Below are 108,185 nucleotides of genomic sequence, written 5' to 3'. Positions count from 1 at the left end.
CCCCCCTGTCCACCATGCAGCGCAGTCTGCGCCAGTGCCTGTCGAACATGGCCGCCCTGCTCTATCACCACGGCCACGTGCTGGAGTCGGTGACGGTGCCCCATCGCGGCCTCGACCGCGGCGCGATGCGGGAGCTGAATGCCGCCTCGAGTGACTGGACCGCCTGCCAGCGCGTCCTGGAGCGCAGTGAAGCCGCCTCGTACAACGAGCAGGACCGCTTCGTGCTCACCGCCCTGGGCCGGGAACTGCTGTTCGACATGTTCGGCGAAGGCGCCGCCGACTGCGCCTGAGCGACGGCTCGCCGGCCTCACCGGGTGCGGCGATAGCGCATCGCCGATAGCACTCGCTCCCTGGCCAGCTCGACGGCGGCCTCTCGCGGCATCAGCCCATCGGCCTGGGCCCGCTTCAGCACCTCCTCCATGTTGCCCCGGACCTTCTCCTCTATGCTGGCAAGGGCCTCCCGCTGGCCGCCACCCCGGTACTCGACCGCCGCGCAGATCACGCCACCGGCATTGACGATGAAGTCCGGCAATACCAGCACGCCCCGCTCGGCCAGGCGTCTTTCCGCCGCCTCGGTCACCGGGATGTTCGCCCCCTCGGCCACGACCCGCGCCCGGAGTCGCTCCACGTTGCCCTCATGGATCACGTCGGGGCGTGCCGCGGGTATCCATATATCGCAGTCGACATCGATGATCGCCTCGCGGTCGCGGCCCTCACCGCCGGGGAAGTCGACCACGGCCTTGCCTTGCCGCTTCCAGTCGATCAGCAGTGCCGTGTCGAGCCCCTCGCTGGCGCAGATGGTGCCGCGGGAATCGGCGACGGCAACCAGCCGCGCACCGCGCTCGCCCAGAAAGCGCGCGGCATGCATGCCGACTGCCCCGAATCCCTGGACGGCGACCCGCGAGCCGGCGAGTTCGACGCCCGCGAAGGGCTGCGCCGCCTCGAGGGCGACGGCAATGCCGAAACCGGTGGCACCGATCTGGTCGAGGGGGATACCGCCGATCTCCCGCGGCAGGCCCACCGCGCGGCCGGTCACATCGTGAACCCAGGCCATGGCGGTCTCGTCGGTTCCCATGTCCGGCCCGACGATATAGTCCTTCACGTCCCTGAGGGCGTAGGCGTAGGCGCGCATCAGGCGCTCCTTCTCGTCGGCCGGCATCTTCGGATCGGCAAAGATCACCGCCTTGGCGCCGCCGTGGGGCAGCGATGCCGCCGCGTTCTTGAGCGTCATGGCACGCGCGAGGCGGCTGCACTCCTCGAGGCTCACATCCACCGCCATGCGTGTTCCGCCGATCGCCGGGCCCGCCGCCACGTTGTCGACCACCAGGATGGCCCGCAGCCCCGTGGCCACATCGTGCAGATAGAGGACCTTCTCGGGTCCCAGCTCATCCGCGATATCGAAGGCATCGCTCATCTCAGCTCCTCCCGCGGCCGACCCGCCCCGGGACCCGGGGTCAGCGCCTCGACCACTGTTGATCACAAGCTAGCACCGGACGGCAAAGGCCACCCATGACCTGCATCACGGCGACGGGAGGCGACGCGGCACGGATGGCGGGATCGGTCCGGGGGGCCGGCCAGGCGACAAGGCGTGTGAACGTGGCGACAAGGGGGAGGGGGAAGAACGGAAAGCGGAAGGGAAGGAGAAACGCCGCCGATGCGGGAAGCGGGACCATCCCTGGCCCGAGAATCGGCTACCGCGGGAGGAAGCCGTCAGTCGATGAAGGCGACGATGGCGTCCTGTGCGGCGCGCTGGGCGAGCGAGTGGGACACCCAGTGGCTGAGCACCTCACTGTCCAGGCCGGTGACGAACTGTTGGTTTGGCATGACATCTCTCCTGTGGGTTGATGAGGCCATCATGCCAAAAAAATCGACACTACTGTAGAGTTGCGACACTTTGTCCCTGCGACGCGGCCGCCGGCACGCCGGGCCGCCCTTCCCGGCGCACACGAAAAAGCCGCCTGAAGCAGGGCTTCAGGCGGCTTTTTCTTCGAATCTTGTTGGTGGAGCCTAGCGGGATCGAACCGCTGACCTCAACACTGCCAGTGTTGCGCTCTCCCAGCTGAGCTAAGGCCCCACGCTGTCTCGCCGTGCGAGAACGAGGCATATCCTACGCATGGCAGGGCTTTCCGTCAACCCCGGCCGGCAAGATAATGTGAACGAGAATTTTTCACGCCGCGAACCAATTCCTCTTAGGATCAAGTTGTGCCACTCTTGGAGTACTGCCGACGTCCCGCCGACGTCCCAGCCGATGATCCGCCACTTTGCTCAGGAGGCGTTACCTTGATCCGGGTTCTCGTAGCTGATGATCACCACCTGGTAAGGACCAGCATCGCCCACCTGCTGAATGCCGAGGAGGACATCAGCGTGGTCGGCGAGGCCGTCGATGGTGAGGATGCCATCAACCAGACCCGCTTCCTGCGTCCCGACATCGTGCTGATGGACATCCGCATGCCCGGCATCGGCGGCCTCGAGGCCACCCGCAAGATCACGCGCGGCGTCGACGACACCCGCGTCCTGGTGCTCACCGCCTTCCTCGAGGAGACCTTCGCCCAGCGCCTGCTGGAGGCCGGGGCCCACGGCTTCATCAGCAAGGGCTCTCAGCACGACGAGATGGTCGGCGCCATCCGCAGCGTCTTCGCCGGCCATCGCTATGTCAGCCCCGAGATCGCCCAGCGCCTCGTGCTGTCCCGCATCGACTCCCAGGAAAACCCCTTCGACCAGCTTTCCCAGCGGGAACTGCAGGTGGCGATGATGATCGTCAACTGCCAGAAGGTGTCCGATATCTCCGACCGGCTCTTCCTCAGCCCCAAGACGGTCAACACCTACCGCTACCGCATCTTCGAGAAGCTCGGGGTCCACTCCGACGTCGAGCTGACCCATCTCGGCCTTCGCCACGGCCTGGTGGACGGCTTCGCCAGCGTCGAGTGATCCGCCACGGGCTGCTAGAATGGCACTCCCGTCGTCCCGGCCCGTCCCGCACCCATGAACTTCGACCATCGACACTTCCTCGATACCGTCAGCGAGTCGCCCGGCATCTACCGCATGCTGGACGACCGGGGCGAGACCCTCTACGTGGGCAAGGCGCGCCGGCTCAAGGCCCGCCTGGCCAGCTACTTCCGCGGCGCGCTGAACGCCAAGACCCAGGCGCTGGTGGCGCGCATCGCCGACATCCAGGTCACGGTGACCAACAGCGAGACCGAGGCACTGCTGCTGGAGCAGACGCTGATCAAGGAGCTGCGCCCGCCCTACAACATCCTGCTGCGTGACGACAAGTCCTACCCCTTCGTCTTCGTCACCGACCGCCACCCCTTCCCGGCGCTGGAGTACAAGCGCGCCCGTACCCGGCGCGGCGACGGCCGCTACCTGGGCCCCTACCCCAGCAGCGGCGCGGTGCGCGAGAGCCTGTCGCTGATGCAGAAGATCTTCCGCATCCGCAACTGCGAGGACAGCGTGTTCGCCCACCGCACCCGGCCCTGCCTGCAGTACCAGATCCAGCGCTGCAGCGCGCCCTGCGTGGGCTACATCAGCGAGGCGGACTACCGGCGCGACCTGGAGCACGCCGTGCAGTGCCTGGAAGGCAGGAGCGAGCAGGTGACCCGGGAGCTGAGCGAGGAGATGGAGGCCGCCAGCCGCGCGCTCGAGTTCGAGGAAGCCGCCCGGCTGCGTGACCAGATCCAGCAGCTGCGACAGCTGCAGCAGCGCCAGTTCGTCGACACCGCCGGCGGCGATGCCGATGTACTGGCCCTGGCCAGCCGCCCCGGGGCGCTGTGCATCTCGGTGCTCACGGTGCGCCAGGGACGACTGCTGGGCGCTCGTCACCACGCCCCTTCCAACGGGCTGGACCTGGGCCCCGAGGCCCTGCTCGGTGACTTCGTCAGCCAGTTCTACCTGGGCCAGGCCCGGGAGATCCCCCAGGAGGTGATCACCAGCCACCGGATACCGGACGCCGAGCTGATCGCCCGGGCGCTCTCCGAGCGCGCCGGCCGCCGCGTGCGACTCACCGACCAGGTGCGCGGCCATCGCGCCCAATGGAAGGAACTGGCGCGAACCAATGCCGAACAGCAGCTCGCCAGCCAGCTGGCCAGCCAGGCCCAGCTGTCGCACCGCTTCGAGGCGCTGCGCGAGGCCCTGGGCCTCGAGGCGGTGCCGCGACGGCTGGAGTGCTATGACATCAGCCACAGCCATGGCGAGGCCACCGTGGCCTCCTGCGTGGTATTCGACGAGAACGGGCCGCGCAAGTCCGACTACCGCCGCTTCAATATCGAGGGGGTGGCCGCCGGTGACGACTACGCGGCCATGCGCCAGGCGCTGGTACGGCGCTTCAAGCGCCTGGCCGAGGGCGAGGGTGAGCGGCCCGACGTGCTGATCGTCGACGGCGGCAAGGGACAGCTCAACATGGCCCGGGGGGTGTTCGCCGAGCTCGGGGTCACAGGGGTGATGCTCCTCGGGGTGGCCAAGGGCACGACCCGCAAGGCGGGGCTGGAGACGCTGTTCGTGGAGACCATCGATCGCAGCCTCGACCTCGACGGCGCCTCGCCCGCCCTGCACCTGATCCAGCACATCCGCGACGAGTCGCACCGCTTCGCCATCGCCGGCCACCGGGCCCGGCGCGACAAGGCCAGGCGCACCTCCACCCTGCAGGAGATCCCCGGCGTGGGTCCTCGCCGGCGGCGCGAACTGCTGCGTTTCTTCGGCGGCCTGCAGGGGGTCAAGCAGGCCAGCCGCGAGGAACTCGCCCGGGTACCCGGCATCAGCGACACCCTCGCCGCGGCGATTCATCGCGCCCTGCATGGATGATGACGCCCAAGCTGGATAGAATGAGGACGGCTTCCTGCACCCCCTCCCGGCAAGGACTGCATCACACGATGAACATACCCAACATTCTCACCCTGGCTCGAATCGTCTTCATTCCGCTGCTGGTGGTGCTTTTCTATCTGCCCTTCGCCTGGAGCATGCCGCTGGCCGCCGCGCTGTTCGCCCTGGCCTCCGTCACCGACTGGCTGGATGGCTACCTGGCCCGGCGCTGGGACCAGTCGACCCCTTTCGGCGCCTTCCTCGACCCGGTGGCCGACAAGCTGATGGTGGCGGTGGCCCTGGCACTGCTGATCGAGCGCTACGAGGCCATCTGGCTGACCCTGCCGGCGCTGGTGATCATCGGGCGTGAGATCGTCATCTCGGCGCTGCGCGAGTGGATGGCCGAGATGGGCAAGCGCGGCCATGTGGCCGTCTCCTGGATCGGCAAGGTCAAGACCAGCCTGCAGATGATCGCCCTGCTGGTGCTGCTGGCCTTCTCCCCCGGCACGCTGCTGGCCAATCTCGGTGTCGCCACCCTCTATGTGGCCGCCGTGCTGACCCTGTGGTCGATGGTCCTCTACCTGCGGGCGGCCTGGCCCCACCTGAGCCGCTCCATGTGATCGTCCGGTATCGTCACGGGGAGCGAAAAGCGTTTGACAGTCACCGACTTATCCGTATAATTCGCTCTCGAGTCAGGCGGGAATAGCTCAGTGGTAGAGCATCGCCTTGCCAAGGCGAGGGTCGCGAGTTCGAATCTCGTTTCCCGCTCCATCTCCTCCCTGGAGATAGAAACACGACTCGATGAGGCTGGATGGCAGAGTGGTTATGCAGCGGACTGCAACTCCGTGTACGCCGGTTCGATTCCGACTCCAGCCTCCACTTTTTTCCCCGATGCTCTCGCTCGAACCCGTGCCGCCCGGATGGCGAAATTGGTAGACGCAAGGGATTTAAAATCCCTCGGTGGCAACACCGTGCCGGTTCGAGCCCGGCTCCGGGCACCAGCCTACCCGCATCACGCCAGCACCCTTCCGATTCCAGCCCACGGCCGGGGCATACGCCGATGATCCTGCCGCGCTTGCGCGACCCCCATTTCAACTACCGGCACCGGCGCAAGCTGCATGTGCTGCGCGTCCTGCTGGCCCTGGTGATCACCTTCACCATCATCCATGTCTTCCCCATCCACCATTCGAGCTGGGCACTGGTCAGCACCATCATGGTGATGGGCAACCTGCCGCATATCGGCGGCGTGCTGGACAAGGGCCGCCAGCGCCTGCTGGGCACGCTGCTCGGCGCCGGGTGGGGCCTGGCGCTGATCCTCCTGCCGCTGCCGGTGCCGCTGCTGGTACCGGCCGGCGCCCTGGCCGGCATCGGGGTCGCCACCTGGCTGACCTTCGGCAACCGGCATGGCTACAGCGGCCTGATGTTCGCCATCAGCCTGCTGCTGGTGATCGGCGACGGCAGCCACGACCTCACGCTCGGCCTGTGGCGCACCTTCGACGTGCTGCTCGGCACCCTGGTGGGCATCGCTGTCACGGTCCTGGTACTGCCCCAGAAGGCCACCGACATGCTGCGCTTCATGCTGGCGGAGAACCTGGACCGCATGGCGCGGCTCTACCACGCCCACACCTCGGCCACCGACGCGGTGGATATCGACACCCGTACGCTGCTCAAGGCCACCAGCGCCATGCTGGTCAAGCAGCGCGGCCTGGTCGACGCCATCCATCGCGAGCGTCGGCTGCGCCGCGGCGAGGTCGATGACATCATATCCCTGCAGCGCCGCATGCTCTCGACCATCGAGCTGCTGCTCGAGACCCACTGGACGACCCGCGCCGGACATGAACGTATCGACGCCATGGTCGGGCTGCGCGAGGAGCAGCACGTCCTGGCCCGGGTGCTCGGCAGCCTGGCCTTCCAGGTACGCACCGGCCAGCCCATCGAGGCCCGGGTCCACCCGTTCGACCTGCAGCGCCATGCTGAGCTGGCCTGCAATGCCCGCACCGACAGCGGCCGGGCGCTCTTCAGCCCCAGCGGCTACCTCTGGCTCAACCGCGAACTGGCGCGCCTGACCGAGGCGCTGGTGGATCGACTGGGGAGCCTGGACCGCCTGCCCAGCCGGCGCCTGCGCAGCGCCTCGCGGCGCTCGGGGTCGGTCGCGACACAGGCCCCCCACGAACAAGGAAAGCGAGATGAGTGACGGCAAGCATGACGTACTGATCATCGGCGGCGGCGTCGCCGGCCTGGTCCTGGCCCTGGAGGTCGCCGGCCAGCGTCGCGTCACCCTGATGCGCCCGGCCAGCGACGACCAGGGGGCCAGCCGCTGGGCCCAGGGGGGGATCGCCGCCGTGCTCTCGCCGCTGGACGATTTCGATGCCCATGTCGCCGACACCCTGGTGGCCGGCGACGGCCTGTGCGACGAGCGGGCGGTACGCTTCACCGTGGAGCAGGGGCCGGCGGCCATCGAGTGGCTGCTGTCCCTCGGCGTGCCCTTCACCCCCGACCCCAGCCCCGAGGCGACCTACCCCTATCACCTGACCCGCGAAGGCGGACACGGGGCCCGGCGCATCATCCATGCCGATGACGCCACCGGCCGCGCCGTGGTCGACACCCTGATGGCCCATGCCCGGGCACACCCGGCCATCACCCTGCGCTCCGACCTCACCGCCATCGGCCTGATCGGCGATGACGCCGGCCATTGCCGGGGCGCCCGCTGCCTGGACGGCGAGGGTCGGCTGCACGAGCTGCTGGCCGAGGACACCGTGCTCGCCACCGGTGGCGCCAGCGGTCTCTACCGTCACACCACCAGCCCCCGCCCCGCCAGCGGCGAGGGCATGATGATGGCCGCCGAACTCGGGGCCGAGCTGATGAACCTGGAGTTCCAGCAGTTCCACCCCACCTGCCTCTACGACCCCGAAGGGCCGCCCTTCCTGATCAGCGAGGCGGTACGCGGCGAAGGGGGGCTGCTGCTCAACACCCAGGGGGAGCGCTTCATGCCGGCGCTCGACCCGCGGGCCGAACTGGCCCCCCGTGACATCGTCGCCCGGGCCATCGATGCCGAGATGCAGCGCACCGGCTCCGATCACGTGCTGCTCGACATTCGCCACCTGGGCGAGTCGGCGATCCGCCACCACTTCCCCACCATCCAGGCCCACTGTGCCGCTCGCGGGCTCGACATCGCCCGCTCGCCGATCCCGGTGGTGCCGGCGGCCCACTACAGCTGCGGCGGCGTCACCACCGACCTGGATGGCGCCACCACGGTGCCGCGACTCCACGCCATCGGCGAGGTCGCCTGCACCGGCCTGCACGGCGCCAACCGCATGGCCAGCAACTCGCTGCTGGAGTGCCTGGTGTTTGCCCGCAGCTGTGCCCGGCGACTGGGCCGGCGCGACCCCGTCTCCACGGCCCCCTTGCGGCGCGTGCCACCGGGCACCCGGCGGATGCCCGCGGAGGCGATCGCCGAGGCGTTCGAGACGATGCGCAGCGTGATGAGTTCCCGGGTCGCCATCGTGCGCCGCGATGCCGGCCTGGCCGACGCCGCCGACAGCCTGGCTCGCCTCCAGGACGAACTGGCACCCCGGGTACGACACGCCGCAGCGGATGCCGAACTGACGCGACTCTGGCACGCCCTGCGCCTGGCTCGGCTCACCGTGGCCTGCGCCCGGGCCCGCCGCGAGTCCCGCGGGCTGCACTACAACCCCGACTGCCCGGTGCATGGCGATCCGGCACCACGACCCTCGCGAATCCGGCTGAGCGACCTGGAGGAGGCGTGATGGGCCGGGGCCCCGGCGGCGCATTCAGGCCAGGGCAACGAGCTCGCGCCTGAGCTCGCGGAGCGAGGCGCGATCGCTGCTGTCGGGCCACAGCCAGAGCCGACGCCCGTCGAGGCGCAGTCCGATCAATCCGGGGCCCAGGTAATCGCACTGCAGGACCACCGGCCGCCACGCGGCACCGGGCGACTCGCGCCACTGCCATCCCGGGCCGCCGGCAGCCCCGGGAACGGACCGCAGCTCCCCCCTCGGCTGGCCAAGCGCCACCCCCACCAGGACCCCCGCCAGGGTCAGCACCGTCAGCGCCGCGACCCAGGGCGGGGAGAACCGCAGCGCCAGCCCGGCCACCAGCAGGACCAGCAGCAGGTGGACGCCCAGGGCGAGCCTAGACGGGACGATACGCAGCGCTGTCGGGGTTCTCGGCATGCTCGACGATCAGCTGCACGATGCGGCGACGCACCGGCTCCTCGGGCCATTCGCGACGCATCAGCCAGGCGAAGAGATCCTGGTCCTCCTCGTCGATCAGCGACCGGTAGGCGGCCTGGTCCGCTTCGTCCAGCGTGTCGTAGCACTGCTCGAGGAAGGGTATCAACAGCAGGTCCAGTTCCCACATGCCACGGCGGGAGTGCCAGTAGAGCCGCTTGCGCAGGGCAGCGTCCATGGACGATTGTTCGCTCAACGTCGACCTCGACAGTCCGGATGAATGTGGCATCAGTATACCCGAGCCCCCACTGCACGACAGCCAGCGCCGGCCCGCCCCGGGAGGCGTCAGCCACCAAAAGTTGTAGTTCGTTGTTTTATCACGATTTACACAGTATGCTCTGGTAAAACAACAACGCCGGGAACAGACAGGCCCCAGGCACGAATGCATGGAGAGAGCCGATGACCAAGTCAGAGTTGATCGAGCAGATAGCGATGCGACAGCCCGAACTGTCGATCAAGGAAGTCGAAGCGGCGGTGCGACTGATCCTCGACGACATCACCGACACCCTGGCCGAGGGGGGACGAGTGGAGATCCGGGGCTTCGGCAGCTTCTCGCTGCACTACCGGGAACCGCGGGTCGGCCGCAACCCCAAGACTGGCGAACCGGTCGCACTCAGCGGCAAGTTCGTGCCACACTTCAAGCCCGGCAAGGAGCTGCGCGAGCAGGTGGACGCCAGTCGCGCCCTGGGCTACTGAGTGCTTCTCCACCCATCAAGCTCCGCTTTCCATTGTCACACCGACTGACATCACAGGGGACTAAAGCTCATGCGTTGGCTCAAAGGCCTGATCCTGGCCATCATCCTGCTGGCGGTTCTGCTCATCGGCATCCTGTTCGCCGTCAACAATCAGCAGGCGCTGCCCCTCAACCTCATATGGATCGAGCTCCCCGCTGCCTCGCTGTCGGTGTGGCTGCTGGCCGCCCTGGCCTGCGGCGTGCTGCTGGGCATGCTCGCCATGAGCGGCGTCTACCTTCGCCTGCGCACCCTGCTGACCCGTGCCCAACGCCACAACCAGCAGCAACGCAAGGAGCTCGACCGCCTGCGTATCCAGGAGATGAAGGAACTCCCCTAGATGCCCGATCTTCTGCTGCTGGCGCTGTTGTTGGCAGCGGTCGCCATCGGCTGGTGGCTCGGCCGCCGCGAACGCAACAGCCACCATGATCCCGCGCCGTCGCCGTCACTCGCGCGGGATTATTTCGTGGGCCTCAACTACCTGCTCAACGACCAGCAGGACCGCGCCATCGAGACCTTCGTGGCCGCACTGGAGGTCAACAGCGAGACCATCGAGACCCACATCACCCTGGGCAACCTCTTCCGCACCCGCGGCGAAGCCGACCGCGCCGTGAAGATCCACCAGAATCTCCTCGCCCGCCCCACCCTCACCGCCTCCCAGGGCGAACGGGTGCAGCTCGAGCTGTCACGCGACTTCCTCAAGCTGGGGCTGCTCGACCGCGCCGAACGCCTGCTCCAGGGGCTGGTGCGAGACACCCAGGACGAGGAGACCCGCCAGTCGGCCAAGCGCCTGCTGGTCGACCTGCTCGAGCGCGAGGGAGAATGGAAGGCGGCGCTGGACGTGGCCCTGCCCCAGCTGGTGCGCCAGCACGACGACATCCGTCGGGCCGCCGCCCACTGGCTCTGCGAGGTCGCCGAGCAGGAGCGGCACACCTCCAGCCCGGCGCTCGCCCGCCGCCACCTGCGCCAGGCGCTGGCCACCGACGAGCGCTGCATACGCGCCAACCTGCTGCTCGCCGGCATGGAGCACGACACCGGCCACTACAAGCAGGAGATCCGTATCCTGAAGCGTATCCCCGACCAGGATCCGGCCTTCGCCCCCACCATCCTGGAGCCGCTGAGCCGGGCCTACCACCTGATGGATGACGAGGAGGGCCTGGTCCAGTGCCTGCGGGAGATGCTCGAGCGCGCCCCCTACACCAGCGTGATCATCCTGCTCGCCGAGACGCTGCACCGGCGCGAGGGCCTGCAGGCCGCCATCGACCTGGTCAGCGAGCAACTCAACCGGGAACCGAGCCTGGGCGCGGTGGACTACCTGATGGACCTCTACCGGCACGACGGCCAGGGCGAACCCGCCGAGCGCATCCTGCTGCTCAAGCGCCACACCCACACCCTGCTCAGGTCCCTGCCCCGGCATCGCTGCCGGCGCTGCGGCTACGCCGGCGAACACCTCCACTGGCAGTGCCCCCGCTGTCGCAGCTGGGGCACCACCAAGCCGATCACCGGGATCGAGGGCGAGTAGCGCTCACTCCCCGGCCAGCTCCGCCTCGATGGCGACGAGCGCGGCCATGGGGTCCGTCGCCTGGGTCACCGGACGCCCCACCACCAGGTGGGTACTGCCGGCCGCCATGGCCTGGCTCGGCGACATGATGCGCCGCTGATCGTCGGTCGCGGCGAAGCTGGGGCGGATGCCCGGGGTCACCTTGAGGAAATCGCTGCCGCACAGCTCGCGCAGGCGCGACGCCTCCCGGGCCGAGCAGACCACCCCGTCCATACCGCTGTCCCGGGCCAGCACCGCCAGGCGCTCGACCTGCTCCGCGGGCGTCGCGGACACGCCCACCTCGGCCAGGTCCCGGGCCTCCATGCTGGTCAGCACCGTCACCGCGATCAGGTGGGTCGCCAGGCCGTGCCGATCGAGCCGCTCCCGCGCGGCCTCCATCATCCGCCGACCACCGCCGGCATGGACGTTGACCATCCACACCCCCTGCTCGGCGGCTGCCTGCACGGCACCCGCCACGGTATTGGGAATGTCATGGAACTTGAGATCCAGGAACACCTCGAAGCCGCGCCCGTGCAGGGCCTCCAGCACGTCGGGGCCGCTGCGGGTGAACAGCTCCTTGCCGACCTTGAGCCGACAGCGATCCGGATCGAGCTGATCGGCCAGGCACAGGGCGGCATCCAGGGAGGCGTAGTCGAGGGCGATGATCAGGGGCGAATCGGTGGACACGGCACGAACTCCAGGCAGGTGGAAAGCGGGGAACTGGGCAGGATGGCGGCAGTATATCAGCCCTGACGGACGACGGATGTCGGGAAAGACCCGCAACGGTGGTGGCAACCGGCTGACAATACGTGGCGGCGATGTCGGACCCTGCCTCCGACGCCGGCACGCTAGCTTGATAGGGGCACCCGCGGGGTGTCCGACACCAAGAGGAACCGAAAGGGAGAATCGACATGACACAATGGACCAGAGGGATCGTTGCCGCGATGCTGCTCGGGCTGCTGCTGGGCCTGTCATCCATGGCGGCACTGGCCCAGGAGGTAGCCCCCATCAACGTCAACTCCGCCGACGCCGAACTGCTCACCGAGCTACCCGGGGTGGGGCCCAGCCGGGCAGAGGCCATCATCGAGTATCGCGAGGCGAACGGCCCCTTCGAGAGTGCCGACGACCTGGCGAAGGTCAGCGGCATCGGCGCGAGCACCGTCGAGGGACTGCAGGACCAGGTGGAATTCTGAGTCCCGGGACACTGCGGGCGGGTCACCGACGACCCGCCCCAGCATCACCGCTTCAGAGGCGCAGGCCGCCGTCGCACTCGATGACCCGGCCGCTGAAGTAGTCGTTCTCCATGATGAAGGCCACGCTCTCGGCGATGTCCACCGGCTGGCCGAGCCGCTTCAGCGGGACCCCGGAGGTCAGCTTGTCGAGCATGTCCTGGCGCATCGAGGCCGTCATGTCGGTCTCGATGAAACCCGGCGCCACGGCGCCCACGCGAATCCCGTAACGGGCCAGCTCCCTGGCCCAGGTGGTGGTCAAGGCCACCACCCCGGCCTTGGCGGCGGCATAGTTGCTCTGGCCCATGTTGCCCGCCCGCGAGATGCTGGAGATATTGACGATCACCCCCTCGTGCCCCGCCTCGATCATCTGGGCTGCCGCCTCGCGGCCGCACAGGAAGACCCCGGTGAGGTTGACGTCGATCACCTGCTGCCACTGCTCCAGCGACAGGGTCTTCTCGACCTTGCCCTCCTTCGCCTTGACCAGCAGGCCATCGCGCACGATGCCGGCATTGTTGACCAGGCCGCCGATCGGGCCCAGGGAGGCGGCGATGGCGCCGAAGGCCTGCTTCACCGAGGCCTCGTCGGCGACATTGACCACGTAGCCACGCGACTCTATGCCCGCCTCGTGCAGGCTGGACACCGCCTGGTCGAGCGTGTCCCCGTCCACGTCCAGCAGTGCCGGAATCGCGCCACGCTGCCCCAGCAGGTGGGCCATGGCGAGGCCGAGACCGCGTGCGCCGCCGGTGATGGCGATGACGGTGCTTTCGAGTTTCATATGTGCTTCTCCAGGGGAAAGGTTGTACCGCCGGCACGGGCTCGAGGCCAGACCGCGAACCGCCGCACCTTCGGGGCGTCGTGCCGATGCGCTGCAACGGCGGGATGATGCACTGCACCATTAGCATATGCATTAATGGAATAATATTCCACCTTCGATCAAGGAGAGCCGCGCGGGGCGCCTCCCGCTTGATTTTTCGCCCATCGCCCCCATCCTCTGCGCAACTGTCACCCGCGGAGTCGTCATGCCCTTCCTGCTCGCCTTCACCCTCTTCGCCCTGCTCGATTTCGTCATCCTCTTCTCCGTCGGCGGCCAGATCGGCCTGTTGTCGACCCTGCTCCTGGTACTGGCCACCGGCTTCATCGGCCTGCACCTGATACGCCGCGAGGGGGTCGCGACCTTCGCCCGCGCCCAGGAGCGCATGGCCCGGGGCGAGGTGCCCTCCGGTGAACTGCTCACCGGGGCGGCCCTGATCTTCGGCGGCGCCCTGCTGATGGCACCGGGCTTCCTCTCCGATGCCCTCGGCTTCCTGTGCCTGATTCCCGATGCCCGGCGCCTGCTGGCCAGCCTGCTCGCCCGGCTCGGCGTGAGGATGCGCAGCAGCGGTTTCCGGGCCGGGGGGCACGGCTCGCCGCGGGGTGCCGATGCCGACTGGCAGCAGGCCGCCCGCGAGGGGGATGGCCCGCGCCAGGATCAGGCAAGCACCCGGGAGGGTTCGAGAGAGGCGCCGCTGGAGGGTGACTTCATCGGCCGTGACGAACGGCGCCGTTGAGGGGGTGGCCGAGGTGAATTTTTTTTCTTCGCCGCCCTTGAAAGCCCCTGCCCAGCCCCCACTTCTCGCTCAGCAACAGGCTTCGGCGCGGGGTCAGCCCCACGCCATCGACAAGGAAGGCGATCCATCGCCTCCACCTCGCGGCTCGTCCGCGAGGGTGATGATGAACCGCCGCGGCATTGATGCCTCGGCACAGCAAACCATCAGGAGAACGTGAGCAATGAACATCCGTCCCTTGCACGATCGCGTCGTCATCCGTCGCGTGGAAGAAGAACAGAAAACCGCTGGCGGCATCGTGCTCCCGGGCAGCGCCCAGGAAAAGCCGACTCGTGGCGAGGTCCTCGCCGTCGGTAATGGCCGGATTCTCGACAACGGTGATGTCCGCCCGCTGGATGTGAAGGTCGGCGACACCGTGATCTTCAAGGAGGGCTTCGGCGTCGAGAAGCAGAAGATCGACGGCGAGGAAGTCCTGATCATGAACGAGTCCGACATCCTGGCCGTTGTCGAAGGCTGAACAGCCCGAAGCAGAGCCGAGACTCGCACGCATACCGCTCAAATCTGACGTTCACGAACTCATAGGAAGACTTCGAAAATGGCAGCAAAACAAGTCAAGTTCTCCGACGACGCCCGCAAGCGCATGGCCCGTGGTGTCGATGTCCTGGCCAACGCCGTCAAGGCCACCCTGGGCCCGAAGGGCCGCAACGTGGTGCTGGAGAAGTCCTTCGGCGCCCCGACCGTGACCAAGGATGGCGTCTCCGTCGCCAAGGAGATCGAACTCAAGGACAAGTTCGAGAACATGGGCGCCCAGATGGTCAAGGAAGTCGCTTCCAAGACCTCCGACGTCGCCGGTGACGGCACCACCACCGCCACCGTGCTGGCCCAGTCCATCGTCACCGAGGGCATGAAGGGCGTGACCGCGGGCATGAACCCGATGGACCTCAAGCGCGGCATCGACCAGGCCGTCATCGCCGCCGTCAAGGAGATCCAGAACCTGGCCGTGCCCTGCACCGAGCGCAAGTCCATCGCTCAGGTCGGTACCATCTCCGCCAACGGCGACGCGCGCATCGGCGAGATCATCGCCGAGGCCATGGAGAAGGTCGGCAAGGAAGGCGTCATCACGGTCGACGAGGGCCGCGGCCTGGAAGACGAGCTGGAAGTGGTCGAAGGCATGCAGTTCGACCGCGGCTACCTGTCGCCCTACTTCGTGACCAACCAGGACACCATGGCGGTCGAGCTGGAAGACCCCTACCTGCTGCTGGTCGACAAGAAGATCTCCAACATCCGCGAACTGCTGCCGGTGCTGGAATCCGTCGCCAAGGCCGGCAAGCCGCTGGCGATCATCGCCGAGGACATCGAGGGTGAGGCCCTGGCCACCCTGGTGGTCAACACCATGCGCGGCATCGTCAAGGTCGCCGCCGCCAAGGCGCCCGGCTTCGGTGATCGTCGCAAGGCCATGCTGCAGGATATCGCCATCCTGACCAACGGCACGGTGATCTCCGAGGAAGTGGGTCTGACCCTCGAGCAGGCCACCCTGGATCACCTGGGCAGCGCCAAGCGCATCACCATGTCCAAGGAGAACACCACCATCATCGATGGTGCCGGTGGCGAGGGTGACATCGAGGCGCGCGTCGGCCAGATCCGTGCCCAGATCGAGGAGACTTCCTCCGACTACGATCGCGAGAAGCTCCAGGAGCGTGTCGCCAAGCTGGCCGGCGGTGTCGCCGTGATCCGCGTGGGTGCCGCCACCGAAGTGGAGATGAAGGAGAAGAAGGCCCGCGTCGAGGACGCCCTGCACTCCACTCGCGCCGCCGTCGAGGAAGGCGTGGTGCCTGGCGGTGGTACCGCCCTGGTCCGCGTGCTGACCAAGATCAAGGACCTCAAGGGCGACAACGAGGACCAGACCCACGGTATCGCCATCGCCCTGCGCGCCATGGAATCGCCGCTGCGTCAGATCGTCAGCAACGCCGGCCAGGAAGCCTCCGTCATCCTCAACGAGGTCAAGGCGGGCGAGGGCAACTTCGGCTACAACGCCCAGACCGGCGAGTTCGGCGACCTGTTCGAGATGGGCGTGCTGGACCCGGCCAAGGTGACCCGCTCTGCCCTGCAGTCTGCCGGCTCCGTCGCAGGCCTGATGATCACCACCGAGTGCATGATCGCCGACGACCCGGAAGAGAAGGAAGCCGCGCCGGACATGGGCGGCATGGGCGGCATGGGTGGCATGGGCGGCATGATGTAAATCGGCCCCTGCCCCACCAGGCTTCCGCCTGATCGACCCCCGCCGGAAAACCGGCGGGGGTTTTTTCATCTTCAAGCTGCAAGCCGTTCGTACCCACTCCATGACGTCGGGGTTTTCTTCGAGCTGACGGCTTACAGCCTTGCGTCCTGCCGCTAGAATACAGGCCCCACTCCACCAGCAGCTGTCACATGCTCCACAACATCCGCATCGTCCTCGTCCAGACCTTCCACCCCGGCAATATCGGCGCCTCGGCGCGGGCCATGAAGACCATGGGCCTGAGCGACCTGGTGCTGGTCAACCCGCGCTGCCACCCCGACCCCGAGGCCTCGCGGCTGGCCGCCGGTGCCGAGGACCTGGTCGACGGGGCCCGGGTGGTGGCGTCACTCGCCGAGGCCGTGGCCGACTGCGTGCAGGTGGTGGGCGCCAGCGCGCGGCTCAGAAGCCTGCCGCTGCCCCACTACGACGAGCCCGACGCCATGGCCCGGGAGCTTGTGGGCAACGCCGCGGATGATCCGGTGGCGCTGGTGTTCGGACGCGAGCGCTTCGGCCTGACCAACGACGAGATCCGCTGCTGCAGTCACCAGGTGAGCATCCCCGCCAACCCCGACTACGGCATCCTCAACCTCTCCCAGGCGGTGCAGGTCCTCGCCTACGAGGTGTTCAAGGCGTGGCGTCGCCGCCCGGAGAGCGACTACCGGCCGGCCCGCCCCGCCGGGGAACGCCAGCCGACCCGCGAGCAGCTCGGCCACTTCCACGACCACCTGGGCCGGGTCATGCAGGCGAGCGGCTTTCTCAACCAGCCCCACGCCCGCACCGAGGCCCAGCTCCAGGCACTGTTCGCCCGCGCCCAGCCCTCGCGCCGCGAGCTCTCGCTGCTGCGCGGCCTGCTCAGCGCCCTGGAACGCTCCGGACCCGGCCACTGACCCGACGGCAGGCCGCTGTCAACCGACCGTCATCATGGCGTTACCCCTCTGTCATCCGGGCGTAGGATAAAGGCCGTGTCCCCACGGGGACAGGCAAGGGATACTGCCGATTCTCACGACACGGACGCGCACAGGCAGGAGGCCTGGCCGGGAGAGCACGGCACCGGGACGATGCCCAGGGAGGTCGCTGCGCCACGGGGTCACCCCCGTGGCGCTCTTACGTCGGGTCATCGGGCGGAGGCGTGATCGGCTCCCAGCCGGGAACGCCGCGGCGGATCCGCCGGGAGAAGTCGGCGGCATCCCCGGCCAGGCGGGCACGCTCGGTGATGTCGCCCTGCTCGCGAAGCTCGGCCAGGGTGTACCCCTCGACGAGACCGCCATGGTCGAAGACGTAGCCGGGCAGCAGCCCGGTCAGCAGCAGCCGATGGTCCATGGGCAGGCCTTCGATGATGCGGCGCATCATGGCGAACACCAGGGTCGTGCAGTTGGCGGTGATGGTGTGGTAGAAGCGCGGCTCCTTCTCGAGCCGGTTGGCCACCTTGACCAGGGCCAGCAGCAGTTCGCGCCTGTCCTCGGGGGCGAGGGTGACATGGTAGAGCGTGACCCGTTCGCCGCGCACGTTGCTGCGCAGGCGCACGGCATCGCGCTCGTCCGCGGCGATGATCGCCAGCTCGTACTGCTTGAAGAAGCCGCCGATCTCCGAGAAGCGCTCGTGCCGCTCGCGGCGCACCTCCACCGAGAAGGCCACGAACTCGTCGATCGCATCGCCCGCGCCACGGAAGCCGAAACTGATCAGCACATGGGCGATCCCGGGGCGTCCCCAGCTGGAAATGAAGAGGTCCACCGATGACAGCCGGTCCAGGTCATAGTGGCGGGTCTCCCAGGCGGTCGTGGCCTCGGTCCGGGTCTGCCAGGCGAAGTGGCGCACATGGTGCAGCGTCAGCCGGTTGCCGGCCACCGTGCCGGTGGCCAGGTGCGCCACGTCGTCGGCCCAGTCGAGGTCCTTCGCCGGTCGCAGGCTTCGCCACCAGGCGAGCAGCGCGGCCATCTGCACCGCCATGCCGGCCAGCGGTGCCATCCTCGCCCCCTGCCATGCCAGCCACAGCCAGATCCCGCAGGCCACCAGCCAGCCGGCCACCGCCGCCACCCGCCCCGCTACCGGGAGCGGCAGCCGGTGGGCCAGCGCCAGCGCTCCCCAGGCAGCGCAGAGTATCAGCACCAGGCGCAGCACGCCGTCCATGAATGCGATGATCATCGTCGTCCTTCCGCCCCGGATAGCGAGCAGGCTACCACGCCCGGGAAGTCGACACGGTCAACGAAGCCGTCGGCTGCCGCGATACGCGCCCTCAGGCGGGCGTCAGCCAGTGGCGGAACGCCACGAGGTCGTCCCCCAGGTCACCGCGGGTCACCCGCCGATAGAGGCGTTGCAGCTGCGCCGTCACCGAATCCTCGGCGATGGGATGGCCCGGGGGCGGCGCCCCGGCACGGGCACCGACATGGCGACCGTCCAGTTCACGCAGCGGCAGCAGCTCGGCAGCCGTCCCGGTGACGAAGGCCTCGTCGGCGGTATACAGCTCGTCGCGGGTGATGCGTCGCTCGCGCACCTCCAGCCCGAGCGCCTCCCGGGCCAGGCGGATCACGCTGTCCCGGGTGATGCCCTGCAGGCAGGAGGTGACCTCTGGCGTATGCAGCACGCCGTCGCGCAGCAGGAAGACATTGGCCGCCGAGGCCTCGGCGACATACCCCTCGGGGTCGAGCATGATCGCCTCGTCGAAGCCCGCCTTCACCGCCGTGTTGAGCGCCAGCATGGAGTTGACGTAGTGGCCGTTGGTCTTGGCCCGGCACAGGCTGATGTTGACGTGATGCCGCGACCAGGAAGAGGTCAGCGCCCGCAGGCCGATGGCGGCCGCCTCCGGCGAGATGTAGTCGCCCAGGTCCCAGGCGGCGATCATCACGTGCACGGTCAGCCCCTTCGCGCGCAGCCCCAGCCCCTCGGCGCCGAAGTAGACGGTGGGCTTGAGATAGGCATCGGTCAGGCCGTTCCTCTCGAGGCACTGGCGCTGTCCCTCGATGAGTTCGGCCTCGCCGACGTCGAGGGTCATGTCCAGGGCATGGGCGCTGTCGGCCAGGCGTCGCGTGTGCTCGGCCACCCGGAACAGGTGGGTGCCCCGTTCGCCGTGGTAGGCCCTCACCCCCTCGAAGCAGCCCATGCCGTAATGCAGGGTGTGGGTCAGCAGGTGGGTACGGGCATCGCGCCACGGCAGCCATTCGCCGTCGTGCCACAGCCAGCCGTCGCGATCGTAGAGTGGGGTCATGGCATGCGTCCTTGTCTAGCGGAGACGGCCGGCCGCGGCCCAGGCATCGCGCCAACCGTCGATCAGCGCTCGCTGGTGGGGTTGCAGCGCCTGGTAGGCCCAGGCGGCGATCTCGTCGTTCTGGGGATCGGGCACCGTGATGGCACTGCCGGCCAGCGCCTGGATCACCGCATGGCCGCACAGCGGCGCATAGCCCTCCGAGTACCCGCCCTCGTGGACCACCACCAGGCGGCCCTGGGAGACGCTGGCGGCCAGCGTCATGACCTGCCGGGTCATGGCGGCGAAGGCGTCGCTGTTGAGCAGCATCTTGCCCAGCGGGTCCTTGGCGCAGGCGTCATAGCCGCAGGCCACCACGATCAACTCCGGGGCGAAGGCCTCGATGGCCGGCAGCACCAGCCGGGTCATGGCGTAGTCATAGGCGCCGAGTCCACAGCCGGGCGGCAGCGGCAGGTTGAGATTGGTGCCGAGGCCCGCCCCCGTGCCCTGCTCGTCGAAGAAACCGGTCTCCAGCGGATAGTTGCCGGCCTGGTGGAGCGACACCGTGAACACCTCGGGGTCGTCGTGGAAGGCCGCCTGCTGGCCGTTGCCGTGGTGCACATCCCAGTCGAGGATCGCCACCCGGCCCACCTGGCCCAGCGCCCGGGCGCGCCGCACCGCGACGGGGATATTGCCCAGCAGGCAGAAGCCGCGCCCGCGGTCGGCCTCGGCGTGGTGTCCGGGAGGGCGGCAGAGCGCATAGGCGTTGGCGAGCCCGCCGGTGGCCACCGCCTCCACGGCGGCGATGGCGAGTCCCGCCGAGTGGCGCGCCGCCGCCAGGCTGCCGGGCATGTAAGGGGCGCAGTCGCCCCCGTTGCCGCCCCGTCCCCGGTCGCCGGCCTCGAGCGCATCGAGATAGCGCGGCGTATGGAAGCGCTCGAGGTCCGTGCGGGTGGCCGCCGGCGGCTTGCGCACCTCGAGTTCGTCGATCAGCCCCGAGACCTCCAGCAGGTTCTTCAACCGCCGCTTGCTCTCCGGACTCTCGGAGGCGGGCTGCGGCTGGAGGAACTCCCCCGGCGCGGAGAACACACCGATGGCGCCGGGATCGTGCCAGAAGCAGCGCTCGTGCCAGAAGAATCCGGCGGCCGGCGATCCGGCGGCCGGCGCTCCGGAGTCACCCGCCGTCATGGACGCCCCTCCAGCTGCTCCCACACCTCGATGGCCGCCGCCAGGTCCTCCAGCGAGGCACCCACCGACTTGAACAGCGTGATCGCCTCGGGCGACGAGCGTCCCGGCCTGTCGCCCCGCAGCAGCTCGGCGAGCTCGCCGCGGATATCATCGAAGGCGAAGGCGCCCTCGTCGATGGCCTGGAGGATATCCCCCGCCTCGCCCCGGGCCCCGGCGTAGGTGTCGACGAACACCTCGCCACGGCGCAGGCACTCGGCATCGGTCTCGCGCATGGTCGGGCGGAAGGCGCCGATCAGGTCCAGGTGGGTGCCGGGCGAGAGCCACTCGCCCCGGATCAGCGGCGCGGTCGAGAGCGTCACGCAGCTGATCAGGTCGGCCTCGCGACTGGCGGCCTCGAGATCGGTGACCGCGGTGGCGTCGAAGCGATCGGCGTAGTCGGCGGCGAGTCGCTCGACCTTCCCGGTGTTGCGGCCCCAGACGCGCACGCGCCGGATGGGACGTACCGCGGCATGGGCCTCGATCACCATGGGCGCCAGCCTGCCGGTCCCCACCACCAGCAGAGTCCCGGCATCTTCCCGCGCCAGTTCCCGGGCGGCCAGCGCCGAGGCTGCCGCGGTGCGTCGCCGGGTCAGTTCGCTGCCGTCGAGGCAGGCCAGGGGACGCCCGTGGGCCCCCTCGCTGAGCAGGTAGACCCCCGAGATCGCCGGAATGCCATGATCGGCGTTCTGGGGGAAGACGTTGACCATCTTCACGCCGATGTAGCCGGCTCGCTCCCAGGCCGGCATCAACAGCATGGTGGCCTCGCCATCGGGACGATGCATGGCGTGGTGGTGACGCGGCGGCGACTCCACTCCCTCGCGGAAGGTCGTCGCCAGGCGCTCCACCAGCGCCGTCCAGGGCAGCGCAGCGGCCACCTGGTCAGCCGTGATGATGCGCATCTCAGGCCTCCGGCAACGCCGCGGTGACCATGATCTCGACCTTGAACTCCGGCAGGGCCAGCCTGGCCTCGGTGGCGGCACGCGCCGGTGGCCGGCCGGGCACCACCCAGGCGTCCCAGGCGGCGTTCATCTCGGCGAACTCGGCCATGTCGGTGACCCACACCAGGGCGCTCAGCAGGTGCTCCCTGGAGCTCCCCACCGCCGCCAGCTGGCGGTCGATCTTGGCCAGCACCTGCTCGGTCTGGCCGCGCATGTCGGCGCTGGTATCGTCCGGCACCTGGCCGGCGAGGTAGACGGTGCCATTGTGCACGGTGGCCTGGCTCATGCGGTTGTTGCTGTCGTGGTAGTTGACGGTCATGTCGTGCTGTCTCCAGTCGAGGGAACGGGCGGGCGCCCGAACGTGTCCGGCGAACGCTCAGTCGCCGCGAAAGCCACCCATGAAGGCGGCGAGATTATCGCTCAGGTGCTCGGTGGGATAGCCTCCCTCCTGCACCAGCACGGTGGGCAGGCCGATGTCGGCGAGCCGCCGACCCACCCGGGTGAAGTCCCGGGTCTCGAGGGTGAAGCCGGCCAGCGGGTCGTGCTTGTGGGCATCCAGGCCCAGGGCGACGACCACCGCCTCGGGACGGTAATCGGCCAGGCGCAGGATCAGGCGGTCGAGATGCTCGAGGAAGGCACTCCCGTCGCTGCCCAGCGGCAACGGCAGGTTGACGTTGGCCCCCAGCCCATCGCCCAGGCCCTCCTCGTGGGCACCGCCCCAGAAGAAGGGGTAGAAGTCGGCGGGGTCGGCGTGCAGGGAGCCGGTCCAGACATCGCCACGGTGATAGAAGATGTCCTGGGTACCGTTGCCGTGGTGCAGGTCGACGTCGAGGATCGCCACCCTCGAGAACTGCTCGCGCAGCACGGTGGCGGCCAGCGCGGCGTTGTTGAGGAAGCAGAAGCCCCCGGCACGCTCGGGGCCGGCGTGGTGGCCGGGGGGACGGCACAGCGCATAGGCGGTGTTGTCTCCTGCCAGCACCGCCTCCGCGGCGGCCTCGGCGCCGGCGGCGCTGGCCAGGATGCCGGGGAAGCTGTCGGCGGTCATGGGACACGCCATGTCGTGCATGTGCCAGCCGACCAGGCCCACCGGATGGCGGGGATAGTGGTGTCCGCCGCCACAGGGGTGGACATTGGGCGCGACGATATCCGACGCATCCGGCAGCTCGCGCCAGCGGGCGTGGATGGTCTCCAGGAAGTCGAGATAGCGGGGCGTATGGATTCTCGCCAGGCGGGTGCGCAGGCGCGGGCTGTCGGCATAGGTCGGCGAGGTCAGTGCCAGACCCGCCCGTGCCAGGCCGTCGGCCAGCAGTTCGGCGCGGACCGGCCCCTCGGGGGAGTCCACCGCCCGGCCGCGCAGCAGGAAGGTGGGCGGCGCATGGCGTTCCTGGTCGGAGTGGTAGAAGAGCTTCATCGCATCGCGTCCTTGATCAGTCGCGCCTCAGCGCAGCAACGAGGGAATCCAGGTCGAGAGGGCCGGGAACAGGGCCAGCAGCAGGATCACCGCCACATAGGCGAAGTAGAACGGCAGCGAGGCGAGGATCGCCCTCTCGTAGGGCACCTCGGCAATGCGCGCCGCCGTCATCAGTGTCATCCCCACCGGGGGCGTGACGTTGGAGATGTTGAGCACCACGATCATCAGGATGGCGAAGTGCAGCGGGTCGAAGCCCAGCTGGATCATCGCCGGCACCAGGACCGGCGCCACCACCACCAGTGCCGGCAGCACGTCCATCACGGTGCCGATCAGGATCAGCAGCACGCAGACCAGCATCAGCTGCAGGAAGGCGGAGTCGCTGAAGGTGGTAATCAGCCCCGCGGCGTCCCGGGCGATGCCGGAACGGGTGACGAACCAGCCGAGCACCGCCGAGGTCGCCAGCAGGAAAAACACCACCCCGGAGAAACGCACCGTGACCACCAGCGAGTTCCAGATCTTCCGCCAGGTCAGGTTGCGATAGAAGAGCACGCCGATGGCCAGGGCATAGACGGCGGCGAAGCCAGATGCCTCGGTGATGGTGGTGAGACCCGAGAGGATGCCGCCGAGGATGATCAGCGGCACCAGCATCGCCGGCAGTGCGGCCAGGAAGGAGAAGATCGCCACCTTGAACGGGGTCGGCGCCTGCTTGGGATAGCCGCGCTTCCAGGCCAGGACGAAGCTGACCCCGAGCAGCGCCAGCGCCATCAGCAGCCCGGGAATGATGCCGCCGGCGAAGAGGTCGATCACCGAGATGTCCCGCAGCAGGGTCGCGTAGACCACCATGACCACGCTGGGGGGAATGATCGGGCCGATGATCGAGGAACAGGCGGTGATCGCCGCCGCATACTCGGCGTCGTAGCCCTGCTTCTTCATCTCGGGGATCATGATCTTGCCGATGGCCACGGTGTCGGTGATGGCGGCACCGGTGAGGCCGGCGAAGAAGACCGACACCGAGACGTTGACGTGGGAGAGTGCGCCGCGCACCCGCCCGAACAGGGCGTTGTTGAAGGCGATCAACTTCTGGGTCAGCCCCCCCTGGTTCATCAGTTCCGCGGTGAAGATGAAATAGGGCACCGCGATCAGCAGGAAGCCCGATACCCCGGAGAACATGCGGTCGGCGATGATGCCGAGCATGCGCTCGCCGCCCAGCATGAAGCCTCCCACCAGGCCGGACATCGCCATGACCACGGCGACGGGCGCGCCGATCAGCAGCAGGACCACGAAGGCAATGATCGCGGGCGTCATGGGCGCTCCTCCAGGTCGGTGGTCTCGATGAGGTCGTCGATCATCGACCGGTCATCGATGAAGTGCTCGAGCAGCGCGAAGCCGTGCACCAGGTGCAACAGGATGATCACGCCGGCAATCGGCACCACGATGGCGGTGAACTTGCCGGGCACCTGGATGCGGTCGGAGACCATGTAGACCTGGCTGGCACCCTGGAAATAGCCCCAGCCGTACCACACCAGCAGTGCCGCGAAGAGCGCGATCACCGCCAGGCAGAGCCCGGCCGCCACCTTGACCATGACCCGCGGCAGGCTGCGCACCAGCAGGGTCATGGCCACGTGCTCGCCGTAGCGCAGCGAGATGGTCATGGAGAGAAAGCCGATCCACGGCAGGAAGAGCCGGGCCAGGGAGTAGGTCCAGCTCAGGGCACTGCCGGTGAACAGCTTGTAGATGAAGGCCGTGAACGAGATGCCCAGCATGGCCAGGATACACACCACGCAGAGCACGATGGCGACCTGGTTGACGCCATCGCTGAAGCGACGCAGGGAAGCAAGCGGACTCATGGAGGGCACCCGTGACGGCTGGATCAGGACCGAGCCCCGCTCGGTCACGCAGGAAGTGGGGCAGAAGCGCTACCGCTCCCCTGCCCCGCCGGCTTCACTGACCGTAGATACGGAAGTCCTCCTCGGCCACCTCGTTGCCGACACGCTCCACCTCGGCGAGCAGGCCCTCGACCCGCTCGGCATCCATGCCGAAGTCCTCGACGATCCACTCCTGCCAGGCCGGGCGGGCGATCTCCGCCATGCGCTGGCGCTCCTCCTCCGGCATCATGTAGCAGGCCTCGAAGCGCTCGCAGGACTCCTCCCAGCTGGCGGTGGCCAGGGCACCCGACATGCCGTGGCTCACCTCGATGGCCTCCCGCGCCGAGGTGATCACGACCCGCTGGTACTCCTCGGGCAGCTCCTGGTACCACGCCTCGCTGATCATCCAGGGAGCACTGTTGTACACGTGCCCGGTCAGGGTGGTGTAGTCGGTGACGGCATCGAGGTTGTAGGCGGTGTTGATGACCGGCGCATTGAACTGGCCATCGGCCAGGCCGGTCTCCAGCGCGGTGATCAACTCGCCCCAGGGCAGCGGCGTGGCGGAGGCGCCCAGGGCCCGCATGATCGCCACGTGGGCGGGGTTCTCCTCGGTGCGGATGTTGAGCCCCTCCAGGTCGTCGACGGTCTCGATCAGGCGCTTGTTGTTGGTGAAGGCCACGAAGCCGCCGCCGTCGTCGAAGGTCCCCAGGTAGCGCATGTTGGCCGACTCGATGGTGCCGGACATGAAGTCGGCGAACCACTCGCTGTCGTAGAAGGCCCAGGCCTGGCGCCAGTTGGTGAACAGGAAGGGGGCGGTGACCATCTGGTAGTCCTCGTAGAAGGAGGACATGGCGCCGGTCGACATGATGGTGGACTGCAGGGTGCGTCCGCCCTGTACCTCAGAGCCGGTCTCCACCTCGGAGCCGAGCTGGCCACCCCCGAAGATCGACACCTCCAGGTCGCCGTCGGTGCGCGCCTCGACGAGGTTCTTGAAGTGCACCAGGGCCGGGTAGATCTCGTTGTTGGTCATGCTCTCGGGCAACAGCGTGGCGATCACCATCTCATGGGACTGCGCCTGGACATGGGTGCTGGCAACGGCCAGCGGCAGCGCCGCCAGGGCCACCGCGCGGGGCAGCATCGTCTTGTTCATCATCCCTCACCTCTTGTCGTTCTTGTGGCTTGCGGGGCATCGCCAAGGCCGGAGATGGCCGGTCGATTGACGACGACTACTCACCTTGAGCCTAGATCGCCACCGACGAGACTGCTTGCCCCCGACTCAGGGAGATTTGCCCGGAGCTCCTGAGACGAGGCTCAGCGGGATCGACGATCGAGGGAGGGGGCCACCCCGAAGTGGCGACGATAGGCGCGGGAGAAGCTGCCCTGATCGCGAAATCCCACCAGGGAAGCGACATGGCCCAGACTCAGGCCACTGTGACAGACCAGGGTGCGGGCATGCTCGAGTCGCCGGGCCTGGACATAGGCCAGGGGCGTGGCGCCGGTCAGGTCGCGGAAGCGGGCGTGGAAGTGGCCAGGGCTCAGGGCACACAGCGAGGCGAGCTGCTCGACCCGGATCTCGTCGGCGAGGTGCCGGTCGATCCAGGCATCCAGCCGCGCCTGGTCGAGGCGCTCGCGTGCCTGGCGAGTCAGCGCGGGGCCGCCCGGGCTGGCCACGGGCTCGTCGCGCAGGTGCAGATAGAGGGCACGCAGCAGCAGGGCCGCGATCTCGCTGTGCAGGGCCGGGCACTGCTCGAGCTGCTGCATCAGGGTGCCGGCGAGTGCCCTGAGCCGGGCCGGCACGCTGAAGAAGCACGGCTTCTCGAACAGCCACTCGATGGCATCGCCATCCCGCAGGGCCGGCAGGCTGGCCAGCGGAATGTCGAGCACCAGGGTGCGGTTGCGACCGTCCCCCGCGTACTCGTGGCGACTGGTGCAGGGAATCAGGCAGCCGCGGCTGGCGGTGATGCGCTCGCCCTGCCCCTCGATGGCGAGCTCCGTGACGCCGCAGGTCGCCAGGATGAGCTGGTGATGGTCGTGGGCATGAGCCACGTGCTCAGGCTCGAGGGTGCAGGCACGAAGATCGAGATAGGCCATCGGGAGTTCTTGTCGTCCATGTGCCGGGGCAGACTCTCACCATAGCCCCGACGGCACGAAAAGCAACTTCCCGCCCGCTCAGCAGCGGCCCTGCATCTGCAACCCCGGCGGGCAGAAGCCCCCACGGCGGTGATCATCGTAATAGTAGTGCCGTTCCACCCGACGATGGCGATGGCGGTCGTAGTAGCGGCGGTCGTCACCACGGTAGTGACGATGCCCGCTGTAGCCGTCGATCTCGATCAGCGGCTGGGACTGCACCCGCGCGGGAGTATAGCTGCAGCCGGCCAGGGTCAGGGTGCCGGCCACCACGGCGAGCATCAGCAGGCGCATGGGAGTCATCATGGCGAATACCTCGCGAGGTAATGAACGGTTGATGGGCTCCCTTCGTTCCCGGCCCGGCACGCCTCTCGACACGGGATCCGACCGTGACTGCCTCTATGGGCGGGGCGCCTCGGGCATTGCCAGGCTCTGTCTGAAAACTGACTGCGCTCGACCATACGGCGTTCAAAATCGGCTCGTGCGCGAGTCCGATCAAAGTCCTCATTTCACCCCGTAAACTCGCACGCGAGCCCGGTCCGTTTTTCGGCTGATTTCGCCTAGTGACCCACAAGGATGTGGGAAATGCGTGGGCCCGTAGGGAACGGGCCTAGCCCTGGCCTTCGCTCGCCGACTTTTCGGACAAGGCCTGAGGAAACACTGTTTCCAATCAGTATATCCCCTTGCCGGGTCACGCCAAGCCCGCAGCAAGGAATGATCGTGCAAGGTCAGCAGCGTCCCTTCTTGGCCTGCCCTGGCGGGCAGAAGCCGCTACCACGGGAGTAGCCGCCCCGGTCGTCATCGATGACGATCAGTGGCTCGGACTTGATGCGGGCGGGCTGGTAGCTGCAGCCCGCCACCAGCAAAGCGGAGAGCAATACGATGAACAGGGTCAACAGGCGCCGGGGCATGGAAATCTCCTTGTCGTGATCCGGGGGCTCTCATTCTAGCGAAGAGCGGCCTGGTCACCCATGTGGCGCGCGGGCGACAGCACTGTCGCAATAATGCGACTATGGCCAGGAGGAGCAGGACACGCGATAGTGGCATTTCATTAGTCTGCAAACAGGCACCTCGACATGGACGCCCTTCGTCGCCATACCCTGCTGTTGATCCTGCTGGGCAGCCTGGTCATCTCCATGGCCATGGGCCTGCGTCATGGCTTCGGGCTCTTCATGGAGCCGATGAGCAGCGAGCTCGGCTGGGGCCGCGAGGTGTTCGCCTTCGCCCTGGCGTTGCAGAACCTGATCTGGGGGCTCTCCCAGCCCTTCACCGGAGCCCTGGCCGATCGCTTCGGCGCCGCTCGGGTGGTGGCGATCGGCGGGCTGCTCTATGCCCTGGGGCTGACCTTCATGGGGCTCTCGGACTCCGCCCTGGGCATGTCGCTGTCGGCCGGGGTACTGATCGGCCTGGGGCTCTCCGGCACCACCTTCTCGGTGATCCTCGGCGCCGTGGGCCGCGCCGTGGCCCCGGAGAAACGCAGCATGGCCATGGGCATCGTCAGTGCGGCGGGCTCGTTCGGCCAGTTCGCCATGCTGCCGGGCACCCTCGGGCTGCTGGAGTGGCTGGGCTGGTCGGCGGCACTGCTGGTGATGGGCGCCCTGGCGGCCCTGATGGTGCCACTGGGCAGCATGCTCCGGGATCGCCCCTCGCCGCGCCAGGGCAGCGACATCAGCCTCTCCGCGGCGCTGGACGAGGCCGCTGGCCACCGCGGTTTCTGGCTGCTCTGCCTGGGCTTCTTCGTCTGCGGCTTCCAGGTGGTGTTCATCGGGGTGCACCTGCCGGGCTACCTGTTCGACAACGGCATCGCCGTGCAGGTGGGCAGTACCGTGCTGGCCCTGGTGGGGCTCTTCAATATCCTCGGCACCTACACCGCCGGCTGGCTCGGCGGCCACTTCTCCAAGCCGCGGCTGCTGACCTGGCTCTACCTCATCCGCGGGGCGGTGATCACCGCCTTCATCCTCTTCCCGCTGAGCCCCTCCAGCGCCTACCTGTTCGGCATCGCCATGGGCCTGCTGTGGCTCTCCACCGTGCCGCTGACCAACGGCATCGTCGCCTCGGTGTTCGGCGTGCGTCACCTGTCGATGCTCGGCGGCATCGTCTTTCTCTTCCACCAGCTCGGCTCCTTCATGGGCGTCTGGCTGGGTGGCTACCTCTACGACCTCAACGGCCACTACGACGTGGTGTGGCAGCTCGCCATCCTGCTCTCGGTGGCGGCGGCCGCCCTGCACTGGTTCATCAGCGAAGCCCCCGTCGACCGCCAGGCGCCCGCGGAGGCCCGGGCATGACCCAACGCCATCTGGCTGCCCTGGCGGCGGCCGCCGTCGCCAGCGGCGCCCTGGCACTGGCCTGGTGGGGCTGGCACAGCCTGGATGCCAGCCTGCTGCTGCTCGGCAGCCGGCTGTGCTGAACGCTTCGCAACGCGCAACAGCGTCACCCGGCACCCGCCGGTGAGGCTCCCTACTCCCCTCTCGGGGACTGCGCCGCCTGGCTGGTGAAGTCCACCTCGTTGATGTTGTCACCCAGGAAGTCGAGCAGCGCCCTGACCGAAGGGAGGAGCCCGCGCCGCGAGGGAAACACGGCGTGGAGGATGCCGCCCCGCGGCTCCCAACCGGGCAGCACGTCGACGAGGCGACCCGCCTGAAGGTCGCGGCCGGCCACGAGCAGGGCCAGCTTGACCACGCCCAGGCCGGCCAGGGCCGCCCGGTGCAGGGTCTCGGCGTTGTCGGTGACCAGCCGCGGGTGATGGCGGATCCGGGCGCTCTCCCCCTCCGGGCCCTCCAGTTCCCAGTGGTGCTGCCGGTGGACCTGCTCGAAATCCAGGCTCGGCAGCGCCGCCAGGTCAGCCGGCGCGCGTGGCCGCGGTCGCGTCTCGAACAGGCCGGGGGCCGCCATCAGCCGCTGGGGACTCCGGGACAGCACCTTCATGGCCAGGTCGCTGTCCTCCAGCGGCGGGAAGCGCACCCGGATGGCCAGGTCGAAGCCCTCCTTGACCACGTCCACCCGGCGGCTGGTGGCCTCCACCTGCACCTCCACGTCGGGACACTGCGCCATGAAGCGCACCAGCAGCGGCGTGATCAGGTAGTGCAGCAGGCTCGGCGGGCAGCTCAGGCGCACCGTGCCCCGCGGCTGGGCGAGGTTGCGCTGGATCAGCTCGTCGGCCGCCTCCGCCTCCACCAGCATCGCCAGGCAGTGGCGGTAGTAGGCCTGGCCCAGTTCGGTGACCGACAGGTGGCGCGTCGAACGATGGATCAGCCGCGTACCCAGGCGCTCCTCCAGCTGGGCGATGCGCCGGCTCAGCTTCGACTTGGGGATGCCCAGGGCCCGGCCGGCCGGGGCGAAGCCGCCGTGGTCCACCACCTGGACGAAGTAGTAGAGGTCGTTGAGATCCTGCATGACTGTCCTGGCCTTTTCGTCCTGTTCATGGAACGGAGAGTGCGAATTATACCCTCTACCGCTACCACCGTTCCCCTCATAGTCTTCTTGCATCGGGCCAACGCCCCGTCAACCACGCAGGAGCCACACCATGAAGAAGATCCTCGGCATCTACGGCGCGCCCCGCGGCCACTGGGTCGGCGACGGCTTCCCGGTCCGCTCGCTGTTCACCTACGACCGCCTCGGCGCCGACCACCTGAGCCCCTTCCTGCTGCTCGACCATGCCGGCCCCCATGACTTCGCGCCGGCCAGCCGGCCCCGCGGCGTGGGCGCCCACCCCCATCGCGGCTTCGAGACCGTGACCCTGGTCTACCGCGGCGAGCTGGAGCATCGCGACTCCACCGGAAGCGGCGGGCGCATCGGCGAGGGGGATGTGCAGTGGATGACCGCCGGCGCGGGCATCGTCCACGAGGAGTTCCACTCCCCCGCCTTCACCGAGCGCGGCGGCAGCCTGGAGATGGTGCAGCTGTGGGTCAATCTGCCGGCCGCGCACAAGTCGGCGCCCGCGGCCTACCAGACCCTGCTCGATGCCGATATCCCCCGGGTGGCGCTACCGGGCCGGGCCGGGGAGTTGCGGGTGATCGCCGGCGAGTACCGGGGCCATGAAGGCCCGGCCCACACCTTCACGCCGATCGATGTCTGGGACCTGCGGCTCGAGCCGGGCGGCGAGGCGACCCTGCGGGTGCCGGAGGGCCACACCACCCTGCTGGTGGTGCTCGAGGGCACGGTACAGGTCAACGGCGACGCCGTCGTCCGTGACGAGGCCGTGGTGGCCTTCGAGCGCCAGGGCGACGAGCTGCGCCTGGAGGCCAACAACGACGCCCGGCTGCTGCTGCTCGGCGGCGAGCCCATCGACGAGCCGGTGGTGGGCCATGGTCCCTTCGTCATGAACAGCGAAGCGGAGATTCACCAGGCCTTCGCCGAATACCAGGCCGGCAAGTTCGGCCGTCTGACCCGCTAGGCCAAGCGGCATCCGCCGTGGCCGACTGCGCCCGGCATCCCCGCCGGGCGCTCCATCCGAGGAAGAAAAGGAGAAACGAGATGTCCTATACCTACAACCGCCTGAACAAGGACGACGTCGCCCTGCTGCTGGTCGACCATCAGGCCGGCCTGCTCTCGCTGGTCCGCGACTTCAGCCCCGACGACTTCAAGAACAATGTGCTGGCCCTGGCCGACATCGCCAGGTTCTTCGAGATCCCCACCCTCCTCACCACCAGCTTCGAGGACGGCCCCAACGGCCCCATGGTACCCGAGCTCAAGGAGACCTTCCCCGACGCCCCCTACTTCGCCCGCCCCGGCCAGATCAACGCCTGGGACAACGAGGAGTTCGTGGCGGCGGTCAAGGCCACCGGCAAGAAGCAGCTGCTGGTCGCCGGCGTGGTGACCGAGGTGTGCGTGGCCTTCCCGGTGCTCTCGGCCCTGGAAGAGGGTTATGAGGTGTTCGTCGTCACCGACGCCTCCGGCACCTTCAACCCGACCACCCGCGACGCCGCCTGGGATCGCATGTCCCAGGCCGGGGCCCAGCTGATGACCTGGTTCGGTGTGGGCTGCGAGCTTCACCGCGACTGGCGCAACGACATCGAGGGCTTCGGCGGCCTGCTGGCCGGCCATCTGCCCGCCTACGCCAACCTGATCCAGAGCTACACCGCCCAGAAGGGCTGAACGGTGTGGGGCCCGGCAAGTGCCGGGCCCTTCGCGTCAACCCACCTGACGGCCAGGGAGCCCCCATGTCCACGTCCGAGTCTCTTCCATGGGATCACTGCGAGGGGGCGACCTGTTCCGCCATCCGCCCGCCGTCACTCCCCTCTGGTCCAGTTGCCATCGGCCGCTCCACGGTGAGCGCCTCGCGCAGGCCGGCGTCCACCTCCCGGAAGGGGGCGTCGGGTTCGGCACCGAGGCCATCCAGCATCTTGGTGAAGAAGGCTCGCGCGGCGGCCACGGCGACGATGTCGAAGATCTCGTCGTCGGCGAAACCCTGCGCCCGCAGGTGCGCGACGTCGCCGGCGGTGACGCTCCCGGCGTCCCGGGCCACCTGCCCGGCGAAGGCCATCATCGCCCGCTCCGCCGCGGTCAGCGTGCTGCCCTCGCCGCCCGCGGCGATCGCCCGGGCCTCGGCCTCGCCGACCAGCCCCGCCAGCGCCCTGCCATGGGCCAGCGAGCAGTAGGCGTTGCCCAGCGCCCGGGCGGCGGCCAGGGTCACCAGTTCGAAGCGACGCGGTTCGACGTGGCGACGGATGGTCGCCAGCAGGCTCGCCCAGCTCGCCATCACCTCGGGGCGATGACAGAACACCCGGGCGTAGTTGGGCAGGAACCCGAAGTGGGCCTGCTGGCGTCGGTACATCTCGCGTACCTCGTCCGAGGCTTGGTCGGGGGCAATCGTCTCGATATAGCTCATGGCCGCTTCTCCTGAGGTCGCGAAGGTGAGGGACGGTCAAGCCGTGGCGTGGCGGGGATGCAGCCAGGCCGGCAGCAGGCGCTCGGGGTCGATCTCCGCTTCGGCATCATAAGCGATGCCACAGGCGGCCAGCCGCTCGCCCAGGCTGCCGTCGCGCCAGGCTGCGAACAGCTCCCCGCAACCGCCCAGCCACTCGCCGCCGATGGCGATCTGCGGGATGGTGGCGGCCCCGGTGCGCCGGGCCAGTACCGGGCGCAGCCGCCCCCCCAGGTCGTCGCCCTGACAGGCCGGCCCATCGAGTTCAACGGTCAGGTAGGGGATGCCGAGCCGGTCGAAGAGCTTGCGTGCCGCCCAGCAGAACTCGCACCACGCCAGGGCGAACATCACCACCCGTGCCCGAGCCAGGGTGTCGTCGACGAAGCGCTCGGCCTCGGCATCCAGGGTCGCCACTGGCTCGGCCACCGTGGAGGCAGGTGCCGGCACGGCGGCGGGGAGATCGAAGCGATAGCCCGGCGTGGAGCGCGACAGGGCCAGCTCCTCCTCGTTCATCTCGTCCTCGATGCCAGCGAAGAGCGGGGTGGACTGATAGCGCTCGCCGGTGTCGGGCAGCATGCAGACGACATGGCTGCCGGGGGGCGCGCGGCGCGCCACCGCCAGGGCCGCGGCCAGGGTGGCGCCGCCGGAGATGCCGGCGAAGATCCCCTCCTTGCGGGCCAGGTCACGGGCCAGGCGCAGCGCCGCCTCGCCGGCCACCGGCACCACCTCGTCCGCCAACCCCTCGGCCAGCGCCTGCTGGGTGAGCGGGGAGATGAAGTCGGGGCTCCAGCCCTGCATCAGGTGGGGCCGGAAGCAGGGGTGGCTCGCCCCTGGCGGCTGGGCCTGGCCGCTGCCCAGCAGCGGGGCATTGTCCGGCTCGGCCACCACCACCCGGGTGCGCGGATCGGCCGCCTTGAGCACCCGCGACACGCCCTTGAGGGTGCCGCCGGTGCCGAAGCCGGTCACCCAGGCGTGGAGCGGCTCGTCGCCGACGTCGTCGAGGATCTCCCGGGCCGTGGTGCGGCTGTGTACCTCGGCATTGGCCTCGTTCTCGAACTGGCGACACAGGAAGTAGCCGTGGGTCTCGGCCAGCTCGATCGCCTTGGCCAGCATGCCGCTGCCCTTCTCGGCGGCCGGGGTCAGCACCACCCGGGCGCCCAGGAAGCGCAGCAGCCGGCGCCGCTCCAGGCTGAAGCTCTCGGCCATGGTCACCACCAGCGGATAGCCCTTGCGGGCGCACACCATGGCCAGGCCGATGCCGGTATTGCCGCTGGTGGCCTCGATCACCGTCTGGCCGGGGCGCAGCGCGCCGCTGCGCTCGGCGGCCTCGATCACCGCCAGCGCCATGCGGTCCTTCACCGAGCCCATGGGATTGAAGGCCTCCACCTTCACGTGCAGGTTGACGTCCGGCGGGGCGAGCCGGGCGAGGCGCACCAGCGGGGTGCGGCCGATGGTGTCCAGGATGCTGTCGTAACGGGCCATGCGCCATCTCCTCGGGTTATCGTGCGAGGCACAGCATCGACCGCCTCCGGGGGAGCAGGCGTGGAAGTCAGCGTGGTTTTTCTGCCTGCCTGCGTGGAAACCCGCGCCGGTCCCGGCAAGGCATCGGCCAACTTGTCCCGAGGCCGACTCGCAAGGGCAGGCTATAATTGAGGGAATATCTCACCGGGGTGGGAGATGAACACGCTGACCCTGAACTTGCTTGGTGATCTCGAAGTGGTTCGAGATGGCCGGCCTTTGCCTCTCCCTCCCTCGAAGAAGACCCGCGCACTCCTCGCCTACCTGGCCCTGCACCCCCGCACCCTCAGTCGCGAGCACCTCTGTGACCTGCTCTGGGAACTGCCCGACGACCCCCGTGGCTCGCTGCGCTGGAGCCTGTCGAAGCTGCGTCGCCTGGTGGACGCCCCGGGCAGGCCCCGCATCGTTGCCGACCGGCTCAGCGCGGGGCTCGACACCTCCGATCTCGATGTCGACGTCATCGCCCTGCATGCCGTGCTCGCCCGGGGCCCGGAACAGGCGGGTATCGAGGCGTTCGAGGAGGTCGCCTCCCGGTACCGCGGCCCCTTCCTCGAGGGGCTCGACCTGGCGAACTTCCATGACTTCCACGGCTGGTGCCTGGCCGAGCGCGAAGCAGCCCTGCGCGCCCAGATCACCCTGCTCACGACCCTCGTCGAACGCCTGGAGGAGGACCCCGCCAGGGCCCTGCCCCACGCTCATGCCCTGGTGCGGCTCGCCCCCTTCGACGAGGCTGCACGGGCACGACTGATCCGACTGCTGCTGAGCCTCAATCGACCCAGGGAGGCGGAGCAGCAGCTCCAGCTGGGCATGCGACTGCTCCGGGAAGCGGGACTCGCGAGCAGCGGTGCCCTGCTGCGAGCCCGGCGCGGCACGGGCGCGCCGGCGCGCGCCGGCGCGCGCCGGCGCGCGCCGTTGCCCCGCCGTCGCCCCCCGACGACGCCGCATCGCCCCCCGCGGGCGGCATGGGGTTCGAGGAGCGAGTGGATGCCTCGTTGGCCCGGCTCACGCCGACGGCCCGGGAGGTGCTGCACTGGGCCTCGGTGCTCACCCCCCGCCTCGATCCGGGCCTGCTCGGCCGGGTCACCGACCTGGACGCCGGCCGTATCGGCGAGGCCCTGGAGGCGGCCGAACGCCTCCAGCTGCTCCACGCCGGTGAACGGGGCCTGGGCTTTTGCGACGAGCGGATCGCCCGTCGCGTCCACGACGGGATCTCGCCGGCCCGACGCCAGCTCATGCACCGTCATGTCGCCGAGCTGCTGGCCCGGGACAAGGCCCTCGACCTCGAGCACGCCGCCGACCTGGCACACCATGCACAGCTCAGCGGCGACCCCTATCTGGCAACCCGGGCCATGGTCACCGCCGGAAGGCTGTGCCTGCGCTTCTTCGCCAACGAGGAGGCCCTGCGTCTCGCCTACAAGGGGAGCGCCATGGCCGAGAGACTCTCCGGGGCCAGGCGCATCTGCCTGATGCTGGAACTGCGCGAGGTGATGCTCAGCGCCGCTCCACTCGAGGACTGGGAAGCCACCGCCGGGGAACTGGTGACGCTGGCCGAGCAGGCGCTGGAGCACGGTGCCCTCGCCCACGCCAGGCTCGGCTATCACCTGGCCAGTCACGTGCGCTGGGCCCACGGCCAGTGGGCGGATGCCCGGGAAGAGGCGCTGCAGTCCGAACGCGTGACGCGCAGTGCGGACGACAGCGAGCAGATCGTCGCCATGGCGGAGACGGCCAAGTGCCTGGCCATGCTGGAACGCGACCTCGAACAGGCCCGCGAGATGCTGGCCGATGCCTGGGCCCTGGCCGCCCAGCGCCGGCTGAGCCACCCTGCCCTGCCCATGGCACAGGGCCTCCTGGCATGGCACGGCAACCGGGTCGACGAGGCCGACGCCCGCTTCAAGGAGGCCCGCACCCTGTGCAAGGCCAGCGGCGACCGCCTCGGCGAGTTCCAGGCCAACGAGTACCTGATGATGATGGATGTCGAACACGACCGGTTCGACGCCGCGCAGTCGCGTTGCCGGCTGCTGGTCGAGCTCGGTGGCAAGCTGCGTGACGGCAGCGAGGCCCCGTTCGCCCTCGCCGCCCGGGGGCTCTGCCACTATGCCCTGACGGACGACGCCACGCTGCTCGCCGAGGCCCTCGATCCCCTGCGTGCCGCCGACGCCAAGCACCGGCTCTCCTGGATGCTCAACCGGGCCGCACGCCTGGACCTCCAGCGCAACCGCCCGGCTGCGGCCATCACGCACGCCCGGGAGGCCCTGGCGCATGCCCAGGCCCTGGAGCGGGCCACCGGGCAGCTGCTGGCCCACCATGTGCTCGCCCAGGCGCATCGGGTCACGGGCGACGCGGCCGCCCATCAGTATCATGCGGCCGCGGTGGCCGCGCTGGAACAGGCCCCGGTGGCCCGCTGGGCCTGGCAGCGGGCCGCCGACCTGCTGGACGACAGGGAAGCGGAGGAAGAGTCGTGATCGACGTCATGCTCGAGCGTTACCTCGCGGACCCCGTCGAGCCGGAGCTGGTGATGGCACTGACGACGGGGGCACAGGCGTGCTTCGACCGGCACCGGGTCACCTGGCAGGGCAGCCTGCTGGCGAAGGACGGCCACCGGCTGGTGTGCCACTTCCGCGCGCCGGATGCCGAGGCCGCGCGCACCGGGCTGCGCCGGGCGGGGGCGGACATCCGCTCCCTGTGGACCGGTACGGTGCATGACGCCCCGGGCCTGGAGGCGGCGGACCCGCTGCGTGCCAACGTGCTGGTGGAGCGCAGCTTCACCCAACCGGTGGCCCTCGAGGCGATCCAGCGCCTGGAGGATGCCGGCTCGGCCTGCCTGCAGAATCACCGGGTCCGCTTCGTGCGCACCTTCTTCTCGCAGGACGGCAGGCGGATGATCTGCCTCTACCATGCCCCGGACGCCGAGTCGGTACGCCTCGCCCAGCGCCAGGCCGGCATGCCGCTGGAGCGTGCCTGGAGCTGCCAGCCGATTCTCCCCCCCGACCACGCTCGCTACCACCCTGGCAGCTGAAAAAACCACGTCCTCTCCCACGCTGGGTCCCACGCGGCCCGCGCAATCTCGTGCTCGACCGCTGACGGTCAGACAACCACAACATCCCGAGGAGAGACGACCATGCAGACCGCCACCCCCACCATCGACAACGGCGTCAACGTCACCGCCCTGCTGGGTGCCCGCGAGGCCCTGGCCCAGGCCCCCGAGGCCGCCCGCTTCACCTGGCGGACCCGCTGCGACTGGGTCAACGGCACCCATAGCCGAGCCACCATCGAGGGATTCCATGGCCTCGGCGAGGAGCAGCGCCACAGGAGCCGCTCCACCTTCGACGCGGACCACCCCGAGGTCTTCGCCTCCGAGGATCACGGCCCCACCCCGGTGGAGTACGTGCTGGTGGGACTCGCCAGCTGCCTGACCGCCGGCATCGCCGCCGTCGCACAGAACCGCGGCATCCAGCTCCACTCGGTCACGGCCAGGCTGGAGGGCGACATGGACATCCAGGGCATCCTGGGCATGGACAGCGACGTGCGCAACGGCTTCGACGACGTGCGGGTGTCCTTCGAGATCGACGCCGACGCCAGCCGGGAGGAGATCGAGGCGCTGGTGGCCCAGTCGCAGAAGCGCTCGGCGGTCTACGACCTGCTGACCAATCCCACCCAGGTCTCGGTGCGCGTGAAATGAGCAACGGCCTTCACCCGCCGCGACACTGCCCGGCCCGCGCCGTGACCGTCCTGGTCATCGGCGCGGGACACGCCGGGCTCGCCATGGGCCACCACCTGGCGCGGCGCGGTATCGACCATGTGATCCTGGAGCGCGGCGAGGTGGCCAACGCCTGGCGCCGGGAGCGCTGGGACTCGCTGCACCTGCTCACCCCCAACTGGGAGTGCCGGCTACCCGGGCAGGCCTACGCGGGCCCCGATCCCGACGGCTACATGAGCATGCCGGAGCTGATCGCCTTCCTCGACGACTACGCCCGGCGGCTCGCCTCACCGATCCACACCGGCACCCGGGTGCAGTGGGTGGAGGCCACCCACGACGGCTACCAGGTCATCACCAACCGCGGCATCTGGCGCTGCCGGTCGGTGGTGATGGCCACCGGCGCCTGCCAGGTGCCGGCGGTGCCCACCCTGGCCGAGGCCCTGCCCCCCTGGATCACCAGCCTGACTCCGCGGGAGTATCGTCGCCCGGACCAGCTCCCGCCGGGCGGGGTGCTGGTGGTGGGCGCCTCGGCCAGCGGCGTGCAGCTGGCCGACGAGCTCCAGCGCAGCGGCCGGCCAGTGACCCTGGCGGTGGGCGAGCACCTGCGCCTGCCGCGGCGCTACCGCGGTCGCGACATCGAGTGGTGGCTGGATGCCGCCGGCCTGCTCGACCAGCGTTTCGACGAGGTGGAGGACATCAATCGGGCGCGGCGTACCCCCTCGCCCCAGCTGGTGGGCGGCCCCGACCCGCGCGACCTGGATCTCAACGCCCTGGGCGAGCGCGGCGTGCGCCGGGTCGGGCGCCTGGCGGGGATTGCCGGCAACCGACTGCAGTTCGCCGGCTCCCTGGCCATGCACTGCGCCTCGGCTGACCTCAAGCTGGGTCGGCTGCTCGACAACCTGGACGCCTGGGCGCTGGCCAACGGCTGGCACGACGCCCTGCCGGCCCCCGAGCGCCCGGCGCCCACCCGGCTGCCGGCGCGGCCCTGCCTGGGCCTCGACCTGGCCGCCGGCGAGATCAAGACGGTGCTCTGGGCCACCGGCTTCCGGCCCGACTTCTCCTGGCTGCGGGTCCCGGTGTTCGATGCCCGGGGGCGCCTCAGGCACCACGGCGGGGTCGTCGCGGCCCCGGGGCTCTACGTCCTGGGCCTGCCCTTCCTGCGCCGACGCAAGTCGGCCAGCCTCTACGGCGCCGCCGACGACGCCCGGGAGCTCAGCGCCCACCTGGCCGGATGGCTGGCCCATGGCCACCGCTCGGCCCGCGTCGAACGGCACCCGGGCGCCATGCTCTCCGGCTGAGGCGCGACGCCTGCCCGGCAGGGTGCCGCACCAGCGACGGGCGTGTCTCCCGGGTTGGCGCCCATGCCGGGGGCGTTCAGCCGACGAGCCCCTCCAGCCACGCCACCACCAGCTCGGCCTTGGCCACGTCGTCGATCCCCTGGGCCTCCAGCGAGGCCCAGGTGGTGAACGCCAGGCCGTGCTGGAGCGTGATCGCCAGGCGCGGATTGCGATCCTTCCCGAAACCCTCGCACAACGCCTCGCCGACCCCGCGCAGATGGTCGCGGAATCGTGCCATCGGCCCCTGCAGCGCCGGCACCTCCGGCTCGTCGCGGAGGGCCGCACGCCACATGCGTCGGGTATCGCGGTAGTAGCGGTAGAAGGCCAGCAGGGCGGCATGCACGCGCGCCGGGCCCGCCTCGCAGCAAGCCCAGGCGGCGGGCTCCGGCGGCGGGTGCAGTTCCAGCCACCGCGAGGTGCAGGCCTCGAAGACCGCCGTCTCGTCGGGGAAGTGGCGGTAGACGGTCAGGCGCTGCACGCCGGCCCGCCGGGCGATGGCGCTGATGTTGGTGGCGCGCGGCCCGACCTCCTCGTGGAGCTGCATCGTCGCCTCGACGATGCGTTCGCGGGTCCCCTCCCGGGCGGCCGCACGCTTGCGCTGGGTGTAACGGCGTGTCCTGGTCATTGGTTGAACATACCTGTTCACTCAATTCTTGACAAGGACCGATGGCGGGCCTATCACTTCATTTGTGAACACGCCTGTTCACCCAAAACAAGATCGTCCCATGAACGAGAGTGGAGTCCCCAATGACAACCAACCACTATCCCCTGATGCTGCCGACCCGGGATGCCGGAAGCGACTGGCGGGTGCTGCCCGCCTTCCTGCCCCTGCCGGGCATGGGCGGACTCGCCATCAACGCCTTCCTGCACAAGGGCCGCGAGCCGGTGCTGGTCGACACCGGCCTGGCCGCCCTCGGCGACGCCTTCGTCGCAGCGCTGGAGGCCGAGATCGACCTCGCCGACCTGCGCTGGATCTGGCTGAGTCACACCGATGCCGACCATATCGGCAACCTCAGCCGGTTGCTGGCGCGCGCTCCCCGGGCCCAGGTGGTCACCAATTTCCTGGGCATGGGCAAGATGGGCCTGCTCGGCCTCGACACCGGCCGCGTCCACTTGCTCGAGCCCGGCGATCGCCTGGCGCTCGGCGACCGCGAACTGGTGCCGCTGCGCCCGCCCTACTACGACGCGCCGGAGACCCTGGGCTTCCTCGACACCCGCTCGCGCGCCCTGTTCGCCGCCGACAGCTTCGGTGCCCTGCTCCCGTCGCCGGCCGAGAGCGTGGCGGAGATCGAGTCGAGCACCCTGCGCGACGGCCTGGTGACCTGGTCGACGATCGACGCGCCCTGGCTGGCGACGGCCGACCGCGCCGCCCTGGGCCGCGCCCTCACCGCCCTCGAGCGCCTGGCGCCGGCGACGGTGCTCTCCGGGCACCTGCCGGTCGCCGAGGGGGGGATCGCGACGCTCACCGCCCTGGTGCACGACGCCTGGTGCGTCGCACCGACGAGCGCTGTCGACCCGCAGGCCATCGAGGCCGTAGCGGAGGCGCTGGGCTGAGGGCGCCGCCGCGGGCAACACCCGCCCCTCACTGCAGCGCCTCGCTGCTCGGCTCGAACAGCAGCTGGACATAGCGACGCAACAGCATCAACTGGGTGGGGAGGATCCGCGGATCCCCGGTGGCGCGGCCGAGCACCAGGCCGCCCTCGATGACCGTCGACACCATGTCGGCCAGGGCCTCGGCGTCCACCGGTTCCCGCGGCGGATGCTGCTCGACGACCTCGGCCAGGATGGCGCTGAAGCGTGCCCGCCAGTGCAACACGATGCGGCGGTTGAGCTCGCGCACGCCGCGATCGAAGAGACGCTCCTGGTAGCAGTAGGTGGCGACGAGGCAGCCCGGATAGTCGCCGGGCAGGTCGCTCATCGTCTCTGCCAGGAGCTTCAGGCCGGCCAGGAAGCCGTACAGCGGATCGCCGGCCAGTTCGCGGCCGCGGTCGAAGACATCGTCGAGCAGGACATCCTCGCGTTCCATGTAGCGCTGGAGCAGCGCCCGCGCCAGCTCGTTCTTGTCGCGGAAGTGGTAGAAGAAGCCGCTCTTGGTGAGCCCGGCCTCGGCGATCACCTCCTCGATGGAGGTGGCGCCGAAGCCCTTCGCCAGTACCGCCGCTTCCGTGATCGCCAGGATCCGTTCGCGGGTCGCTTCGCCCCTGCCCATGGTCATCTCCCGCCGCTACCGTACCGGAGGTCCAGTTGGTCGGCCCCACCCCGGCCGGGGCCATGCCGCGGCCCGGGACCACGCTGCGTATATGGCTGATTGTAGACGACTCCGGCGATGCCACGAGAACCCGACCACGGGTTCACTGGTCGCGCCCCCCGAGCGCGACCACCCTTGTAGTGACGCCGGGCATCCCGGCCAGAACCTACCACCACAGGGGGAAGGACCATGACTGCATCACGCGCGACGGCCCCCGCCGAGGCCGCCTTCAACGAGCGACGCGCCGAGGCCTTCGCCGAGCGGCTCGTCGAGATCCTCAACAACGGGGCCCTGTGCCTGATGACATCGCTCGGCCATCGCACCGGCCTCTTCGACACCCTGGCCGGGATGGGCCCGGCCACCAGCGGCGAGATCGCCGACCGCGCCGGCCTCCAGGAGCGCTACGTGCGCGAATGGCTGGGCGCCATGACCGTGGGCGACCTCATCGAGCACGACCCGACCGCCGGCACCTACCAGCTGCCCGCGGAGCACGCCGCCTGCCTGAGCCGGCGCTCGCCGACCGACAACATCGCGGTGTTCGCCCAGTACATCCCGCTGCTCGGCACCGTGGAGGACGACATCGTGCGCTGCTTCCGCGACGGCGGCGGCGTGCCCTACGAGCGTTTCGGGCGCTTCCACGAGATCATGGCCGAGGACAGCGGCCAGTCGGTGGTGCCGGCGCTGGAGTCGCACATCCTGCCGCTGGTGCCGGGGCTGGCCGAACGCCTGGAGCGGGGGATCCGCGTGTTCGACGCCGGTTGCGGCCGTGGCCGGGCCCTCAACACCCTGGCGCAGCGCTTCCCGAACAGCCGCTTCACCGGCTACGACCTCTCCGAGGCGGCCATTACCGCGGCGCGTCGGGAGGCCGAGGCCCTCGGCAACACCAACGTGGTCTTCGACGTGCGCGACCTGACCGACTTCGACCGCACGGCCGAACCGGCGGCCTTCGATCTCATCACCACCTTCGACGCCGTGCACGACCAGGCCGACCCGCCGGCCCTGCTGCGCGGCATCCGTCGCGCCCTGGCCGACGACGGCGTCTACCTGGCCCAGGACATCAAGGGCTCGAGCCACCACCACCACGACCGCGACCACCCCATCGGGCCGCTGCTCTACACCCTTTCCTGCATGCACTGCATGACGGTCTCGCTGGCGCGCGGCGGCGAGGGACTCGGCGCTATGTGGGGCCGGGAGAAGGCGCTGGACTACTTCCACACCGCCGGCTTCGCCGATGTCGCGGTCCACGAGCTCGACCACGACTTCCAGAACTACTGGTACGTCTGCCGGCCCTGAAGCGACCGGCGGGGCCCGATCGGCCCGCGGCGGACAGCGCGCCGGCTACTCGAACCCGGCCCGGCGCAGCCCCGCGAGGTAGTGCTCCGCGTCGTCGCGGCGGCGATAGGGATCGAGCGCCGTCAGCCAGTCGAGGCAGGTCGTGTCCGCGGGGAAGGTGCCGCGGGCCAGCTGGTAACGGTAGTGGCGGTAGACGGTTTCCCGGTGGCCGGCGCCCTGTTCCGGGTGCCCGAGATGGGCATGGGACGCGGCGATGAACGCCGGGGTGTTGCAGAAGGCCTGCGGGCTGGTCGCCATGGTGTCGATGGCCTCCTCGTAGCGGCGGGCGCTGAAGAAGGCGATGCCGGCCATGCCGGCGTACCAGTCAGGCCGATGGGGGGCGAGCCTCAGGGCCTTGCGGGCCGCCTCGACCCCACGCTCCGGCTCGCCGATCAGCGCCAGCGCAAAGGAGGCATGGGCCAGCACGTCGGCGTCGTTGGGATTGAGCTCCAGTGCCAGTGACAGCTCCCGATTCGCGGCCTCGTAATGCCCGCCGTAGAGCTCCGCCAGGCCCAGCATGCAGCGGGCGCGGTGATCCCGGGGATCCAGGGCAACCGCCTTGCGGCCCAGCGCCAGTGCCTCCTCCTGCAGGAACACCCAGTAGTTCCAGGAGTAACAGGCCCACTCGTCGAGGTGCGCGAGAGCGAGCCCCACATAGGCCCGGGCGAAGTTCGGGTCCCTGGCCAGCGCCTGCCGGAAGTAGCGGCGTGCCTCGCGAATGGCCGGCAGGTCGGGTTGTCGCAGCGCATGCCAGCCACACAGCCAGAGCTCATAGGCCTGCCAGTTCGAGGGAGGAGTGCGGTGGGCCAGGGCCAGCCGGTCATCCTCGATGCGCCCGACCAGGCTACCGACGATCCGGCAGACCATGTCGTCCTGGACCTCGTAGAGCTCATCGAGGAGGCAGTCGTAGCGTTCCGCCCAGACCTGACGCGCGCTCGCCGTCGACAGCAGCCGGGCGGTGAGCCGGAGCCGGTCACCGCGATGCCGCAGCTGCCCCTCGAGGAGGTAATCGACACCGAGCTCACTGCCGACCCGCGCCGGTGGAACCCGGGAGTCCCGGTACGCCAGGGCACTGGCCGGCGCGATGACGTCGAGTTCGCAGAAGCGGCCGAGCTCCGTGGCGATGTCCTCCGCCAGGCCGTCACCGAGGTGACGCTGGCGACGGCCATCCTCGAGCGGCATGAAGGCCAGCACGGCGATGGAGGGACGCTCGGTGACCTCGGCCCGCCTCCGGGCACGGGCCTCGGCGGCGGCGTCGATCACGCGGGAGCACTCCGGCAGGTCGTCCCTCTCCCATGACACCTCGCCCGGGGGGCCCGGCAGCCGCTGCAGGATCTCGGCCTTCAGCCCCTCGGTCTCGGGTGACGGGTCGATACCGAGTTCATCGGCGAGCCGTTCGCGGAACTGCCGGTACTGCGCGAGCGCCGCTCCTATCCGATCCTGGTAGAGGTAGAGGCGGACCAGGGTCTGCTGCACCCCCTCGTCCAGGGGATCATGCGCCAGCAACCGCAGGGCGAGCTGGATGGCGGGGTCGATGGCGCCGGTGAGCACATAGTGTTCGAGCAGTCGGTGCATCAGCTGCTGCAGCTGCTCGTCCAGCCACCGATGCTGCACCATCAGCCACTCCTCGAACGCCTCTCCGCAATCGGCCATGCCCTCCAGGAAGGGTCCGCGATACAGTGCAAGCGCGCGCTCCAGCGTCTCCGGGGTGCCGTCGGCCGCGAGTCGCTGGAAGGTGTCGAGGTCCACCGCGGTCATGCTCGCCCGCAGCCCCACCTCTCGGGGAGTGATGGCCAGGCAACCCCGTGCGCTTTCCGGCAGCGCCTGCTGCAGGCGCGACAGCGCCTGGCGCAGGTTGGTTCGCGCCCGGGACTCGGGCATGTCGCCCCACAGCAGCCCGGCCAGCTTCTCTCGCGGGTGCCGTCGCGACGGACTCGCCGCCAGGTAGGCGAGCAACGCCTCGACCTTGCGGGTCGGGAAGACGAGCGGCGTCCCGTCGGCCGCATGGCAGGCGAACTCACCCAGCAGCGAGACATGCAGATGGGGCATGGTCACCAACCTCCTGGCATCAGCGTAAGCCTTGGCCCCCGGCGCCGCCAGGGTCATGTCACGCTCCTGTCACGCCGCGGGAATGGGCCCCGGCTATCCCTTGAGTACCTCCCCCATGGCGGGGACGGGCTCGAGCCGGGAAGTCCCGGCGACCATCCGACAAGGCAATGAACCGGAGGTGCAAGATGGCCGTCTCGAACATCAGCAGGCAACCTCACCAGGACCTCGCCCTGGCCACGGACACGATTCGCGCATTCGCGGCAAGCCTGCACGGAGACCTGATCCAGCCCGATGATCCACGATACGAATCGGCACGCCGGGTATACAACGCGATGCACGACCGCCACCCGAGGCTCATCGTGCAGGCCGTGGATGTCGCGGACGTCATGGCCAGCGTGACCTTCGCCAGGAAGCACGACCTTCCCCTTGCCGTGCGCGGCGGTGCTCACAGCGTACCCGGCTTCGGGACCTGCGATGGCGGCCTGGTGCTGTCCCTCGAGCGAATGCGCGGCCTCCGGGTCGACCCCGAGGCACACAGCGTCCGTGCCGAGGGCGGCTGCACCTGGGCCGACCTCAACCACGCCACCGCCGCCTTCGGCCTGGCGACCACCGGGGGGATCGTCTCCTCGACCGGTATCGCCGGCCTGACGCTGGGCGGAGGCCTCGGCTTTCTGTCCCGGCGCTGCGGTCTCTCCTGCGACAACCTGCTGTCGGCCGACTTGGTCACGGCCGAGGGCCGTCTGCTGACCTGCGACGAAAACCGCCATGCGGACCTGTTCTGGGCCATCCGCGGCGGCGGCGGCAACTTCGGCGTGGTCACCTCCTTCGAGTACCGCCTGCATGACGTGGCCGACATCCTCGGCGGGCCGACCTTCTATCCGCTCGAGGCGGAGGTCATGCGCCACTACCGGGAGTGGATCGCCGAGGCCCCCGAGGCACTCGGGGCGATACTCGGCATCACGCTCGGCCCGCCGCTGCCGTTCCTCCCCGAAGCCTGGCACGGCCAGCCGGTGATCGTGGTACTGACCTGCTGGAGCGGGCCCGCCGACGAGGACCGGGCAGTACGCGAACGCCTCGACCGACTGGGCCCCGTCCTCGGCCAGAGTGTCCAGCGCATGCCCTACCCCGTGATCAACACCCTGTTCGACGAGCTGCTGCCCGCCGGCCTCCATCACTACTGGAAGGGCTGTTTCACCCGGGAGCTGAGCGACGAGGCGATCGACGTGCATCTCGACTTCGGCGCCCGGATGCCGTGCCTGCAGAGCGCGACGCTGCTGTTCCCCATCGATGGTGCCTGCCAGCGCGTCGCGCCCGACGCCACGGCCTTCGCCTACCGGGACGCGACCTTCGCGACGGTGATCGGCCCGAGCTGGCCGGAGCCCGCCGACAGCGAGCACAACATGGCCTGGGGGCGCGCCTACCATGAGGCGCTGCGCCCCTACTCCGAGGAGGGGGGCTACGTGAACTTCATGTCCGGAGACGACGCCGATCGGGTGCGCGCCAACTACCGGCAGAACCACGACCGGCTCGTCGAGATCAAGCGCCGCCATGACCCGACCAACCTGTTCCGGCTCAACCAGAACATCGCGCCGTCCTGACGCCAGGGAAGCATGCGCACCCCAGCCAGGGCCGAACGGCCGTGAACGACGATCCCGGCCGCCTGCAGACAGTGGCCGGCAGGAGGCCTAGACTGCGTGACAGCATCACGGCATGGGGAGGGCGGGAACATGGCCAAGGGCGAAAGGAAACGCATCGATCTGGCCCTGCAGGGCGGTGGCTCCCACGGAGCACTCACCTGGGGCGTGCTGGACCGCCTGCTGGAGGAGGAGCGCCTGGAGATCGACGGGATCAGCGGCACCAGCGCGGGCGCCATGAATGCCGTGGTGCTGGCCGACGGGCTGCACAGGAGCGGCCGCGACGGCGCCCGCGACGCCCTGCACGGCTTCTGGAAGGCAGTCAGCGACGCGGCGCGCTTCTCCCCCATCCAGCGCAGCCCCTGGGACCGGCTGATGGGCAACGACAGCCTGGACCATTCACCGAGCTACCTGTTCTTCGAGAGCCTCACCCAGCTGATCTCACCGGCCAGGCTCAACCCCCTCGGCATCAATCCGCTGCGTGACCTGGTGCACGAGCGAGTCGACTTCGAGCGGGTCAACGCCTGCCGAAAGGTCAAGCTGTTCGTCACCGCCACCAACGTGCGTACCGGTCGGGCCAAGATATTTCGCCAGCCCGAGCTGACGGTCGATACCGTGATGGCGTCAGCCTGCCTGCCCTTCATGTTCCCGGCGGTGGAGATCGATGGCGAGGCCTACTGGGACGGCGGCTACAGCGGCAACCCTGCGCTCTATCCACTGGTCGACGACCAGGGCTGCCGTGACCTGGTGGTGGTCCAGGTCAACCCCCTCGTGCGTCGCAAGCTGCCCGACAGCTCCCGGGAGATCATCAACCGGATCAACGAGATCACCTTCAATTCGAGCCTGATCAAGGAGCTGCGCAGCATCCAGCTGCTGCAGCAGCTGATCGACGCCGAGGGGCTGGAGCTCGAGAGATACCGTGCAATGCGCCTGCACCTGATCCATGCCGAGCACGAGGCCGAGGCGCTGAGCGCCTCCAGCAAGATGAACGCCGAGTGGGACTTCCTCTCCCGCCTGCATGCCCAGGGCCGCGTCTGGGCCGACCAGTGGCTGGATCAGCATTTCGACGCCCTGGGCGAGCGTTCGACCTTCGACCTGAACACGGTCTTCGCGGACACCTTCCGCCCGCTCTCGACGACAGACGACGCCTCCCCCGCCAGTCAAGGCGAAGAGGATCGGGGATGATCGGTATCCTGGCGATTGCCGTGGCGTTGCTGCCGGCTTTGCCACCGCCCGTGCGGTCTCGGCCTGCCGATCGCGCGGTACCGCGCCACGACGGGCTCCGGGTCCGTCAGCCGGCCGGCCGGCGCGCCGTGATGGTCCAGGAGCTCGACCCCATGACGATCTTCCCGTCCTGCTCATAGGGTGACAGGGCGTTGCGCAGCGCTTCCTCGATCTGGGGGCGCTGGCGCTCGGCCTCCTCGCCGGCCTCGCGGAACACCTCCCCCGCCGGGCCCAGGGCAAGCTGGAAACGCATGGCGTTCTCCACCGAATCGCCGACCTCGACCGGCCCGTCGTTGCGCTCGAAATGGATATCCTCGAAACCGGCGATCTCGAGCTGCTGGCGGACCACGTCGGGGTTGGACATCGAGAAAGGCCCCGGCCCACAGGTGCGCGCGTCCTCTCCCGGCGGCGGCAGGAAATCCAGCACCACCTGCTTGGGAAGGCCCAGCCAGGGGTTGTCCTCGATGTCGCGCCAGACGATGAACATCAGCTCGCCGCCGGGCTTGAGCGCCTTGTGGACGTTGCGCATGGCGACGACCGGATGCTCGAAGAACATCATGCCGAACCGCGAGAAGCACAGGTCATACTCGGGGTCGAAGGGGTGGCGCTCGACGTCGGCGCCCACGAAGCGGACATTGGTCAGGCCGGCCACGTCGGCGCGTCGTCGCGCGTCTTCCAGGAACCGGTCGACGCAATCCATGCCCAGCACCTCGCCCTCGGATCCGGTCTTGCGTGCCAGGGCGATGGCCGTGTCCCCCCAGCCGCAGCCCACATCGAGGATCCGCGATCCCGGCGCCACCTCGAGTCTCCCGAGGGGGACCTGGCTGTGGTAGCTGAGGCCATTCATCAGGATGTCCTGGAAGCGGTCGAACTTCTCGGCCAGGGTCTCGTTCCAGAACTCGACGTATTCGCAGGTGTACTCGGAAGCGGAATTCATGGCATTACCTCCCGCATGGAAGCCATGTACCGTGGCGGCCGCGGCCGCCATACGACATCGCCGGGACGTTCCGGTGAAGGTCCCGACGATATCTCACCCTCAGTTCTAGCAGCTCCAGCCCGTTTTCGCGTCGCCTGCCGGCGCGCGGCTCGACAACCGTGAGCGAGGACGGGAGCGGCAGCCAGTGAGGGCTTCCGCGCCACCGAGCCCCCTCGCCCGCAGTGGCACTTGGGGGCGCCGCCCTCGAGGGAGGCGTACCGGGCAGCCCTGGCGGGCACACGCCCGAGCGGCGACAATCGGGTGGCGGGGAATCTCGGGCTCGCCATGCCGGCGGACCCGGGAGTCGCCGGGGAAACCACCGAGGCGCGGAGCGTACGATGACCACCAAACCGCATTGGGAACGCCTCTATGCGACCAAGCCGTCGGAGCGGCTCGGCTGGTACGAGCCCAGCCTGCGGAGCTCCCTGGCCCTGATACGGCGCACCGGGGTCTCCCGGACGGCCCCGATCATCGACGTGGGCGGCGGCGCGGCCACCCTGGTCGACGACCTCCTGGAGGCCGGCTTCGAGGATCTCACCGTCCTCGATATCGCCGCGGCCGCCCTGGCACAATCGCGGGCGAGGCTCGGCGAGCGGGCCGACCGGGTGCGCTGGCTCGAGGGCGACGTCACCGACGTGATACTCCCCGACGACCACTACGCGATCTGGCACGACCGGGCCGTCTTCCACTTCCTGACCAGCGCCGAGGACCGCGCCCGCTACGTCGACCGGCTGTGGCGAGCCCTGGTCACAGGTGGGCATATCGTGATCGCCACCTTTGCCCCCGAGGCGCCACCGACCTGCAGCGGCCTCGACGTCGTCCGCTACACCCCGGAAGGCCTGCACCAGGCACTCGGCGCCTCGCTCATCCTGCACGAGCACCACCAGGCACTGCACGTCACGCCGGGTGGCGTGGAGCAGAGGTATCTCTACTGCCGCTTCCAGAAGCCGCCATGTTCCTGACGGATGCCTTCCGAGCAGTGCAGTGCTCTCCTGTAACGTGACACCTGTCACACCGATGCATCACCATTGACAACTGTCATGCGCATTATCGTCCCGTCATTCCTGATAAACACAAGCATTCATGGCGCCACTCGACGCCATGAATTGGCATGGTCATTGCTAATTCATTCCGGTGGCATCCGCCACCGACAAACGTCACCAATAACAATGCAAAGCAATGGAGACCTGCCATGTTCGATTCCTTAAAACGCGCTTCCCTTTCAGCCCCCCTCTCCCTGGCACTGCTGCTGGCCAGCCAGGCCGTCCAGGCCGAGTTGCCCGGCATGCGCGGCACCCAGCACTTCGGTTTTACCGTGCCCGATCGCCAGGCGGCGGTGGACTTCTTCGTCGAGGTGATCGGCTGCGAGGCCTTCTTCACCATCGGTCCCTTCGGGCCCTTCGAGGATGACTGGATGAGCGAGAACCTCGATGTCCACAAGGAGGCCACCATCCCCGCCGCCCACCTGGTTCGCTGCGGCAACGGCACCAACCTGGAAATCTTCGAGTACACCGCCCCCGATCAGCGCACCGAGCAGCCACGCAACAGCGATATCGGCGGCCACCATATCGCCTTCTACGTGGACGACATGGACAGCGCTGTCGCGTACCTGGAAGCGCATGATGTGGAAGTGCTGGGCGAACCCAAGACCTTCACCGAGGGGCCCGTGGAGGGCCTGAGCTGGGTCTACTTCATGGCGCCCTGGGGCATGCAGCTGGAGGTGGTCACCTCTCCTCACGGCATGGGCTATGAGGCCGAGACCGGCAGCCGGCTCTGGGATCCGCGTTTCTGAGCTTCTCCCATCCGCGGCGGCATTCCAGGATGCCGCCCCGGACCTTTTCCCGTATCCGGGGCGCCGACATCGCCAAGCCCGTGGTGGCGGTAGGCCAAGGCGAGAAGATCGGCCGGAGACCATCTCGCTGCACGAGACTGGCTTCATCGACAGGATCACATTTGAGGTAACAAGATAAATGACACCATGAAAGCCGCCGTCTGGTACAAGGCCAGGGACCTTCGCGTGGAAGCGGTCGAGATTCCAGGTCGAGACACCCCATCCCCTCAGCCAGCAGCGTGCTCCCATCATCATGGGCCACGAGTTCGCCGGGGAGGTGGGCGAGGTTCAACCCTGACGGCAGCCGCATGGCCGCTCGGCAACACCTGCCGGAACGGGGCCCATCCGGGCCCCGTGCTTACATGACCTGAGCGGGAGGTGACATCACTCTCCTTTCACTCAGCTTCCTGCAGGCGCGCCAGCAGCCCGGGCAGCGCTGTCTCGAGATCGAGGTCGGGTAGTGCCTGGTACAGCGCCACATGGCTGCCCGCGGCGAAGCGCTGAGGGTCGCCGATGGCGGCCTGGAAGGCATTGACCACCGCGACCAGGGCCTCCGGCGTCTCGCCCACCTGCATGGCACCGTGGGCCAGCATCGCCATATCCTTGCAGCCACGTACGCGGCGCCAGCGCTGGGCGGTACCGACCAGCTTGCGTCCGCCGATGCGGACATTGAAGCGGCCGTCGCAGTAGGCACCGGGGGCCGCCCCAAGATCGGCCCCCTTCACGCCGAGCGCCTCGAGCCAAGCGCACCAGGGCTCTCCAAGCCGGCGATAGCCCCACTCCAGATGGGCTGACGAACTCCCCACCCGGCAGCGCTGCGCCAGGGCCACGTTGACCACTGCCGGACATTGCGGCACCGGGGTGCCGCCGGTGGAACGGAACTGGATCGGCCAGCCCCGCTCACGCAGTGCGTCTCGGGCTTCGGGAAAGCCCGCCAGCCGCTCATGGCGACGCGGCATCACCAGGGCACGGTCCTGGGGCGACCAGGCCAGCAGGGCGAACTCGCCCTCGCCCTGGCAGATCGACTCCAGCAGCGCCTCCTCCAGGGCCAGGCCCTCCGCCACACTGGGGCGGCGCAGGGTCAGGGAGTCGGTCTGCAGGGAGAAGGCGTGCGTCATGGGGTCGGGCTCCGCATCAGAGTTCATCGTCGAAGGCATCGCTGGCCAACCCCTCGATACGCTCGCAGAGGGCATCGAGGAAGGCCGCCGCCGGCGCCCCATTGACGGCGCGATGGTCGAAGGTCAGCGACAGGCCGATCACCTCCACGGCGCGACAGCCGTCCGAGTCTGGCACGGCCCGGGTCTCCACACCACCGATGCCGAGGATCGCCACCTGGGGCAGGTTGAGCAGCGGCGTGAAGTGGTGCACCCGGGAACGCCCCAGGTTGGATACCGTGAAGGTCGCGCCGGTGAGCGCCCTGACCCCGAGCTTGCCGTTGCGCGCCTGCTCGGTGAGCGCCTGGCGCGCCTCGGGCAGCTCGCCCAGGCTCAGGGCCTGGGCATCGAAGAGCGCCGGGGCCACCAGCAGGTCGTCGGGCAGCGGAATCGCCAGGCCCAGGTGCACCGCGGCATGCCGGGTGATGCAGTTCTCCTCCAGGGTGGCATTGAGGGCCGGGAAGTCGGCCAGGGTCTGGACGGTCAGGCGCAGCAGCAGGTCCTGCACCGAGGGTACCGGCAGCTCGGCGTCGCGACGGCGCCGCCGCAGCGCCTGCAGGGCATCGAGGCGGGCGCTGGCGTGATGGGTCAGCTGGGCCGACTGCTGCAGGCTCTGCAGCATCTTCGAGGCGATCATGCCGCGCATGCCGCGCAGCTTGATCGACGCCGTGGCGTCATCCGCCCCCGTGGGGGCGGCGGTCTCCTGCACGTCGAGTCTCATGCGGTCTCTCCTCAGGATTCCAGGGTGGCGATCGGGGTGCCCTTGCTCACCACCTCGTCCTCTTCCTTGGCGATGCTGAGTCGGCCGGAGAGCGGGGCCTCTATCTCGTACTGGGCCTTCTCCACCATCACCTCGGCGACCAGGTCGCCCTGGGCGACCTCGGCCCCGTCGTTGACCAGCCAGGCGGTGATCACGCCTTCGGTCTCGCCCTCCCAGAGGTCCTCGGGTACGGTGATTTCGGTCGTCATAGGGGGTCTCTCCTCAACTTTCGGTCAGCATCTGGTGGAAGGCGGCGACGATCTTGTCGGCATTGGGCAGGGCCCACTGCTCCATGGTCGGCGCGAAGGGAATGGGGATGTCCGGGTAGGCCACCCGCTTGGGGGCGGCGCGCAGGCGGCAGCCCGGGTGCTCGGCGACGCTGGCGATGATCTCGCCGCTGACGCCATAGCTGTGGTAGTCCTCGTCCACCACGATCAGCCGGCCGGTCCTGGCCACCGAGGCCCGCACCGTCTCGCGGTCCAGCGGCACCAGGCTGCGCAGGTCGATCACCTCGGCGGAGAAGCCCTCCTCCTCCAGGGCCTGGGCGGCGCGCAGGCAGTGGTGCACGCCGGCGCCGAGGCTGACCAGGGTCAGGTCCTGCCCCTCCCGGGCCACGGCGGCCTTACCGATCTCCACGGTGTAGGCCTCCTCCGGTACCGCCACGGTGGCGCCCTTCTCGGTGCCCAGCCAGCCCATGCCCTGCAGCGCCTTGTGGTACATGAAGACCACCGGATTGTCGTCGCGGATCGCCGCGGTCATCAGCCCCTTGGCGTCATAGGCGTTGCTCGGCACCACCACCTTCATGCCCGGCAGGTGGGCGAAGGTGCCGTAGAGGCACTGGGAGTGCTGGCCGGCATCCGAGTAGCCACCGCCGGTGGAGGTCATCAGCACCATGGGCACCGGAACCTTGCCGCCGGAGAAGTAGGTGTTCTTGGCCATCAGGTTGTAGATGGCGTCCATGCACACGCCGAAGAAGTCGACGAACATCAGCTCGACGATGGGCCGCATGCCGTCCGAGGCGGCCCCCACGGCGGCACCGATAAAGGCGGTCTCGGAGATCGGCGTATCGCGGATGCGCTCCGGGCCGAACTCCTCATGCAGGCCACGGGTGTTGCCGAAGACCCCGCCCAGGGGGCCCACGTCCTCGCCCATCACGAAGACCCGCGGGTCGACGCGCATCTCCTGGGCAGTCGCCTCGGCCATGGCCCGGGCGATGGTCAGCTTGCGGCTGGCGCTCCTGGTCGCAGTAGTCATTGTGGTTCTCCCGATTCGACGAAGACATTTTCCAGGGCCGCCTCGGGCGGCAGGAAGTCGCTCTGCTGGGCGAAGCGGATGGCCGCCTCGACCCGCTCATGGGCCTCGGCCACCAGGGCATCGTCACCCGCCTCGTCGAGCACCCCGGCGTCGAGCAGGGCCGTGCGATAGCGGGGAACGGGATCGGCGAGTCCCTCCTTCTCCCCCTTGGGCCGGTAGTCCTCGCCGTCGCCCATGAAGTGGCCGGCAAGCCGGGAGGTCTCGATCTCGATCAGGCTCGGCCCCTGCCCCTCCCGGGCCCGGGCGATCGCCTCACCGGCGGCGGCGAAGACGCCCTCCACGTCGTTGTCGGCCACGTGATGGCCGGGCATGCCGTAGGCGGTGGCACGCACGTCGTTGCGCGGCACGGCGGTGGCGGCCTGCTTGGCCACCGAGATCCCCCAGGCGTTGTCCTCGATGACGAAGACCACCGGCAGCTGCCACACCGCCGCCAGGTTCAGCGCCTCGTGGAAGGCCCCCTGGTTGGCGGCCCCCTCGCCCATGAAGGCCACCGCCACACCGGGCTTGCCCTGCATCTGGCGGGAGAGCGCCGCCCCCACCGCCGGGCCCAGGCCCTCGCCGATGATCCCCGAGCAGGAGAAGTTCACCGCAGCGTCGAAGAGGTGCATATGACCGCCGCGGCCGCCGGCGAGCCCGGTGGCCTTGCCGAAGATCTCGGCGACCATGGCATCCAGGTCGACCCCCTTGGCCACGGCGATATGGTGGGGACGGTGGGTGGCGGTGACGATATCGTCCGCCGTGAGGTGGGCGCAGACCCCCACGGCACAGGGCTCCTGGCCGTTGGAGAGGTGCATCTCCCCGGGGATGGGCCCCTTGGCCATGTTGAAGACCGGCGTCTTGCCCTCCATGTAGAGCGCCTCGATGCGCTCCTCGAGGTAGCGGCTGAGCACCATGTGGCGGTACATCCAGCGCCGCTGTTCGGCTGTCGGTTGCATGGATATCTCTCCTCTTAGAGTTCGCCGCGTGACATGCGCTCGGCAATGTAATCGGCTTGACGAATGGTCAGGGCAACGATGGTCAGGGTCGGGTTTTCCGTCCCACTGCTGGTGAATTGACTGCCGTCGGAGATGAACAAGTTATCGATGTCGTGGGACTGCCCCCACTGGTTGACGACGCCATCCTGGGCATTGGCATGCATGCGATTGGTGCCCATGTTGTGACTGGCCGGATAGGGCGGCAGGTCATTCACATGGTGCGCGCCGATGGCCGTGAACAACTCCTTGGACATCCGGTAGGCGTGGTTGCGCATGCGCGTATCGTTGTCGTGATCCGCCTTGTGAACCACCGGCACCGGCAAGCCGTACGGGTCCCTCTCCGTGGGATGCAGGGTGATACGGTTGGACTCCAGGGCAAGGTCTTCCCCGCAGATCCAGAAGCCCGCCATCCGGCTGTAGTTCTCCATGGACTGGGCAAATTTTCGCCCCCAGCCATTGGCTGCGCCCGGGTCCAGAAACGCCGACATGAACGGCAGCCCAAGGTGCAAGGCCTCCAGCTCGTAGCCACCGACATGGCCGCGAGCAGGGTCGTTATCCTCCCACTCCGTGACGATACCGGGCACCACGGTGCTGCGCTCCATATGCACCGGATGATCGAACTCGGCGTAGGAGCCCCCCGTGACATGGGTCATGTAGTTCCTGCCCACCTGGCCCGAGGAGTTGGCCAGCCCATCGGGGAACAGGCTGGAGGCGGAGTTGAGCAGGAGGCGCGGCGACTCGATGGAATTGGCCGCCACGGCGACGATTCGCGCCCTCTGGAACTGCTCCACGCCATCGGCATCGGCATCGACATAGAGCACCCCGGTCGCCTTTCCGTCACGGTCATGCTCGATCCTGAGGGCCATGCAGTTGGGCCTGACCTCCACATTGCCGGTGGCTTCGGCCTTGGGAATCTCCGCATACATGGTCGACCACTTGGCGCCGAAGCGGCAGCCTTGCATGCAGAACCCGGTGACCTGGCAGGGCGATCGCCCATCGAATGGCACTGTATTGATCGCCAGGTGCGCCTGCTCGCAGCGGGCGCCGATTCGATTGGCACCGGCTTCGATGACCCGGTAATGGGTGCTCTTGTCATGAAACGGCATGCCGGTCGCCTCGGTGCCGCACACGCCCATCTTCTTTTCGGCAAGGGCGTAATAGGGCTCGAGGTCCTGCAGCGACAGCGGCCAGTCCTCCACATTGGCGCCGGCGATGGCACCGTTGAGCGATTTCATCTTGAACTCGTGTTCCTGAAAGCGCATGGCCACCCCGGCCCAGTGGATGGTGGAGCCACCGACTCCCTTGACGATCCAGGCGGGCAAGTTGGGAAAGTCCTCGGCCAGGCGAGACGGCCCCACCAGATTGCGCTGGTCGAGCCAACTTATCTTGTTGAACATCCCCCATTCGTCATTTTCGATATCCTCCATGGTGAAACGCTTGCCGGCTTCCAGAACCACCGAGCGAATGCCCTTTTGCGCCAGTTCATTGGCGAGGGTGCCACCGCCGGCACCGGACCCTATGATCACCACGAGGCTGTCGTCATTCAGATCAAATTGCCTGGTCATTCTCTTGTGCCCCTCTGTTGTTATCGTGGTAGTGACTGCGACCCGTCGTCATCGGCGGCTCGGTCAAAGCCAATCCGGAACGGTGTCGAAGCCACGGTGGAGATAGCCGCCCTGTTCCCAGGAAGAGCCCCCATAACCGAACAGGGGCCACAGGTCCGGATTGTTGTAGATCCCCATCAACAGATTGCCCTTGACCTGCGCGAAGAACGGCGTGTGCTGAATCTCCCGCAACAGCGCTTCGCGCTCGTCGTCATTCCCGATCCCGGCATAGTCGTTGCCATGGGCAGCACTGGCGCGCCGATCCAGATCGTCGAGCCCGGCGGCAATCTCCTCGCGCTGCTTCTCCAGCAGCGGGGTGAGCGACGCCAGGTAGTCGCGATCCTCGATCGCCTCGTGGGGGTAGATGTCCCGACCCACGCGCAGCAGGCGCCTTGCCAGGTCGGGCTCGGCCAGCGCCCAGCGCGGCCACAGGCCGGCGGCGCCCAGCGCCAGGCTGCCGGCGGTCAGGGCGCCGGTGAGGGTGAGGAAGCGGCGACGGCTGAGCGTCGCCCGGGGGTAAGCGGTCATGGCATGACTCCTCATCTTGTTGTTGGCAGGCCCGCCGAGGCGATGGCCACACCCATGCCATGGCAGCTTCCGTGCCAAACTGACGAAGACAAGAGTCAAGTCACTGAGAGGAAAGAGAAAAGCGGATCCACTTCGACCCCGGCGCGAGGGGCTGAACGGCGCGGGACGTGACAGCGGGCCGGACACTTCGTGACAGGGCCGTTTACAGTCACCGTTACAGTTGTAAAGGGGGCGACCAAGGTCGTATCTCGATCGCCTGACCGGCGCCTTACCTTGACACCATGACAATCACAACGACCGCGACCGGCAGAGGCACACCATGACCACCAGCCTGAGCCAACGCCAGCACGTCGAGACCATCCTCGAGTCCCTGAATCGATCCGGGCCCCAGGGCGAGGCAGCGATCATCGAGCGCTCCTGGCGGCGCTGCATCGATCGCTATGGCCTGGACCCGGCCCGCCCCACCCCGGCCCGCTACGTGCCCGGCGCCACCCTGCGCGAGCATCAGGACCAGGCCGACGACCTGCTCCAGGTGGCCCGGGCCGGGGTCGAGCAGCTCTACCGTCAGGTGGCGCCGCTGGGCTATGTGGTGCTGCTCACCGACGCCCGCGGCATCGCCGTGCAGTTCCTCGGCGCCAAGACCGACCAGCGCGAGCACCAGCGCACCGGCCTCTATCTGGGCGCCGACTGGAGCGAGGCCCATGCCGGCACCTGTGCGGTGGGCACCTGCATCCATGAACGCAGTGCCCTCACCTGCCACCACAGCGATCACTTCAGCGCCCACCATATTCGCCTGACCTGCACGGCGGCACCAATCTTCGACCCCCACGGCCAGCTGCTGGCGGTACTCGACATCTCCGCCTACCACTCGCCGGAGTCCAAGCACTCCCAGACCTTTGCCCTGCAACTGGTCAAGTACACCGCCAAGATGATCGAGGACGCCTACTTCCTGCAGCGCTACGCCGATCACCCCATCGTCTGCCTGGACCGCTCCCGGGAGTTCGTGCAGATCAACCGCCGCTACCTGCTGGCCATGGAGCCGGACGGCAGCCTGGTGGCGGCCAACACCGCCGGGCGCAAGTTGCTGCGCCACCACGAGCTACCGCTGCCGGAGGCGGGCGAGGCCCGCCCCTTCCGGGCCTGGAACATCCAGGACCTGCTCGACGCCGAGGTCGACGAGGTGCTGGCGATTCCCCAGCACAGCGACGACCGGGTGCGCGCCTTCCGCACCCACCGCCATCGCGAACTTCACTTCGCGGCCCTGATCGAGCCTCCCCGCCGAGCCAGCGCGATGCCCGGCCCCGGCGAGGGGCGCGACTCGAGCCTGGCGCCGCTGGAGGCCCTGGCCGACGACGATCCGGCGATGCGCGACACCCTCACCCGCGCCGCCCGGCTGCGCAACGAGCCGATCAACATCCTGGTGATCGGCGAGACCGGCACCGGCAAGGAGCGCATGGCCCGCGCCCTGCACGAGTCGAGTCGGCGCCGCGACAAGCCCTTCGTGGCCATCAACTGCGCGGCCATGCCGGAATCGCTGATCGAGAGCGAGCTGTTCGGTCACGAGCCCGGGAGTTTCACCGGCGCCCGCAGCAAGGGCATGAAGGGGCTGATCGCCCAGGCCGACGGCGGCACCCTGTTTCTCGACGAGATCGGCGACATGCCGCTGCAGTTGCAGACTCGCCTGCTGCGGGTACTGGCCGAGCAGGAGGTGCTGCCCATCGGGGCCAGCCGCCCCATCAAGGTGGACCTGCGCGTCGTCGCCGCCACCCACCGCGACCTGCGCGAACTGATCGCCGCCGGACGCTTTCGTGAGGACCTCTTCTACCGCCTGAACGGCGCCAGCCTGCGCCTGCCGCCGCTGCGCGAGCGGGCCGACAAGGGCTACCTGATCCGGCGGATCTTCAGCGAGCTCAACCGCGAGCGCGACGGTCAGGCACGGTTGCGCGGCGATGCCATGAGCGCCCTGCTCGCCTACTCCTGGCCCGGCAACATCCGCGAGCTGCACAACGCCCTGCGCTACGCGCTCGCCACCTGCGACGGCGACGAGGTGGTGGTGAGCGACCTCCCCGAGGAGTGCCTGCACGGCCAGTTCGCCCATCCGGCGGCCAGGCGTCCCGTCAGCGCGGGCCTCGAGGGAGCACCCGCCGGGCCGGGCCCGGCCACTCCGCAGCCCCTGGAACAGGACCTGCTCTACCGGGCGCTGTGCCGCCACCGGTGGAACGTCAGCGCCGTGGCCCGGGAGCTGGGGCTATCCCGCCCCACCATCTACCGGCGCATGAAGCGGCTGGGCATCGTGCCGCCCAATCAGCAGGCGCCAATATGAAACCGCCCGGGGGAGCCCCCCGGGCGGGCGACGACGGGTCCGGCGCCTCAGACGTGCATGATCTCCCCCTTGAGCGAGTAGGCGATGCCGAGCATCTCCTGACGCGTCTGGGGATCGATGCCATGGCGATCGAGGACGTCCAGGATATCGTCGACGGCGGCCATGTATTCCGCCTCGTTGATATTCATGCCGCGGTGCGCCTCCGGCATGCTGCGTCCCCGATACGCCACGGAGCCGCCGCTCCCGGCGGCGAGGAAGTCGCGCAGGTGTCCCTTGACCACCTCCAGGTGATCGGGGTCCTCGCGATAGGGGAGGAAGCGCGCCTGGATGCGCGGGTTCTGCATATGGGACTCGACGATGTCGTCGACCAGCGAGGCGATGCCCCGCTCTCCGCCCAGGCGTTCGTAGAGGTTGGTAGTTGTCATTCGATACCTCCCGGGCCGGCGGATCGCCGACCCTCACCACTGGTGGTGGACGACGTCACGCCGTCCGGAACAGACCAGTCGGTAATCGCCTTGGCCGCCGACTCCCCGCTCGCGGCCACCCGCCAGGCTCACTTCGTGGCGGCCGAGAAGTAGAAGTCGAGCATGGCCCCTAGAGGGCCTGGGTCGCGGCGCAACCGGCTGCGCAAGGCAGCCCCCTCCCAGCAGTCCACCAGGAGGTCCGCCATCTGGCGAGGATCGCTGTCCGCCGGCAGGTCACCCTGTTGCCGAGCCTCCTCCAGGCTATCGGCGACCCGCTCGGCGATGCTGGCGAAGCAGGTCTCGATCTTGCGCCGGAACGTCTCGCTGATCCCCGACAACTCCTGGCCGACGCCACCGAGCAGGCAACCCAGGTAGCCGTCCTGGCGGTACTTCTCCTGCGACAGCTCGAAGAACAGGCGCACCCGCTCCAGGGGCGGCAGGCTGGCATTGCCCAGGCTCAGATCCAGCCCATGGTGGACGTCCTCCATGTAGCGGTCGATGACCTGCAGGGCAAAGTCCTCCTTGCTGCGGAAGTGATGATAGAAGGATCCCTTGGGGGTCCCCGTCGCCGCCAGCAGCGCCTGGATGCCCAGGTCGTTGTAGCCTTGCTCCAGCAACATGGCGAGTCCTGCCTCCAGCAGGCGCTCCTTCGTCATATGCGTCATGCATCATCCTCTCAGACCGACCGGTCTAATCAGTAGTATCGACCACAGGCGCCGGACGTCAAGTCGCCGCCCTCAGGCGTTATGGACCACACGCCCCAGCTCACTCACGTCGTAGCCCCCCAGGGCCTCGGCGCGTTCACCGAAACGCGGCTCCCGGGCGAAGGCCAGCAGTCGCTGCAGCGGTGGCTCGAAGTAGCTGCGCCGGCGCATGGCCAGGTCGAAGGCCTCCTCGTGGAGCGGCACGAAGGCCAGTCCCTGGCGGCGCGCGGCCGCTTCGACGCCGAGCCCGGCATCGGCCTCGCCCTGGCGGATCGACAGGGCGAGGTCTTCCTCGCTGAGCGAGGGGTGCCGGGCCAGGGTCAGGCGCTGCCTGTCGACCCCCTCCCGCGCCAGCAGCAGTCCCAGCAGTCGCGCCGCTCCCGCGTCGGGCTGGCGATGGGCGAGCCGCACGCCGGGCCGCGTGAGGTCCACCAGCCGCTGGATGTCCAGCGGGTTGTCCGGGGCCAGCAGCAGCCCCTGGCGGCGCCGCGCCCAGCGCACCATCACCAGGTCACGCATGCCGCCGAGGCCCAGCCTCGCCGGTTCGTTGTAGCGCCCGCTCTCCGGGTCCAGCAGGTGCAGGCCGGCCAGCATGGCATCGCCGTCCAGCAGCCGCCGGACCCCGTCGCCGCTGCCGTGGCACAGCAGCGCCAGCCCCGAGGCGCTCTCGCGCACGGCCCACTCCAGCAGCGGGTCCTGGCTGCCCGCCAGGACACACGGCACGGGCCGGTGGCCCGCCCGGTCCCCCTCCAGGTGGTTCATCAACCAGAGGTCGAGGCTCTGGCGGGGAAACAGCAGCTTGCCGGTCACCCGCACGCAGGGGATCTCGCCCTGGCGCACCAGGTCGTAGATCTTGCGCTCCTTGAGGCGCAGGTAGTCGGCCACCTCGGCGGTGGTCAGGTAGGCATGGGGCGGGCCACTCTCCATGGGACATCTCCGGTCGCGGCGCAGACGCTCTTATCTTGCACGAGACTGCATGAATTCCACCGTTGGATGCGAAGCGCCGGCTCAACGCACATGATGCAACGAGACAACAGGAGAACGCGATGTCCGCCGACGCCGACGCCAACGCCTTCCAGACCGCCCTGGCCCTGATCCTGGGCATGGACCCGGTGCTGCTGGGCATCGTGGCGCTCTCCCTGCAGGTCTCGCTGACCGCGGTGCTCATCGCCTCCCTGCTCGCCCTGCCGCTGGGGGCGGCACTGGCCCTGTGGCGCTTTCCCGGCCGCAGTATCGTCATCGTGGCGCTCAACGCCCTGATGGGCCTGCCGCCGGTGGTGGCGGGCCTGGCGGTCTACCTGCTGCTCTCCCGAGCCGGCCCCCTGGGCCCGCTGGGCCTGCTCTTCACCCCCACTGCCATGGTGGTGGCCCAGGTGATCCTGATCCTGCCGATCATCGCCGCCCTGACCCGCCAGCAGATCGAGGAGCTCCACGGCGAATACCGCGACCAGCTCCGTTCGCTAGGGGTCTCCCGGCCACGCATGATGCCCACCCTGCTGTGGGACGCCCGCTTCTCGCTGATCACCGTGATACTGGCCGGCTTCGGCCGGGCCAGCGCCGAGGTGGGGGCGGTGATGATCGTCGGCGGCAACATCGACGGCGTGACCCGGGTGATGACCACCGCCATCGTGCTGGAGACCAGCAAGGGCAACCTGCCGCTGGCCCTGGGCCTCGGCCTGGTGCTGCTGGGGCTGGTGCTGCTGGTCAACGCCGCCGCCCACCTGGTCGGCGAGACAGCGCAGAGGCGGCTGGGATGAACGACATGCGCCTCCCCGCCACCGCTGCCGGGATCGCCCCCCTCGTCTTCGCGGCCGTGCAGGTCACCCACCGCGACCAGCTGCTGCTGCACCCGCTGACCCTGCGGCTGGAGGGCTGCCGCCGTACCCTGGTGATGGGCCCCAACGGCGCCGGCAAGAGCCTGCTGCTGCGTCTGGCCCACGGCCTGCTGGTACCCAGCGCAGGCAGGGTGCACTGGGAGGGGTCGTCACCGCGCCAGGCCATGGTCTTCCAGCGCCCGGTGCTGCTGAAGCGCTCTGCCATCGACAACCTGACCTATGCGCTTGCGGTGACCGGCGTGCCCAGGCACGAGCGCCGCGAGCGCTCCCGGGAGGCGCTCGCCCGCTTCGGCCTCGCGCCCCTGGAGAAGCGCCCCGCCCGTGTGCTCTCCGGTGGCGAGCAGCAGCGCCTGGCCCTGGCCCGGGCCTGGCTGACCCGCCCCGAGGTGCTGTTCCTCGACGAGCCCACGTCGGCGCTGGACCCGGCGGCGATCCGCGCCGTGGAGAACGCCGTGCTCGACTTCCACCGCCGCGGCACGCGCATCGTGATGACCACCCATGACCTGAACCAGGCAAAGCGCCTGGCCGACGACGTCGTGCTGCTCTACGGGGGGCGCCTGATCGAACACACTCCGGCCGAGCGCTTCTTCGCCGAACCGCAGACCCCCGAGGGACGAGCCTTCCTGCGCGGCGAGCTGGTCTGGTAACCCCACCCGACGAGGATGACATGATGACCCCACGCCCCTTCGCGACGATCGCCCTGGCCGCCTTCTCCGGCATCGGCCTGGCCCAGGCCAGCGACGACTACATCGTCCTGGCCTCCACCACCTCCACCGAGGCGTCGGGCCTGTTCGACGCCATCATCCCGCGGTTCACCGAGGCCACCGGTATCGAGGTGCGGGTGGTGGCCGTGGGCACCGGCCAGGCCTTCGAGATCGCCCGCCGCGGCGATGCCGACAGCCTGCTGGTGCACGACACCACAGGCGAGGAGGCCTTCGTCGCGGAGGGCTACGGCAGCGAGCGCGCCGATGTCATGGTCAACGACTTCGTGCTGATCGGCCCCGGCAGCGACCCGGCCGGCATCGCCGATGCCGAGAGCGTGGCCGAGGCAATGGGTCTGATCGCCAAGGCCGAGGTGCCCTTCGCCTCCCGCGGTGACGACAGCGGCACCCACCGCGCCGAGCAGCGCCTCTGGGAAGCCGCCGGCGTGGAGCCCGCCGCCCCCTGGTACCGCGAGCTGGGCAGCGGCATGGGCCCGACCCTCAACACCGCCGCCGGCATGGACGCCTACGTGATGAGCGACCGCGCCACCTGGGTCGCCTTCGAGAATCCGCAGGATCTCGCGCTGCTGTTCGAGGGCGACGAGGCGCTCTTCAACCAGTACGGCACTGTCCTGATCGACCCCGAGCGCCACCCCCACCTCAAGCACGACCTGGCCGGCCAGTGGCATGAGTGGCTGCTCTCCGCCGAGGGCCAGCAGGCCATCGCCGACTTCGCGGTGAAGGGCCAGCAACTGTTCTTCCCCAACGCATCAAAGTAAAATTTGGGGTCTGACCCCTCAGCGGACTTAGGGGTCTGACCCCAGCCCCGCCAGCATGGCGCCCAGCTCGTTGCACAGGAAGCGCGGCTCGACGCATTCGTCCAGATGCCCCTCGGCGAAGCGCAGGAAGCCGAGGGCGGCGTGGGGCAGCCGCCGGTCACGGCGCACGATGAATTGCCAGTGGCTCTCGATGGGCAGGCCGGTCACCGGCAGGACCACCAGGTCGGAGTGCTCCGGCGGCAGCACGTGCTCGGAGAGCACGGCGAGGCCCATGCCCGACGCCACCCCCACCCGGATCGCCTCGTTGCTGGCCATCTGCAGGGTCGGCCCCAGCGACAGCCCCTGCTCCTGCAGCCAGCTCTCGAAGAGCATGCGGGTCGCCGAGCCCGGCTCGCGCAGCAGGAAGCGCTCCTTCAGCAGTTCGCCCATGGCGACACTGTCGCGACCGGCCAGCCGGTGCTCCCTGGGGACCACCACCACCAGCGGATTGCGCAGGAAGCGCCCGGCCAGCGCCTGGGCCAGCGATGGCGGATGGCTGAACACGTAGAGATCGTCGTCCTGGCGCTCGAAGCGGGTCAGCATCTGTCGACGGTTGCCGATATGCACGGTGACATCCACCTCGGGAAACGCCTGGCTGTAGGGGCCGAGCAGGCGCGGCAGGACGTACTGGGCGGTGTTGACCAGGGCGATGCTGAAGCGACCCCGCTCGCCGCCGCGCAGCGCCTCCAGGTAGTCGTCGAAATCGCCGAAGCGATCCAGCACCTCGCGGCTGGCCCGATAGAGTTCACTCCCCGCCTCGGTGGGCATCAGGCGGCCCTGGCGGCTCTCGAGCAGAGGTTCGCCCACCGCTTCGCCCAGTCGCTTGAGCTGCTGGGAAACCGTCGGCTGGGTCAGGTGCAACTGGCGGGCCGCCTCACTGACCGATCCGCTGCGCACCACCACCGCATAGACCTGCAGCAACCGGAAGGTCAGGTGTCGGATGTTCATTGATGATTATCTATTCGATATCATGAAAAGCGTTATTGGTATCAATATCACAACATCCGCACAATCCCCCAGCATTTCTCTCACTGACTGCACGAGACGCTGCCATGCCCGATATCGTGGTGATGTTCTTCCTGCTCGGCCTGGTGGCCGGCGTGCTGAAGTCGGACCTGACCATCCCCAAGGCCGCCTACGACACCCTGAGCCTGCTGCTGATGCTGACCATCGGCCTCAAGGGCGGCATGTCGCTCTACGGCAACCTCGGCTGGTCGCTCGTGCCGGAGCTGGTCGCCGTGGCCGCGCTGGGTGCGCTGATCCCGCTGGCCCTGATGCCGGTGCTGCGTCGCCTGGTGCGGCTCTCGCCCGCCGACAGCGCCAGCATCGCCGCCCACTACGGCTCGGTGAGCGCCGGCACCTTCGCCGTGGCGCTGGCCTTCGCCGAGGGCCGCGGCCTGCCGATCGGCGCCGAGGTCACCCTGTACCTGGTGATGATGGAGCTGCCGGCGATCATGGTCGCCATTGCCCTCTACCGCCGCCATGCGGGCAAGGCGGCCGGGGAGGCGATGCAGGGGATCTGGCACGAGACGCTGACCAACCGCGGGGTGATCCTGCTGGCCGGCGGTGCTGTGATCGGTGCCATGTACGGCCCCCAGGAGGGCGCCAACGTCACCGAACTCTTCACCAGCGCCTTCCACGCCGTGCTCGCCCTCTTCCTGCTGCAGATGGGCCTGACCGCCGCGGACACCCTGCGCCCCATTCCCTGGTTCCACTGGCGGCTGCTCACCTTCGCCCTGGTCGCCCCGCCGGTGCTGTCGCTGGCCGGCCTGGCCGTCGGCCTGGCCCTCGGCCTGCCCGCCGGCTCGCTGCTGATCCTCACCGCGCTGGCCGCCAGTGCCTCCTATATCGCCGCCCCGGCCGCCATGCGCACCGCCATCCCCCAGGCCAATATCGGCCTGGCGATGCTCGCCGCCCTGGGCTTCACCTTCCCGCTCAATGTGATCCTGGGCATTCCCCTCTACCACCAGCTGATCACCTGGCTGGCCGGCTAGCCGTCTAACCCCGCCTGGCCCGTCCCGGGGCAGCCCTCGCGGCTGCCCCGCTGCCGTTACCGCCCTGTCGTCTCCCCTCGCCCGCCGGCCACCGATTCGACATTCGTCGAAGCCGGGACGAGCTGCACTTTACGTTAACGTCAACCTGGCCTAGTCTTGTGCCATCACGGTTTCACCACCCGACGCGACCCGTCGTGCCCGCCCCCCTCCCGCCACGGAGCCGGTGGGTCACGACTCCCGACAAGAACGGAGCCCCGCTCATGCATACGCCCTTCAAGCCCCTCGACTTCGGCCTCGACGACGAACTGAACATGCTGCGCGACCAGGTGAACGCCTTCGCCCGCGACGAGATCGCCCCGCGCGCCGCCGAGATCGACGAGAAGAACGAGTTCCCCAACGACCTCTGGCAGAAGTTCGGCGACATGGGCCTGCTCGGCATCACCGTCTCCGAGGAGGATGGCGGCACCGGCATGGGCTACCTGGCGCACTGCATCGCCATGGAGGAGATCTCCCGGGCCAGCGCCTCCGTGGGCCTCTCCTACGGCGCCCACTCCAACCTCTGCGTCAACCAGCTCAAGATCAACGCCAGCCCCGAGCAGAAGGCCAAGTACCTGCCCAAGCTGATGACCGGCGAGCACGTCGGCGCCCTGGCCATGTCCGAGCCGGGCGCCGGTTCCGACGTGGTCTCCATGAAGCTGCGCGCCGAGAAGCGCGGCGACCGCTACGTGCTCAACGGCAACAAGATGTGGATCACCAACGGCCCCGACGCCGACGTGCTGGTGGTCTACGCCAAGACCGACCCGGAGGCCGGCTCCAAGGGCATCACCGCCTTCATCATCGAGAAGGGCATGCCCGGCTTCTCCACCGCCCAGAAGCTCGACAAGCTCGGCATGCGCGGTTCCAACACCTGCGAGCTGGTGTTCCAGGACTGCGAGGTGCCGGAGGAGAACGTGCTCGGCGAGGTCGGCAAGGGCGTGCGCGTGCTGATGAGCGGCCTCGACTACGAGCGCACCGTGCTGGCCGCCGGCCCCATCGGCATCATGCAGGCCGCCATGGACATCGTGGTGCCCTATATCCACGAGCGTAAGCAGTTCAACCAGTCCATCGGCGAGTTCCAGCTGGTGCAGGGCAAGGTGGCCGACATGTACACCACCCTGAACGCCTGCCGCGCCTACCTCTACGCCGTGGCCGCCGGCTGCGACCGTGGCCAGACCTCCCGCAAGGACGCCGCCGGCGTGATCCTCTACTGCGCGGAGAAGGCCACCCAGGTCGCCCTGGACGCCATCCAGCTGCTGGGCGGCAACGGCTACATCAACGAGTACCCGACGGGACGCCTGCTGCGCGACGCCAAGCTCTACGAGATCGGCGCCGGCACCAGCGAGATTCGCCGGATGCTGATCGGCCGCGAGATCTTCAACGAATCGGCTTAACCCCAGCTGTAAGCCGGAAGCTTGAAGCTGGAAGAAGGGTGTAGCTTTACCATTGAACTGCACCCACCACTGACCAGTTGGCACTTGCGTCAGGGCTTCCATAGCACGTCCGGGGTTACTTCAAGCTTCCAGCTTCGAGCTTCCAGCTCATCTCGGAGAGATGTATGTCCATCCTGCAGACCCAGATCAATCCGCGCAGCGAGGCCTTCCAGGCCAACGAGGCCTCGATGCGCCACGAGGTGATGAAGCTGCGCGAGCTGACCGCGGCCATCGCCCAGGGCGGCGGCGAGAAGGCCCGCGCCCGCCACGAGTCCCGCGGCAAGCTGTTCGTGCGCGACCGCATCGACCACCTGATCGACGAGGGCTCGCCCTTCCTCGAGTTCTCGGCCCTGGCCGCCTTTGATGTCTACGACTCGGCGATCCCCGCCGCCGGCGTGGTCACCGGCATCGGCCGCGTCTCGGGCGTGGAGTGCGTGATCGTCGCCAACGACGCCACCGTCAAGGGCGGCACCTACTTCCCGCTCACCGTGAAGAAGCACCTCCGCGCCCAGGAGATCGCCCGCAAGCACCGCCTGCCCTGCATCTACCTGGTCGACTCCGGCGGCGCCTTCCTGCCCCGCCAGGACGAGGTCTTCCCCGATCGCGACCACTTCGGCCGCATCTTCTACAACCAGGCCACCCTCTCCGCCGAGGGCATCCCGCAGATCGCCGTGGTCATGGGCTCCTGCACCGCCGGCGGCGCCTACGTCCCGGCCATGGCCGACGAGTCGATCATCGTCCGCGAGCAGGGCACCATCTTCCTGGGCGGCCCGCCCCTGGTGAAGGCCGCCACCGGCGAGAGCATCAGCGCCGAGGACCTGGGCGGCGCCGACGTCCACGCCAAGATCAGCGGCGTGGCCGACCACTACGCCGAGAACGACGCCCACGCCCTGCAGCTGGCCCGGGCCAGCGTGTCGCGGCTCAACTGGCAGAAGCGCGGCCAGCTCAGGATGCAGGCGCCCAGGCCGCCCAAGCTCGACCCCAGCGAGATCTACGGCATCGTCGGCACCGACCTCAAGAAGCCCTACGACGTGCGCGAGGTGATCGCCCGCATCGTCGACGACTCCGACTTCGACGAGTTCAAGCGCTACTACGGCGACACCCTGGTCACCGGCTTCGCGCATATCCACGGCTACCCGGTGGGCATCGTCGCCAACAACGGCGTGCTGTTCTCCGAGTCCGCGGTCAAGGGCGCGCACTTCATCGAGCTCTGCGCGCAGAGGAAGATCCCGCTGATCTTCCTGCAGAACATCACCGGCTTCATGGTGGGCTCCAAGTACGAGCACGAGGGTATCGCCAAGCACGGCGCCAAGCTCGTCACCGCGGTGGCCTGCGCCAAGGTCCCCAAGTTCACCGTGCTGATCGGCGGCAGCTTCGGCGCCGGCAACTACGGCATGTGCGGCCGCGCCTACGACCCCAACCTGCTGTTTATGTGGCCCAACGCCCGCATCTCGGTGATGGGCGGCGAGCAGGCGGCCGGCGTGCTGGCCCAGGTCAAGCGCGAGCAGATCGAGCGCGACGGGGCGGAGTGGACGAAGGAGCAGGAGGAGGCCTTCAAGCAGCCCACTCGCGAGCAGTACGAGCACCAGGGCCACCCCTACTACGCCAGCGCCCGGCTGTGGGATGACGGGGTCATCGACCCGGCCCAGACCCGCGACGTGCTGGGCCTGTCGCTGGCCGCGGCCATGAATGCCGAGGTCGAAGAGACCCGGTTCGGCGTCTTCCGGATGTAATCCCCCTTGCTGCGCAAGGGAGCTGGAAGCTCGAAGCTGTAAGCTGGAAGTCTCCTCCGCATACCCTGGAGGCAGGATATCGGGGTGTCTTCCAGCTTCCAGGCGCGAAGCGCCGCTCTTCCAGCTTCAAGCTATGCAAATGAGGTCCGAAATGTCAGATACCCCCTCCTACTCACGACTGGATCTGGACGAGCGCGGCATCGCCTGGCTGACCCTGAACCGCCCGGAGGTCCACAACGCCTTCGACGACAGCCTGATCGCCGAGCTCAACACCCACCTGGAGCGGCTGCACGTGGCCGCCGGCAACGGCGAGGTGCGCGCGGTGGTGCTCGGCTCCGAGGGCAAGAGCTTCTCCGCCGGGGCCGACCTCGGCTGGATGCAGCGCATGGTGGAGTACGACTTCGACGGCAACCTGGCCGACTCGCGCAAGCTCGCCGCACTGATGCACGGGCTCGACACCCTGCCCTGCCCCACCCTCTGCCGCGTGCAGGGGGCCGCCTTCGGCGGTGCCGTGGGCCTGGCCGCCTGTTGCGACATCGTCGTCGCCTCCGAGAAGGCCAGGTTCTGCCTCTCCGAGGTGAAGATCGGCCTGTCGCCGGCGGTGATCAGCCCCTACGTGCAGCGCGCCATCGGCTCGCGCCAGATGCGCCGCTACGCGCTCTCCGCCGAGGTGATGGACGCCCCTGCCGCCCAGGCGCTGGGCCTGGTGCATCGCGTCGCCGCCCATGACGACCTCGACGCCGCCGTGGAGACGATGCTCGACACCCTGCTGGCCGGCTCGCCCCAGGCCCAGCGCGCCACCAAGGCACTGCTCGCCGAGGTGGCCCGCGAGCCCGACAGCAAGGCCACCCGCGAGCACACCTGCCGGGTGATCAGCGAGCTGCGCGTCAGTGCCGAGGGCCAGGAGGGCCTGGCCAGCTTCTTCGAGAAGCGCCGCCCGGCCTGGACCCAGACCGACGAAGCTCAACAACAGAAGAACGCCTCGGAGCGCCGCTCATGAGCCAGACCAACGAATCCCGCACCACCCCCTTCGATACCCTGCTGGTCGCCAACCGCGGCGAGATCGCCTGCCGGGTGATGCGCACCGCGCGTGCCATGGGCCTGCGCACCGTGGCCGTCTACTCCGATGCCGACGCCAACGCCCGCCACGTGCGCGAGGCCGACGAGGCCGTGCGCCTCGGCCCCGCCGCGGCCCGCGAGAGCTACCTCAAGGTCGAGGCGGTGATCGAGGCCGCGCGCCGCACCGGCGCCGGCGCCATCCACCCCGGCTATGGCTTCCTCTCCGAGAACGGCCCCTTCGTGGATGCCCTGGAGCAGGCCGGCATCACCTTCGTGGGCCCGCCCGCCTCGGCCATCGCCGCCATGGGCGACAAGTCCGCCGCCAAGGCGCGCATGGCCAATGCCGGCGTGCCGCTGGTGCCGGGCTACCACGGCGACGACCAGGACGACGCCCTGCTCAGGGCCGAGGCCGACAAGATCGGCTACCCGGTGCTGCTCAAGGCCAGCGCCGGCGGCGGCGGCAAGGGCATGCGCGTGGTCGAGTCCGGCGACGGCTTCCAGGCCGCCCTGGACGGCTGCCGCCGCGAGTCCCAGGCCGCCTTCGGCGACCAGCGCATGCTGATCGAGAAGTACCTGACCCAGCCGCGCCACGTGGAGGTCCAGGTGTTCTGCGACCGCCACGGCAACGGCGTCTACCTGTTCGAGCGCGACTGCTCCGTGCAGCGCCGCCACCAGAAGGTGCTGGAGGAGGCCCCGGCCCCGGGCATGACCGACGCGCTGCGCCGCGAGATGGGCGAGGCCGCCGTGCGCGCCGCCCGCGAGATCGGCTACGTGGGCGCCGGCACCGTAGAGTTCCTGCTGGATGCGGATGGCTCCTTCTTCTTCATGGAGATGAACACCCGCCTGCAGGTGGAGCACCCTGTCACCGAGATGATCACCGGCCAGGACCTGGTCGAGTGGCAGCTGCGCGTGGCCATGGGCGAGCATCTCCCTCTCGCGCAGGATGAATTGACCATCACCGGCCACAGCTTCGAGGCGCGCCTCTATGCCGAGGACCCGGAGCAGGACTTCCTGCCCGCCACCGGCCGCCTGGAACGCTTCGCCCTGGACCTCGAGGGCGCCGGCCTCGATCCCGCCCGCGTGCGCCTGGACAGCGGCGTGGCGAGCGGCGACGTGGTCTCCATGCACTACGACCCGATGCTCGCCAAGCTGATCGTCCACGGCGACGACCGCGACCAGGCGCTGGCCACCCTCAACCGTGCGCTGGCCGCCCTGGACGTGCAGGGTGTGGTCACCAACCGCGCCTTCCTGCTGCGGCTGGCCACCCACCCGGCCTTTCGCAACGTGGAGCTGGATACCCGCTTCATCGAGAAGAACGAGGCCACCCTGTTCGCCCCGGTGGAGTACGACATCAACGCCTACGCCGGCGCCGCATTGATCGGCCTCAGCCAGCTGGCCCGCGAGTGCGAGAGCGACTCCCCCTGGGACCGCCACGACGGCTTCCGGCTCAACGCCCCGCACACCATCCGCATCGCCCTGTGCCCCACCGGCCAGAACCTGACCAATGCCGAGGCGCCGGACGCCGAGGGCGTGGTGGTGGTCGAGGGCACCCGCGAGACCGACGCCGATCCCTGGCACCTGACCATCGGCGGCGAGACCCTCACCGCCCGCCTGCAGCACCTGGAAGGCGACGCCGTGGCCGTCACCCTCAACGGCCACCGCCGCCGGCTCCAGGCCCGTCGCGACGGTCACGTGGTGATCATGGCCGACCCGCGCGGCGAGACCCGCCTGTTCTGGCGCCGCATCGATGCCATCGACCACGGCCAGCACGAAGCCGAGTCCACCCTCACCGCGCCCATGCACGGCACCGTGGTGGCCCTGCTGGTGGAACCGGGTCAGCAGGTGGAGAAAGGCATGCCGCTGATGGTCATGGAAGCCATGAAGATGGAGCACACCATGTCCGCCCCCGCCGACGGCCATGTGGCGAGCTTCCACTTCCAGGCCGGCGACACCGTGGGCCAGGGCGACGTGCTGCTCGAGTTCGCCGCCGACGAATAGCCTTCGGGGCGAGCCTTCGGGGTCAGACCCCGGCGGTGACATCACCGTCGGACAAGAGCACGAACACCGGCATGGCGCCCAGGCAGGGGTCTGACCCAAGAAGGCGGGAACCATGCCACCGGCGCAAGTGAAAAGGCGCCACCCAAGGAGTCGACCCCGGCCCCGCGAAAACAGGATTGGAGACCCCAAATGCCCTTCCCCCAATACGTACGCCTGGTCGAGGTCGGCCCCCGCGACGGCCTGCAGAACGAGCCCGAGCCGATCAGCACCGCCACCAAGCTGGAGCTGATCGACCGCCTGGGCGCGGCCGGCCTCATCTACATCGAGGCCGCCAGCTTCGTCTCGCCCAAGTGGGTGCCGCAGATGGCCGACCACCGCGAGGTGATGCAGAACCTCGCTCGGCTGGATGGCGTCACCTACGCGGCGCTGACCCCCAACCTCAAGGGGCTGGAAGCGGCACTCGAGTGCGGCGTCGAGGAGGTGGCGGTGTTCGGCGCCGCCTCCGAGGCCTTCTCGCAGAAGAACATCAACTGCTCCGTGGCCGAGTCCCTGGCGCGCTTCGAACCGGTGCTGGAGCGCGCCCAGGCCGCCGGCGTGCGGGTTCGCGGCTACGTCTCCACCGTGCTGGGCTGCCCCTACGAGGGCGAGATCGCCCCGGCCAAGGTGGCCGAGGTGGCAAAGGCACTCTACGAGATGGGCTGCTACGAGGTGTCGCTGGGTGACACCATCGGCGTGGGCACCCCCCTCAAGGCCAAGCGCATGCTCGAAGCGGTAAGCCGCGAGGTGCCCATAGCCCAGCTCGCCGCCCACTTCCACGACACCTACGGCCAGGCGCTGGCCAACCTCTACGCGGTGCTGGAGGAAGGCATTGCGGTGGTGGACAGCTCCGTCGCCGGCCTCGGCGGCTGCCCCTATGCCAAGGGCGCCTCCGGCAACGTGGCAAGCGAAGACGTGGTCTACCTGCTCAACGGCCTCGGTATCGAGACCGGCATCGACCTCGACGCCCTTGCCGCCACCGGCACCTGGATCACCGAGACCATCGGCCGGCCCAACCGCTCCAAGGTGGGGGTAGCGCTCGCCAGCCGCTAAAGGCAGGCCAAAAAAGCGCCCTGCCCTTTCAAACGACTTCTGTCCTTGCCCCCGGTATGTCGCTCATGCCGGGGGGCTTTTTATGGCGGATTCGTTGGCTACAACGAACACCCCCGAGCCAGGTGGATGACTCGGGGGCGTTCGTATTAGATAACGCTTGGCTTTGCGGCGTGCCGGAGCGGAGCGTAGGTGCGTCCGCCAACAGCCACTTGTTATGCTTTTCGATTACTCAATCTTGTGTCGGATTGTATGCTCGACAGAGCGGTGGCCAAGCACAATGTTGCCAACCATCATTACCACGCTTTTTCGTTGCTGCTCACCCTCAGCGTCTTCAAAGTTTAACTCTTCTCCCTTATTTCGAATATCCGAGAAGCAGTGGGCACTCGTGTCATAGAATGCATCGCCTTTTAGGACCAGGACTCCATTAGAACGGCCAGCTTCCGTCACATCTGATACGGAGAATGTAATTCTGAAATCGACATACAACCTATACGGTTGCTCAGTAACGAAGGAGGAGACTTCAATTCCAGGTTCACCTTCGATGACGAATCCGTTTCGGTCGAGTATTCCCTCTACAGAACTGTGCGTTTCGCTTAGATAATCCTTAACCAGTAGACCATGGTCCAACTCTACTGGTTCAGCTATTTCTTCTAGCAACTCATTCAACGACGAATAAATTCTCAAGTCGTTGGGAGCATCATCGGACTCTTCGCGAAGATTACTTGCGAGACCTTTTTTGTAATCCCGGTCATGATAAAACCCCTTATCGCCCGTAACTAGTGCAACATCATCTTGGTCAAGAAGTTGCAGACAATCAGCCCAAACAACACTATCCTTGAACTGCTGGTCCTTATGTCCATTAGGCGGCTGGCTTGAGATTAGCGCTGATAAAGCATGTTCAGCACTTTTCATCGAGAATGGGACGTGCTCCAGCTCAACTCCCAAGTCATCGAAAAGAGAACTAACCTTGCTATCGATCTCATCAGGCGTGGGTAGAACGATTTCTTTCAACTGCCCGAAAACAGATAAAATCTTCCTGTGATTCGCCTCGACATTTGCACGCGCTTCGTTTAGCGCTTTCCTCAGGTTGAATTCCACCTCTCTTTTAACCACATCAGGAAGGGCGATCATGGCCCCTTTCTTGTTCACATAATATTTCAGAGCAGCACCCCGTGCCGAACTTAGACCTAACTCTGTGTACCAAATATTCGTATCAAGTACGATATACATTTACGACCTCAAATCCGGGATCATGTGCATAACGCCCACATAAACGGCGCGAGGGACGAGCGTCCGGCGACCGATAGGGAGCGTATTTAATGTGCTTGTTAGGCATATTTTACCTACCCCAATCGTGGAGCCCTCCGTCTGAAGAGATCCACATTCCATCACCTAAATATGCTGCCCCCCCATTACCATCCGAGCAAGCATCATAGATGTCCAGCATTTCATTTCTAGACGCCTTCTTTTCACGAGCTTGTTGTTTCAGCTCTTCTGTTCTTTTGTCGCTTCTGCCTTGAGGAATGAAATAGCGCTCCAAATCAGTTTCATTTCCTGTGAAGCTTTTTGAAAAGCGGAGTATACCTTCGAATAGATTGAATGTAGTGTGAGCCAAAAAGTGCTGAACCATTCTTCCTTCATTGAAGGATATTTCATGCATGCTATAAGGCTTAACTATTTGGTTATCCGTGCAAGGAAGCATTTGAATATCTATTCCATTCTTCCTCACAAATATGTATGCGACGTTGAAGCTGTTGGCAAATCCCAGAACAGTCCGGTATTGTCGCCGCTTTGACTTAACCGGAACCCATCCATGTGATTTAAGCTCTTTGATAAATACATCAGGGGTTGAGATGCCATAAACAAGAGGAGACCCTTTTGGCAAAACAATATCGCCATCAGAACGATGCTCTATCTCGTCTGATTTGCACTCGATTCTGCCATTGCAATCCCAGTTTAGATATTTTAGGTCTTGTACTATCGCAGGCCTTAATTTTCCATCCGCCCTACGGGCTATCACCTTATCGCCTTGCTTGATGTCAGTACGGAAACATTGAACAGGAAATTCCTTGGTTGAATCCTCGAAGGAAATAAAAGCAATTATGTAGCTCATAAATAATTGTTTGCCTTAGATTCGCAGAGCATGATCAGCCTAACAGGTATTAGACAGCGTGCTCGTTTATTGACTTGAACGAGCATGCGCGTTCAACAATCTTATCAGCGCACCCTTTCCTCAACTAACCCTCTGATTTCATTACACCCAAAGAAAAACTTGGCCACCTACACAGAATTCGTACGCTTGCGCGTTTTGCCAGTGCCAATAATACTGTATGTACATCCATGCATCGAGAGGACGGGAGTATGGATACGCACAGCAAACCGCCAAAGCTGATGGACCGGGTCAGGGCCACCCTGCGGGTGAAACGCTATAGCCCGCGCACCGAGAAGACCTACTGCTACTGGATACGCTACTTCATTCGCTTCCACGGGGTCCGGCATCCCGCCGGCATGGGCGAAGCGGAGGTACGCACCTTCCTGGAACATTTGGCGGTGGAGCGCCGGGTAGCGGCGGCTACGCAGAATCAGGCGCTGAATGCCCTTGTGTTTCTCTATCGGCACGTACTCGACCAGCCCTTGGGAGATATCGGACAGTTCTCACGTGCCAAGCGCCCTCGCCGGCTTCCGGTAGTGCTTTCTCACGAGGATGTCATGCGCGTGTTGAGCCACCTGTCCGGCCCCATGCACCTGATGGCCACCTTGATGTATGGCTCAGGGCTGCGGCTCCTTGAGACGTGCCGATTACGTGTCCGCGATATCGACTTCGATCGCCAGATCATCACAGTGAGAGCCGGCAAGGACGACAAGGACAGAACCACCCTACTCCCTGGGATCAGCATTCCCGCCCTACAGCACAGTATCACCGTGGCCAAACATCAGCTTGACGATCGGCTGCAGCATGGCGTTGTGCCGGTGACACTGCCCCACGCACTCGACCGCAAGTACCCCAATGCCGGTGTCTCGCTGGCCTGGCAATGGCTCTTTCCCGCCAGCCGCCCTTGCTTCGACGATGCCGGCAGGGTCGTGCTACATCATATCCATCCATCAGCGGTGCAAAGAGCGGTCAGACACGCCATGCGTGCTGCTTCACTTACCCGTCCAGGCTCTTGCCATACCCTCCGGCACAGTTTCGCCACTCAGCTGCTGAACCAGGGCACGGATATCCGCACGGTACAGGAGCTGCTCGGCCATAAGAGCGTGGAAACGACCCAGATCTATACTCATGTATTGGGCAAGGGCTTTGCAGGAGTACGGAGTCCCCTTGGGTGAGCGGGGTTTCAAGTGCCAAAGGCACCAGGCACGCTACCGCCCCTACCCGGCAAGCCATGATGGCTCCCTGCCATCCCTGCGGTAGTCCCTGCGCTGCGTGTAGTGGCATATCGCCTGGTCGTCTAAGCGGCCTTAACCACTCAGCGTATGCGACGAAGCCGATGGATACCACACCCGATTGGTCGCAGTGGTGGCAAGGCCCCCGAGCCAGGTGAGTGGCTCGGGGGCTTGGTCTGGGTGGTCGGCACTCAGCCTCAGCGGCGGCATGCAACGCCGTCCGCCGCATGCGGTTGTTAGCCCGCCGGCGTCTCGCCACGAACCGCCGCTTCGATCGCGGCTATGTCGATTTTCTTCATCGTCATCATGGCATCGAACGCCCGCTTGGCGGCGGCGCGGTCGGGACTGGTGTAGGCCCTGGTCAGCGCGATGGGGGTAATCTGCCAGGAGATGCCCCACTTGTCCTTGCACCAGCCGCACTCGAGCTCCTGGCCGCCGTTGCCGACGATCGCCTTCCAGTAGCAATCGGTCTCGGCCTGGTCCTCGGTGGCCACCTGGAACGAGAACGCCTCGTTGTGCTGGATGCCTGGCCCACCGTTAAGCCCCAGGCAGGGTATGCCCATCACGGTGAACTCGACGGTCAAGACGTCCCCCTGCTTGCCCGCCGGGTAGTCTCCCGGTGCCCGATGGACCGCACCGACGGAGGAATCGGGAAAGGTGCTGGCGTAGAACCTCGCCGCCTCCTCGGCATCGCGCTCGTACCAGAGGCAAATCGTGTTCTTGGCAATCGTCGTCATGGGTTCCTCCCTCATGGCTGCAGGTCGAGTATTGCCCGGTCGCTTCCCTCCAGGCACAAGGCCACGGCCAAATGGCCGAAGCCGATTCACCCTTGTGAGCTACCGGGACCTCTCACCCCGTAGTCGCGTGAGGAAGGGCCAGATCGACAACCGGCGACGATTTTTCCATGGAGGCCGATCCGACGGGGATTCGCCGGAATGCGCTATGACGCCGGGGTCGCAAGGGCGGCCTCCACCGCCTGTTCGGCGTGGATGGCGGTGGTGTCGAAGAGGGGAACGTCCGTATCGTCGGCCTGGATCAGCAGCCCGATCTCCGTGCAGCCGAGGATGACGCCCTGGGCGCCCTGCCCGGCCAGCGAGTCGATGATCGCCAGGTAGGCGGCTTTGGAGTCCGCGCGGATCTCGCCGCGGCAGAGCTCATCGTAGATGACGGCGTGCACCCGCTCGCGCTGTTTGGCATCGGGAATCAGCACCCGAATGCCCTGCGCCTCCAGGCGCTCGCGGTAGAAGGCCTGCTCCATGGTGAAGCGGGTGCCCAGCAGCCCCACCCGGGTCACTCCCCGCCGGTGCAGTGCCTTGGCGGTGGCATCGGCGATGTGCAGCAGGGGAATCTCGACGACCTGCTCGAGCTGTGGGGCGACCTTGTGCATGGTGTTGGTGCACAGCACCAGGAAATCGGCGCCGGCCGCCGCCAGGGAGCGGGCCGCCGCGCCGAGAATCTGCGCCGTGGCCGCCCAGTCGCCGCGGCGCTGCAGCGCATCGATCTCGGAGAAGTCCACGCTGTAGAGCACCAGCCGGGCGGAGTGCAGCCCGCCCAGCCGCGCCTTCACCCCCTGGTTGATGAGCCGGTAGTAGGTCTGGGTCGATTCCCAGCTCATGCCGCCGATCAGCCCTATCGTCTTCATCTCCCCTCCTCTTACCCCAGGATAAAGATCACGCAGGCGGCGGTGAGCGCCCCCATCACGCCGTTGAAGACCCGCCAGGCGCGCGGCGTGTCGAGCCAGCGGCCGATGGCCATGCCGAAGCCCGCCCACAGCGCGATGCAGGGCAGCGCCACCAGCTCGGCAAACCCGGCCAGCAGCAGGGCGTTGATCAGGGTATTGCCATCGCCGGGCAGAAAGCCCGCCATCAGCGCCAGCCCCATCACCCAGGCCTTGGGGTTGGCGAACTGGAAGGCCGCCGCCTGCCAGAAGCTCAGCGGGCGCCCCTCGCCGCGCCGACGCAGGTCCGGCGGCGGTGCGGTGGCGATGCGCCAGGCCAGATAGAGCAGGTAGCCGCTGCCCGCCACCCGCAGGATCGTCTGCACCAGCGGGTAGCGCTCGAAGAGCAGGCCCAGCCCCAGGGCGATGCCGGCAAACAGCAGGAAGCAGCCCCCCAGGATGCCGAGCATGTGCGGCAGGGTCCGCAGGAAGCCGAAGTTGGCCCCGGAGGCGGTGAGCATCACGTTGTTGGGGCCCGGGGTGATGGTCATGGAGATCATGTAGAGGGCCGCCGGCCCCAGGAACGCCACCGCTTCCAGCATATTGCACCCATACAATTTAGGGGTTATTGTCGATACAGCCCGTGAATTTTCAGCTTAATGGGCGCAATCCTGGCGTCAAAGGTTTTATTGTCACCATGACAATCTGGACACCCCGGCTCACCGAGACGGGCCCCCGCTACCGCGCCATCGCCGAGGCGATCGCCCGGGCCATCCAGGCCGGCGAGCTGCCTCCGGGCCGCAAGCTGCCGCCCCAGCGCCACCTGGCCGATGCCCTGGGCGTCACCGTGGGCACGGTGTCGCGCGCCTATGCCGAGGCCGAGCGTCAGGGCTGGGTCTCCGCCCGGGTGGGCAGCGGCACCTATGTGCGCGGCGCCGAGCAGACGAACGCCTCCCCCTTCCTGGCCTCCGTCTCGGCGGAGGACGACGGCCTGGTCGACCTCAGCCTGAGCCTGCCGCCGCCCCATGCGCTGCGCGCCTCGCTGCTGGGCCAGGCGCTTGCCGGGATCGCCGAGGATCGCGCGGCGCTGGAGCGCGCCGTGGCCTATCAGCCGGAACGCGGCCTGGCGGGACACCGTGAGCGCCTCGCCGCCTGGATGACCCGCCTGGGCATGCCGGTCTCGCCGGAGGCGCTGGTGATCACCCAGGGGGGCCAGCACGGCATCGACCTGACGCTACGGGCGCTGACGCGCCCCGGCGAGCGGATCGCCGCCGACGCCCTCACCTACCCCGGGCTGATCGGCGCCGCCCGCCAGGCGCACCTCAAGACGCTGGCCGTGCCCCTGGACGACGCGGGCATGGACATGGAGGCCCTCGCTCGGCTGTGTGCCCAGCAGCCGCCGCGGCTGGTCTACGTCACGCCGGACCAGAACAACCCCATCGGCGCGTTGCTGAGCGAGGACCGGCGCGAGCGTCTGGCGGCGCTGGCCCGGCAGCACGAGTTCTGGATCCTGGAGGATGGGGTGCAGTACCTGCCGGAGGCCGAGCGCGGCACCCCGCTCTATCGGCTGGCCCCGGAGCGCACCCTGTTCGCCTTCAGCACCGCCAAGGTGCTGGCGGGCGGGCTGCGCATTGGCGCCCTGCGGGTGCCGGAGGCGCTGCTGGAGCCGCTGGGCGCGGCGGTGCGCGCCCAGAGCTGGATGGTCCCGCCCTTGATGGTGGAGGCCGTCTGCCGCTGCGTGGAGAGCGCCGATGCCGAGCGGCTGCTGGCCTGGCAGATCGAGGAACAGGCCGAGCGCCAGCGCCTGGCCCGCCGGTGGCTGGGGGAATACGCCCCGTCCGGGCGGCCCCACGGCAACAACCTCTGGCTGACGCTGCCGGAGGGGCTGCGCGCCGCCGAGCTGCTCGCCGCCCTGGAGGAGCGCGGCGTGCGCCTGACCGGCCCGGAGCCCTTCTGCGTGGGCAGCGAACCGGCGCCCCAGGCGGTGCGGCTCTGCCTGGGCGGGGCGCGCTCGCGGGAGGCGCTGGACGCGGCACTCAAGGCGGTGAAGGAGACCCTGCAGGCGCCCCCGCCGATCCCCTGGCGCACGCTCTGACCGCCGCCGCATGCCCCCGGCGCGAGCCCGCTCATGGCAGCACCCAAACGCCAGGCCCCCGAGCCGGGTGAGTGACTCGGGGGCCAGGTGGGGTTAGGTTCAGAGGGAGTGCCCGCCAGGGGCCGCGTCGGTATCGCCGCCTTCGCGTGACCTGGCGCGATGTGCGTTCGTTCACCAGGAGCCGCCATGATCGCCGTCATCTTCGAAGTCGTGCCCCACCCCGACCAGCGCGACCACTATCTCGACATCGCGGCCGGCCTGCGCCCGCTGCTGGAGGAGATCGATGGCTTCATCTCCATCGAACGCTTCGAGAGCCTGGTCCAGCCGGGCAAGCTGCTCTCGCTCTCCTTCTGGCGCGACGAGGAGGCCATCGCCGAATGGCGCCGGGTGGAGCGCCATCGCGCCGCCCAGGCCAAGGGCCGCGAGACGGTCTTCGCCGACTACCGCCTGCGCGTGGCCGGGGTGATCCGCGACTACGGCATGCACGACCGCGAGCAGGCCCCCGAGGACAGCCGCGCGCGGCACGACTGAGCACTAGGCTGACCCACCGGGCGGTGATAGGCGTGCTGGGAGTTTTCAGGGATTTGGAGTGGGCTGACTTTCAGGCCGCCACCAGCCTCTTCACCTTGAGCTCATTGCGATGCTGTTCGGCGTGCCAGAGCTCATACTGGGACTGCTGATTCAGCCAGCTCTCTGCCGAGGTATCGAAGGCGATCGAGAGGCGAATCGCCATCTCGGGGCTGATACCTGCCTTGCCGTTCAGCACGGCGCTCAGCGTTTTACGGCTAACGCCCAATGCCTCTGCCGCCGCGGTAACGGAAAGTCCCAGCGGCTCAAGGCAGAGCTCTCGCAATACCTCTCCGGGATGGGGGGGATTGTGCATCAGCATGGCGGCACCTCAGTGGTAGTCCTCGTAGTTCACTATTTCGGCGTCTCCGTCCACGAACCGAAAGGTCACGCGCCAGTTGCCGCTGACGGTGACCGACCAGATGCCGGCTCGATTGCCCGATAGCTCATGCAGCCGAAGTCCAGGCAGGTCCATGTCCTTGGCATCCGTCGCGGCATTCAGTCGGCCGAGAATGAGCCGAAGCCTCTTGGCATGCACGGCCTGAATACCCGCTGTGCTGCCGGTCTTGAAGAACTTGGCCAGGCCCTTGTGCTTGAAGCTCCGTATCATGGCTCAAGTGTACCCTGTAACGTATCAGGTATCAAAACCATGCTTGAGCAGAATACCCTGGAGCCAACATGGCCGACCCGGGCTCAGGCCGGGGCGCGCATGCCGGCCCGGGCGGCGCGCGCCGCGTGCAGCTTCCGGTAGCTCTCGATCAGTCGCTGGTGCTTCTCCAGCCCCTCCAGGGCCATGCTGGTGGGAGTCAGGCCGTGGAAGCGCACCGTGCCCTGCACCGAGCCGATCACCGCCTCGAGGGTCGCCTCGCCGAACATGCGGCCGAGGTTATAGCGGAAGTCGTCGAGTTCCAGCTCGTCGTCCAGCACGATCTCAAGCACCGCCTGCACCGCGCGGTAGAAGAGGTTGCGCTCCACGGTGTTGTCGTTGAACTGCAGGAACATCTCGACCCGCTCCAGGGCCTCCTCGTGCTGGGCAAGCGCCAGGTTGATCAGCAGCTTCAGTTCGAGGATGGTCAGCTGGCCCCACACGGTGTTCTCGTCGAACTCGATGCCGATCAGGGTGATGATGTCCATCTGCTCGTCGAGCTGGCTCTCCTCCAGGCGCTTCAGCAGGCCGGCGAGGGCCTCGTCGTCAAGGCGGTGCAGGTCGAGGATCTCCTCCCGGTAGTCCAGCGCCATGTTGGTGTTGTCCCACACCAGGTCCTCCACCGGGTAGACCTCGGAGTAGCCCGGCACCAGGATGCGGCACACCGGCGCGCCCAGGTCCTCATGGATGGCCATGTAGGCCTCCAGCCCCATCTCCTCGAGGATGCCGAACAGCGCCGCGGCCTCCTCGGCGGTGCTGTTGGAACCGCTGCCGGAGAAGTCCCACTCGCTGAACGCGACGTCCGCCCGGCTGCTGAAGAAGCGCCAGGAGACCAGCCCCGAGGAGTCGATGAAGTGCTCGACGAAGTTGTTGGGCTCGGTCACGGCCTGGGAGTTGAAGGTGGGCGGCGGGAAGTCGTTCAGGCCCTCGAAGCTGCGCCCCTGCAGCAGCTCGGTGAGGCTGCGCTCCAGCGCCACGTGGAAGCTCGGGTGGGCGCCGAAGGAGGCGAACACGCCGCCGGTCCGGGGGTTCATCAGGGTGACGCACATCACCGGGAACTGGCCGCCGAGCGAGGCATCCTTGACCAGCACCGGGAAGCCCTGGGCCTCCAGCGCCTCGATGCCCTCGACGATCTCCGGGTAGCGCTGAAGCACCTCGGCCGGCACATCGGGCAGCGCGATCTCCTCCTCGAGGATCTGGCGCTTCACGGCCCGCTCGAAGATCTCCGAGAGGCACTGCACCTGGGCCTCGGCCAGGGTGTTCCCGGCGCTCATCCCGTTGCTGAGGTAGAGGTTCTCGATCAGGTTCGACGGGAAGTAGACCGTCTCGCCGTCGGACTGGCGCACGAAGGGCAGCGAGACGATGCCGCGGTCGACCCGGCCGGAGTTGGTGTCGATCAGGTGCGAGCCGCACAGCTCGCCGTCCGGGTCATAGATGGCCCGGCAGTGGTCGTCGAGGATCTCCGCGGGGAGCTCGTCGCCCGGCCCCGGCGGGAACCACTTCTCGTCGGGGTAGTGGACGAACTCGCTGGCCGCGATCGCCTCGCCGAAGAACTGGTCGTTGTAGAAGAAGTTGCAGCTCAGGCGCTCGATGAACTCGCCCAGCGCCGAGCACAGCGCGCTCTCCTTGGTGGCGCCCTTGCCGTTGGTGAAGCACATCGGCGAGGCGGCGTCGCGGATATGCAGCGACCAGACGTGGGGCACGATGTTGCGCCAGGAGGCGATCTCGATCTTCATGCCGAGCTCGGCCAGCATCGCCGACATGTTGGCGATGGTCTGCTCCAGCGGCAGGTCCTTGCCCTCGATCCAGGTGCCCTGCTCGGCGCCCTCCGCCCCCTTGGGCACGCCCATCAGCAGCGCCTGGGCGTCCTCGTCGATGTTCTCCACCACCTCGACATCGAACTCGGGGCCCTCCTGCACCACCTTCTTCACGGTGCAGCGGTCGATGGAGCGCAGGATGCCCTGGCGGTCCTTGTCGGAGATGTCCTCGGGAAGCTCCACCTGGATCTTGAAGATCTGCTTGTAGCGGTTCTCCGGGTCGACGATGTTGTTCTGCGACAGCCGGATGTTCTCGGTGGGGATATCCCGGGCGTTGCAGTAGACCTTCACGAAATAGGCCGCGCACATCGCCGACGACGCCAGGAAGTAGTCGAAGGGGCCCGGCGCCGAGCCGTCGCCCTTGTAGCGGATGGGCTGGTCGGAGATGACCGTGAAGTCGTCGAACTTGGCCTCCAGGCGGAGGTTGTCGAGATAGTTGACCTTGATTTCCATGGGGCACCGGGGGAGTTGGCGTGGCAGCGGGGGCGGAAAACCCGCCATTATCCAGCTTTTCCCGCCGGGCGTCATGGCGGGGTTACAAAATGGTACCGCCGCGTCGTCACGTCACTTCGCGGGCTCGGGCGTGCCCGGGGCGGCCGGTGCCAGACGGCGCTCGCACTCCTGCAGCGCGTCCGGGCCCGTGATCGGCTCGCTCAAGGGACAGCGGTAGGTTTCGACCAGCCCCGCCTCACCCAGCATCATGACGCGCACACTCGTGCGACTCACATCGGGGACCAGCAGCTGCATGCGCCCATCGACCCGCGCCGGCTTCGACAGCTCAAGCTCCACGGAGCCATAGACGTGGTTCGAGAAGCCGGCCAGCGCGTCGATTTCCACCAGGCGGTTTCCGCGGCGCCGGTATACCCTCAGCACGCCGCCGATGTGGGGTGTCGTCACCGCAGCGATCTCCGCCTCACCGTTGCCGTTGAGGTCGGCAACGCCAACCGGGTTGAGCCAGCGGTTCGTCCTGCCGATGGGGGCCGACTCGGCGACCATCTCCAGCCGATCGCCGACCAGGCCGATCAGCGCCAGTCGCGAGCCGGCGTCGCGTGAACTGACGATCGCCAGCACCGTCGACGGTGCCTGATCCGCCAGTTGCACGAGGCGTGGCGCCAGGTCCTCGAACACCTCGTCGTCGGGCAGGTCCAGCACCGCCTCTCGCCCGGCATCGGTCGTAGCAACCAGGCGCGCGTATTCATGCGGTCGACCCAGGGCATAGTGCCCGTAACGGGTGACCGGCTCGGCGAAGCTGGCCGCGATGATCTGTTCCGCGCGAGCGGAGGGCGCCATCAGCAGCAGCGCACACAGGAACCCCGCGTGTCGCAACATCATCCTGATACCTCCTGAATCGATCATGGGCCGACCCCCCTCGCGGTGACTGGCCGATACCATCACTGAGTATCGCCCAGGATCCGGCCGGCGCCAGCCGGGAAGGCAGGGCGCGTCGGGGCAGGCTTGCTGGACCCCTCGAGCAACGCGCCCCCTGATCGCCGACCGGCGGCCGGGCCCCTTCCGGCTATCTTGCCTACCCTGAGGGTACGGATGACAAGCCCGCTCACTGGAGGCACGACCGTGATCATCAAGGGACTCGCACTCAGTCTTATCCTCATCGGTTCCGTCGGACTGGCCAGCGCCGATTATGCCGACGGCATGCGCTACTACGAGCGGCAGGAGTACCGCCAGGCCCTGCAGGAGTTCGGCGCAGCGGCCAGACGCGGCGATGCCGATGCCCTGTACATGCTGGGCCGCCTGCACGAGGCCGGCAGCGGGACCGCCCAGGATTTCGTGGAAGCCCACAAGTGGTACAACCTGGCCGCGGCCCGCGGCCACCGCCATGCCGCCGAGGCACGGGATTCACTGGCCCAGCGCATGACGGCCGGACAGGTCGCCGAGGCGCAGCAGGCGACACGCGGCTGGCGTCCGGAGGAGGAAGCCCCATCACAGGAGACCGAACGAGCGCGGCCCGATATCGAGACCCTGTCGGATCGTCAGGGCATTGCCGAGATACAGCGCGAGCTCAATCGGCTAGGTTATGACGCCGGCCCGGTAGATGGCGCCATGGGACGCCGCACCCGCAGCGCGATACGCGAGTTTCAGGCCGACAGTGACATGGCCCAGGACGGCCACGCAACGGCCGGCCTGTTGCGACGCCTGCGCGAGACGGAGAGACAGGCATCCGCGGAACCGCCACCCGCCGCCGAGCCCCGGGTCGCCCTGCAGGACGACTTCAGCGACGGCGATTACCGTCGCAATCCGCCCTGGACGGTGCTCAGCGGCGACTTCGATGTGGATGAGAACGGCTTGCGGAGCATCGTGGAGACGAGGCGGACGACCGCTCGCGAATCACGCCGGCTCAGCGCCGAGCGGCCGGAGGAGATCGGCCTGGCCATGCTCGAGCTGATCCTCGAGCAGACGGGCACTATCAGGCAAGGCGAGGAGGTGTCGATCCCCGTGGAGCCGGCACGCATCTTCGTCAATGCCCCCGTCGACAACGCCTTCAGGATGGAGCTTGCCGTCGCTTCCCGGCAGCGGACTGGAAGCCTGGAACTCGGGGTCTTCCAGGGCAACCGACCCAGCGGCACCGGCTATCGCCTGGTCTACACGCCCGGCTCGCGCCCGGGGCTCAGCCTGGTCCGGCTGGTTTCCGGCAGCGCCGAGGTGGTCGCCCGCCACGAAGGCAGCCTCGACCTCGAGGACGGCCGGTTCCACCGCATCGTCTGGACCCGTGACGAGGACGGACAGATGCAGGTTCGCGTGGATGACCAGCGGCTGCTGAGTGTGCGGGACAATGGCCTGCGCGATCCCTTCCAGGGCTTCGTGCTGGCCAACCAGGGGGGCGACTACACGCTGCGCCGGATCAGGCTGGAGGAATAGCCGCCGTGCGACGAACAGCCTGATGAGATAACACGGCGACGATCACCGGACACCAGGCAGCAATGACTAAGCGCTTCATCGGCGACTTCCTTAGGAAGCAAGGCGAGGAGTGTCATGCAGGAAGGTAAGAAGCGCGCGTTCGCGCTTCATGCCTCCCCCTGCTCCATCACGCGCTCCACCGGTCGGCGCAGCGAGCGGGGCATGGCCGGGCCCCGGCCGAAGCGCACCACCAGGTCCGGGCGGCCTTCGGCCAGCCCCAGCGCCCGGGCGAACGCGGGGCGTACGCCCGCCTCCTCCACCGGCTGGTTGACGAAGGCGTTGCGGATGCCCAGCGCCGTGGCCTGCAGCGCGAAGCGCTGGTAGCAGCGGCCGGCCTCGACCCAGTGTGCCCGGTCATCCTTCGCCGAGACGAACACCGCCAGCCCGGCTGAGCTGCGCACCTGGCGAGCCACCTTGGCATTCTCCGCCTTCGGCCGCAGCATGGCGCGTATCAGCAGCTTGCCGAGCCAGCGCGGCGCCTGGGGGTTGCCGGTCGCCCGGCCGCTCAGGCCATCGCCCGTCTCCACGGCCTCGGCGTCGTTGAAGCGGATCCACGCCGCAAGCTCCCGGCAGAAAGCGGGGGTCTGCAGCTGCCGGGCATTGGCCTCGAGGATGAACCCCAGCGCCCGTTCGATGGCGTCATGTTCGGTGAGCAGCAGCAGCGAGACCCCCTCCCCGCTGCCCGCCGCCTGCAGCAGCGCCAGTTCGTCGGCGGCAAGCGGCGTGCCGTCATAGTCTCCGCGGGTGCACTGGCGCGCGACGATGGCCTCGAACAGCGGCGTCGCCTCGGCCTCGCCGGGCGTCAGGGTGACCCGGATCTCGCCATCGCCCCGGGGCCGGAACTCGGCACGGGCATCCAGCCCCATCGCCCGGGCGGCCAGGCAGAGGTTCTCGGTGGCACAGCCCAGCGAGACGTAGAGGTGGTGGTCGTCCGGGTCCACCACCGGGGTGCGCCGGGTGAGGTCCGGCAGGATGCGGATGGCGCCCGCCTCTACCCGGAACCGCCAGCACTGGGTGTTGTGCCCCGAGGGGGCGAGCGTCGCGTAGCGGATCAGCATCCGCATGCTCTCGGCTTCGCCCTGCGGCGGCGCCGCTTCCGGCGCCCAGGTGTGCTTCACCGCCTCGTCATAGTTCATGGCATCCTCGCGATGGCTGGCCGTTGCCGTCACTGAGTATCGCCCAGGATCCGGCCGGTGCCAGCCGGGAAGACAGCACGCGCCATGACCGGCATGCTGGACATGGACACGACGAGGACACGTAATGAGGCAATGGCGACGGACCTTCCGAATCATGGCCGCTGCCGGCGTCGCGGCCGTGATTGGCATGGCGGTCGCCGATGGTCACGCCCGCGAACGGCAGATTACCGTGACGGCACAGGTCGAACGCGAGACGACGGCAGACGAGATGCGACAAGGAGCGCCCATGACCTACCTGATCGACTTCCAGGACCCCGGCGAGGCCAGCCGCTGGCGCGCCATCAACGACGGCGTGATGGGTGGCATCTCCCGGGGCGGCCTGCACGTGGAGGACGGCATCGGCGTCTTCAGCGGCGAGACGTCGCTGGCCAACAACGGCGGCTTCGCCTCGGTGCGCCGCGACCCCGAGGCCTTCGACCTCGGCCTCGAGGCGGGCCTTGCACTCCATGTGCGCGGCGACGGCCGCGCCTACCAGCTGCGGCTCTACACCGACCAGCTGCCTCAGGGCGCCGCCTGGCGGGCAAGCTTCCAGCCGTCCGCCGGCGAGTGGCAGCGCGTCACCCTGCCCTGGCACGACTTCGAGGCGGTGTTCCGCGGCCGACTGCTGGAGGGCATCCCGCCTATCGATCCCTCAGGGATTGACCAGGTGGGGTTGATGATCGTCGACAAGGCCGCCGGGGCGTTTCGGCTAGAGGTGGCGTGGGTCGGTGTGCCCTGACGGGCATGGGGAGACATCCCCGGGTCCACTGCACAGCTGCATCGCCGCCCGGTAGCGTTCTTCCGCCACCCGGAGGTCCTCGGTTTCCAGCAGTCCCTCGCGGGCCCCTCGAACGATCATATCGGCATGCAGCAGCAGGGCCGCTCGATCCTCGGGACGATGCGTGAATCGAGCGACCACCGCTAACGTCTCCAGCAGGCGTATCGTCACCGCAGCATTGGAGCGAGCCTGCTGCCTGATCTGGTTGAACGCCACACCGGTGACCTCGGGAAACGTCGCCGCCAGGGCAATCACCCTCAGCCGCCCCTGACTGTCATGCCGATAGGGCGACGGCTTCTGGCGGATGGCCAACCGACTCAGCGCTGAGGCCAGATGGTCGATGCAGGTGATGGCCGTGAAGGGGTCGTTGACCCCGGGCGACAGGGCCCGCAGGGCGATCTCCACGAGTTGGGTCACTGCAAACTCGATGTCCTGGCCCGAGGCGCGCTGGTTCCCCAGGGCGAAAGCGGCGTTGGCCCGCGCCACCGGAATGTCAGCCACCCGCGCGCCGGGCCAGACCCGCATCAGCGGACAACCGGCGACGACGTAGTGGCCGGGGATTCGCTCCAGCCGTATCACCACATCCTCCTGCACTGCCAGGGCCAGCAGGGCCTCGGTATCGATGAACTGGAGGTAGCCGTCCGCATTCGCGGGAATCGAGCGCGACTGCCGCTCAAAGGCGTCGAGGAATTCCGCCTCGGGTGGCGCCCTCGACTCCTCGGGTGCTCCCTGTCCGATATGTTCCGGAAACAGGCGGCCGGTCGCGGCAATCAGCTCCTTGCTGACGCGCGCCACGATCTCGTTGGCCTGCATCGATACGGACACGTGATGGATGAAGTAGATCAACACGCCCACGCTAGCGACGGCCAGGAAGACACCGAGGGCCACCGACACGTTAGGCACGAAGGCCACTTCTTCCTCTCGCCGGATGGTCAGCAGGACCAGCAGGCAGTAAAGAAAGGTGGCGACGAAGGTGCCCAGCACGACCTGGGTCGTGGTGTCGCGCAGGAAGTTGCGCAGCAGGCGGGGGCCCAGCTGTGAGGTGACCAGCGACAGGGCCACCAGCGTCATGGAGAACACCACCCCGGCAATGGTGATCATGGAGCCGGCGATGACCCCAAGCACGGCACTGGCCCCCTCCGCGCCGCCGGTGAACGTCCAGTCCCAGGCATGCCACAGCCAGTTCGTTACCGCCCTGTCCAGGGCGACGCTGCAGAAGGCCAGCAACACCGCGACGAAGGCCATGAGGGTGGGGATGAACCAGAGGCTGGAACGGGTACGATCCCAATACCTGAAGATGAGTGTTTTCATGATGACGTCTCAGGTCGTCAGCTGCTCGACATGGCCGGATGCAGGCGTCAGGTAGCAGTGCTGGCAAGGGCCCCTTCGCGAGGGGGAGGCCCATCCATGATAGTCCCGTTTCCCCCCGTCGTGGCGAGGTCCCGAAGCACCTTCCGGCCGGATCGATGCCGGAGGCTCGGGCAGAAAGGATGGTGCCATCTTCTGAGTATCATCCTCCTTATCCTCAATGAAATGATATGCCTCACTCTGACTATCTTATGCCGCTAATGCGTGGAGTATCAGGGGTTTTCGACCGACGCGTGCCGCCCCGCTGCGAAGAAGGGGAAGGCGGCACGAAGAGGGTGCAGGAACAAGGACGGCGACCTTCTCATGGTCTACTGTCAATGAAGGAGCTGGCCCCTGGCTTCGAACAATCACGGATCACGGCCCGATGCGTAATGGCCGTTTTCGAATGGGGACGAGGGAATCAGAGTGGACGATGCATGCTGGCATGCCGGCACAAGGTGCGGACTGCTTCGACACTCGTAGCTGGGAGACATGACATGTCAATCGGAACAATTCTTCTGATCGTTGTTATTCTGCTCCTGATCGGTGTGATACCTGCCTGGCCACACAGCCGGGGGTGGGGATACGGCCCCAGCGGGGGGTTGGGCCTGGTACTGATCATCCTGCTCGTCCTGTTGTTGATGGGAAAGATCTAGCCCCTCAGCCACCGCAAGGAAGGAACGAGTGAGCCGAAGTCAGCCGGCGCCTTTCCATCACCCCCGAGCGGAAACAAGCCGTGGAAAACCACGGCTTGTTTCCGCAGGGAAGGCCCTGCAAGAGCGGCACTCGTCGATCAGTGCCACGTGCAAGGGCACGGGGATATCGCCGAAGCCGCATCAGAGCGACCGCCTCTATCATCGCTGACGGTCCGCATCTGCCACGGCACGATGTGCCAGCGGGTCGGCATGGCCTTCACGAAGGAGGGACGGGCCGCCTCGACCGAATTGAGCGCGGCAAGCCGCCAGGTCACCACCTCGTTGCGGCCTCGGGGAGCGTCAGGCATCAGCCTGGCACTGCGCTCGGTCAGGCAGAGCAGGTTCGCACTGCTCTCGAAGAGGACCTTACGCCCCGCTTTAGACTTAGGTCTAAGGTTGTTAGAATACTATCGCTCTAGTCGGCGCCATGGCTCATCGGCGCACACACCCTCCGCAACTAGAGCGTCTCCATGTCATCCCATCGCACTTCCTCCCCCGCCGGGGCCTCGGCGCTGTCGCGCCTGGGCGACCCCATCGTGCTGCTGCTCACGGTCGGCTTCATCGTCGCCTTCGTCGGCCTGTCGCTGTTCGATATCGATCGGGTGGCCGACAGCATCGGCGCCGGCTTCGCCTGGACGGCGGCCACGCTGGGCACCTACTTCCAGCTCCTGCTGCTGCTGACCTTCGTGATCGCCATCGGCGTGGCGATTTCGCCGGCCGCCGGGGCGCGAGTCGGCAATCTCGAGAGCCCGCAGATCGGCACCTTCAAGTGGCTGTCGATGATCATGTGCACCCTGCTGGCCGGGGGCGGGGTCTTCTTCGCCGCGGGCGAGCCGATCTACCACTTCGTGGTGACGCCGCCGGCCTTCGACACCGAGGCGGGCACCGCCGAGGCCGTGGCCGGCGCCCTGGCCCAGTCGTTCATGCACTGGGGCTTTCTCGCCTGGGCGGTGCTGGGCTCGCTCTCCGCCATCGTGCTGGCCCATGCCCACTACGTGAAGGGCCAGCCGCTGCAGCCGCGCACCCTGCTCTTCCCGGTGTTCGGCGAGCGCATCATGAAGGGGGCCTTCGGCAGCCTGGTGGATGCCTGCTGCGTGATCGCGGTGGTCGCCGGCACCGTGGGCCCCATCGGCTTTCTCGCCACCCAGGTGAGCTTCGGCCTGCACGAGCTGTTCGGGGTCGGCCAGGGCTACGCCACCCAGCTCGGCATCCTGGTGCTGCTGGCAGGGGTCTATGTCACCTCGGCGATGACCGGCATCCACCGGGGCATCCAGATCCTGTCGCGCTTCAATGTCTTCCTGGCGCTGGCCATCGCCGCGGTGATCCTGCTGGCCGGGCCCACCCTGTTCCTGGTCAACGCCTTCGGCCAGGGCTTCGGCGAGTACCTGTCGTCGTTCTTCGCCATGGCCACCATGACCGCCGAGACGGCGCCGGCCTGGTGGATGCAGTGGTGGACGGTGTTCTTCTTCGCCTGGTTCATCGGCTATGCGCCGCTGATGGCGATCTTCGTGGCGCGCATCTCGCGGGGCCGCACCATCCGTGAGATGATCCTGGCCGTGGCGGTGATGGCCCCGGTGGCCACCGCCATCTGGTTCACCCTGCTGGGCGGCTCCGGCATCCACTACCAGCTGACCGGGGTGATCGACCTCGGCGAGGCGCTCAACAACTTCCAGTTCGACGTGGCGACCCTCACCGTGGCCCAGGCGCTGCCGGGCGGGCCCCTGATGGCCCTGGCCATCCTGCTGCTGACCAGCATCTTCGTGGCCACCACCGGGGATTCGATGAGCTACGCCATCGCCGTGGTGTGCGCCGGCCACGACGCGCCGAGTCGCCTGATGCGCGCCTTCTGGGGCATCGCCATGGCGCTGATGGCGGGCATCCTGCTCTACATGGGTGCGGGGCAGATCGGTGCGCTGCAGCAGTTCATCGTGATCACCGCGATTCCGGTCTCGCTGGTGCTGCTGCCCTCGCTGTGGGCCGGCCCCCGGGCCGCCTGTGCCCTGGCACGGGAGCAGGGCATCCTGCCGGTAGCCGCCGGGCAGGCCCGGGCGTCGCGCTGAGCGCCATGGCACCGCCGGGACGCCCTGCGCACCCCTTCCCGGCCGGCGCCCCGTCTCCGGCACCGTCTCGACAAGCGCACAACGGGCTACCTCACGGGGTGGGGTGGCCCGGCTCGATGTTCTGGTTGAAGCGGAAGACGTTGTCCGGATCAAAGGCGTGCTTCAGCGCGGCCAGCCGCGGGTAGTTGACCCCATAGGCCGTCCTGACCCTCGCCTGGCCCTCGTTGCCCAGGTAATTGACGTACGCGCCCTCCTCCAGGAAAGGCGCCACGGTGTGGAAGCAACGGCGTCCCCAGTCGATGTTCGCTGCCGATTCCGCGGGATCGTCCCACATCCGCAGCACCAGGACGCTGTGCTGCGCCTGCCGGTGGGCGAAGGCGGTGTCCCGGGCGTCCACGCGGCTGATCGCCCCGCCCAGGTATTCGATGGCGATGGCGGCAAAGGGCGCCGGCGTGTCGGCGCTGAAGAACTCCAGGAGCGCGTCGATGGCGTCGTCGCTGAAGGCGTGCAGGAAGCCGGCCTTCCAGTAGTGCCGCCGGCCGGGCTGGAACACCTCGGTGAGCAGGTTCTGCACCCAGGCGTAGGGGACCGGCGCCACGCTGTCGAGCACGGGAGCGCCGAAGGTGCGCAGGGGCCGCAACGCGGCCTCGCCCTCCTCGAGGGACCCGCAACAGCACACCTTGATATTCAACACGGGGCCCTTGGGCCCGGACACCAGGGTGGCATCCGCCCGCACCTCCTCGGGGGCGTCGCTGGACCAGTCGCGATAGAAGCGCAGGACCTCCCCGGCACGCTCGAGGGGATAGACGATCTCGCCACCCAGCACCGGCCCCACCGGGTGCAGCCGGTACTCGAAGGAGGTCACCACGCCGAAGTTGCCGCCTCCCCCGCGCAGCCCCCAGAACAGGTCCGGGTGCTCGTCGGCACTGGCCGTCACCCGGCGCCCCTCCGCGGTCACCACATCGGCCGACACCAGGTTGTCGCAGGCCAGGCCGTGCTTGCGGTTGAGGTAGCCGATCCCGCCGCCCAGGGTGAGCCCGGCGATGCCGGTCGAGGGCACGATGCCGCCGGTGGTCGCCAGGCCGAAGGCCTGGGTCTCGTGATCGAAGTCCCCCCAGGTGGCGCCGCCCTCGGCACGCGCCAGGCGTTGCCGCGGATCGACCCACACGCTGCGCATCGACGACAGGTCGAGCACCAGGCCATCGTCACAGACGGCGCTGCCCACCACGCTGTGGCCGCCGCCGCGCACGGCGATCGGCAGGTCGGCCTCCCGCGCGAAGATGACCGACGCCATCACGTCGGCCACCCCGGCACAGCGCACGATCATGGCCGGGCGTCGGTCGATCAGGCCGTTGAACACGCGGCGGGCCTCGTCATAGCCTGCCTGAGCCGGCAGGATGAGCGGCCCCCGCAGCCTCTCCTGGAACTGCCGCATGGTGCTGTCGCTGAGCGTCATGACCGTCCCTCCCCTCGTTCGGATCATCGCCACACCTCGAGAGTGGGTCAGGCGGGCGGGCGCCGCTTCGGCGAAGCTACCCAATTCGTCGCGCGCGGCCACTGGGTAATCTCCGCCAGGCATCGCGGGAACGAGGGGGACGCCCTACAGGAGGTCATGCCGGCAGGCGTAGGCCGTGGCAGCCGTTCGTGACGGCACGTTGAGCTTGGCGAGGAGGTTGGCCACATGGCGGTCGACGGTCCGCTCGCTGACGTGGAGCTCGCGAGCGATGGCCTTGTTGGTCTTGCCGGCGGCCACCTGGCGCAGCACCTGGAGCTCACGCGGTGTCAGGCCGTGGCGATGGCGAGCCGAGTCGCCCGAGGCGATGGCCTGCAGGCGCGCCAGCTCCGGTGCGGCGCCCAGCCGCTCGAGAAGCCACTGCGCCGTGTCGAACTCCATCCGGGCGCTGTCGGCATCGCCAAGCTGCCGGCAGGCACGCCCGATGTGCGCCCGGGTGCGGGCCAGCTCATAGGGGACGTCCAGCTCCTCCCACGTCCGGCACGCCTCACGCAGGGGCCCCAGCGCCGCCCGCGGATCGCCCTCGGCCAGCCGGGTCGCGCCCCGGGCACCCGCCGCCAGGGCCCGCGGGAAGGGCGCGTCCAGGGTCTCGGCGATCCGGGCGAGTTCCTCGGCACCGCCCCGGGCCGCTGGCCCGTCCTCCACGGCCAGCATGATCTCGACGTAGGCGGGCAGGACGGCGATGCGGGCCGGCGCCTCCCCGGCCTCGTCGAGGATGCGCCGAATCGCCGTCTCGGCGGCAGCCACCTTGCCCTGGGCGAGTCGCAGCAGGGCCAGGCCGGGCTGGAGCGCATGTCCCCAGCGGCTGGCCTGGGCGTAGGCCCGCTCGGCCTCGCCCCACTCGCCCCGCAGGCGATGGAGCTCGCCGCACAGGTAGTAGGCCGCGCCGGTGGCGGCCTCGCCGGGCCGATCACGCAGGTGGCGACAGGCGCTCTGCGCCTCCTGCAGGGCCTGTGGCCAGGTGCCATGCAGCGCCATGAGCTCGGCCCGGTGCACCAGGCAGCGCCCGCGATACGGGACCAGGTCCGGCTGGGCGTCACACCAGCGGCTGAGCGCCGTTGTCCACTCCTGGGCCCGGCCCAGGTCGAAGATCTGCTGGCACGTCTCGATCACCCCGCAGTAGACGATCCCCGCGGCCAGGGGCGAGAGCTCACCGGCCTCTATCGCCAGCATGGCCTCGTCCAGCAGGGCTGCTCCCTCGCCGATCCTGCCCTCCCCGATCAGGGCCTGGCCCTGACCGAGGCAGGCCATGGCCACCAGGTTGGCATCCCCGAAGCGGCGACCGCGCTCACCCGCCTGGCGAAAGAGGGCGTGCGCCCCGGCGGGGTCGCCCCCTCCCAGGCGCTGGAGCGCGGCAGGCAGCACCACATAGCCGGCTTCCACGCAGTCGAGCCCCTCCTCGTCGACGAGGTGCCGGGCACGCGCGACCCAGGCGCCGCCCCGCGCCCTCTCGCCGCCCATGAGCAGCCCGAAACCCGACCAGAACGCGCACCGGGCGGCACGCGCCAGATCGCCCGCCGCCAGTGCCTGCTGATACGTCCGGGCCCAGAGGTCGTGACTCTCGTCGTCCTTGCCTACCAGGTAGGCGGCGATGGCGAGTCGCTCGAGATCGTCCAGCGCCAGCGCGGTCCCCCGAGCGGCACTGGTCAGCTCGGCATAGGCATCCGCCCAGGCTTTCCGCCGGAAGGCGGCCTGCCCCGGAGGTCGTGTGTCGGCCATCGTCATCGGCCCTCGCGATTCCGCCCCTACACGACCAGTGTCGCCTATCGCCCCCGAGCTTGCCCGCCGGCCGACCCAGGCCCTCCGCCGCGCCTTGTCGATCGCCTCTCAGCCGCGAACCGCCGCCTCGATCGCCGCGATGTCGATCTTCCTCATCTGCATCATCGCATCGAAGGCCCGCCTGGCGACGGCGGGATCGGGATGGGCAATCGCCCTTGTCAGGGCGATCGGCGTTATCTGCCAGGACACGCCCCACTTGTCCCTGCACCAGCCACAGGCGCTCTCCTCTCCGCCGTTGCCGACGATCGCGTTCCAGTAGCGATCCGTCTCGTCCTGGTCGGTGGTGGCGACCTGAAACGAGAACGCCTCGTTGTGGGTGAACGCAGGCCCGCCGTTGAGTCCGAGGCAGGGAATCCCCAGCACGGTGAACTCGACGGTCAATACGTCCCCCTCCTGGCCGGTCGGAAAGTCGCCCGGTGCGCGGAGCACGGCTCCGACGGACGAATCGGGAAAGGTATCGGCGTAGAAGCGTGCCGCCTCTTCGGCGCCGCCGTCGTACCAGAGGCAAATGGTGTTCCTTGCTGGCGTTGTCATGTGATTTCTCCATCGGGATCACGACGGGTGCCACGCCGTGATGGCTTCGCGAGGCTGCGGTTCGGCACCGGGCCCGGGCGGCTACTCGTCCACGACGACCGCGAAGCCGCCGTAGATCAGCCGCTGGCCGTCGAAGGGCATGGGGTTGGCGTCGGGCTGCAGGCGCGGGTCCTCCATGACCCTGGCCATGCCCCGGTCGCGCACCTCGCGGGAGGGCCAGGTGATCCAGGAGAAGATCACGGTCTCGTCCGGCTGGCACTTCACCGCCATGGGAAAGGAGGTGAGCTTGCCCTGGGGCACGTCGTCGCCCCAGCACTCCACCAGTTGCAGGGCGCCGTGCTCCTTGAACACCACCGCGGCATCGCGGGCGTGCTGGAGGTACTGCTCGCGGTTGGCGGTGGGTACCGCGGCAACGAAACCATCGACGTAGGTCATGACTTGTCTCCCGTGTCTCGGGGTGGCAGTTCCCGCACCGGACGCACCTCGATGGTGCCGAATCGGGCGGGCGGTATCCGGCTGGCCAGTTGCAGGGCCTCGTCCCGGTCCCGGGCGTCGAGCAGGTAGAAGCCGGCCAGCTGCTCCTTGGTCTCGGCGAAGGGGCCATCGGCGATCAACACCTCGCCGTCGCGCACCCGCACGCGGGTGGCGGTATCCACCGTCTGCAGGGCCTGGCCCGCCAGGTAGTGGCCGTTGTCCGCCAGGCGCTCCACGCCGGACAGGCACTCCTGGTTGAGGTCGTGCCACTCCTGTTCGCTCATCGCCTCGGTGATGCTCTCCGGGTAGTAGACCAGTGCGACGTACTTCATGCGGTGCTCTCCTTTTCGTTCATCGGCCCGTCACGCCGGGCCGACCTCTTGGAACGGGGCCTACCTGGAGTCGTGCGGCGATCATGGAAATCGACACCGGAGGGGAATATTTCGTCAGGAATCGCCCCGCGCGTCGAGGCCCTTCGCGAGGCGGGGCCGACGGTGGGCAGCAGCGGGCGCCGGGAGGTGATGGCAGCGACGCGGAAGGCCGTTCGCCAGCGGCGTGGCGAGCCCTCGCCACGCCGCCGTCGGGGTGAACCTGCGCTCCTCAATGCATGGCGTGCATCGGCACCAGGGTCGGCAGCCACGCCGGCCCGGCCATCACCAGCAGCCCCGCCAGGATCAGCACGGCCCCCGTGGGGCGCACGATGCGCCGGCCATGACGTGTGACCTTCTCCACGAGCATCAATGCCGCGAGCGGCGCCATCCAGGCCAGGTTGGCGATCCCCACCACGAACATCACCAGCATCAGCGCCCAGCAGCAGCCGAGACAGAATGCCCCGTGCCGCACTCCCAGGGCGAAGCCGCCGGTCATGCCCTGGCGGTAGTGGTTGAGCAGGAAGGAGCGCGGCTGGCGACACTTGTCCAGGCAGCGCTCCTTGAGCGAGGAGAACTGGAAGGCGCCGGCGAGCACGAGCACGGCGCCGGCCAGCCATTCGGGCCGCTGCAGCAGCCACGGCCAGTGCTGGGACGCCTGGCCCAGCAGCGCATTGCCGAGCAGCGCGGCGATGCCGAACAGGGTCCAGATCGCCAGGTAGCCGCCCAGGAAGCTGATGCGGGCCAGCCCGGGATGCCGCTGCCCCGCGGCCACCCGATGGAAGAGGTCGACCATGGGCAGCGTGGTGGGCAGCATCATGGCGGCAATGTGGACCTGCCAGGCCACCAGGAACAGCGCCAGGCTGGCCCAGACCGTGACGCCATCGACCACCAGCCGATGATGATGGACCCACTGCGCCTGGCCGGTCAGTTCGGCACCGATGGCCAGCCCCCAGGCCAGGAGGATGGCCGCCATGAGGAGCGGAGCGCGCCGCCAGGCGGGGCGCGCTACGGCGATGGCACTCATGGCTGGTGCTCCATCATCCAGGCGGTCTGGATGGTGTTGTGGCCGTCGAAGGACCAGTCCATGCCGTGCTGGGGCAGGGTCACCCGGTAGCGCCGCGACTTGCCGAGATAGGCCGGTGCCCCCTTCACCGTGGTGAAGGCGCTGTCGTGCAGCGTCGCGGTGGTCCCGTCCGGCGAGGACTGGATGGGCGAGAAGGCCGCCTCGAGCATGCCCTCGGCCTCCAGTCGCCCCTCGGCCTGCCGGGCCTCGTGGAAGATCGGCACCCGCTCGACGGCGACGACTTCGCCGACCAGGCTCGCCAGGTCGGCCAGCGGCCCGCCCAGCTTGCCGCCGAAGGCATCCAGCAGGGCCTCGTACTGGTCGTCCCGGGCATTGCTGTCCACCAGCAGCACCGAGCGCCAGCCCCCGGCCAGGGCATTGCCGGGGATATGGGCGACGTTCACCAGGGTCAGGCCGGAGACGTCGACGCCCCGGGCCTCGCCCTTCTCCAGGTGGAAGGCGATCACCCCGAAGCATTCGTCGCCGTCAGGGTCCTCGCCGATGAAACAGGGGCAGGAAACCGCACAGGAGCAGATTTCCAGCATGGTGCCTTCAAGACGATAGCTAGACTCCGTTGTCATGTTCATGTTGCACCTCCACCAGCGCAGGGTGTGTTGACGCAATAGACCAGACTGACCGGTCTATTCACAAGATAGGACGACACCGTACGCTGTCAAGGCGACGCCGGATCCAGGGATCGCCGCCCTCGGGGAAGGCCCCGAGGGCGGCCTTCAGGAGGGCGGGCAAGGGAGGCATCGCTAGGCATTGCCCTGCCCATGCGCTGTCCGGATGGGTGGAATGTTGCGATTGACCCGGAAGCGGTTGTCCGGATCCCAGCGCTGCTTGATCTCGGCGAGGCGACGATAGTGCTCGAGCACCGCAGGCGCCTCGCTGGCAGGCCAGGCCACCAAGCCCCCCACGATTTCCGGCCCGACGGGGTACAACCGGTAGTCGAAGCCGGTCACCACGCCGAAGTTGCCGCCACCGCCGCGCAGCCCCCAGAACAGGTCGGGATTCTCGTCGTCACTGGCGTGGACCAGCTGGCCATCGGCGGTCACCACGTCCATCCCCAGCAGATTGTCGGTGGTATAGCCCCAGCGCCGGGTCAGGTAGCCGAAGCCACCCCCCAGGGTGAGCCCGGCGATACCGGTGGTCGAGATGAAACCCAGCACGGTGGCCAGGCCGTGGACCTGGGTCTCGCGATCCACATCCCCGAGCACGCAGCCCGCCTGGGCATGGGCGACCCGGCGCTCGCGGTCGACCCAGACCCCACGCATCAGCGAGAGGTCGAGCATCAACGCGCTGGCGGTGGCCGACGAGGAGCTACGCCCCGTGATCATGGCGATGGGCGCCTGGGGGCAGCGCTGGCTGGAAGCGCAACTCTCCATGAAGAACCTGGACCCGTCGCTGCTGATGTGGGACATGCGCCGCAACCTGAACCCTGACCCGCTGCCTCCCCACCGCGTCACGATTCAGTTTCTGTACCAGGATGTGACCCGTGGCCGGGCGAAATGGTGGGTGGTCATCGACAAGTCGGGCGAGGGTGGCGTCGTCGACCTTTGCAGGAAGGCGCCCGGTTACGATGTCGATCTCTACGTCGTCAGCGACCTGCGCAGCATGACCGCTATCTGGATGGGCCTGATGACGGTTCAGGAAGCCCTCGACGCCGGCAAGCTCCGGCTGACCGGATCGCGCCAGCTGCAGGGCAGCATGCAGACCTGGCTGGGGCTGAGCGTATTCGCCGACGAGCCCAAGCGGGTATCGGCCTGAGCCGCCCGCGTGGCAGAAACGCCACCGTCCCCCAACCCGCACGGGACACCACAGTGCCCCCCTATCCCCGCGGCATCACCACCGCCAGGGTCACCGTGGCCTTGGCCAGCAGCACCGGCGCGTCACCGTCGGCCAGCACCTCGGACTCCACGACGATCAGGGTACGGCCGGGCTTGAGCACCCGAGCGACACAGCGGAGCTCCTTCACCCGGGCGGAGCGCAACAGGTTGATCTTGAATTCCGCGGTCAGGACATTGGCCCCTGGCGGAATCAGGGTGGCGCCCGCCGCCCCCGCGGTGTGATCGGCGATGGCCGCCTGCACGCCGGCGTGGACGAAACCATCCTGCTGCTGGTGGTCCTCCCGCACGCCCAGGCGCGTGGCGCAGTAGCCGGGAGCGATCTCCCGGGGTTCAAGCCCCAGCGCCCGAATGAAGGGCGCGGCGGTGAGGATGCGCTCCACCTCCTGGCGGTAGTCGGGGTGCGCGGGGAGGAATTCCGTGGGCTCGGGCATGGGCGGCTCCGTGGCGGGGACGATCAACCCAGTATGAATACCACACAGGCCGCGGTCAGCGCGCCCATGGTGGCATTGAACAGCCGCCAGGCGCGGGGGGTGTCGAGCCAGCGACCGATGGCGGTGCCGAAGCCCGCCCACAGGGCGATGCACGGCAACCCCACCAGCTCGGCGAAACCGGCGAGCAGCAGCGCGTTCATCACCGTATCGCCACCTTCCGGCAGGAAGCCCGCCATGAGCGCCAGCCCCATCACCCACGCCTTGGGGTTGGCGAACTGGAAGGCGGCCGCCTGCCAGAAGCCGAGCGGGCGCCCTTCCTCCGCCTGGCGCAGGTCCGGCGGCGGTGCGGTGGCGATGCGCCAGGCGAGATAGAGCAGATAGGCACTGCCGACCAGGCGCAGCAGGGTCTGGACCAGCGGATAGCGCTCGAAGACCAGGCCCAGCCCCAGGGCGATGCCGGCGAAGAGCAGAAAGCAGCCCCCCAGGATGCCGAAGATGTGCGGCAGGGTGCGCAGGAAGCCGTAGTTGGCCCCCGACGCGGTGAGCATCACGTTGTTGGGACCGGGCGTGATGGTCATCGAGATCATGTAGAGGGCCGCCGGCCCGAGGAATGCCAGGGTTTCCATGAAATTGCATCCATACAATATTGGATTATCTGGGTTTCAATGACTACAATTCCCAGCATAATCCCCGCAATTTCACCGTCAAAGGTTTTATTGTCACCATGACAATCTGGCTTCCCCGACTCGACCACGACGGGCCCCGCTACCGCGGCATCGCCGAGGCCATCGCCGCCGCCGTGGTCGAGGGCGAGCTCCGGCCGGGCGAGCGACTGCCGCCCCAGCGGCGCCTGGCCGACGCACTGGGGGTGACCGTGGGCACCGTGACCCGCGGCTACGCCGAGGCGGAACGCCAGGGCTGGGTGGAGGCCCGGGTCGGCAGCGGTACCTATGTGCGCGACGACCGGGCGGGCAAGCCGCCCGAGTTCCTGGCCGCGCGCCGGGCCGAGGACGGCGTGATCGACCTCAGCCTGAGCCTGCCGCCGCCCCACCCGCTGCGCGCCGAGAGCCTCGGCCGGGCGCTGCGCGGCATCGCCGAGAACCCCGAACTGCTGCAACGCGCCGTGGCGTACCAGCCCGACCGCGGGGTCCCGGCCCACCGCGAGCAGCTGGCCGCCTGGATGGCGCGCCTGGGCATGCCCACGGAGCCGGACTCGCTGCTGGTCACCCAGGGCGGGCAGCACGGCATCAGCCTGGCACTGCAGGCCCTGACCCGGCCCGGCGAGCGCATCGCCGCCGACGCCCTCACCTACCCCGGGCTGATCGGCGCCGCCCGCCAGGCCCACCTCAAGCTGCTCGGCATGCCGCTCACCGAGTCGGGCATGGACCTCGACGCCCTGGAGCGGCTCTGCGCCCAGCAGCCCCCGCGCCTGGTGTATGTCACCCCGGACCAGAACAACCCCACCGGGGCCTGCCTGGGCGAGGCCGAGCGCGAGCGTCTCGCCGCCCTGGCCCGCCGCCACGACCTGTGGCTCCTCGAGGACGGTGTCCAGTACCTGCCGGAGGCCGAACGCGGCACGCCGCTGCATCATCTGGCCCCGGAGCGCACCCTGTTCATCTTCAGTACCTCCAAGGTGCTGGCCGGCGGCTTGCGCATCGGCACCCTGGTGGTGCCGCCGCCGCTCCAGGACCGGATCGGCGCCGCCCTGCGCGCCCAGAGCTGGATGGTGTCGCCGCTGATGGTGGAGGCGGTGTGTCGGTGGGTGGCCAGCGACGAGGGCGATCGGCTGCTGGCCTGGCAGACCGAGGAGCTGGGCGAGCGTCAGCGGCTGGCCCGGGAGCGCCTGGCGGCCTTCGCGCCCCGGGGCCGGCCCCACGCCAGCAACCTCTGGCTGCCCCTGCCCAACGGCCTGCGCGCCGCCGAGCTGCTGACGGTGCTGGAACGGCGTGGCGTGCGGGCGAGCAGCGCCGAACCCTTCTGCGTGGGCAGCGAGGCCGCCCCCCAGGCGCTGCGCCTGTGCCTCAGCGCCGCGCCTTCCCGCGAGGCCCTGGCGCGGGCCCTGGACATCATCGTCGAGGCGCTGCGCGAGCCCCCGTCCCTGCCCTGGCAGACCCTGTAGCGGCCAGCGACACCCGGCTCAGGGAGCGCCCCCCGGGAAACGAATCTCGGTGACCTCGGCCAGGAAGAACGGGAAGTAGTCCGGGGTGCCGAACTGGTTGCCCGCCTCCACCCGAAATGGCAGCCGATAGCCGCCGACCTCCCGGAAATCCGAGAGCACGCCGCCGAAGGGCTGGCGGCGATAGACCCTCTGCGGATTGGCGTTGCTCCAGCGGGAGAAGACGACCCGCACCGGGCATCCCTCGGCATCGACGCTGACGTCCACCGCCTGGGAGAGCGCTCCCCGGGTCACCGTGACCCGGGCCGTCTCCCCGTCCACCGCCTGCCAGACGACGCCCGGCCCGGGCAGCAGTGCCGCCGGCGTCCAGAACAGCGCCTCGGCCACCTGGCGACCGTACGCGGCCAGCGCATGGTCCGCGTCACCGCCCAGGCGAGCCACCGGGAGCAGCCCCAGCAGGCGGAAGCGGGTCCAGCGGCACGAGTCCGAGCCGGAGAGCGGCAGGCCGCTGCGCGTGCGCATCGCCCAGAGGAAGCCGTGGGGCGCGGCCAGGATCTGGCGCGCCTCCATGGCCTGGTAGCGAGGTTCGGCCCGGGAGCCCAGGCCGAAGCGTCCGCGCATGCGGATCTCGGCCACCGGCAACAGCGGCGTGCCGGGGCGAATCACGAAGTGGAAGTAGCGCCGGGCCGGCTCGGGCAGACCATCGAGCATGTCCTCCGAGAAGGGCTCCGGATCGGCCGGCTGCCGAGCGGCCAGGCGGGCCCATTCCCGCCGCTCCGCCCGGCGGTCGAGCGCCACGAGGACCAGCAGCCCCAGCAGGGCAAGCACCGGCACCAGCACGAAAAGGGGCAGCAGCGGCATCGCCTGTTTCCTTCATCCGCGGGAACCCGGCGCGGCGTCCCGCCTCGCCGGTCGGCTCATCTTCCATGATCGGGCCCGGCGCTGCCACCGCGGCTCCTTGCCGCGAGGCGGCCCCCGGCTTCAGGCGCATGGCAGATATCCCCGGTTTGCGTCCCGATACGCCCAGGTGCCGTCCCGGCAGCGGGCGTATCGTGCTCCTGCGATGCGTTGCCATTCCACAACGACAAGAGGAGCAATGACCATGTGCGATATCGCCATCACGACACCCGACCAGGCCTCGTTCGAGTCACGCCTCGTGCAAGCCCTCAACCAGAGCGGCATGCTGCTGTTGACCTCCATCGGCCACCGTACCGGCCTGTTCGAGGCGCTCGCCGGGCAGCCGCCGCTGACCAGCCAGGCCCTGGCGGAGCGCAGCGGCCTGCAGGAGCGCTACGTGCGCGAGTGGCTCGGCGGCATGGTCGCGGCGGAAGTGGTCGAGACCGAACCGGAAACGGCCACCTACTGGCTGCCGGACGAGCGCGCCGAGCTGCTCACCGACGCGGGGCCGGCCAACCTGGCTATCTACTCCCAGTTCATCTCGCTGCTGGGCGGCGTCGAGGATGACGTGGTGCGCTGCTTCCGCGAGGGCGGCGGCGTGCCCTACTCGCGCTACCCGCGCTTCCAGGAGGTGATGGCCAGCGACAGCGGCCAGACGGTGCTGCCGGCGCTGTTCGACGCCATCCTGCCGCTGGCACCCGGGTTGATCGAGCGCCTGGAGGACGGGATCCGCGTGCTGGACTGTGCCTGCGGACGCGGCCGGGCGCTGCTCAGCATGGCCGAGCGCTTCCCCGCCAGCCGGTTCGTCGGCTACGACCTCTCCGCGGAGGCGATCACCTGGGCCCGCCAGGCAGCGGAGCGGGCCGGGCTCGACAACCTGACCTTCGAGGTCCGCGACCTGAGCGACTTCGACGCCACCGCCGAGCCGGGCGCCTTCGAGCTGGTCACCACCTTCGACGGCATCCACGACCAGGCCCAACCGCGCCGGCTGCTGGCGGGCATCCACCGCACCCTGACCGATGACGGCGTCTACCTGGTGCAGGACATCCACGCCTCGAGCCACCACCATCGCGACCGCGAGCACCCCCTGGGCGCCATGCTCTACGCCGTCTCGGTCAGCCACTGCATGACCGTGTCGCTGGCCCAGGGCGGCGAGGGGCTGGGCACCATGTGGGGGCGCGAGCGGGCGCTGGAATACCTGCAGGAGGCGGGCTTCCGGGACATCCGGGTCCACCAGCTGGAGCACGACATCCAGAACGACTACTTCGTCTGCCGGCCGTGACGCCGGGCATCGCTACACTGAAGGTGCGTCGGGCCCCGGCAGTGCCGGGGGCCCTTGCGGCAATGCAGAGGCGAGACGAGATGATCGACCTGAACGACATCCGGCGGGCCCGGGAGCGGCTCCGGCCGACCCTGACGCCCACCCCGCTGGTCCTCGACCACGAGCTGTCACGCCGGCTGGCGCGCCGGGTGTGGCTGAAGGGCGAACTCTTCCAGTGCACCGGCTCCTTCAAGGCCCGGGGCGCGCTGAACTGGCTGGCCACGGCCTCGGGGGAGGAACTGGCCGGCGGGCTGGGGGCGGTTTCCGCCGGCAACCATGCCCTCGGCCTGGCCTGGGCGGCGCGCCAGGCCGGCGTGGCGGTGACCATCGTGATGCCGGAGAACGCCAGCCCCTTCAAGGTGGAAGGCAGCCGGGCGCTGGGCGCCGAGGTGATCCTCCACGGCGACATCAACGACGCCTGGTCACGGATGCACGCGCTGGTCGCGGAACGGGGCCTCACCCTGGTCCACCCCTACGACGACGAGCGCATCATCGCCGGCCAGGGAACGGTGGCGCTGGAACTCCTGGAACAGGCCCCCGAGGCCACGGCCCTGCTGTGCCCCATCGGCGGCGGCGGGCTGATCTCGGGGATCGGGGTGGCGGTGGACGCCCTGCGCCCCGAGATGTCGTTGATCGGCGTGGAGCCCGCGGGCGCGGCGAGCATGGCCCATGCCTGGGCCCGGGGAGGCCCGGCGAAGCTCGCGCGCGTCAGCACCTGCGCCAAGAGCCTGGCCGCCGCCACCGTCGGCGAGCACACCTACCCGCTGTGTCGCCGCCATGTCGACACCCTCCTGCAGGTCGACGAGGCCGCCATCCATGCCGCCATGCATCACCTGCTCTACCGGGCCAAGCTGGTCGTCGAACCCGGGGCCGTGGTGGCCGCCGCCGCCCTGCTGGAGGGCATCGCGCCCCTGCCACCCGAGGGCGATGTCATGGTGGTGATCACGGGGGGCAACATCGGTCGCGAGGAGTTGCGCGACCACCTGTAGCCTGCACCGTCACCCCGACTCCGTCACGGCCCCCCTGCGCTGTCGCTGGGGCCCGAACAGGCAGGCCAGCAGCAGGATCAGCCCGGCCAGGGTGGCGATCGTGCCGGCGGCGCTCACCGAGGCATCGAAGCCCAGCCAGCCGAGGCCGTGGCCCGCCAGCAGGTAGCCCAGCACCGCCGAGACCACGGCGAAGAGCTGGCTCCAGGCGATCTGGGCACCCAGCCGATTGGTCATCAGCCGCGCCGCGGCAGCCGGGCAGATGAACATCGCGATGACGATGATCGAGCCCACCGCCTCGAAGGCGGCGATGGCCGCCACCGCCACCATGGTCACCAGCAGCAGGTCGACCACCACGGGATGCGCCCTGACGCTGGCGGCGAAGTCCGGGTCGAAGCTGCCGAGTACCAGGTGACGGCGAAACACCGCCACGAAGGCCATCACCGCCAGCGCCACCCAGGCGACCCGGGCCAGCTGCGGCGGCAGGTCCGCCAGGGCCGTGGGGTCGAACAGCGCGGCCGGCCCGGTGCCATCGAACCAGATCAGGCTCTCCAGGTTGCCGTAGAGGGCATGCTCCACGTCCAGGTGCACCCCGCTGGCCTGGTGCCACTCCAGCAGCAGCACGCCCAGCGCGAACAGGCTGGTGAAGGTCACCCCCATGGCCGCGCTGATCTCCACCCGGCCGAGGCGGCGAATCAGCTCGATCATCGCCACCGTGACCAGTGCCGAGACACCGGCCCCCAGCATCATCGCCGTGGAGGCGAGCATGCCGGTGAGCAGGAAGCTGACCACGATGCCGGGCAGCGCCACATGGCTGATGGCATCGCCGATCAGGCTCTGGCGACGCAGCACCAGGAAGTTGCCCAGCAGCGCGCAGGTCATGCCGATGATCACCGCCACCGTCAGCGGCACCAGGCTGAACATCATGAAGTCGCTCATCGGCCGCCCTCCCGGCGAGGCAGAAGCTGGGCCTCCAGGGCCATGATCGCGTCCGGCGAGAGCACCCGGGCGATCGGCGTCAGGCCGGAGTGCTCCTGCTGCAGGGCATCGTCCGGATGGCGCTCACGGTAGAGCGCCCAGAGCCGCTCCTCGTGCTCGGCATCGCGTGCGGCGGCGCGCCCCGGAGGGGTCGGCACGCCGTCGCGGCGGATGTACCCCTGGCGCCGCAGCAGCTTCAGGGTCAGGTTGTCGAAGATCGACTCCTCCCGGGCCAACGCGAGCAGGCCCTGGCGCAGGTGGACCCGGCGGCGGAAGCGCTGGTAGGCCAGCAGGGTCGCGAGCACCCCGCGCCACGGCGAGAACAGGAAGGAGGCCATGAACAGCGCGAAGGCGGCCAGCACGATCAGGGGACCGGTGGGCAACCCCTCGCGGACACTGGAGAGCGTGACTCCGAGGTAGCCCGCCGCCGCCCCCAGCAGGGCCGCCAGCGCCACCATGCGCAGGGGCCGGTCGGTCCAGAAGCGGGCCGTGACCGGCGGGATGATGGTCAGCGCCACGATCAGGATCAGCCCGGTGACCTTGAGCCCGATCACCACCACCGCCATCAGCAGCATCAGCATCAGCAGGTCGACCCGCCAGGTGCTCACCCCCTGGGTCCGGGCGAAGTCGGGATCGAAGCAGACCAGCAGGAATTCGCGACGCAGCACGAAGATCGCCACCAGCAACCCCAGGGCGCAGAGCGCGATCAGTTGCGCCTCGGAGGCCAGCATGCCGGCGGTGGCCCCCACCAGGTAGCCGGTCAGGCCCGCCTGGCCGGAGACCTGCATCGACTGGATGACGGTGATCAGCACCACCCCGAAGGCGAAGAACGACGAGAGTACCGCGCCGATGGCGGCATCCTCGCCCAGCCGGGTGCGCGTGCTGATCGCCTGCACCGCCCAGAGGCCCACGGCGGCACTCAGGGCGGCGCCCACCAGCAGCCCCGGCAGCCAGCGCCCGTCGCCCTGCCACAGGCCGACGAGGATGAAGGCCAGGGCCAGCCCCGGCAGGGTCGAGTGGCTGATCGCATCGCTGACCAGCGAACGCTTGCGCAGCAGCACGAAGCTGCCGATCATGCCCCCGCCGGCGCCGAGCAGCATGCTGCCGAGGGTCACCAGGCTGGTGTTGTAGCCCAGCGAGAAGGTCAGGGCGTACCACCAGGTCTCCATCATTCGCTCCGTTGGGTCGCGGGGACGGGCTCCCCGACCAGCCGTGCCAGCTGGACGGGGCTCAGGCGCCCGCCGTAGGTCGCCTGGAGGTTGCTCTCGGTGAACACCTCCTCGACGGGGCCGGCGGCGATGCGGCGCACGTTGAGCAGCAGCACGTGATCGAAGTAGTCGCGCACCGTGGCCAGGTCATGGTGCACGCAGAGCAGGGTCCTGCCCTCCTCGCGCATCCG

General features: G+C 68.4%; 109 protein-coding genes, 4 tRNA genes and 1 pseudogene (2 of these 114 only partly in view). 53 read left to right on the top strand and 61 right to left on the bottom strand.

What is annotated here, in order from left to right; translation table 11 throughout:
- Positions 1-290, top strand: partial view of a hypothetical protein gene (locus ACOMD9_RS09375; RefSeq protein WP_421414061.1) — the 3' portion only. It extends 16 nt beyond the left edge of the window; only the last 290 of its 306 coding nucleotides appear in the window; its start codon lies off the left edge, out of view; its stop codon occupies positions 288-290.
- Positions 291-307: 17 nt separating this feature from the next.
- Here ACOMD9_RS09375 and ACOMD9_RS09370 read toward each other — a convergent pair whose 3' ends face one another.
- Together ACOMD9_RS09370 and ACOMD9_RS09365 are read right to left on the bottom strand one after the other, a co-directional pair.
- Positions 308-1,414, bottom strand: coding sequence for a Glu/Leu/Phe/Val family dehydrogenase (locus ACOMD9_RS09370; protein WP_421414058.1), 1,107 nt, complete (start codon positions 1,412-1,414; stop codon positions 308-310).
- A 584-nt stretch (positions 1,415-1,998) separates the two neighbouring features.
- Positions 1,999-2,074: transfer RNA gene (locus tag ACOMD9_RS09365), tRNA-Ala, on the bottom strand.
- 206 nt (positions 2,075-2,280) lie between these two features.
- Between ACOMD9_RS09365 and uvrY the strand changes: the two genes are divergently transcribed.
- The 8 genes from uvrY (at position 2,281) to nadB (ending at position 8,561) form a co-directional block, all read left to right on the top strand.
- Positions 2,281-2,928 (top strand): UvrY/SirA/GacA family response regulator transcription factor, encoded by a 648-nt coding sequence (gene uvrY / locus ACOMD9_RS09360; RefSeq protein ID WP_421414057.1) that lies wholly within the window; start codon positions 2,281-2,283, stop codon positions 2,926-2,928.
- Positions 2,929-2,982: 54 nt separating this feature from the next.
- Complete coding sequence (uvrC, locus tag ACOMD9_RS09355; RefSeq protein WP_421414055.1) at positions 2,983-4,797, top strand: excinuclease ABC subunit UvrC; 1,815 nt, start codon at positions 2,983-2,985, stop codon at positions 4,795-4,797.
- A gap of 68 nt (positions 4,798-4,865) precedes the next feature.
- On the top strand, positions 4,866-5,414 hold the full coding sequence (gene pgsA, locus ACOMD9_RS09350; RefSeq protein WP_421414053.1) for a CDP-diacylglycerol--glycerol-3-phosphate 3-phosphatidyltransferase: 549 nt from the start codon (positions 4,866-4,868) through the stop codon (positions 5,412-5,414).
- 76 nt (positions 5,415-5,490) lie between these two features.
- Positions 5,491-5,565: transfer RNA gene (locus ACOMD9_RS09345), tRNA-Gly, on the top strand.
- 34 nt (positions 5,566-5,599) lie between these two features.
- Positions 5,600-5,673, top strand: a tRNA-Cys gene (locus tag ACOMD9_RS09340).
- 35 nt (positions 5,674-5,708) lie between these two features.
- A tRNA-Leu gene (locus ACOMD9_RS09335) sits at positions 5,709-5,795 on the top strand.
- A gap of 59 nt (positions 5,796-5,854) precedes the next feature.
- A complete protein-coding gene (locus ACOMD9_RS09330) occupies positions 5,855-6,988 on the top strand; it encodes an FUSC family protein (protein ID WP_421414050.1) in 1,134 nt (377 codons plus the stop codon).
- Positions 6,981-8,561: an L-aspartate oxidase gene (gene nadB / locus ACOMD9_RS09325; protein WP_421414049.1), complete on the top strand. Its 1,581-nt coding sequence runs from the start codon at positions 6,981-6,983 to the stop codon at positions 8,559-8,561. The genes ACOMD9_RS09330 and nadB overlap by 8 nt, the downstream gene beginning before the upstream one ends.
- Positions 8,562-8,585: 24 nt before the next feature.
- Here nadB and ACOMD9_RS09320 read toward each other — a convergent pair whose 3' ends face one another.
- Complete coding sequence (locus ACOMD9_RS09320; protein ID WP_421414046.1) at positions 8,586-8,984, bottom strand: hypothetical protein; 399 nt, start codon at positions 8,982-8,984, stop codon at positions 8,586-8,588.
- A complete protein-coding gene (locus tag ACOMD9_RS09315) occupies positions 8,944-9,219 on the bottom strand; it encodes an FAD assembly factor SdhE (protein WP_421414134.1) in 276 nt (91 codons plus the stop codon). The genes ACOMD9_RS09320 and ACOMD9_RS09315 overlap by 41 nt, the downstream gene beginning before the upstream one ends.
- Positions 9,220-9,440: 221 nt before the next feature.
- On the opposite strand from ACOMD9_RS09315, the gene ACOMD9_RS09310 reads away from it, so the two are divergent.
- The 3 genes from ACOMD9_RS09310 (at position 9,441) to lapB (ending at position 11,294) form a co-directional block, all read left to right on the top strand.
- Positions 9,441-9,737 carry an integration host factor subunit beta gene (locus ACOMD9_RS09310; protein ID WP_110281614.1) on the top strand — a complete coding sequence of 99 codons (297 nt, stop codon included), beginning with the start codon at positions 9,441-9,443 and terminating at the stop codon, positions 9,735-9,737.
- Positions 9,738-9,806: 69 nt separating this feature from the next.
- Entirely contained in the window at positions 9,807-10,112 is a 306-nt protein-coding gene (locus ACOMD9_RS09305) for a lipopolysaccharide assembly protein LapA domain-containing protein (protein ID WP_421414044.1), read from the top strand.
- Entirely contained in the window at positions 10,113-11,294 is a 1,182-nt protein-coding gene (lapB, locus tag ACOMD9_RS09300; protein ID WP_421414043.1) for a lipopolysaccharide assembly protein LapB, read from the top strand.
- 3 nt (positions 11,295-11,297) lie between these two features.
- Here the strand turns inward: lapB and pyrF are convergent, their stop codons facing one another.
- Positions 11,298-11,999, bottom strand: a complete 702-nt coding sequence (pyrF, locus tag ACOMD9_RS09295) for an orotidine-5'-phosphate decarboxylase (protein WP_421414041.1) — start codon at positions 11,997-11,999, stop codon at positions 11,298-11,300.
- A 224-nt stretch (positions 12,000-12,223) separates the two neighbouring features.
- On the opposite strand from pyrF, the gene ACOMD9_RS09290 reads away from it, so the two are divergent.
- Positions 12,224-12,505, top strand: coding sequence for a ComEA family DNA-binding protein (locus tag ACOMD9_RS09290; RefSeq protein WP_421414038.1), 282 nt, complete (start codon positions 12,224-12,226; stop codon positions 12,503-12,505).
- Positions 12,506-12,557: 52 nt separating this feature from the next.
- Here ACOMD9_RS09290 and ACOMD9_RS09285 read toward each other — a convergent pair whose 3' ends face one another.
- On the bottom strand, positions 12,558-13,319 hold the full coding sequence (locus tag ACOMD9_RS09285) for an SDR family oxidoreductase (protein ID WP_421414036.1): 762 nt from the start codon (positions 13,317-13,319) through the stop codon (positions 12,558-12,560).
- 244 nt (positions 13,320-13,563) lie between these two features.
- On the opposite strand from ACOMD9_RS09285, the gene ACOMD9_RS09280 reads away from it, so the two are divergent.
- From ACOMD9_RS09280 to ACOMD9_RS09265, 4 genes are all read left to right on the top strand, one after another.
- Complete coding sequence (locus ACOMD9_RS09280) at positions 13,564-14,091, top strand: FxsA family protein (protein WP_421414034.1); 528 nt, start codon at positions 13,564-13,566, stop codon at positions 14,089-14,091.
- Positions 14,092-14,311: 220 nt separating this feature from the next.
- On the top strand, positions 14,312-14,605 hold the full coding sequence (locus ACOMD9_RS09275) for a co-chaperone GroES (RefSeq protein ID WP_421414031.1): 294 nt from the start codon (positions 14,312-14,314) through the stop codon (positions 14,603-14,605).
- 78 nt (positions 14,606-14,683) lie between these two features.
- On the top strand, positions 14,684-16,327 hold the full coding sequence (gene groL / locus ACOMD9_RS09270; RefSeq protein ID WP_421414030.1) for a chaperonin GroEL: 1,644 nt from the start codon (positions 14,684-14,686) through the stop codon (positions 16,325-16,327).
- Between the two features lie 188 nt (positions 16,328-16,515).
- The gene (locus ACOMD9_RS09265; RefSeq protein ID WP_421414028.1) at positions 16,516-17,250 is read left to right on the top strand and encodes an RNA methyltransferase; all 735 of its coding nucleotides are present in this window, start codon (positions 16,516-16,518) and stop codon (positions 17,248-17,250) included.
- 217 nt (positions 17,251-17,467) lie between these two features.
- Here the strand turns inward: ACOMD9_RS09265 and ACOMD9_RS09260 are convergent, their stop codons facing one another.
- From ACOMD9_RS09260 to ACOMD9_RS09205, 12 genes are all read right to left on the bottom strand, one after another.
- Complete coding sequence (locus tag ACOMD9_RS09260; RefSeq protein WP_421414025.1) at positions 17,468-18,505, bottom strand: Lnb N-terminal periplasmic domain-containing protein; 1,038 nt, start codon at positions 18,503-18,505, stop codon at positions 17,468-17,470.
- 91 nt (positions 18,506-18,596) lie between these two features.
- Positions 18,597-19,565, bottom strand: a complete 969-nt coding sequence (locus ACOMD9_RS09255; RefSeq protein ID WP_421414023.1) for a branched-chain amino acid transaminase — start codon at positions 19,563-19,565, stop codon at positions 18,597-18,599.
- 15 nt (positions 19,566-19,580) lie between these two features.
- Positions 19,581-20,729, bottom strand: a complete 1,149-nt coding sequence (locus tag ACOMD9_RS09250) for a class II histone deacetylase (RefSeq protein WP_421414022.1) — start codon at positions 20,727-20,729, stop codon at positions 19,581-19,583.
- Positions 20,726-21,667 carry a bifunctional Delta(1)-pyrroline-2-carboxylate/Delta(1)-piperideine-2-carboxylate reductase gene (gene lhpI, locus ACOMD9_RS09245; RefSeq protein ID WP_421414020.1) on the bottom strand — a complete coding sequence of 314 codons (942 nt, stop codon included), beginning with the start codon at positions 21,665-21,667 and terminating at the stop codon, positions 20,726-20,728. Before lhpI ends, ACOMD9_RS09250 begins: the two co-directional genes overlap by 4 nt.
- Position 21,668: 1 nt before the next feature.
- On the bottom strand, positions 21,669-22,025 hold the full coding sequence (locus ACOMD9_RS09240; RefSeq protein ID WP_421414019.1) for a RidA family protein: 357 nt from the start codon (positions 22,023-22,025) through the stop codon (positions 21,669-21,671).
- Positions 22,026-22,082: 57 nt separating this feature from the next.
- Entirely contained in the window at positions 22,083-23,117 is a 1,035-nt protein-coding gene (locus tag ACOMD9_RS09235; RefSeq protein WP_421414018.1) for a histone deacetylase family protein, read from the bottom strand.
- A gap of 27 nt (positions 23,118-23,144) precedes the next feature.
- Entirely contained in the window at positions 23,145-24,422 is a 1,278-nt protein-coding gene (locus ACOMD9_RS09230) for a TRAP transporter large permease (RefSeq protein WP_421414015.1), read from the bottom strand.
- Positions 24,419-24,964, bottom strand: coding sequence for a TRAP transporter small permease (locus ACOMD9_RS09225; protein ID WP_421414013.1), 546 nt, complete (start codon positions 24,962-24,964; stop codon positions 24,419-24,421). Before ACOMD9_RS09225 ends, ACOMD9_RS09230 begins: the two co-directional genes overlap by 4 nt.
- A 94-nt stretch (positions 24,965-25,058) precedes the next feature.
- The gene (gene dctP, locus ACOMD9_RS09220) at positions 25,059-26,132 is read right to left on the bottom strand and encodes a TRAP transporter substrate-binding protein DctP (RefSeq protein WP_421414133.1); all 1,074 of its coding nucleotides are present in this window, start codon (positions 26,130-26,132) and stop codon (positions 25,059-25,061) included.
- Between the two features lie 161 nt (positions 26,133-26,293).
- Positions 26,294-27,073, bottom strand: coding sequence for a helix-turn-helix transcriptional regulator (locus ACOMD9_RS09215; protein ID WP_421414012.1), 780 nt, complete (start codon positions 27,071-27,073; stop codon positions 26,294-26,296).
- A gap of 78 nt (positions 27,074-27,151) precedes the next feature.
- On the bottom strand, positions 27,152-27,415 hold the full coding sequence (locus ACOMD9_RS09210) for a hypothetical protein (RefSeq protein ID WP_421414009.1): 264 nt from the start codon (positions 27,413-27,415) through the stop codon (positions 27,152-27,154).
- 422 nt (positions 27,416-27,837) lie between these two features.
- The gene (locus tag ACOMD9_RS09205) at positions 27,838-28,020 is read right to left on the bottom strand and encodes a hypothetical protein (protein ID WP_421414007.1); all 183 of its coding nucleotides are present in this window, start codon (positions 28,018-28,020) and stop codon (positions 27,838-27,840) included.
- A gap of 165 nt (positions 28,021-28,185) precedes the next feature.
- On the opposite strand from ACOMD9_RS09205, the gene ACOMD9_RS09200 reads away from it, so the two are divergent.
- Both ACOMD9_RS09200 and ACOMD9_RS09195 read left to right on the top strand, forming a co-directional pair.
- A complete protein-coding gene (locus tag ACOMD9_RS09200) occupies positions 28,186-29,394 on the top strand; it encodes an MFS transporter (RefSeq protein ID WP_421414005.1) in 1,209 nt (402 codons plus the stop codon).
- Positions 29,391-29,516, top strand: coding sequence for a hypothetical protein (locus tag ACOMD9_RS09195; protein ID WP_421414004.1), 126 nt, complete (start codon positions 29,391-29,393; stop codon positions 29,514-29,516). Before ACOMD9_RS09200 ends, ACOMD9_RS09195 begins: the two co-directional genes overlap by 4 nt.
- Positions 29,517-29,566: 50 nt before the next feature.
- Here the strand turns inward: ACOMD9_RS09195 and ACOMD9_RS09190 are convergent, their stop codons facing one another.
- The gene (locus ACOMD9_RS09190) at positions 29,567-30,502 is read right to left on the bottom strand and encodes a LysR substrate-binding domain-containing protein (RefSeq protein ID WP_421414002.1); all 936 of its coding nucleotides are present in this window, start codon (positions 30,500-30,502) and stop codon (positions 29,567-29,569) included.
- A gap of 130 nt (positions 30,503-30,632) precedes the next feature.
- Between ACOMD9_RS09190 and ACOMD9_RS09185 the strand changes: the two genes are divergently transcribed.
- Positions 30,633-31,502, top strand: coding sequence for a pirin family protein (locus ACOMD9_RS09185; RefSeq protein ID WP_421414000.1), 870 nt, complete (start codon positions 30,633-30,635; stop codon positions 31,500-31,502).
- An 80-nt stretch (positions 31,503-31,582) separates the two neighbouring features.
- Positions 31,583-32,203, top strand: a complete 621-nt coding sequence (ycaC, locus tag ACOMD9_RS09180; RefSeq protein WP_421413997.1) for an isochorismate family cysteine hydrolase YcaC — start codon at positions 31,583-31,585, stop codon at positions 32,201-32,203.
- A 94-nt stretch (positions 32,204-32,297) separates the two neighbouring features.
- Here the strand turns inward: ycaC and ACOMD9_RS09175 are convergent, their stop codons facing one another.
- Both ACOMD9_RS09175 and ACOMD9_RS09170 read right to left on the bottom strand, forming a co-directional pair.
- Positions 32,298-32,936: a carboxymuconolactone decarboxylase family protein gene (locus ACOMD9_RS09175; RefSeq protein ID WP_421413994.1), complete on the bottom strand. Its 639-nt coding sequence runs from the start codon at positions 32,934-32,936 to the stop codon at positions 32,298-32,300.
- 36 nt (positions 32,937-32,972) lie between these two features.
- The gene (locus ACOMD9_RS09170) at positions 32,973-34,454 is read right to left on the bottom strand and encodes a pyridoxal-phosphate dependent enzyme (RefSeq protein ID WP_421413992.1); all 1,482 of its coding nucleotides are present in this window, start codon (positions 34,452-34,454) and stop codon (positions 32,973-32,975) included.
- Positions 34,455-34,649: 195 nt separating this feature from the next.
- Here ACOMD9_RS09170 and ACOMD9_RS09165 point away from each other — a divergent pair.
- The 5 genes and pseudogenes from ACOMD9_RS09165 to ACOMD9_RS09145 form a co-directional block, all read left to right on the top strand.
- A pseudogene (locus ACOMD9_RS09165) lies at positions 34,650-35,282 on the top strand (AfsR/SARP family transcriptional regulator); the annotation flags it as partial.
- Positions 35,283-35,470: 188 nt separating this feature from the next.
- Positions 35,471-36,952 (top strand): ATP-binding protein, encoded by a 1,482-nt coding sequence (locus ACOMD9_RS09160; RefSeq protein ID WP_421414135.1) that lies wholly within the window; start codon positions 35,471-35,473, stop codon positions 36,950-36,952.
- Positions 36,949-37,506, top strand: a complete 558-nt coding sequence (locus ACOMD9_RS09155; RefSeq protein ID WP_421413989.1) for a nickel-binding protein — start codon at positions 36,949-36,951, stop codon at positions 37,504-37,506. The genes ACOMD9_RS09160 and ACOMD9_RS09155 overlap by 4 nt, the downstream gene beginning before the upstream one ends.
- Before the next feature lie 102 nt (positions 37,507-37,608).
- Positions 37,609-38,169: an OsmC family protein gene (locus ACOMD9_RS09150; protein WP_421413987.1), complete on the top strand. Its 561-nt coding sequence runs from the start codon at positions 37,609-37,611 to the stop codon at positions 38,167-38,169.
- A complete protein-coding gene (locus ACOMD9_RS09145; protein WP_421413985.1) occupies positions 38,166-39,485 on the top strand; it encodes an NAD(P)-binding domain-containing protein in 1,320 nt (439 codons plus the stop codon). Before ACOMD9_RS09150 ends, ACOMD9_RS09145 begins: the two co-directional genes overlap by 4 nt.
- Before the next feature lie 76 nt (positions 39,486-39,561).
- Here the strand turns inward: ACOMD9_RS09145 and ACOMD9_RS09140 are convergent, their stop codons facing one another.
- A complete protein-coding gene (locus ACOMD9_RS09140) occupies positions 39,562-40,149 on the bottom strand; it encodes a TetR/AcrR family transcriptional regulator (RefSeq protein ID WP_421413983.1) in 588 nt (195 codons plus the stop codon).
- Positions 40,150-40,271: 122 nt separating this feature from the next.
- On the opposite strand from ACOMD9_RS09140, the gene ACOMD9_RS09135 reads away from it, so the two are divergent.
- Positions 40,272-41,078, top strand: coding sequence for an oxygen-binding di-iron domain-containing protein (locus tag ACOMD9_RS09135; RefSeq protein WP_421413981.1), 807 nt, complete (start codon positions 40,272-40,274; stop codon positions 41,076-41,078).
- Positions 41,079-41,106: 28 nt separating this feature from the next.
- Here the strand turns inward: ACOMD9_RS09135 and ACOMD9_RS09130 are convergent, their stop codons facing one another.
- Complete coding sequence (locus ACOMD9_RS09130; RefSeq protein ID WP_421413979.1) at positions 41,107-41,733, bottom strand: TetR/AcrR family transcriptional regulator; 627 nt, start codon at positions 41,731-41,733, stop codon at positions 41,107-41,109.
- A 228-nt stretch (positions 41,734-41,961) separates the two neighbouring features.
- Here ACOMD9_RS09130 and ACOMD9_RS09125 point away from each other — a divergent pair, with 228 nt between their 5' ends.
- On the top strand, positions 41,962-43,065 hold the full coding sequence (locus tag ACOMD9_RS09125; RefSeq protein WP_421413976.1) for a class I SAM-dependent methyltransferase: 1,104 nt from the start codon (positions 41,962-41,964) through the stop codon (positions 43,063-43,065).
- Between the two features lie 45 nt (positions 43,066-43,110).
- On the opposite strand, the gene ACOMD9_RS09120 is transcribed toward ACOMD9_RS09125, so the two are convergent.
- Entirely contained in the window at positions 43,111-45,153 is a 2,043-nt protein-coding gene (locus ACOMD9_RS09120; protein ID WP_421413974.1) for a BTAD domain-containing putative transcriptional regulator, read from the bottom strand.
- A gap of 332 nt (positions 45,154-45,485) precedes the next feature.
- On the opposite strand from ACOMD9_RS09120, the gene ACOMD9_RS09115 reads away from it, so the two are divergent.
- Positions 45,486-46,751 carry an FAD-binding oxidoreductase gene (locus tag ACOMD9_RS09115; protein WP_421413972.1) on the top strand — a complete coding sequence of 422 codons (1,266 nt, stop codon included), beginning with the start codon at positions 45,486-45,488 and terminating at the stop codon, positions 46,749-46,751.
- A gap of 129 nt (positions 46,752-46,880) precedes the next feature.
- The gene (locus tag ACOMD9_RS09110; RefSeq protein WP_421413969.1) at positions 46,881-47,972 is read left to right on the top strand and encodes a patatin-like phospholipase family protein; all 1,092 of its coding nucleotides are present in this window, start codon (positions 46,881-46,883) and stop codon (positions 47,970-47,972) included.
- A gap of 106 nt (positions 47,973-48,078) precedes the next feature.
- Here ACOMD9_RS09110 and ACOMD9_RS09105 read toward each other — a convergent pair whose 3' ends face one another.
- Complete coding sequence (locus tag ACOMD9_RS09105) at positions 48,079-48,948, bottom strand: class I SAM-dependent methyltransferase (RefSeq protein ID WP_421413967.1); 870 nt, start codon at positions 48,946-48,948, stop codon at positions 48,079-48,081.
- Positions 48,949-49,325: 377 nt separating this feature from the next.
- Here ACOMD9_RS09105 and ACOMD9_RS09100 point away from each other — a divergent pair, with 377 nt between their 5' ends.
- Both ACOMD9_RS09100 and ACOMD9_RS09095 read left to right on the top strand, forming a co-directional pair.
- Positions 49,326-49,949, top strand: coding sequence for a class I SAM-dependent methyltransferase (locus ACOMD9_RS09100; RefSeq protein WP_421413964.1), 624 nt, complete (start codon positions 49,326-49,328; stop codon positions 49,947-49,949).
- 230 nt (positions 49,950-50,179) lie between these two features.
- Positions 50,180-50,779: a VOC family protein gene (locus ACOMD9_RS09095; RefSeq protein WP_421413962.1), complete on the top strand. Its 600-nt coding sequence runs from the start codon at positions 50,180-50,182 to the stop codon at positions 50,777-50,779.
- Positions 50,780-51,213: 434 nt separating this feature from the next.
- Here the strand turns inward: ACOMD9_RS09095 and ACOMD9_RS09090 are convergent, their stop codons facing one another.
- The 7 genes from ACOMD9_RS09090 to ACOMD9_RS09060 form a co-directional block, all read right to left on the bottom strand.
- Positions 51,214-51,936: a lipoate--protein ligase family protein gene (locus tag ACOMD9_RS09090; RefSeq protein ID WP_421413960.1), complete on the bottom strand. Its 723-nt coding sequence runs from the start codon at positions 51,934-51,936 to the stop codon at positions 51,214-51,216.
- Positions 51,937-51,952: 16 nt separating this feature from the next.
- Positions 51,953-52,693, bottom strand: a complete 741-nt coding sequence (locus ACOMD9_RS09085; RefSeq protein WP_421413958.1) for a 2-oxo acid dehydrogenase subunit E2 — start codon at positions 52,691-52,693, stop codon at positions 51,953-51,955.
- Positions 52,694-52,704: 11 nt separating this feature from the next.
- Positions 52,705-52,941, bottom strand: a complete 237-nt coding sequence (locus ACOMD9_RS09080; protein ID WP_421413957.1) for a biotin/lipoyl-containing protein — start codon at positions 52,939-52,941, stop codon at positions 52,705-52,707.
- Between the two features lie 13 nt (positions 52,942-52,954).
- Positions 52,955-53,986 (bottom strand): alpha-ketoacid dehydrogenase subunit beta, encoded by a 1,032-nt coding sequence (locus ACOMD9_RS09075; protein ID WP_421413955.1) that lies wholly within the window; start codon positions 53,984-53,986, stop codon positions 52,955-52,957.
- On the bottom strand, positions 53,983-54,981 hold the full coding sequence (locus tag ACOMD9_RS09070) for a thiamine pyrophosphate-dependent dehydrogenase E1 component subunit alpha (protein ID WP_421413952.1): 999 nt from the start codon (positions 54,979-54,981) through the stop codon (positions 53,983-53,985). Before ACOMD9_RS09070 ends, ACOMD9_RS09075 begins: the two co-directional genes overlap by 4 nt.
- Positions 54,982-54,995: 14 nt before the next feature.
- On the bottom strand, positions 54,996-56,585 hold the full coding sequence (locus ACOMD9_RS09065) for a GMC family oxidoreductase (protein WP_421413949.1): 1,590 nt from the start codon (positions 56,583-56,585) through the stop codon (positions 54,996-54,998).
- Between the two features lie 63 nt (positions 56,586-56,648).
- On the bottom strand, positions 56,649-57,152 hold the full coding sequence (locus ACOMD9_RS09060) for a twin-arginine translocation signal domain-containing protein (protein WP_421413946.1): 504 nt from the start codon (positions 57,150-57,152) through the stop codon (positions 56,649-56,651).
- A 319-nt stretch (positions 57,153-57,471) separates the two neighbouring features.
- Between ACOMD9_RS09060 and ACOMD9_RS09055 the strand changes: the two genes are divergently transcribed.
- The gene (locus tag ACOMD9_RS09055; protein ID WP_421413944.1) at positions 57,472-59,475 is read left to right on the top strand and encodes a sigma-54-dependent Fis family transcriptional regulator; all 2,004 of its coding nucleotides are present in this window, start codon (positions 57,472-57,474) and stop codon (positions 59,473-59,475) included.
- A gap of 47 nt (positions 59,476-59,522) precedes the next feature.
- Here ACOMD9_RS09055 and ACOMD9_RS09050 read toward each other — a convergent pair whose 3' ends face one another.
- The 3 genes from ACOMD9_RS09050 to ACOMD9_RS09040 all read right to left on the bottom strand — a co-directional run bounded on the left by ACOMD9_RS09050 (position 59,523) and on the right by ACOMD9_RS09040 (position 61,570).
- Positions 59,523-59,900: a group I truncated hemoglobin gene (locus ACOMD9_RS09050; RefSeq protein ID WP_421413942.1), complete on the bottom strand. Its 378-nt coding sequence runs from the start codon at positions 59,898-59,900 to the stop codon at positions 59,523-59,525.
- Positions 59,901-60,028: 128 nt separating this feature from the next.
- Complete coding sequence (locus tag ACOMD9_RS09045) at positions 60,029-60,604, bottom strand: TetR/AcrR family transcriptional regulator (protein WP_421413939.1); 576 nt, start codon at positions 60,602-60,604, stop codon at positions 60,029-60,031.
- A 72-nt stretch (positions 60,605-60,676) separates the two neighbouring features.
- Positions 60,677-61,570 (bottom strand): substrate-binding domain-containing protein, encoded by an 894-nt coding sequence (locus tag ACOMD9_RS09040; RefSeq protein WP_421413936.1) that lies wholly within the window; start codon positions 61,568-61,570, stop codon positions 60,677-60,679.
- A gap of 119 nt (positions 61,571-61,689) precedes the next feature.
- Between ACOMD9_RS09040 and ACOMD9_RS09035 the strand changes: the two genes are divergently transcribed.
- Genes ACOMD9_RS09035 through ACOMD9_RS09025 form a run of 3 tightly spaced genes read left to right on the top strand, consistent with a single transcriptional unit; the run spans position 61,690 to position 63,958 of the window.
- Positions 61,690-62,400, top strand: a complete 711-nt coding sequence (locus tag ACOMD9_RS09035) for an ABC transporter permease (RefSeq protein WP_421413933.1) — start codon at positions 61,690-61,692, stop codon at positions 62,398-62,400.
- A complete protein-coding gene (locus ACOMD9_RS09030; protein WP_421413930.1) occupies positions 62,397-63,125 on the top strand; it encodes an ATP-binding cassette domain-containing protein in 729 nt (242 codons plus the stop codon). The genes ACOMD9_RS09035 and ACOMD9_RS09030 overlap by 4 nt, the downstream gene beginning before the upstream one ends.
- 23 nt (positions 63,126-63,148) lie before the next feature.
- The gene (locus ACOMD9_RS09025; protein WP_421414131.1) at positions 63,149-63,958 is read left to right on the top strand and encodes an ABC transporter substrate-binding protein; all 810 of its coding nucleotides are present in this window, start codon (positions 63,149-63,151) and stop codon (positions 63,956-63,958) included.
- Positions 63,959-63,985: 27 nt separating this feature from the next.
- Here ACOMD9_RS09025 and ACOMD9_RS09020 read toward each other — a convergent pair whose 3' ends face one another.
- On the bottom strand, positions 63,986-64,945 hold the full coding sequence (locus ACOMD9_RS09020; RefSeq protein ID WP_421413927.1) for a LysR family transcriptional regulator: 960 nt from the start codon (positions 64,943-64,945) through the stop codon (positions 63,986-63,988).
- 104 nt (positions 64,946-65,049) lie between these two features.
- Here ACOMD9_RS09020 and ACOMD9_RS09015 point away from each other — a divergent pair, with 104 nt between their 5' ends.
- From ACOMD9_RS09015 to ACOMD9_RS08990, 6 genes are all read left to right on the top strand, one after another.
- Positions 65,050-65,991 carry a sodium-dependent bicarbonate transport family permease gene (locus ACOMD9_RS09015; protein ID WP_421413925.1) on the top strand — a complete coding sequence of 314 codons (942 nt, stop codon included), beginning with the start codon at positions 65,050-65,052 and terminating at the stop codon, positions 65,989-65,991.
- A 260-nt stretch (positions 65,992-66,251) separates the two neighbouring features.
- On the top strand, positions 66,252-67,421 hold the full coding sequence (locus ACOMD9_RS09010; RefSeq protein ID WP_421413924.1) for an isovaleryl-CoA dehydrogenase: 1,170 nt from the start codon (positions 66,252-66,254) through the stop codon (positions 67,419-67,421).
- 164 nt (positions 67,422-67,585) lie between these two features.
- Positions 67,586-69,193, top strand: coding sequence for a carboxyl transferase domain-containing protein (locus ACOMD9_RS09005; RefSeq protein ID WP_421413923.1), 1,608 nt, complete (start codon positions 67,586-67,588; stop codon positions 69,191-69,193).
- A gap of 151 nt (positions 69,194-69,344) precedes the next feature.
- Positions 69,345-70,193, top strand: coding sequence for an enoyl-CoA hydratase-related protein (locus ACOMD9_RS09000; RefSeq protein WP_421413921.1), 849 nt, complete (start codon positions 69,345-69,347; stop codon positions 70,191-70,193).
- A complete protein-coding gene (locus ACOMD9_RS08995) occupies positions 70,190-72,250 on the top strand; it encodes an acetyl/propionyl/methylcrotonyl-CoA carboxylase subunit alpha (RefSeq protein WP_421413918.1) in 2,061 nt (686 codons plus the stop codon). The genes ACOMD9_RS09000 and ACOMD9_RS08995 overlap by 4 nt, the downstream gene beginning before the upstream one ends.
- Positions 72,251-72,439: 189 nt before the next feature.
- Positions 72,440-73,339 (top strand): hydroxymethylglutaryl-CoA lyase, encoded by a 900-nt coding sequence (locus tag ACOMD9_RS08990; RefSeq protein WP_421413916.1) that lies wholly within the window; start codon positions 72,440-72,442, stop codon positions 73,337-73,339.
- Between the two features lie 225 nt (positions 73,340-73,564).
- On the opposite strand, the gene ACOMD9_RS08985 is transcribed toward ACOMD9_RS08990, so the two are convergent.
- Together ACOMD9_RS08985 and ACOMD9_RS08980 are read right to left on the bottom strand one after the other, a co-directional pair.
- Positions 73,565-74,569: a PIN domain-containing protein gene (locus ACOMD9_RS08985; RefSeq protein WP_421413914.1), complete on the bottom strand. Its 1,005-nt coding sequence runs from the start codon at positions 74,567-74,569 to the stop codon at positions 73,565-73,567.
- Between the two features lie 109 nt (positions 74,570-74,678).
- Entirely contained in the window at positions 74,679-75,452 is a 774-nt protein-coding gene (locus ACOMD9_RS08980; RefSeq protein WP_421413912.1) for a hypothetical protein, read from the bottom strand.
- Positions 75,453-75,700: 248 nt separating this feature from the next.
- On the opposite strand from ACOMD9_RS08980, the gene ACOMD9_RS08975 reads away from it, so the two are divergent.
- The gene (locus ACOMD9_RS08975; RefSeq protein WP_421413910.1) at positions 75,701-76,666 is read left to right on the top strand and encodes an integron integrase; all 966 of its coding nucleotides are present in this window, start codon (positions 75,701-75,703) and stop codon (positions 76,664-76,666) included.
- 293 nt (positions 76,667-76,959) lie between these two features.
- Here ACOMD9_RS08975 and ACOMD9_RS08970 read toward each other — a convergent pair whose 3' ends face one another.
- The 3 genes from ACOMD9_RS08970 to ACOMD9_RS08960 form a co-directional block, all read right to left on the bottom strand.
- Positions 76,960-77,460: a VOC family protein gene (locus ACOMD9_RS08970; protein ID WP_421413908.1), complete on the bottom strand. Its 501-nt coding sequence runs from the start codon at positions 77,458-77,460 to the stop codon at positions 76,960-76,962.
- A gap of 203 nt (positions 77,461-77,663) precedes the next feature.
- On the bottom strand, positions 77,664-78,365 hold the full coding sequence (locus tag ACOMD9_RS08965) for an aspartate/glutamate racemase family protein (RefSeq protein ID WP_421413907.1): 702 nt from the start codon (positions 78,363-78,365) through the stop codon (positions 77,664-77,666).
- An 11-nt stretch (positions 78,366-78,376) separates the two neighbouring features.
- Positions 78,377-78,982, bottom strand: coding sequence for a LysE family translocator (locus ACOMD9_RS08960; protein ID WP_421413905.1), 606 nt, complete (start codon positions 78,980-78,982; stop codon positions 78,377-78,379).
- A 95-nt stretch (positions 78,983-79,077) separates the two neighbouring features.
- Between ACOMD9_RS08960 and ACOMD9_RS08955 the strand changes: the two genes are divergently transcribed.
- Both ACOMD9_RS08955 and ACOMD9_RS08950 read left to right on the top strand, forming a co-directional pair.
- Positions 79,078-80,475: an aminotransferase-like domain-containing protein gene (locus ACOMD9_RS08955; protein WP_421413904.1), complete on the top strand. Its 1,398-nt coding sequence runs from the start codon at positions 79,078-79,080 to the stop codon at positions 80,473-80,475.
- A 186-nt stretch (positions 80,476-80,661) separates the two neighbouring features.
- Complete coding sequence (locus ACOMD9_RS08950) at positions 80,662-81,006, top strand: antibiotic biosynthesis monooxygenase family protein (RefSeq protein ID WP_421413902.1); 345 nt, start codon at positions 80,662-80,664, stop codon at positions 81,004-81,006.
- A 70-nt stretch (positions 81,007-81,076) separates the two neighbouring features.
- On the opposite strand, the gene ACOMD9_RS08945 is transcribed toward ACOMD9_RS08950, so the two are convergent.
- The 4 genes from ACOMD9_RS08945 to ACOMD9_RS08930 form a co-directional block, all read right to left on the bottom strand.
- Complete coding sequence (locus ACOMD9_RS08945; RefSeq protein WP_421413900.1) at positions 81,077-81,364, bottom strand: HigA family addiction module antitoxin; 288 nt, start codon at positions 81,362-81,364, stop codon at positions 81,077-81,079.
- Between the two features lie 9 nt (positions 81,365-81,373).
- Complete coding sequence (locus ACOMD9_RS08940; protein ID WP_290907302.1) at positions 81,374-81,652, bottom strand: type II toxin-antitoxin system RelE/ParE family toxin; 279 nt, start codon at positions 81,650-81,652, stop codon at positions 81,374-81,376.
- Between the two features lie 83 nt (positions 81,653-81,735).
- Entirely contained in the window at positions 81,736-83,958 is a 2,223-nt protein-coding gene (locus tag ACOMD9_RS08935) for an OsmC domain/YcaO domain-containing protein (RefSeq protein WP_421413898.1), read from the bottom strand.
- 111 nt (positions 83,959-84,069) lie between these two features.
- The gene (locus tag ACOMD9_RS08930; protein ID WP_421413896.1) at positions 84,070-84,861 is read right to left on the bottom strand and encodes a hypothetical protein; all 792 of its coding nucleotides are present in this window, start codon (positions 84,859-84,861) and stop codon (positions 84,070-84,072) included.
- Between the two features lie 216 nt (positions 84,862-85,077).
- On the opposite strand from ACOMD9_RS08930, the gene ACOMD9_RS08925 reads away from it, so the two are divergent.
- On the top strand, positions 85,078-86,379 hold the full coding sequence (locus tag ACOMD9_RS08925; RefSeq protein WP_421413893.1) for a peptidoglycan-binding protein: 1,302 nt from the start codon (positions 85,078-85,080) through the stop codon (positions 86,377-86,379).
- A 146-nt stretch (positions 86,380-86,525) separates the two neighbouring features.
- On the opposite strand, the gene ACOMD9_RS08920 is transcribed toward ACOMD9_RS08925, so the two are convergent.
- Positions 86,526-87,554, bottom strand: coding sequence for an Acg family FMN-binding oxidoreductase (locus tag ACOMD9_RS08920; protein WP_421413890.1), 1,029 nt, complete (start codon positions 87,552-87,554; stop codon positions 86,526-86,528).
- Positions 87,555-87,840: 286 nt separating this feature from the next.
- Here ACOMD9_RS08920 and ACOMD9_RS08915 point away from each other — a divergent pair, with 286 nt between their 5' ends.
- On the top strand, positions 87,841-88,332 hold the full coding sequence (locus ACOMD9_RS08915; RefSeq protein ID WP_421413888.1) for a CIA30 family protein: 492 nt from the start codon (positions 87,841-87,843) through the stop codon (positions 88,330-88,332).
- On the opposite strand, the gene ACOMD9_RS08910 is transcribed toward ACOMD9_RS08915, so the two are convergent.
- Positions 88,303-89,682 (bottom strand): DUF2254 domain-containing protein, encoded by a 1,380-nt coding sequence (locus ACOMD9_RS08910; RefSeq protein WP_421413886.1) that lies wholly within the window; start codon positions 89,680-89,682, stop codon positions 88,303-88,305. The two genes, ACOMD9_RS08915 and ACOMD9_RS08910, sit on opposite strands and share 30 nt — an antisense overlap.
- A gap of 227 nt (positions 89,683-89,909) precedes the next feature.
- On the opposite strand from ACOMD9_RS08910, the gene ACOMD9_RS21130 reads away from it, so the two are divergent.
- Together ACOMD9_RS21130 and ACOMD9_RS08900 are read left to right on the top strand one after the other, a co-directional pair.
- Positions 89,910-90,374: a DUF3309 family protein gene (locus ACOMD9_RS21130; RefSeq protein ID WP_465249806.1), complete on the top strand. Its 465-nt coding sequence runs from the start codon at positions 89,910-89,912 to the stop codon at positions 90,372-90,374.
- Between the two features lie 509 nt (positions 90,375-90,883).
- Positions 90,884-92,473 (top strand): BCCT family transporter, encoded by a 1,590-nt coding sequence (locus ACOMD9_RS08900; protein WP_421413883.1) that lies wholly within the window; start codon positions 90,884-90,886, stop codon positions 92,471-92,473.
- Positions 92,474-92,564: 91 nt separating this feature from the next.
- Here ACOMD9_RS08900 and ACOMD9_RS08895 read toward each other — a convergent pair whose 3' ends face one another.
- The 8 genes from ACOMD9_RS08895 to ACOMD9_RS08860 all read right to left on the bottom strand — a co-directional run bounded on the left by ACOMD9_RS08895 (position 92,565) and on the right by ACOMD9_RS08860 (position 99,547).
- Positions 92,565-93,929, bottom strand: a complete 1,365-nt coding sequence (locus tag ACOMD9_RS08895) for an FAD-binding oxidoreductase (RefSeq protein WP_421413882.1) — start codon at positions 93,927-93,929, stop codon at positions 92,565-92,567.
- 144 nt (positions 93,930-94,073) lie between these two features.
- Positions 94,074-95,705 (bottom strand): helix-turn-helix transcriptional regulator, encoded by a 1,632-nt coding sequence (locus ACOMD9_RS08890; RefSeq protein ID WP_421413881.1) that lies wholly within the window; start codon positions 95,703-95,705, stop codon positions 94,074-94,076.
- A gap of 108 nt (positions 95,706-95,813) precedes the next feature.
- Positions 95,814-96,299, bottom strand: a complete 486-nt coding sequence (locus tag ACOMD9_RS08885; protein WP_421413879.1) for a VOC family protein — start codon at positions 96,297-96,299, stop codon at positions 95,814-95,816.
- 81 nt (positions 96,300-96,380) lie between these two features.
- Complete coding sequence (locus ACOMD9_RS08880) at positions 96,381-96,734, bottom strand: DUF1428 domain-containing protein (protein WP_421413878.1); 354 nt, start codon at positions 96,732-96,734, stop codon at positions 96,381-96,383.
- Positions 96,731-97,105 carry a YciI family protein gene (locus ACOMD9_RS08875; protein ID WP_421413876.1) on the bottom strand — a complete coding sequence of 125 codons (375 nt, stop codon included), beginning with the start codon at positions 97,103-97,105 and terminating at the stop codon, positions 96,731-96,733. Before ACOMD9_RS08875 ends, ACOMD9_RS08880 begins: the two co-directional genes overlap by 4 nt.
- A gap of 268 nt (positions 97,106-97,373) precedes the next feature.
- Complete coding sequence (locus ACOMD9_RS08870; RefSeq protein ID WP_421413874.1) at positions 97,374-98,168, bottom strand: DUF2182 domain-containing protein; 795 nt, start codon at positions 98,166-98,168, stop codon at positions 97,374-97,376.
- Positions 98,165-98,794 carry a DUF1326 domain-containing protein gene (locus tag ACOMD9_RS08865; protein WP_421413872.1) on the bottom strand — a complete coding sequence of 210 codons (630 nt, stop codon included), beginning with the start codon at positions 98,792-98,794 and terminating at the stop codon, positions 98,165-98,167. The genes ACOMD9_RS08870 and ACOMD9_RS08865 overlap by 4 nt, the downstream gene beginning before the upstream one ends.
- Before the next feature lie 171 nt (positions 98,795-98,965).
- Entirely contained in the window at positions 98,966-99,547 is a 582-nt protein-coding gene (locus tag ACOMD9_RS08860; protein WP_421413870.1) for an FAD-binding oxidoreductase, read from the bottom strand.
- On the opposite strand from ACOMD9_RS08860, the gene ACOMD9_RS08855 reads away from it, so the two are divergent.
- Entirely contained in the window at positions 99,540-99,977 is a 438-nt protein-coding gene (locus ACOMD9_RS08855; RefSeq protein WP_421413868.1) for a hypothetical protein, read from the top strand. The two genes, ACOMD9_RS08860 and ACOMD9_RS08855, sit on opposite strands and share 8 nt — an antisense overlap.
- Before the next feature lie 61 nt (positions 99,978-100,038).
- Here ACOMD9_RS08855 and ACOMD9_RS08850 read toward each other — a convergent pair whose 3' ends face one another.
- Positions 100,039-100,488 (bottom strand): PaaI family thioesterase, encoded by a 450-nt coding sequence (locus tag ACOMD9_RS08850; protein WP_421413865.1) that lies wholly within the window; start codon positions 100,486-100,488, stop codon positions 100,039-100,041.
- Between the two features lie 23 nt (positions 100,489-100,511).
- The gene (locus ACOMD9_RS08845; protein ID WP_421413862.1) at positions 100,512-101,114 is read right to left on the bottom strand and encodes a LysE family translocator; all 603 of its coding nucleotides are present in this window, start codon (positions 101,112-101,114) and stop codon (positions 100,512-100,514) included.
- Between the two features lie 98 nt (positions 101,115-101,212).
- Between ACOMD9_RS08845 and ACOMD9_RS08840 the strand changes: the two genes are divergently transcribed.
- Entirely contained in the window at positions 101,213-102,607 is a 1,395-nt protein-coding gene (locus ACOMD9_RS08840) for an aminotransferase-like domain-containing protein (protein WP_421413860.1), read from the top strand.
- An 18-nt stretch (positions 102,608-102,625) separates the two neighbouring features.
- Here ACOMD9_RS08840 and ACOMD9_RS08835 read toward each other — a convergent pair whose 3' ends face one another.
- Positions 102,626-103,465, bottom strand: a complete 840-nt coding sequence (locus ACOMD9_RS08835; protein ID WP_421413858.1) for a DUF6544 family protein — start codon at positions 103,463-103,465, stop codon at positions 102,626-102,628.
- 241 nt (positions 103,466-103,706) lie between these two features.
- On the opposite strand from ACOMD9_RS08835, the gene ACOMD9_RS08830 reads away from it, so the two are divergent.
- Together ACOMD9_RS08830 and ACOMD9_RS08825 are read left to right on the top strand one after the other, a co-directional pair.
- Positions 103,707-104,783 (top strand): class I SAM-dependent methyltransferase, encoded by a 1,077-nt coding sequence (locus tag ACOMD9_RS08830; protein WP_421413856.1) that lies wholly within the window; start codon positions 103,707-103,709, stop codon positions 104,781-104,783.
- 80 nt (positions 104,784-104,863) lie between these two features.
- The gene (locus ACOMD9_RS08825; RefSeq protein ID WP_421413854.1) at positions 104,864-105,811 is read left to right on the top strand and encodes a threonine ammonia-lyase; all 948 of its coding nucleotides are present in this window, start codon (positions 104,864-104,866) and stop codon (positions 105,809-105,811) included.
- A 9-nt stretch (positions 105,812-105,820) separates the two neighbouring features.
- Here ACOMD9_RS08825 and ACOMD9_RS08820 read toward each other — a convergent pair whose 3' ends face one another.
- The 3 genes in view from ACOMD9_RS08820 to ACOMD9_RS08810 are tightly spaced (each overlapping or abutting the next) and all read right to left on the bottom strand, a layout consistent with a single transcriptional unit that may run on beyond the window.
- Positions 105,821-106,747: a metal ABC transporter permease gene (locus ACOMD9_RS08820; RefSeq protein ID WP_421413853.1), complete on the bottom strand. Its 927-nt coding sequence runs from the start codon at positions 106,745-106,747 to the stop codon at positions 105,821-105,823.
- A complete protein-coding gene (locus ACOMD9_RS08815; protein ID WP_421413850.1) occupies positions 106,744-107,958 on the bottom strand; it encodes a metal ABC transporter permease in 1,215 nt (404 codons plus the stop codon). The genes ACOMD9_RS08820 and ACOMD9_RS08815 overlap by 4 nt, the downstream gene beginning before the upstream one ends.
- Positions 107,955-108,185, bottom strand: partial view of a metal ABC transporter ATP-binding protein gene (locus tag ACOMD9_RS08810; RefSeq protein WP_421413848.1) — the 3' portion only. Its footprint extends 576 nt past the window's final position; the window shows 231 of its 807 coding nt (coding positions 577-807); the start codon falls outside the window, past its right edge — the gene reads right to left on this strand; the stop codon is at positions 107,955-107,957. Before ACOMD9_RS08810 ends, ACOMD9_RS08815 begins: the two co-directional genes overlap by 4 nt.

Source organism: Halomonas terrestris (genome assembly GCF_049166755.1).
GTDB lineage: Bacteria > Pseudomonadota > Gammaproteobacteria > Pseudomonadales > Halomonadaceae > Halomonas.
This window is presented reverse-complemented; position numbering and strand designations above follow the sequence as displayed.

Bases quoted from the DNA above. Each gene is read 5' to 3' on its own strand.
- pgsA (WP_421414053.1), top strand. From the start codon at position 4,866: ATGAACATACCCAACATTCTCACCCTGGCTCGAATCGTCTTCATTCCG.
- ACOMD9_RS09070 (WP_421413952.1), bottom strand. From the start codon at position 54,981: ATGCAACCGACAGCCGAACAGCGGCGCTGGATGTACCGCCACATGGTG.
- ACOMD9_RS09050 (WP_421413942.1), bottom strand. From the start codon at position 59,900: ATGACAACTACCAACCTCTACGAACGCCTGGGCGGAGAGCGGGGCATC.
- ACOMD9_RS21130 (WP_465249806.1), top strand. From the start codon at position 89,910: ATGCCTCACTCTGACTATCTTATGCCGCTAATGCGTGGAGTATCAGGG.
- ACOMD9_RS09255 (WP_421414023.1), bottom strand. From the start codon at position 19,565: ATGACCCCACTCTACGATCGCGACGGCTGGCTGTGGCACGACGGCGAA.
- dctP (WP_421414133.1), bottom strand. From the start codon at position 26,132: ATGAACAAGACGATGCTGCCCCGCGCGGTGGCCCTGGCGGCGCTGCCG.
- ACOMD9_RS08835 (WP_421413858.1), bottom strand. From the start codon at position 103,465: ATGCCGCTGCTGCCCCTTTTCGTGCTGGTGCCGGTGCTTGCCCTGCTG.
- ACOMD9_RS09305 (WP_421414044.1), top strand. From the start codon at position 9,807: ATGCGTTGGCTCAAAGGCCTGATCCTGGCCATCATCCTGCTGGCGGTT.
- ACOMD9_RS09115 (WP_421413972.1), top strand. From the start codon at position 45,486: ATGCACGACCGCCACCCGAGGCTCATCGTGCAGGCCGTGGATGTCGCG.
- ACOMD9_RS09135 (WP_421413981.1), top strand. From the start codon at position 40,272: ATGACAACCAACCACTATCCCCTGATGCTGCCGACCCGGGATGCCGGA.
- ACOMD9_RS09175 (WP_421413994.1), bottom strand. From the start codon at position 32,936: ATGAGCTATATCGAGACGATTGCCCCCGACCAAGCCTCGGACGAGGTA.
- ACOMD9_RS09200 (WP_421414005.1), top strand. From the start codon at position 28,186: ATGGACGCCCTTCGTCGCCATACCCTGCTGTTGATCCTGCTGGGCAGC.
- ACOMD9_RS09110 (WP_421413969.1), top strand. From the start codon at position 46,881: ATGGCCAAGGGCGAAAGGAAACGCATCGATCTGGCCCTGCAGGGCGGT.
- ACOMD9_RS08980 (WP_421413912.1), bottom strand. From the start codon at position 75,452: ATGAGCTACATAATTGCTTTTATTTCCTTCGAGGATTCAACCAAGGAA.
- ACOMD9_RS08820 (WP_421413853.1), bottom strand. From the start codon at position 106,747: ATGAGCGACTTCATGATGTTCAGCCTGGTGCCGCTGACGGTGGCGGTG.
- ACOMD9_RS09310 (WP_110281614.1), top strand. From the start codon at position 9,441: ATGACCAAGTCAGAGTTGATCGAGCAGATAGCGATGCGACAGCCCGAA.
- ACOMD9_RS08890 (WP_421413881.1), bottom strand. From the start codon at position 95,705: ATGGCCGACACACGACCTCCGGGGCAGGCCGCCTTCCGGCGGAAAGCC.
- ACOMD9_RS09215 (WP_421414012.1), bottom strand. From the start codon at position 27,073: ATGGCCTATCTCGATCTTCGTGCCTGCACCCTCGAGCCTGAGCACGTG.
- ACOMD9_RS09060 (WP_421413946.1), bottom strand. From the start codon at position 57,152: ATGACCGCTTACCCCCGGGCGACGCTCAGCCGTCGCCGCTTCCTCACC.
- ACOMD9_RS09235 (WP_421414018.1), bottom strand. From the start codon at position 23,117: ATGAAGCTCTTCTACCACTCCGACCAGGAACGCCATGCGCCGCCCACC.
- ACOMD9_RS09315 (WP_421414134.1), bottom strand. From the start codon at position 9,219: ATGGACGCTGCCCTGCGCAAGCGGCTCTACTGGCACTCCCGCCGTGGC.
- ACOMD9_RS09120 (WP_421413974.1), bottom strand. From the start codon at position 45,153: ATGCCCCATCTGCATGTCTCGCTGCTGGGTGAGTTCGCCTGCCATGCG.
- ACOMD9_RS09125 (WP_421413976.1), top strand. From the start codon at position 41,962: ATGACTGCATCACGCGCGACGGCCCCCGCCGAGGCCGCCTTCAACGAG.
- ACOMD9_RS09085 (WP_421413958.1), bottom strand. From the start codon at position 52,693: ATGAGACTCGACGTGCAGGAGACCGCCGCCCCCACGGGGGCGGATGAC.
- ACOMD9_RS08910 (WP_421413886.1), bottom strand. From the start codon at position 89,682: ATGAAAACACTCATCTTCAGGTATTGGGATCGTACCCGTTCCAGCCTC.
- ACOMD9_RS08860 (WP_421413870.1), bottom strand. From the start codon at position 99,547: ATGATCACGGGGCGTAGCTCCTCGTCGGCCACCGCCAGCGCGTTGATG.
- ACOMD9_RS08880 (WP_421413878.1), bottom strand. From the start codon at position 96,734: ATGACCTACGTCGATGGTTTCGTTGCCGCGGTACCCACCGCCAACCGC.
- ACOMD9_RS08975 (WP_421413910.1), top strand. From the start codon at position 75,701: ATGGATACGCACAGCAAACCGCCAAAGCTGATGGACCGGGTCAGGGCC.
- ACOMD9_RS09195 (WP_421414004.1), top strand. From the start codon at position 29,391: ATGACCCAACGCCATCTGGCTGCCCTGGCGGCGGCCGCCGTCGCCAGC.
- ACOMD9_RS09290 (WP_421414038.1), top strand. From the start codon at position 12,224: ATGACACAATGGACCAGAGGGATCGTTGCCGCGATGCTGCTCGGGCTG.
- ACOMD9_RS09240 (WP_421414019.1), bottom strand. From the start codon at position 22,025: ATGACCGTCAACTACCACGACAGCAACAACCGCATGAGCCAGGCCACC.
- ACOMD9_RS09020 (WP_421413927.1), bottom strand. From the start codon at position 64,945: ATGAACATCCGACACCTGACCTTCCGGTTGCTGCAGGTCTATGCGGTG.
- ACOMD9_RS09330 (WP_421414050.1), top strand. From the start codon at position 5,855: ATGATCCTGCCGCGCTTGCGCGACCCCCATTTCAACTACCGGCACCGG.
- ACOMD9_RS09140 (WP_421413983.1), bottom strand. From the start codon at position 40,149: ATGACCAGGACACGCCGTTACACCCAGCGCAAGCGTGCGGCCGCCCGG.
- ACOMD9_RS08985 (WP_421413914.1), bottom strand. From the start codon at position 74,569: ATGTATATCGTACTTGATACGAATATTTGGTACACAGAGTTAGGTCTA.
- ACOMD9_RS08875 (WP_421413876.1), bottom strand. From the start codon at position 97,105: ATGAAGTACGTCGCACTGGTCTACTACCCGGAGAGCATCACCGAGGCG.
- ACOMD9_RS09045 (WP_421413939.1), bottom strand. From the start codon at position 60,604: ATGACGCATATGACGAAGGAGCGCCTGCTGGAGGCAGGACTCGCCATG.
- ACOMD9_RS08930 (WP_421413896.1), bottom strand. From the start codon at position 84,861: ATGATCGATTCAGGAGGTATCAGGATGATGTTGCGACACGCGGGGTTC.
- ACOMD9_RS08995 (WP_421413918.1), top strand. From the start codon at position 70,190: ATGAGCCAGACCAACGAATCCCGCACCACCCCCTTCGATACCCTGCTG.
- ACOMD9_RS08815 (WP_421413850.1), bottom strand. From the start codon at position 107,958: ATGATGGAGACCTGGTGGTACGCCCTGACCTTCTCGCTGGGCTACAAC.
- ACOMD9_RS09265 (WP_421414028.1), top strand. From the start codon at position 16,516: ATGCTCCACAACATCCGCATCGTCCTCGTCCAGACCTTCCACCCCGGC.
- ACOMD9_RS09040 (WP_421413936.1), bottom strand. From the start codon at position 61,570: ATGGAGAGTGGCCCGCCCCATGCCTACCTGACCACCGCCGAGGTGGCC.
- ACOMD9_RS09285 (WP_421414036.1), bottom strand. From the start codon at position 13,319: ATGAAACTCGAAAGCACCGTCATCGCCATCACCGGCGGCGCACGCGGT.
- ACOMD9_RS09095 (WP_421413962.1), top strand. From the start codon at position 50,180: ATGTTCGATTCCTTAAAACGCGCTTCCCTTTCAGCCCCCCTCTCCCTG.
- ACOMD9_RS08945 (WP_421413900.1), bottom strand. From the start codon at position 81,364: ATGCTGATGCACAATCCCCCCCATCCCGGAGAGGTATTGCGAGAGCTC.
- uvrC (WP_421414055.1), top strand. From the start codon at position 2,983: ATGAACTTCGACCATCGACACTTCCTCGATACCGTCAGCGAGTCGCCC.
- ACOMD9_RS09275 (WP_421414031.1), top strand. From the start codon at position 14,312: ATGAACATCCGTCCCTTGCACGATCGCGTCGTCATCCGTCGCGTGGAA.
- ACOMD9_RS09100 (WP_421413964.1), top strand. From the start codon at position 49,326: ATGACCACCAAACCGCATTGGGAACGCCTCTATGCGACCAAGCCGTCG.
- ACOMD9_RS08965 (WP_421413907.1), bottom strand. From the start codon at position 78,365: ATGAAGACGATAGGGCTGATCGGCGGCATGAGCTGGGAATCGACCCAG.
- ACOMD9_RS09130 (WP_421413979.1), bottom strand. From the start codon at position 41,733: ATGGGCAGGGGCGAAGCGACCCGCGAACGGATCCTGGCGATCACGGAA.
- ACOMD9_RS08895 (WP_421413882.1), bottom strand. From the start codon at position 93,929: ATGACGCTCAGCGACAGCACCATGCGGCAGTTCCAGGAGAGGCTGCGG.
- nadB (WP_421414049.1), top strand. From the start codon at position 6,981: ATGAGTGACGGCAAGCATGACGTACTGATCATCGGCGGCGGCGTCGCC.
- ACOMD9_RS09185 (WP_421414000.1), top strand. From the start codon at position 30,633: ATGAAGAAGATCCTCGGCATCTACGGCGCGCCCCGCGGCCACTGGGTC.
- ACOMD9_RS09225 (WP_421414013.1), bottom strand. From the start codon at position 24,964: ATGAGTCCGCTTGCTTCCCTGCGTCGCTTCAGCGATGGCGTCAACCAG.
- ACOMD9_RS08920 (WP_421413890.1), bottom strand. From the start codon at position 87,554: ATGAACTATGACGAGGCGGTGAAGCACACCTGGGCGCCGGAAGCGGCG.
- ACOMD9_RS09015 (WP_421413925.1), top strand. From the start codon at position 65,050: ATGCCCGATATCGTGGTGATGTTCTTCCTGCTCGGCCTGGTGGCCGGC.
- ACOMD9_RS09230 (WP_421414015.1), bottom strand. From the start codon at position 24,422: ATGACGCCCGCGATCATTGCCTTCGTGGTCCTGCTGCTGATCGGCGCG.
- ACOMD9_RS08870 (WP_421413874.1), bottom strand. From the start codon at position 98,168: ATGAGTGCCATCGCCGTAGCGCGCCCCGCCTGGCGGCGCGCTCCGCTC.
- ACOMD9_RS09005 (WP_421413923.1), top strand. From the start codon at position 67,586: ATGTCCATCCTGCAGACCCAGATCAATCCGCGCAGCGAGGCCTTCCAG.
- ACOMD9_RS09025 (WP_421414131.1), top strand. From the start codon at position 63,149: ATGACCCCACGCCCCTTCGCGACGATCGCCCTGGCCGCCTTCTCCGGC.
- ACOMD9_RS08825 (WP_421413854.1), top strand. From the start codon at position 104,864: ATGATCGACCTGAACGACATCCGGCGGGCCCGGGAGCGGCTCCGGCCG.
- ACOMD9_RS08900 (WP_421413883.1), top strand. From the start codon at position 90,884: ATGTCATCCCATCGCACTTCCTCCCCCGCCGGGGCCTCGGCGCTGTCG.
- ACOMD9_RS09320 (WP_421414046.1), bottom strand. From the start codon at position 8,984: ATGCCGAGAACCCCGACAGCGCTGCGTATCGTCCCGTCTAGGCTCGCC.
- lapB (WP_421414043.1), top strand. From the start codon at position 10,113: ATGCCCGATCTTCTGCTGCTGGCGCTGTTGTTGGCAGCGGTCGCCATC.
- ACOMD9_RS08915 (WP_421413888.1), top strand. From the start codon at position 87,841: ATGACCTACCTGATCGACTTCCAGGACCCCGGCGAGGCCAGCCGCTGG.
- ACOMD9_RS09075 (WP_421413955.1), bottom strand. From the start codon at position 53,986: ATGACTACTGCGACCAGGAGCGCCAGCCGCAAGCTGACCATCGCCCGG.
- ACOMD9_RS08885 (WP_421413879.1), bottom strand. From the start codon at position 96,299: ATGACAACGCCAGCAAGGAACACCATTTGCCTCTGGTACGACGGCGGC.
- ACOMD9_RS09010 (WP_421413924.1), top strand. From the start codon at position 66,252: ATGCATACGCCCTTCAAGCCCCTCGACTTCGGCCTCGACGACGAACTG.
- ACOMD9_RS09150 (WP_421413987.1), top strand. From the start codon at position 37,609: ATGCAGACCGCCACCCCCACCATCGACAACGGCGTCAACGTCACCGCC.
- lhpI (WP_421414020.1), bottom strand. From the start codon at position 21,667: ATGCGCATCATCACGGCTGACCAGGTGGCCGCTGCGCTGCCCTGGACG.
- ACOMD9_RS09370 (WP_421414058.1), bottom strand. From the start codon at position 1,414: ATGAGCGATGCCTTCGATATCGCGGATGAGCTGGGACCCGAGAAGGTC.
- ACOMD9_RS08950 (WP_421413902.1), top strand. From the start codon at position 80,662: ATGATCGCCGTCATCTTCGAAGTCGTGCCCCACCCCGACCAGCGCGAC.
- ACOMD9_RS09205 (WP_421414007.1), bottom strand. From the start codon at position 28,020: ATGCCCCGGCGCCTGTTGACCCTGTTCATCGTATTGCTCTCCGCTTTG.
- ACOMD9_RS09090 (WP_421413960.1), bottom strand. From the start codon at position 51,936: ATGACGCACGCCTTCTCCCTGCAGACCGACTCCCTGACCCTGCGCCGC.
- ACOMD9_RS08830 (WP_421413856.1), top strand. From the start codon at position 103,707: ATGTGCGATATCGCCATCACGACACCCGACCAGGCCTCGTTCGAGTCA.
- ACOMD9_RS08970 (WP_421413908.1), bottom strand. From the start codon at position 77,460: ATGACGACGATTGCCAAGAACACGATTTGCCTCTGGTACGAGCGCGAT.
- ACOMD9_RS09260 (WP_421414025.1), bottom strand. From the start codon at position 18,505: ATGATCATCGCATTCATGGACGGCGTGCTGCGCCTGGTGCTGATACTC.
- ACOMD9_RS09190 (WP_421414002.1), bottom strand. From the start codon at position 30,502: ATGCAGGATCTCAACGACCTCTACTACTTCGTCCAGGTGGTGGACCAC.
- ACOMD9_RS09105 (WP_421413967.1), bottom strand. From the start codon at position 48,948: ATGAATTCCGCTTCCGAGTACACCTGCGAATACGTCGAGTTCTGGAAC.
- ACOMD9_RS09280 (WP_421414034.1), top strand. From the start codon at position 13,564: ATGCCCTTCCTGCTCGCCTTCACCCTCTTCGCCCTGCTCGATTTCGTC.
- ACOMD9_RS08845 (WP_421413862.1), bottom strand. From the start codon at position 101,114: ATGGAAACCCTGGCATTCCTCGGGCCGGCGGCCCTCTACATGATCTCG.
- ACOMD9_RS08990 (WP_421413916.1), top strand. From the start codon at position 72,440: ATGCCCTTCCCCCAATACGTACGCCTGGTCGAGGTCGGCCCCCGCGAC.
- ACOMD9_RS08840 (WP_421413860.1), top strand. From the start codon at position 101,213: ATGACAATCTGGCTTCCCCGACTCGACCACGACGGGCCCCGCTACCGC.
- ACOMD9_RS09170 (WP_421413992.1), bottom strand. From the start codon at position 34,454: ATGGCCCGTTACGACAGCATCCTGGACACCATCGGCCGCACCCCGCTG.
- ACOMD9_RS08955 (WP_421413904.1), top strand. From the start codon at position 79,078: ATGACAATCTGGACACCCCGGCTCACCGAGACGGGCCCCCGCTACCGC.
- ACOMD9_RS09035 (WP_421413933.1), top strand. From the start codon at position 61,690: ATGTCCGCCGACGCCGACGCCAACGCCTTCCAGACCGCCCTGGCCCTG.
- ACOMD9_RS09030 (WP_421413930.1), top strand. From the start codon at position 62,397: ATGAACGACATGCGCCTCCCCGCCACCGCTGCCGGGATCGCCCCCCTC.
- groL (WP_421414030.1), top strand. From the start codon at position 14,684: ATGGCAGCAAAACAAGTCAAGTTCTCCGACGACGCCCGCAAGCGCATG.
- ACOMD9_RS09210 (WP_421414009.1), bottom strand. From the start codon at position 27,415: ATGATGACTCCCATGCGCCTGCTGATGCTCGCCGTGGTGGCCGGCACC.
- ACOMD9_RS08850 (WP_421413865.1), bottom strand. From the start codon at position 100,488: ATGCCCGAGCCCACGGAATTCCTCCCCGCGCACCCCGACTACCGCCAG.
- ACOMD9_RS09000 (WP_421413921.1), top strand. From the start codon at position 69,345: ATGTCAGATACCCCCTCCTACTCACGACTGGATCTGGACGAGCGCGGC.
- ACOMD9_RS09145 (WP_421413985.1), top strand. From the start codon at position 38,166: ATGAGCAACGGCCTTCACCCGCCGCGACACTGCCCGGCCCGCGCCGTG.
- ACOMD9_RS09065 (WP_421413949.1), bottom strand. From the start codon at position 56,585: ATGACCAGGCAATTTGATCTGAATGACGACAGCCTCGTGGTGATCATA.
- ACOMD9_RS08960 (WP_421413905.1), bottom strand. From the start codon at position 78,982: ATGCTGGAAGCGGTGGCGTTCCTGGGGCCGGCGGCCCTCTACATGATC.
- ACOMD9_RS08940 (WP_290907302.1), bottom strand. From the start codon at position 81,652: ATGATACGGAGCTTCAAGCACAAGGGCCTGGCCAAGTTCTTCAAGACC.
- ACOMD9_RS08865 (WP_421413872.1), bottom strand. From the start codon at position 98,794: ATGAACATGACAACGGAGTCTAGCTATCGTCTTGAAGGCACCATGCTG.
- ACOMD9_RS09080 (WP_421413957.1), bottom strand. From the start codon at position 52,941: ATGACGACCGAAATCACCGTACCCGAGGACCTCTGGGAGGGCGAGACC.
- ycaC (WP_421413997.1), top strand. From the start codon at position 31,583: ATGTCCTATACCTACAACCGCCTGAACAAGGACGACGTCGCCCTGCTG.
- ACOMD9_RS08935 (WP_421413898.1), bottom strand. From the start codon at position 83,958: ATGGAAATCAAGGTCAACTATCTCGACAACCTCCGCCTGGAGGCCAAG.
- ACOMD9_RS09250 (WP_421414022.1), bottom strand. From the start codon at position 20,729: ATGACGGCGGGTGACTCCGGAGCGCCGGCCGCCGGATCGCCGGCCGCC.
- ACOMD9_RS09055 (WP_421413944.1), top strand. From the start codon at position 57,472: ATGACCACCAGCCTGAGCCAACGCCAGCACGTCGAGACCATCCTCGAG.